Annotated in this window: 111 protein-coding genes and 3 tRNA genes (1 of these 114 cut by a window edge); 62 read left to right on the top strand and 52 right to left on the bottom strand. The window is 63.0% G+C overall.

Annotation, left to right across the window (positions count from 1 at the left end; genetic code table 11):
- Positions 1–425, top strand: partial view of an MBL fold metallo-hydrolase gene (locus tag F1735_RS02000; protein ID WP_167235357.1) — the final stretch only. The gene continues 439 nt to the left of window position 1, outside the view; the window shows 425 of its 864 coding nt (coding positions 440–864); the start codon falls outside the window, past its left edge; its stop codon occupies positions 423–425.
- Here the strand turns inward: F1735_RS02000 and F1735_RS01995 are convergent.
- The 6 genes from F1735_RS01995 to F1735_RS01970 all read right to left on the bottom strand — a co-directional run bounded on the left by F1735_RS01995 (position 400) and on the right by F1735_RS01970 (position 4,508).
- Positions 400–672 (bottom strand): hypothetical protein, encoded by a 273-nt coding sequence (locus F1735_RS01995; protein WP_187364127.1) that lies wholly within the window; start codon positions 670–672, stop codon positions 400–402. The two genes, F1735_RS02000 and F1735_RS01995, sit on opposite strands and share 26 nt — an antisense overlap.
- A gap of 231 nt (positions 673–903) precedes the next feature.
- Positions 904–979: transfer RNA gene (locus F1735_RS01990), tRNA-Lys, on the bottom strand.
- A 75-nt stretch (positions 980–1,054) separates the two neighbouring features.
- Positions 1,055–1,130 (bottom strand) — tRNA-Lys (locus tag F1735_RS01985).
- Between the two features lie 76 nt (positions 1,131–1,206).
- Entirely contained in the window at positions 1,207–3,018 is a 1,812-nt protein-coding gene (locus F1735_RS01980; protein ID WP_167235356.1) for a GspE/PulE family protein, read from the bottom strand.
- 26 nt (positions 3,019–3,044) lie between these two features.
- A complete protein-coding gene (locus F1735_RS01975) occupies positions 3,045–3,827 on the bottom strand; it encodes a spermidine synthase (RefSeq protein ID WP_167235355.1) in 783 nt (260 codons plus the stop codon).
- Between the two features lie 147 nt (positions 3,828–3,974).
- A complete protein-coding gene (locus F1735_RS01970; protein WP_167235354.1) occupies positions 3,975–4,508 on the bottom strand; it encodes a glycine zipper 2TM domain-containing protein in 534 nt (177 codons plus the stop codon).
- 410 nt (positions 4,509–4,918) lie between these two features.
- Between F1735_RS01970 and F1735_RS01965 the strand changes: the two genes are divergently transcribed.
- From F1735_RS01965 to F1735_RS01940, 6 genes are all read left to right on the top strand, one after another.
- Positions 4,919–5,317, top strand: coding sequence for a barstar family protein (locus F1735_RS01965; protein ID WP_167235353.1), 399 nt, complete (start codon positions 4,919–4,921; stop codon positions 5,315–5,317).
- A 112-nt stretch (positions 5,318–5,429) separates the two neighbouring features.
- Positions 5,430–6,047, top strand: coding sequence for a phosphoribosylglycinamide formyltransferase (gene purN / locus F1735_RS01960; RefSeq protein WP_167235352.1), 618 nt, complete (start codon positions 5,430–5,432; stop codon positions 6,045–6,047).
- A gap of 12 nt (positions 6,048–6,059) precedes the next feature.
- Positions 6,060–7,376 carry an RsmB/NOP family class I SAM-dependent RNA methyltransferase gene (locus tag F1735_RS01955; RefSeq protein WP_167235351.1) on the top strand — a complete coding sequence of 439 codons (1,317 nt, stop codon included), beginning with the start codon at positions 6,060–6,062 and terminating at the stop codon, positions 7,374–7,376.
- A 13-nt stretch (positions 7,377–7,389) separates the two neighbouring features.
- Positions 7,390–8,745 (top strand): mechanosensitive ion channel family protein, encoded by a 1,356-nt coding sequence (locus F1735_RS01950; RefSeq protein WP_167235350.1) that lies wholly within the window; start codon positions 7,390–7,392, stop codon positions 8,743–8,745.
- Between the two features lie 209 nt (positions 8,746–8,954).
- A complete protein-coding gene (locus tag F1735_RS01945; RefSeq protein WP_167235349.1) occupies positions 8,955–10,166 on the top strand; it encodes a DesA family fatty acid desaturase in 1,212 nt (403 codons plus the stop codon).
- Positions 10,167–10,313: 147 nt separating this feature from the next.
- The gene (locus tag F1735_RS01940; protein ID WP_167235348.1) at positions 10,314–10,814 is read left to right on the top strand and encodes a low molecular weight protein-tyrosine-phosphatase; all 501 of its coding nucleotides are present in this window, start codon (positions 10,314–10,316) and stop codon (positions 10,812–10,814) included.
- 77 nt (positions 10,815–10,891) lie between these two features.
- On the opposite strand, the gene rpmG is transcribed toward F1735_RS01940, so the two are convergent.
- The 3 genes from rpmG to radC form a co-directional block, all read right to left on the bottom strand.
- The gene (rpmG, locus tag F1735_RS01935; protein ID WP_197422130.1) at positions 10,892–11,062 is read right to left on the bottom strand and encodes a 50S ribosomal protein L33; all 171 of its coding nucleotides are present in this window, start codon (positions 11,060–11,062) and stop codon (positions 10,892–10,894) included.
- Between the two features lie 10 nt (positions 11,063–11,072).
- A complete protein-coding gene (gene rpmB / locus F1735_RS01930) occupies positions 11,073–11,309 on the bottom strand; it encodes a 50S ribosomal protein L28 (protein WP_054264245.1) in 237 nt (78 codons plus the stop codon).
- A 159-nt stretch (positions 11,310–11,468) separates the two neighbouring features.
- Positions 11,469–12,116 carry a RadC family protein gene (radC, locus tag F1735_RS01925; RefSeq protein ID WP_167235347.1) on the bottom strand — a complete coding sequence of 216 codons (648 nt, stop codon included), beginning with the start codon at positions 12,114–12,116 and terminating at the stop codon, positions 11,469–11,471.
- 199 nt (positions 12,117–12,315) lie between these two features.
- Here radC and F1735_RS01920 point away from each other — a divergent pair, with 199 nt between their 5' ends.
- From F1735_RS01920 to F1735_RS01890, 7 genes are all read left to right on the top strand, one after another.
- On the top strand, positions 12,316–13,707 hold the full coding sequence (locus tag F1735_RS01920; protein ID WP_167235346.1) for an SH3 domain-containing protein: 1,392 nt from the start codon (positions 12,316–12,318) through the stop codon (positions 13,705–13,707).
- Positions 13,708–13,811: 104 nt separating this feature from the next.
- Positions 13,812–14,267 carry an FKBP-type peptidyl-prolyl cis-trans isomerase gene (locus tag F1735_RS01915; RefSeq protein WP_166896733.1) on the top strand — a complete coding sequence of 152 codons (456 nt, stop codon included), beginning with the start codon at positions 13,812–13,814 and terminating at the stop codon, positions 14,265–14,267.
- A gap of 76 nt (positions 14,268–14,343) precedes the next feature.
- Positions 14,344–15,291 (top strand): 4-hydroxy-3-methylbut-2-enyl diphosphate reductase, encoded by a 948-nt coding sequence (ispH, locus tag F1735_RS01910; protein WP_187364126.1) that lies wholly within the window; start codon positions 14,344–14,346, stop codon positions 15,289–15,291.
- A gap of 278 nt (positions 15,292–15,569) precedes the next feature.
- On the top strand, positions 15,570–16,499 hold the full coding sequence (locus tag F1735_RS01905; RefSeq protein WP_167235345.1) for a branched-chain amino acid ABC transporter permease: 930 nt from the start codon (positions 15,570–15,572) through the stop codon (positions 16,497–16,499).
- Between the two features lie 22 nt (positions 16,500–16,521).
- Positions 16,522–17,730: an ABC transporter permease subunit gene (locus F1735_RS01900; RefSeq protein WP_167235344.1), complete on the top strand. Its 1,209-nt coding sequence runs from the start codon at positions 16,522–16,524 to the stop codon at positions 17,728–17,730.
- A gap of 21 nt (positions 17,731–17,751) precedes the next feature.
- The gene (locus F1735_RS01895; RefSeq protein ID WP_167235343.1) at positions 17,752–18,525 is read left to right on the top strand and encodes an ABC transporter ATP-binding protein; all 774 of its coding nucleotides are present in this window, start codon (positions 17,752–17,754) and stop codon (positions 18,523–18,525) included.
- Entirely contained in the window at positions 18,522–19,247 is a 726-nt protein-coding gene (locus F1735_RS01890) for an ABC transporter ATP-binding protein (protein ID WP_167235342.1), read from the top strand. Before F1735_RS01895 ends, F1735_RS01890 begins: the two co-directional genes overlap by 4 nt.
- A gap of 108 nt (positions 19,248–19,355) precedes the next feature.
- Here F1735_RS01890 and phaP read toward each other — a convergent pair whose 3' ends face one another.
- The gene (gene phaP / locus F1735_RS01885; RefSeq protein WP_166896724.1) at positions 19,356–19,925 is read right to left on the bottom strand and encodes a TIGR01841 family phasin; all 570 of its coding nucleotides are present in this window, start codon (positions 19,923–19,925) and stop codon (positions 19,356–19,358) included.
- 426 nt (positions 19,926–20,351) lie between these two features.
- On the opposite strand from phaP, the gene F1735_RS01880 reads away from it, so the two are divergent.
- The 3 genes from F1735_RS01880 to pbpG all read left to right on the top strand — a co-directional run bounded on the left by F1735_RS01880 (position 20,352) and on the right by pbpG (position 23,128).
- Positions 20,352–21,197, top strand: a complete 846-nt coding sequence (locus F1735_RS01880) for a DMT family transporter (RefSeq protein ID WP_229505582.1) — start codon at positions 20,352–20,354, stop codon at positions 21,195–21,197.
- An 8-nt stretch (positions 21,198–21,205) separates the two neighbouring features.
- Positions 21,206–21,901 (top strand): nitroreductase, encoded by a 696-nt coding sequence (locus F1735_RS01875; RefSeq protein ID WP_167235340.1) that lies wholly within the window; start codon positions 21,206–21,208, stop codon positions 21,899–21,901.
- A gap of 153 nt (positions 21,902–22,054) precedes the next feature.
- On the top strand, positions 22,055–23,128 hold the full coding sequence (pbpG, locus tag F1735_RS01870) for a D-alanyl-D-alanine endopeptidase (protein ID WP_167235339.1): 1,074 nt from the start codon (positions 22,055–22,057) through the stop codon (positions 23,126–23,128).
- Positions 23,129–23,230: 102 nt separating this feature from the next.
- Here pbpG and F1735_RS01865 read toward each other — a convergent pair whose 3' ends face one another.
- Positions 23,231–24,010, bottom strand: coding sequence for an IclR family transcriptional regulator (locus F1735_RS01865; protein WP_167235338.1), 780 nt, complete (start codon positions 24,008–24,010; stop codon positions 23,231–23,233).
- 148 nt (positions 24,011–24,158) lie between these two features.
- On the opposite strand from F1735_RS01865, the gene F1735_RS01860 reads away from it, so the two are divergent.
- The 4 genes from F1735_RS01860 to F1735_RS01845 all read left to right on the top strand — a co-directional run bounded on the left by F1735_RS01860 (position 24,159) and on the right by F1735_RS01845 (position 26,860).
- Positions 24,159–24,545 carry a diacylglycerol kinase gene (locus F1735_RS01860; RefSeq protein ID WP_167235337.1) on the top strand — a complete coding sequence of 129 codons (387 nt, stop codon included), beginning with the start codon at positions 24,159–24,161 and terminating at the stop codon, positions 24,543–24,545.
- Positions 24,546–24,662: 117 nt separating this feature from the next.
- Positions 24,663–25,223, top strand: coding sequence for an RBBP9/YdeN family alpha/beta hydrolase (locus tag F1735_RS01855; RefSeq protein WP_167235336.1), 561 nt, complete (start codon positions 24,663–24,665; stop codon positions 25,221–25,223).
- A gap of 65 nt (positions 25,224–25,288) precedes the next feature.
- Complete coding sequence (locus F1735_RS01850) at positions 25,289–25,927, top strand: peroxiredoxin (RefSeq protein WP_167235335.1); 639 nt, start codon at positions 25,289–25,291, stop codon at positions 25,925–25,927.
- 159 nt (positions 25,928–26,086) lie between these two features.
- Complete coding sequence (locus tag F1735_RS01845; protein ID WP_167235334.1) at positions 26,087–26,860, top strand: sulfite exporter TauE/SafE family protein; 774 nt, start codon at positions 26,087–26,089, stop codon at positions 26,858–26,860.
- A 21-nt stretch (positions 26,861–26,881) separates the two neighbouring features.
- Here the strand turns inward: F1735_RS01845 and F1735_RS01840 are convergent, their stop codons facing one another.
- On the bottom strand, positions 26,882–27,277 hold the full coding sequence (locus F1735_RS01840; RefSeq protein ID WP_167235333.1) for a hypothetical protein: 396 nt from the start codon (positions 27,275–27,277) through the stop codon (positions 26,882–26,884).
- Positions 27,278–27,493: 216 nt separating this feature from the next.
- Between F1735_RS01840 and cysT the strand changes: the two genes are divergently transcribed.
- The 6 genes from cysT to F1735_RS01810 all read left to right on the top strand — a co-directional run bounded on the left by cysT (position 27,494) and on the right by F1735_RS01810 (position 33,079).
- A complete protein-coding gene (gene cysT / locus F1735_RS01835) occupies positions 27,494–28,396 on the top strand; it encodes a sulfate ABC transporter permease subunit CysT (RefSeq protein ID WP_167235332.1) in 903 nt (300 codons plus the stop codon).
- Complete coding sequence (gene cysW / locus F1735_RS01830; RefSeq protein ID WP_167235331.1) at positions 28,393–29,328, top strand: sulfate ABC transporter permease subunit CysW; 936 nt, start codon at positions 28,393–28,395, stop codon at positions 29,326–29,328. Before cysT ends, cysW begins: the two co-directional genes overlap by 4 nt.
- Positions 29,325–30,398, top strand: a complete 1,074-nt coding sequence (locus tag F1735_RS01825) for a sulfate/molybdate ABC transporter ATP-binding protein (RefSeq protein ID WP_167235330.1) — start codon at positions 29,325–29,327, stop codon at positions 30,396–30,398. Before cysW ends, F1735_RS01825 begins: the two co-directional genes overlap by 4 nt.
- Positions 30,395–31,333, top strand: a complete 939-nt coding sequence (locus F1735_RS01820; protein ID WP_167235329.1) for a CysB family HTH-type transcriptional regulator — start codon at positions 30,395–30,397, stop codon at positions 31,331–31,333. Before F1735_RS01825 ends, F1735_RS01820 begins: the two co-directional genes overlap by 4 nt.
- A gap of 233 nt (positions 31,334–31,566) precedes the next feature.
- A complete protein-coding gene (locus tag F1735_RS01815; RefSeq protein ID WP_187364125.1) occupies positions 31,567–31,842 on the top strand; it encodes a hypothetical protein in 276 nt (91 codons plus the stop codon).
- A gap of 10 nt (positions 31,843–31,852) precedes the next feature.
- Positions 31,853–33,079 carry a DUF2325 domain-containing protein gene (locus tag F1735_RS01810; RefSeq protein WP_167235328.1) on the top strand — a complete coding sequence of 409 codons (1,227 nt, stop codon included), beginning with the start codon at positions 31,853–31,855 and terminating at the stop codon, positions 33,077–33,079.
- 92 nt (positions 33,080–33,171) lie between these two features.
- Here F1735_RS01810 and F1735_RS01805 read toward each other — a convergent pair whose 3' ends face one another.
- From F1735_RS01805 to F1735_RS01785, 5 genes are all read right to left on the bottom strand, one after another.
- The gene (locus F1735_RS01805; protein ID WP_167235327.1) at positions 33,172–34,218 is read right to left on the bottom strand and encodes an aldo/keto reductase; all 1,047 of its coding nucleotides are present in this window, start codon (positions 34,216–34,218) and stop codon (positions 33,172–33,174) included.
- Between the two features lie 10 nt (positions 34,219–34,228).
- A complete protein-coding gene (locus tag F1735_RS01800) occupies positions 34,229–35,266 on the bottom strand; it encodes a quinone-dependent dihydroorotate dehydrogenase (protein ID WP_167235326.1) in 1,038 nt (345 codons plus the stop codon).
- Positions 35,267–35,332: 66 nt separating this feature from the next.
- Entirely contained in the window at positions 35,333–36,061 is a 729-nt protein-coding gene (locus F1735_RS01795) for an arginyltransferase (RefSeq protein ID WP_167235325.1), read from the bottom strand.
- Between the two features lie 74 nt (positions 36,062–36,135).
- Positions 36,136–36,873 (bottom strand): leucyl/phenylalanyl-tRNA--protein transferase, encoded by a 738-nt coding sequence (aat, locus tag F1735_RS01790; protein WP_167235324.1) that lies wholly within the window; start codon positions 36,871–36,873, stop codon positions 36,136–36,138.
- A gap of 3 nt (positions 36,874–36,876) precedes the next feature.
- Entirely contained in the window at positions 36,877–37,461 is a 585-nt protein-coding gene (locus tag F1735_RS01785; protein WP_167235323.1) for an NUDIX hydrolase, read from the bottom strand.
- Between the two features lie 181 nt (positions 37,462–37,642).
- Here F1735_RS01785 and F1735_RS01780 point away from each other — a divergent pair.
- Positions 37,643–37,719: transfer RNA gene (locus F1735_RS01780), tRNA-Met, on the top strand.
- An 80-nt stretch (positions 37,720–37,799) separates the two neighbouring features.
- Here the strand turns inward: F1735_RS01780 and F1735_RS01775 are convergent.
- The 4 genes from F1735_RS01775 to F1735_RS01760 form a co-directional block, all read right to left on the bottom strand.
- Positions 37,800–38,828 (bottom strand): MerR family transcriptional regulator, encoded by a 1,029-nt coding sequence (locus F1735_RS01775; protein WP_167235322.1) that lies wholly within the window; start codon positions 38,826–38,828, stop codon positions 37,800–37,802.
- Between the two features lie 66 nt (positions 38,829–38,894).
- Positions 38,895–39,791 carry a DNA-3-methyladenine glycosylase family protein gene (locus tag F1735_RS01770; RefSeq protein WP_167235321.1) on the bottom strand — a complete coding sequence of 299 codons (897 nt, stop codon included), beginning with the start codon at positions 39,789–39,791 and terminating at the stop codon, positions 38,895–38,897.
- A 9-nt stretch (positions 39,792–39,800) separates the two neighbouring features.
- The gene (locus F1735_RS01765) at positions 39,801–40,700 is read right to left on the bottom strand and encodes a DMT family transporter (RefSeq protein WP_167235320.1); all 900 of its coding nucleotides are present in this window, start codon (positions 40,698–40,700) and stop codon (positions 39,801–39,803) included.
- A 100-nt stretch (positions 40,701–40,800) separates the two neighbouring features.
- Entirely contained in the window at positions 40,801–41,808 is a 1,008-nt protein-coding gene (locus F1735_RS01760) for an XdhC family protein (RefSeq protein WP_167235319.1), read from the bottom strand.
- 50 nt (positions 41,809–41,858) lie between these two features.
- Here F1735_RS01760 and F1735_RS37350 point away from each other — a divergent pair, with 50 nt between their 5' ends.
- Positions 41,859–41,993 carry a hypothetical protein gene (locus tag F1735_RS37350; RefSeq protein ID WP_267876639.1) on the top strand — a complete coding sequence of 45 codons (135 nt, stop codon included), beginning with the start codon at positions 41,859–41,861 and terminating at the stop codon, positions 41,991–41,993.
- A gap of 12 nt (positions 41,994–42,005) precedes the next feature.
- On the opposite strand, the gene F1735_RS01755 is transcribed toward F1735_RS37350, so the two are convergent.
- The 15 genes from F1735_RS01755 to F1735_RS01685 form a co-directional block, all read right to left on the bottom strand.
- Complete coding sequence (locus F1735_RS01755) at positions 42,006–42,398, bottom strand: surface-adhesin E family protein (protein WP_167235318.1); 393 nt, start codon at positions 42,396–42,398, stop codon at positions 42,006–42,008.
- Positions 42,395–43,486, bottom strand: a complete 1,092-nt coding sequence (locus F1735_RS01750; RefSeq protein WP_167235317.1) for a M48 family metallopeptidase — start codon at positions 43,484–43,486, stop codon at positions 42,395–42,397. The genes F1735_RS01755 and F1735_RS01750 overlap by 4 nt, the downstream gene beginning before the upstream one ends.
- A 12-nt stretch (positions 43,487–43,498) precedes the next feature.
- Complete coding sequence (dut, locus tag F1735_RS01745; RefSeq protein ID WP_166896677.1) at positions 43,499–43,948, bottom strand: dUTP diphosphatase; 450 nt, start codon at positions 43,946–43,948, stop codon at positions 43,499–43,501.
- 14 nt (positions 43,949–43,962) lie between these two features.
- Entirely contained in the window at positions 43,963–45,183 is a 1,221-nt protein-coding gene (gene coaBC, locus F1735_RS01740; protein WP_167235391.1) for a bifunctional phosphopantothenoylcysteine decarboxylase/phosphopantothenate--cysteine ligase CoaBC, read from the bottom strand.
- A 17-nt stretch (positions 45,184–45,200) separates the two neighbouring features.
- Positions 45,201–45,719 carry a signal peptidase II gene (lspA, locus tag F1735_RS01735; protein WP_167235316.1) on the bottom strand — a complete coding sequence of 173 codons (519 nt, stop codon included), beginning with the start codon at positions 45,717–45,719 and terminating at the stop codon, positions 45,201–45,203.
- A gap of 31 nt (positions 45,720–45,750) precedes the next feature.
- A complete protein-coding gene (gene ileS, locus F1735_RS01730; protein ID WP_167235315.1) occupies positions 45,751–48,678 on the bottom strand; it encodes an isoleucine--tRNA ligase in 2,928 nt (975 codons plus the stop codon).
- Between the two features lie 72 nt (positions 48,679–48,750).
- A complete protein-coding gene (locus tag F1735_RS01725; RefSeq protein WP_167235314.1) occupies positions 48,751–49,722 on the bottom strand; it encodes a bifunctional riboflavin kinase/FAD synthetase in 972 nt (323 codons plus the stop codon).
- 122 nt (positions 49,723–49,844) lie between these two features.
- Positions 49,845–51,083, bottom strand: a complete 1,239-nt coding sequence (locus tag F1735_RS01720) for a tetratricopeptide repeat protein (protein WP_167235313.1) — start codon at positions 51,081–51,083, stop codon at positions 49,845–49,847.
- 67 nt (positions 51,084–51,150) lie between these two features.
- Positions 51,151–51,579 carry an ExbD/TolR family protein gene (locus tag F1735_RS01715; protein WP_187364124.1) on the bottom strand — a complete coding sequence of 143 codons (429 nt, stop codon included), beginning with the start codon at positions 51,577–51,579 and terminating at the stop codon, positions 51,151–51,153.
- A gap of 78 nt (positions 51,580–51,657) precedes the next feature.
- Complete coding sequence (locus F1735_RS01710) at positions 51,658–52,098, bottom strand: ExbD/TolR family protein (RefSeq protein ID WP_167235312.1); 441 nt, start codon at positions 52,096–52,098, stop codon at positions 51,658–51,660.
- 6 nt (positions 52,099–52,104) lie between these two features.
- A complete protein-coding gene (locus F1735_RS01705) occupies positions 52,105–53,040 on the bottom strand; it encodes a MotA/TolQ/ExbB proton channel family protein (protein WP_222852927.1) in 936 nt (311 codons plus the stop codon).
- An 88-nt stretch (positions 53,041–53,128) separates the two neighbouring features.
- Positions 53,129–53,791, bottom strand: coding sequence for an energy transducer TonB (locus F1735_RS01700; protein WP_167221157.1), 663 nt, complete (start codon positions 53,789–53,791; stop codon positions 53,129–53,131).
- A gap of 649 nt (positions 53,792–54,440) precedes the next feature.
- Positions 54,441–55,967 carry a SpoVR family protein gene (locus F1735_RS01695; RefSeq protein WP_167235311.1) on the bottom strand — a complete coding sequence of 509 codons (1,527 nt, stop codon included), beginning with the start codon at positions 55,965–55,967 and terminating at the stop codon, positions 54,441–54,443.
- Positions 55,968–55,997: 30 nt separating this feature from the next.
- The gene (locus F1735_RS01690) at positions 55,998–57,266 is read right to left on the bottom strand and encodes a YeaH/YhbH family protein (protein ID WP_166896784.1); all 1,269 of its coding nucleotides are present in this window, start codon (positions 57,264–57,266) and stop codon (positions 55,998–56,000) included.
- Positions 57,267–57,369: 103 nt separating this feature from the next.
- Complete coding sequence (locus F1735_RS01685; RefSeq protein WP_167235310.1) at positions 57,370–59,292, bottom strand: PrkA family serine protein kinase; 1,923 nt, start codon at positions 59,290–59,292, stop codon at positions 57,370–57,372.
- Between the two features lie 581 nt (positions 59,293–59,873).
- On the opposite strand from F1735_RS01685, the gene F1735_RS01680 reads away from it, so the two are divergent.
- Together F1735_RS01680 and F1735_RS01675 are read left to right on the top strand one after the other, a co-directional pair.
- A complete protein-coding gene (locus tag F1735_RS01680; RefSeq protein ID WP_167235309.1) occupies positions 59,874–60,905 on the top strand; it encodes an adenosine deaminase in 1,032 nt (343 codons plus the stop codon).
- 18 nt (positions 60,906–60,923) lie between these two features.
- Entirely contained in the window at positions 60,924–63,458 is a 2,535-nt protein-coding gene (locus F1735_RS01675) for an ABC transporter permease (RefSeq protein WP_167235308.1), read from the top strand.
- Positions 63,459–63,469: 11 nt separating this feature from the next.
- Here F1735_RS01675 and F1735_RS01670 read toward each other — a convergent pair whose 3' ends face one another.
- Together F1735_RS01670 and F1735_RS01665 are read right to left on the bottom strand one after the other, a co-directional pair.
- On the bottom strand, positions 63,470–64,462 hold the full coding sequence (locus F1735_RS01670; RefSeq protein WP_167235307.1) for a response regulator: 993 nt from the start codon (positions 64,460–64,462) through the stop codon (positions 63,470–63,472).
- A gap of 20 nt (positions 64,463–64,482) precedes the next feature.
- Positions 64,483–65,781 (bottom strand): sensor histidine kinase, encoded by a 1,299-nt coding sequence (locus F1735_RS01665; RefSeq protein ID WP_167235306.1) that lies wholly within the window; start codon positions 65,779–65,781, stop codon positions 64,483–64,485.
- A gap of 152 nt (positions 65,782–65,933) precedes the next feature.
- On the opposite strand from F1735_RS01665, the gene cqsA reads away from it, so the two are divergent.
- Genes cqsA through F1735_RS01650 form a run of 3 tightly spaced genes read left to right on the top strand, consistent with a single transcriptional unit; the run spans position 65,934 to position 68,953 of the window.
- On the top strand, positions 65,934–67,178 hold the full coding sequence (gene cqsA, locus F1735_RS01660) for an alpha-hydroxyketone-type quorum-sensing autoinducer synthase (RefSeq protein WP_167235305.1): 1,245 nt from the start codon (positions 65,934–65,936) through the stop codon (positions 67,176–67,178).
- Positions 67,179–67,210: 32 nt separating this feature from the next.
- Positions 67,211–67,600 (top strand): group II truncated hemoglobin, encoded by a 390-nt coding sequence (locus tag F1735_RS01655; RefSeq protein WP_167235304.1) that lies wholly within the window; start codon positions 67,211–67,213, stop codon positions 67,598–67,600.
- A gap of 15 nt (positions 67,601–67,615) precedes the next feature.
- Complete coding sequence (locus F1735_RS01650) at positions 67,616–68,953, top strand: DNA recombination protein RmuC (protein WP_167235303.1); 1,338 nt, start codon at positions 67,616–67,618, stop codon at positions 68,951–68,953.
- A 134-nt stretch (positions 68,954–69,087) separates the two neighbouring features.
- Here the strand turns inward: F1735_RS01650 and F1735_RS01645 are convergent, their stop codons facing one another.
- The 6 genes from F1735_RS01645 to F1735_RS01620 all read right to left on the bottom strand — a co-directional run bounded on the left by F1735_RS01645 (position 69,088) and on the right by F1735_RS01620 (position 77,909).
- Complete coding sequence (locus F1735_RS01645) at positions 69,088–69,960, bottom strand: MHFG family PEP-CTERM protein (RefSeq protein ID WP_167235302.1); 873 nt, start codon at positions 69,958–69,960, stop codon at positions 69,088–69,090.
- Between the two features lie 307 nt (positions 69,961–70,267).
- Entirely contained in the window at positions 70,268–71,551 is a 1,284-nt protein-coding gene (gene moeA, locus F1735_RS01640; RefSeq protein ID WP_187364123.1) for a molybdopterin molybdotransferase MoeA, read from the bottom strand.
- Positions 71,552–71,570: 19 nt separating this feature from the next.
- On the bottom strand, positions 71,571–72,182 hold the full coding sequence (mobA, locus tag F1735_RS01635) for a molybdenum cofactor guanylyltransferase MobA (RefSeq protein WP_167235301.1): 612 nt from the start codon (positions 72,180–72,182) through the stop codon (positions 71,571–71,573).
- Positions 72,183–73,295, bottom strand: coding sequence for a GTP 3',8-cyclase MoaA (moaA, locus tag F1735_RS01630; protein ID WP_167235300.1), 1,113 nt, complete (start codon positions 73,293–73,295; stop codon positions 72,183–72,185).
- Complete coding sequence (gene chrA, locus F1735_RS01625; protein WP_167235299.1) at positions 73,288–74,625, bottom strand: chromate efflux transporter; 1,338 nt, start codon at positions 74,623–74,625, stop codon at positions 73,288–73,290. Before chrA ends, moaA begins: the two co-directional genes overlap by 8 nt.
- Positions 74,626–74,699: 74 nt before the next feature.
- Complete coding sequence (locus F1735_RS01620) at positions 74,700–77,909, bottom strand: Rne/Rng family ribonuclease (protein ID WP_167235298.1); 3,210 nt, start codon at positions 77,907–77,909, stop codon at positions 74,700–74,702.
- Between the two features lie 686 nt (positions 77,910–78,595).
- Here F1735_RS01620 and F1735_RS01615 point away from each other — a divergent pair.
- From F1735_RS01615 to F1735_RS01600, 4 genes are read left to right on the top strand one after another with little or no spacing between them, the layout of a single operon-like run.
- Positions 78,596–79,588, top strand: coding sequence for an RluA family pseudouridine synthase (locus tag F1735_RS01615; RefSeq protein ID WP_187364122.1), 993 nt, complete (start codon positions 78,596–78,598; stop codon positions 79,586–79,588).
- A gap of 53 nt (positions 79,589–79,641) precedes the next feature.
- A complete protein-coding gene (locus F1735_RS01610) occupies positions 79,642–80,301 on the top strand; it encodes an HAD-IA family hydrolase (protein ID WP_167235296.1) in 660 nt (219 codons plus the stop codon).
- Entirely contained in the window at positions 80,301–80,678 is a 378-nt protein-coding gene (locus F1735_RS01605; protein ID WP_373888453.1) for a Rieske (2Fe-2S) protein, read from the top strand. Before F1735_RS01610 ends, F1735_RS01605 begins: the two co-directional genes overlap by 1 nt.
- Positions 80,679–80,722: 44 nt before the next feature.
- Complete coding sequence (locus F1735_RS01600; protein WP_167235294.1) at positions 80,723–81,721, top strand: S49 family peptidase; 999 nt, start codon at positions 80,723–80,725, stop codon at positions 81,719–81,721.
- Between the two features lie 470 nt (positions 81,722–82,191).
- Here F1735_RS01600 and F1735_RS01595 read toward each other — a convergent pair whose 3' ends face one another.
- On the bottom strand, positions 82,192–82,590 hold the full coding sequence (locus F1735_RS01595) for a hypothetical protein (RefSeq protein WP_167235293.1): 399 nt from the start codon (positions 82,588–82,590) through the stop codon (positions 82,192–82,194).
- Between the two features lie 238 nt (positions 82,591–82,828).
- On the opposite strand from F1735_RS01595, the gene F1735_RS01590 reads away from it, so the two are divergent.
- Together F1735_RS01590 and F1735_RS01585 are read left to right on the top strand one after the other, a co-directional pair.
- A complete protein-coding gene (locus F1735_RS01590; RefSeq protein ID WP_167235292.1) occupies positions 82,829–83,545 on the top strand; it encodes a pseudouridine synthase in 717 nt (238 codons plus the stop codon).
- 19 nt (positions 83,546–83,564) lie between these two features.
- Positions 83,565–84,563 carry a fumarylacetoacetate hydrolase family protein gene (locus F1735_RS01585; protein WP_167235291.1) on the top strand — a complete coding sequence of 333 codons (999 nt, stop codon included), beginning with the start codon at positions 83,565–83,567 and terminating at the stop codon, positions 84,561–84,563.
- A 16-nt stretch (positions 84,564–84,579) separates the two neighbouring features.
- Here F1735_RS01585 and F1735_RS01580 read toward each other — a convergent pair whose 3' ends face one another.
- The gene (locus F1735_RS01580) at positions 84,580–85,068 is read right to left on the bottom strand and encodes a DUF6328 family protein (protein ID WP_167235290.1); all 489 of its coding nucleotides are present in this window, start codon (positions 85,066–85,068) and stop codon (positions 84,580–84,582) included.
- A 172-nt stretch (positions 85,069–85,240) separates the two neighbouring features.
- Between F1735_RS01580 and flhB the strand changes: the two genes are divergently transcribed.
- Both flhB and flhA read left to right on the top strand, forming a co-directional pair.
- Positions 85,241–86,419 carry a flagellar biosynthesis protein FlhB gene (gene flhB / locus F1735_RS01575; protein ID WP_167235289.1) on the top strand — a complete coding sequence of 393 codons (1,179 nt, stop codon included), beginning with the start codon at positions 85,241–85,243 and terminating at the stop codon, positions 86,417–86,419.
- Positions 86,416–88,500 (top strand): flagellar biosynthesis protein FlhA, encoded by a 2,085-nt coding sequence (flhA, locus tag F1735_RS01570; protein ID WP_167235288.1) that lies wholly within the window; start codon positions 86,416–86,418, stop codon positions 88,498–88,500. The genes flhB and flhA overlap by 4 nt, the downstream gene beginning before the upstream one ends.
- A 161-nt stretch (positions 88,501–88,661) precedes the next feature.
- Here flhA and F1735_RS01565 read toward each other — a convergent pair whose 3' ends face one another.
- Positions 88,662–88,967: a GIY-YIG nuclease family protein gene (locus F1735_RS01565; protein WP_229505581.1), complete on the bottom strand. Its 306-nt coding sequence runs from the start codon at positions 88,965–88,967 to the stop codon at positions 88,662–88,664.
- Between the two features lie 267 nt (positions 88,968–89,234).
- On the opposite strand from F1735_RS01565, the gene flhF reads away from it, so the two are divergent.
- The 6 genes from flhF (at position 89,235) to F1735_RS01535 (ending at position 94,248) form a co-directional block, all read left to right on the top strand.
- The gene (gene flhF / locus F1735_RS01560; RefSeq protein WP_167235287.1) at positions 89,235–90,563 is read left to right on the top strand and encodes a flagellar biosynthesis protein FlhF; all 1,329 of its coding nucleotides are present in this window, start codon (positions 89,235–89,237) and stop codon (positions 90,561–90,563) included.
- Positions 90,564–90,600: 37 nt separating this feature from the next.
- Positions 90,601–91,383: a MinD/ParA family ATP-binding protein gene (locus tag F1735_RS01555; protein ID WP_373888452.1), complete on the top strand. Its 783-nt coding sequence runs from the start codon at positions 90,601–90,603 to the stop codon at positions 91,381–91,383.
- A gap of 15 nt (positions 91,384–91,398) precedes the next feature.
- Entirely contained in the window at positions 91,399–92,130 is a 732-nt protein-coding gene (locus F1735_RS01550) for an RNA polymerase sigma factor FliA (RefSeq protein ID WP_167235285.1), read from the top strand.
- Positions 92,112–92,858 (top strand): flagellar motor protein, encoded by a 747-nt coding sequence (locus F1735_RS01545; RefSeq protein ID WP_167235284.1) that lies wholly within the window; start codon positions 92,112–92,114, stop codon positions 92,856–92,858. The genes F1735_RS01550 and F1735_RS01545 overlap by 19 nt, the downstream gene beginning before the upstream one ends.
- A 2-nt stretch (positions 92,859–92,860) precedes the next feature.
- Positions 92,861–93,619: a flagellar motor protein MotD gene (gene motD, locus F1735_RS01540; RefSeq protein WP_167235283.1), complete on the top strand. Its 759-nt coding sequence runs from the start codon at positions 92,861–92,863 to the stop codon at positions 93,617–93,619.
- Between the two features lie 128 nt (positions 93,620–93,747).
- A complete protein-coding gene (locus tag F1735_RS01535) occupies positions 93,748–94,248 on the top strand; it encodes a hypothetical protein (RefSeq protein WP_167235282.1) in 501 nt (166 codons plus the stop codon).
- Between the two features lie 72 nt (positions 94,249–94,320).
- Here F1735_RS01535 and F1735_RS01530 read toward each other — a convergent pair whose 3' ends face one another.
- Entirely contained in the window at positions 94,321–95,424 is a 1,104-nt protein-coding gene (locus F1735_RS01530) for a M35 family metallo-endopeptidase (protein WP_167235281.1), read from the bottom strand.
- 332 nt (positions 95,425–95,756) lie between these two features.
- On the opposite strand from F1735_RS01530, the gene F1735_RS01525 reads away from it, so the two are divergent.
- The 3 genes from F1735_RS01525 to F1735_RS01515 are packed head-to-tail and all read left to right on the top strand — an operon-like array spanning position 95,757 to position 98,427.
- Positions 95,757–97,733: an amidohydrolase gene (locus tag F1735_RS01525; protein ID WP_167235280.1), complete on the top strand. Its 1,977-nt coding sequence runs from the start codon at positions 95,757–95,759 to the stop codon at positions 97,731–97,733.
- An 11-nt stretch (positions 97,734–97,744) separates the two neighbouring features.
- The gene (locus F1735_RS01520; protein WP_167235279.1) at positions 97,745–98,245 is read left to right on the top strand and encodes a hypothetical protein; all 501 of its coding nucleotides are present in this window, start codon (positions 97,745–97,747) and stop codon (positions 98,243–98,245) included.
- Entirely contained in the window at positions 98,194–98,427 is a 234-nt protein-coding gene (locus F1735_RS01515) for a hypothetical protein (RefSeq protein WP_167235278.1), read from the top strand. Before F1735_RS01520 ends, F1735_RS01515 begins: the two co-directional genes overlap by 52 nt.
- Before the next feature lie 73 nt (positions 98,428–98,500).
- Here F1735_RS01515 and F1735_RS01510 read toward each other — a convergent pair whose 3' ends face one another.
- The 3 genes from F1735_RS01510 to flgA form a co-directional block, all read right to left on the bottom strand.
- On the bottom strand, positions 98,501–98,974 hold the full coding sequence (locus tag F1735_RS01510; protein ID WP_167235277.1) for a flagella synthesis protein FlgN: 474 nt from the start codon (positions 98,972–98,974) through the stop codon (positions 98,501–98,503).
- A gap of 29 nt (positions 98,975–99,003) precedes the next feature.
- On the bottom strand, positions 99,004–99,309 hold the full coding sequence (flgM, locus tag F1735_RS01505) for a flagellar biosynthesis anti-sigma factor FlgM (protein ID WP_167235276.1): 306 nt from the start codon (positions 99,307–99,309) through the stop codon (positions 99,004–99,006).
- Positions 99,310–99,416: 107 nt separating this feature from the next.
- The gene (gene flgA / locus F1735_RS01500) at positions 99,417–100,121 is read right to left on the bottom strand and encodes a flagellar basal body P-ring formation chaperone FlgA (protein WP_167235275.1); all 705 of its coding nucleotides are present in this window, start codon (positions 100,119–100,121) and stop codon (positions 99,417–99,419) included.
- A gap of 183 nt (positions 100,122–100,304) precedes the next feature.
- Here flgA and flgB point away from each other — a divergent pair, with 183 nt between their 5' ends.
- The 11 genes from flgB to flgL all read left to right on the top strand — a co-directional run bounded on the left by flgB (position 100,305) and on the right by flgL (position 111,352).
- Positions 100,305–100,727: a flagellar basal body rod protein FlgB gene (flgB, locus tag F1735_RS01495; RefSeq protein ID WP_167235274.1), complete on the top strand. Its 423-nt coding sequence runs from the start codon at positions 100,305–100,307 to the stop codon at positions 100,725–100,727.
- 2 nt (positions 100,728–100,729) lie between these two features.
- Complete coding sequence (gene flgC / locus F1735_RS01490; RefSeq protein ID WP_167235273.1) at positions 100,730–101,131, top strand: flagellar basal body rod protein FlgC; 402 nt, start codon at positions 100,730–100,732, stop codon at positions 101,129–101,131.
- A gap of 26 nt (positions 101,132–101,157) precedes the next feature.
- Positions 101,158–101,871, top strand: coding sequence for a flagellar hook assembly protein FlgD (locus F1735_RS01485; RefSeq protein ID WP_167235272.1), 714 nt, complete (start codon positions 101,158–101,160; stop codon positions 101,869–101,871).
- A gap of 39 nt (positions 101,872–101,910) precedes the next feature.
- Positions 101,911–103,431: a flagellar hook protein FlgE gene (locus tag F1735_RS01480; protein WP_167235271.1), complete on the top strand. Its 1,521-nt coding sequence runs from the start codon at positions 101,911–101,913 to the stop codon at positions 103,429–103,431.
- Between the two features lie 75 nt (positions 103,432–103,506).
- Positions 103,507–104,253: a flagellar basal body rod protein FlgF gene (locus F1735_RS01475; RefSeq protein ID WP_167235270.1), complete on the top strand. Its 747-nt coding sequence runs from the start codon at positions 103,507–103,509 to the stop codon at positions 104,251–104,253.
- A 74-nt stretch (positions 104,254–104,327) separates the two neighbouring features.
- The gene (flgG, locus tag F1735_RS01470; protein ID WP_167235269.1) at positions 104,328–105,110 is read left to right on the top strand and encodes a flagellar basal-body rod protein FlgG; all 783 of its coding nucleotides are present in this window, start codon (positions 104,328–104,330) and stop codon (positions 105,108–105,110) included.
- Positions 105,111–105,126: 16 nt separating this feature from the next.
- Positions 105,127–105,771 carry a flagellar basal body L-ring protein FlgH gene (locus tag F1735_RS01465; RefSeq protein ID WP_167235268.1) on the top strand — a complete coding sequence of 215 codons (645 nt, stop codon included), beginning with the start codon at positions 105,127–105,129 and terminating at the stop codon, positions 105,769–105,771.
- A gap of 11 nt (positions 105,772–105,782) precedes the next feature.
- On the top strand, positions 105,783–106,889 hold the full coding sequence (locus F1735_RS01460) for a flagellar basal body P-ring protein FlgI (RefSeq protein WP_167235267.1): 1,107 nt from the start codon (positions 105,783–105,785) through the stop codon (positions 106,887–106,889).
- A gap of 10 nt (positions 106,890–106,899) precedes the next feature.
- The gene (flgJ, locus tag F1735_RS01455) at positions 106,900–107,883 is read left to right on the top strand and encodes a flagellar assembly peptidoglycan hydrolase FlgJ (protein ID WP_167235266.1); all 984 of its coding nucleotides are present in this window, start codon (positions 106,900–106,902) and stop codon (positions 107,881–107,883) included.
- Between the two features lie 228 nt (positions 107,884–108,111).
- Positions 108,112–110,076 (top strand): flagellar hook-associated protein FlgK, encoded by a 1,965-nt coding sequence (gene flgK / locus F1735_RS01450; protein WP_167235265.1) that lies wholly within the window; start codon positions 108,112–108,114, stop codon positions 110,074–110,076.
- Between the two features lie 37 nt (positions 110,077–110,113).
- Complete coding sequence (flgL, locus tag F1735_RS01445; RefSeq protein WP_167235264.1) at positions 110,114–111,352, top strand: flagellar hook-associated protein FlgL; 1,239 nt, start codon at positions 110,114–110,116, stop codon at positions 111,350–111,352.
- A gap of 65 nt (positions 111,353–111,417) precedes the next feature.
- Here the strand turns inward: flgL and F1735_RS01440 are convergent, their stop codons facing one another.
- Complete coding sequence (locus F1735_RS01440; protein WP_167235263.1) at positions 111,418–111,639, bottom strand: hypothetical protein; 222 nt, start codon at positions 111,637–111,639, stop codon at positions 111,418–111,420.
- Between the last annotated feature and the right edge of the window lie 238 nt (positions 111,640–111,877).

Below are 111,877 nucleotides of genomic sequence, written 5' to 3'. Positions count from 1 at the left end.
TCATGGTCGATGGCCAGGCGGTCGAAGTGCGCGGCACGCAGGGCGCGCTGGCCCATCGTCCGTACGTATGGATTCCATCGATCAAGACTCTTACCGGCACCATCGGCGTGTTCGGCAAGCTGCACCTGTGGATGGCGGATGCGCCAACGGCGGCGCAACGCAGCGCGTGGAGCGCCCAGCTCGACGACATGGCCGCGCTGAAACCGGCCGTGGTCATTCCGGGGCACATGAAGGCGGGCACGCAACTCGACCAGAGCAGCATCGCCTACACCCAAGGCTACCTCAAGACTTACGAGACAACGCTGGCGGCCACGGCCAACAGCGCCGAGCTGATCGCGCGCATGAAGAGCGCCTATCCCGACGCGCCACCGGGCCTGGCGCTCGATATCGGCGCCAAGGTCAGCAAGGGCGAGATGACATGGTAAACACCTCGTCCGTCGCGTGAAACATGAGAATCATGCAGAAATTGGCCGCCTGGTTCTCCCCGAATCCTGGCGCATCGTGGTGGGCCTTCTTTATTGCTTGGTCTAATGGAGAGTAGCAAAACAGGGCGTCGTCGAAGACCATGCTGCCGTCCGGCTTTTCCAGGAAATCCCGCAGGCGCCGATAGGCCGGATCGGCTTCGTCGAAAGGCACGTCGATATACAGTTGCCCGAGGTAAGGGCCAATCAATTCGGTACTGCCAACATGGCCGCAGCAAGTCCACGCGTAATTGTGTGCGTCGAGGCATCCACTGGGTGCTACCAACATGCACTTTTGGGAAGACGGCCGTTGCGAAGTTTGCAATGCGCGGATCGCGCTGGAGGTTGGGGTGCATGCAGCCTGCCACAAACGGATCAGGCCTCTAAACAAAAAAAGCAGTTACGATTGCTCGTAACTGCTTCATTTGATATGACTAATTCTTGGTAGGCCGTGCGGGATTCGAACCTGCGACCAACGGATTAAAAGTCCGCTGCTCTACCAGCTGAGCTAACGACCCAAGGTAAAACGTACAACGGTCAAAAAAAGCAATGGCGATCGCTCGCAACTGCTTTCAATGCTTACTGCGAATTCGTGGTAGGCCGTGCGGGATTCGAACCTGCGACCAACGGATTAAAAGTCCGCTGCTCTACCAGCTGAGCTAACGACCCCGAAAGAGGCAATATTATAGCTGGCGATTTCGATTTCCGCTAGGAAGTTTTGCAACAGCTGTTGTCGCGCCCCGCTTCAGGTCAGCTTGGCGGTGACTTTGAGTACTTCCTCGGCCGTGGTCATCCCCTCGATGATCTTGTATGCGCCGGCAATGCGCAGCGGTTTCATGCCGTCGTCCACGCTTTGCTTGCGCAAGGCCGCCAGGTCGGTCTGCTTGCCGATCATGTTGGTAAAGCCTTCCGTCACCGTCAGCAACTCGTACAGGCCGGTACGGCCGCGGAAACCCGTCTGGCGGCATTCCGGGCAGCCGATCGGCCGGTACACCACCTCTGGCTTGGGAATGTTCCAGGAGCCGCCGATGCTCTCCCACACATCGTCGTTGAGCTCGCCGCCAGGCGCCTTGCACAGCGGGCACAGGGTGCGCACCAGGCGCTGCGCCATGATGCCGATCAGCGTCGCTTCCAGCAGGTAATGCGGCACGCCCAGTTCCAGCAGCCGCATCACGGCCGAGGGCGCATCGTTGGTGTGCAGGGTCGACAGCACCAGGTGGCCCGTCAAGGCCGCCTGGATCGCCATTTCGGCCGTGGCCAGGTCGCGGATCTCGCCCACCATGATGATGTCGGGATCTTGCCGCATCAGCGCCCGCACCCCCTCGGAAAAGCCGAGGTCGACGCCGGGCTGCACCTGCATCTGGTTGAACGAGGGTTCGACCATCTCGATCGGGTCTTCCACCGTACACACATTGACTTCGGTGGTGGCCAGCGCCTTGAGCGTGGTGTACAGGGTGGTGGTCTTGCCCGAGCCGGTCGGGCCGGTCACCAGGATGATGCCGTGCGGGCGCGTGGTCAGCCCGTCCCAGCGCGCCGCGTCGTCCGCCGGAAAGCCGAGCTCGGGCAGGGTCTTGACCACCACTTCCGGATCGAAAATCCGCATCACCAGCTTTTCGCCGAAGGCGGTCGGCATGGTCGACAGGCGCAGCTCGACTTCCTGGCCGCCGCTGGTGAGGGTCTTGATGCGGCCGTCCTGCGGGCGGCGCTTTTCGATCACATCCATGCGCCCGAGCAGCTTGATGCGCGCCGTCATGGCAATCATCACCACCGCCGGCACCTGGTAGACCTGGTGCAGCACGCCATCGATGCGGAAGCGCACCGAGGCAATCTCGCGCTTCGGTTCGAGGTGAATATCGGAAGCGCGCTGCTCGAAGGCGTACTGCCACAGCCAGTCGACGATGTTGACCACGTGCTGGTCGTTGGCGTCGAGCTTGTTCGACTTGCCCAGTTCGACCAGTTGTTCGAAGTTGTTGCGCAGCGCCAGGTCCTGGCCCTTGGACTTGTTGGCGTCCTTGATCGACTTGGCCAGGCTGAAGAACTGCGAAATATATTGCGAAATTTCCAGCGGGTTGGCGATCACCAGCTCGATCTTGCGCCGCGATACCTTGGTGATCTCGCCTTCCCACTCGACCGAAAATGGTTCGGCGGTGGCCACCACCAGGGTGGTGCCGTTCAGTTCGATCGGCAGGATGTTAAAGCGCGCGGCATAGCTCGCGGTCATCACGTCGGCCACTTTGGTGAAGTCGATCTTGAGCGGGTCGATGCGGATAAACGGCAGCCTGACCTTGCCCGCCGCCCATTCGGTGAGCACGTCGAGCGTGAGCAGGCGCTGCGGGGCGATAGCCGAGACCAGCTTGCACTGAGCCACGGCCGAGAGCGGATGCATGGAGCCCACCGCCGTTTTGAGAATGCCCTGGGCCTGCGCGTAATTGGCCTTGACGTTGACCTTTTCCACGATGCCGTCGGCCAGCAGCCACGAAAAGATCGCCTGCAGGTCGAGCGACTTGGGGGTGGTCCGCTTGGGCGGCGCGCTGGCTACTTGATGTTCTGCGTTCAATCCGTTTTCTCCGATGGCTTTGGCACTTACTTGGGCGCCAGCAGGCCCTTGACCCACGATTTGGCCGGCAGCTTGGTGGCCGTGACGATCTGCGCGGCGCGCGCGGCGAGCGCCTCGGGGTCGATTGCCGGACGTTGCTTGAAGCACAGGGCGACCACGTTGCCGTCATGGACTTCCGGCAGGCAGATCACATGAGCGAAGGCAAATTTCATCGCCTTGATATTGCGTGCGAAGCTGGGATGGTCGCCGAACAGGTTGACGGTCATGATGCCGCCCTCGCGCAGGCAGGCGTTGCACGCCTGGTAGAACTCGGGCGTGTCGAGCACCGGGCCGCGCGCGGTGGCGTCGTACAGGTCGCATTGCAGCACGTCGAAGGCCTCGGCGTTGGCGGGATCGTTGACGAAGTCGAGCGCATCCATGTCGAGCACGCGCAGGCGCTCGTCTTCGGGCGGCATCTTGAACATCGAGGCGCAGATGGCGATGACGGACGGGTTCAGTTCGACCGCCGTCACCGTTGCCTCGGGAAAGGTCTTGTAGCAGTATTTGGTCAGGGTGGCCGTGCCCAGGCCGAGCTGGGCGATGGCGCGCGGGGCCGCGATGAACAGCATCCAGGCCATCATTTGCTGGGCATATTCGAGTTCGGGCCAGTCGGGTTTGCGGATGCGCATGGCGCCCTGCACCCATTCGGTGCCGAAATGCAGATAACGCACGCCGTCCTGTTCGGAGAGGGTGACGGGCGCAAACTTGGGCTTACGGGCTGGACGGCGCGAGGATTCGGCCTGTTCGATGGATTTTCGTTTGATGAGCATAGGACGCCTGATTCGATCGCCCATTATCGGTGGATGGCTTACTGGAGTGCAAGCTAAATGCGGGAGGGCCAAGATGCTATCGTCAAAACGTCGTCCCCGCGCAGGCGGGGACGACGATTGTAAAATTGGCGGGTTTGTTAATGGCAGTTACTGCCCGCGCTCCGGCTCCACCGACACGCGCAGGCGGATGCGCTGGCCCGGGTCGCGGTCCATCAGGCTGGTGTACGTCTGCCCGCGATAGTCGTACGTGACATCGTAGCCCATCGTGCGCGACTCGTACGCATCGACCATGCGGCACTGGCGCACCGCCTGTTCCTGCATGTATTGCTGCTGGGCCTGCACCGGGCGGCCGTTATTGTCGACCCGGTCGCCCACCACCGCGCCAGCGATGGCGCCGGCCGCCGTGGCTGCCGCGCGGCCACTGCCGCCGCCGACCTGGTTGCCCAGCAAGGCGCCGGCGATGCCGCCGATGATGGCGCCGCCCGCACTACGCTGCTGCGGCTGCTGCTGTACCGGCACCTGGACGTACTCGGTCTTGCATTCTTCGCGCGGCTGGCGGATCTGCTCGACCCGCGGCTGGACGCGGATCACGCGCCCGTAGTCGGCGAATTCGCTGGCCTGGGCAAACGGCAGGGCGCAAAAGCCCAGGGCTGTCACGATCAGTTTGGTGTGCATGTTCATGGGATACCTCGTTGTAGGGTAAGACAATGTAAGAGGGCTCTGAGTTCCAAGCCTGAGAACCACGACACCATGGTAGTCCTGTCAGCCCCGATTTTGAAATCCGCATGGCAACAATTTGTAACAGCGGAGAAGACGGACGGTAGCGGCAGCAGAATCGGGCGCCCTTGCATCGCAAGTCCTCCAAATTAGCGTCATTCTAGAGAAATTGCTCTGATTTATTACAAATGTTGTGGTTCAAATCACATTCGGGTTGATTCAGTAACCACAAAACGTTACCCTTATACGATTAGGGGGTATATTGGCGGGTGGCAACGGTAGCAGGAGATCGGCGTTTTCCCCGGTAAGCGCGACGCATCGGCAACAATAGTACTGAAACGCACCCGACCACACCAGGACGACTTGAGGGAAAAATGAGTTTGTTGATTACAGTGCCGCCCAATCTTGTGCAGTCCATCCGTGCCTTCCGTGTCGTGGAACTGCAAGAAGAAGCAGTCCGGCTGGGACAGCATTTCCTGTACGCGCACTGCGCCGATACACTGACCAAGCAGCAGGTGTGCGGACGCATCGCCGAGAATTTCTATTTTCCCAAGCCTTGCGGCAAGAACTTCGACGCCCTGCGCGCATGCCTGACCGATACCATTCATCAAGCCGGCGCCCAGCCGGGTTTTATTGTGGTTCTCGAACAATTGCCCAATACGCAGAAATTCGACAAGGAAGCGCGCGAAACCCTGCTCGACGTGTTCCGCGACGCCGCCGACTACTGGGCCGAGAAAAAAGTGCCGTTCCGCGTGTTTTACTCCTTCGAATAAGCGTTTTGCGGCGTCAGGCGGGGCAGCGGGCCGCCAGCCTATCCGTGCTGCGCTGCAACAATTGCATCCCTGTTTATTGGTCCGGCCAGCCGCTCAGGGTACAATGCGCGCTATGAAAAACATTGTGATCCTCATTTCCGGGCGCGGCAGCAACATGGAAGCCGTCGTCCATGCTGCTCGGGAAGAGCAGTGGCCGGCGCGTATCGCGGCCGTCATCAGCAACAAGGCTGACGCCAAAGGGCTCGAGTTTGCCCAGGAACACGGTATCCCGACCGCCGTGGTCGCCAACAAGGAATTCGCCACGCGCGAAGCGTTCGACGCCGCCCTGCAAGCAAGCATCGACGGCTTTGCGCCCGACCTGGTGGTGCTGGCCGGCTTCATGCGCATCCTCACGCCAGGCTTCGTGGCCCATTATGACGGGCGCATGCTCAATATCCACCCCTCGCTGCTGCCGCTGTTTCCCGGCTTGCATACCCACCAGCAGGCGCTCGACGCCGGCGTGGCCAGGCACGGCGCCACCGTGCATTTCGTCACCGCCGAACTCGATCACGGCCCGGCCGTGCTCAAGGCGGAAGTCGACGTGCTGCCGGGCGATACCCCGGATACACTGGCCGCGCGCGTGCTGGTGCAGGAGCACACGCTGTACCCGCGCGCGATCCGCCTGTTCGTCGAGGACCGGCTCAGCATCGATAACGGCGACGTTCGCATCGCCGATACAACACATAATTAACCAAGGAATACCATGAGATTGCCACCAGCGATTCTCGCCAATACAGAAGAAGTATTGCGCGAGATCTTGCGTTTTTCGGCGCCCGCCGACACCACCCTGTCGCGCTACTTCAAAGACCACCCACGCCTGGGCTCGCGCGAGCGCGGCGCCGTGGCGGAAGGCATTTACGCCATCCTGCGCAACAAATCGTTCTTCACCGACTTCGCCGAAGCGACTTCCAGCCCGACCATGCGCCGCCTGACCATCCTCGGCCTGGCTGAAGCGGTCGGCGTCGATTCGCTGGGCGGCCTGACCGAAGAAGAAACCGAATTCCTCAACCGCATCGCGCAAATCGACCGTAACCTGATGCCGCCGCAAATGCGCTCGAACCTGCCGAAGTGGCTGTTCGACAAGTTCGTGGCCCAGTACGGCGAAGCCGAAACGCTGGCCCTGGCGCACGCCCTGAACCAGCCCGCGCCGCTCGACCTGCGCGTCAATTCGATCAAGGCCACGCGCGACGACGTTGTCGCCGGCCTGGCCGAAGCGCCGATCGAGGCGATGCCGATGCCGTACGCGCCGCTCGGCCTGCGCGTGCTCAAAAAGCCCACCCTGCAAAACCTGCCGCTGTTTAAGAGCGGTGCGATCGAGGTGCAGGACGAGGGCAGCCAGGTATTGAGCCAGATCGTCGGCGCCAAGCGCGGCGAGATGGTGGTCGATTTCTGCGCCGGCGCCGGCGGCAAGACCCTGGCGCTGGGCGCGCTGATGCGCAACACGGGCCGCTTGTACGCCTTCGACATCTCGGAAAAACGCCTCGCCAAGCTCAAGCCGCGCCTGGCGCGCAGCGGCCTGTCGAACGTGCATCCGGTGCAGATCGCGCACGAACGCGACGCCAAGATCAAGCGCCTGGCCGGCAAGATCGACCGCGTGCTGGTCGACGCCCCGTGCTCGGGCCTGGGCACCTTGCGCCGCAATCCGGACGTGAAATGGCGCCAGAAAGTCGAAGCCGTCGCCGAAATGCAGGAAAAGCAAGCCTCGATCCTGGACGGCGCGGCGCGCCTGCTCAAGGGCGGCGGACGCCTGGTGTACGCCACCTGCAGCCTGCTGGACGAAGAGAACGAGTTCATCGTCACGCAATTTTTGGCCGCACACCCGGAGTTCGATCTGGTGCCGATGAGCAAAGTGCTCGCCGAGCAAAAAATCGACCTGGACATGGGCGACTATCTCAAGCTGATGCCGCACAAGCACCAGACCGACGGCTTCTTCGCCGCCGTAATGGAACGCAAGCCAATGGCCCCGAAGCCACCGAAAGACAAGCCGGCTGACGACGCCGACGCCGACGCCGACGAATAACACCGACCAGCCCATGCCCTTATCGAACGTTCTGTCCGACCTGATCGAGGATTTCGACAAACCCATCTTCTTGTACCAGGCTGGGGCCATCGCGGTGTGTATCGTACTTGGATGGGGGCTCGGTTATGCGATCCGGCGCGCCTGGCTGCGCGGCCGCTCCGGAAACGGGGTGGTGCAGATAGGGGTGGAAAGTTTCTCCTATGTGCTCAGTCCGCTGGCGGTGGTCGGGTTTCTTGCCATCGCCAAACTGCTGTTCGTGGCGGAACGCTACAATGTACACTTGCTGCGCCTGGCGCTGCCGCTGTTCGCCTCGCTGGCGGTGATCCGCCTGGCGTTCTACCTGATGCGGCGCGTCTTCGCGCGCCACGGCCCGGTCGGGGCCGCCATTCTCACCTTCGAAAAAATCTTCGCCATGCTGGTCTGGCTGGCTGTGGCCCTGTACATCGCCGGACTGTGGCCGGATGTGTTCGACTTCCTCGACCATACCAAGCTGCCGATCGGTAAACACGGGGGAATCTCGCTGGCCGCGATTTTCCAGGCCGTGGTGTCGGTCGTGATCCTGCTGATGCTGGCCTTGTGGGCCGGCGCTTCGCTGGAAGAGCGCCTGATGGGCGTGCAGGGCATCCACACTTCGTCGCGCGCCGTGATCGGGCGCCTGAGCCGCGCCGTGCTGATCATTATTGCCGTGCTCGGCAGCCTGACCCTGGTGGGCATCGACCTGACCGTGCTGTCGGTGTTCGGCGGCGCGCTCGGCGTCGGCCTGGGCCTCGGCATGCAAAAAATCGCCAGCAATTATGTGTCGGGCTTCGTGATCTTGCTCGAACGCAGCCTGGCCATCGGCGACATGATTTCGGTCGATAAATTCACCGGCAAGGTCACCCATATCAATACCCGCTACACCGTCCTGCAAGGGCTCGACGGGGTGGAAACGGTGTTGCCGAACGAAATGCTCATTTCCGGCCCGGTACAGAATCAATCGCTGTCGAACCGCTCGATCCGGGTGGCGACCACCATCACTGTGGCCTACGACAGCGACCTGGCGCTCATCATGCCCCTGCTCGAACAGCAGCCGCAGGGCGTGGAACGGGTGCTGGACGATCCGGCGCCTGGCGTCTCGCTGAGCAAATTCGGCGCCGACGGCTACGACCTGGAAGTCGGTTTCTGGATCCGCGACCCCGAAAACGGCCGTGGTGGTGTCATTTCCGAGGTCAACAAGAAGATTTACGCCCTGGTCCAGGCCGGCCAGATCAAGCTGGCGTATCCTGCGCGCGACACGCGCTTGCTCGATGCCCAGATGATGACGGTGCTGGCCGGCATGGCGCGTCCCGTACCGGAGAGCGTGGAAACCCCGCCCCCCAGCCCGCAATGAGCCGCAATGAGCCTGGGCTGGCTGGCGCAAGGTCGTCCGGGTGTGCGCTTCGCGGACGCGGGGGCCGCTTGCGCTGCGTATTCGAGGATTCCTACTGAAATGATTGGTGGGAATCGTACCGTGCGGTACGGTATCGTCGTAAAATGGCTCACTCGATCGTTTCCATGCGGCATGGTCGAGATGCCAACGATCACCATTTTGGAGCGGGAATGAATTTGTTTAGCACCACCTTGAACGCTGTGCTTGAGTTTATGTCGACCGGCCTGGTTGGCCTGTCCGGCTGGGAAGTCGTGATTTACACGCTGATCGTGACGCATATCACGATTGCCAGCGTCACCATCTATCTACACCGTCACCAGGCGCACCGCGCCCTGGACCTGCATGCGATTCCGAGTCATTTCTTCCGTTTCTGGCTGTGGCTGACCACGGGCCAGGTCACCAAGGAGTGGGCCGCGATTCACCGCAAGCACCACGCCAAATGCGACACCGCCGAAGATCCGCACAGCCCGGTCACGCGCGGCATCCGCAAAGTCTTGTTCGAAGGCGCCGAGCTGTATCGCGCCGAGTCGAAAAACCTGGAAACGATGGAAAAGTACGGCCACGGCACCCCGACCGACTGGATCGAGCGTCATCTGTATACCCGTTTCAGCTGGCAGGGCGTGGCAGCGCTGCTGGTCATCAATTTTGCCTTGTTCGGCGTGATCGGCGTGACCATCTGGGCGATCCAGATGGCATGGATTCCGATTACCGCGGCCGGCATCATCAACGGTATTGGCCACTATTGGGGTTATCGCAATTACGACTGCTCCGATGCGGCCACCAACATCATCCCGTTCGGCATCCTGATCGGCGGCGAAGAGCTGCATAACAATCACCACACCTTTGCCACCTCGGCCAAGCTGTCGTCGAAATGGTACGAATTCGATATTGGCTGGTTCTATATCCGCGTGCTGGAAACGCTGGGCCTGGCCAAGGTGAAGAAAGTGGCGCCGAAGCCGGCTTTCGAGCCCGGCAAGACGGTGGCCGACCTGGAGACCTTGCAGTCGGTGATCGCCAACCGCTATGACGTGATGGCCAAATACGCCAAATCGGTCAAGCAAGCCTGGCGCGAAGAGTTCGAGCACCTGAAGCACAAGGCCGAGCTGGAAGCACGCTTCCTGAAGTCGTCGCGCAAGCTGTTGCAGCGTGAGCCGGGCAAGCTGGAAGATCCGCAGAAACAGCAGTTGATCGAGTTGTTCCAGCATAGCAAAGCGCTGGAAACGATGCACCAGATGCGCGTGGAACTGGGCGCGATCTGGGAGCGCTCGCACTTCACGCGCGACCAGTTGCTGCAGCAGTTGCAGGACTGGTGTGCCCGCGCTGAAGCGTCGGGCATCAAATCGCTGCAGGAATTCTCGCTGCGCCTGCGCAGTTACGCATAAGGCCCGCTGCTTCCATAGCGGCCAGCATCATGACGGCGGTCTTCATCCCGCTGCCCCCAGAACCGTCATTCCCGCGCAGGAATGACGGTTTTGCAGTTTACAGCCGCAGGCGCAATGGCGGCCGCTTTATCATCCAAGGGTAAGCCCATGACCAAGAAAATCGCCATCCTGTTCGTTTGCATGGCCAATTACTGCCGTTCCCCGACCGCCGAGGGCGTGTTCCGCAGCCGCGCCAGCGCCGCCGGCCTGGACCCGTTCCTGCTGATCGATTCGGCCGCCACCTCGAACTACCGGATCGGCCACGCGCCCGACCCGCGTTCGAGCGATCACGCCGCCCGTCGCGGCATCGACCTGACGAGCCAGCGCGCGCGCCAGATCACCCTGGCCGATTTCGAGCACTTCGATCATATCTATGGCATGGACCTGCAGAACATCGCCATGCTCAAAAGCGCCTGCCCGCCGCAATACCACCACAAGATCGGCCTGCTGATGCAGTTCGCCACCCGTTCGGATGCGGACGTGGTGCCCGATCCATACGGGGGCGACATCGATGGGTTCGAACTGGTCCTCGACTGTATTGAAGACGCCGCCGACGGCCTGGTGGCCAGCCTGCGCACGCGCATCGACGCACAAGGCGCCGCTGCATAAGACAAAAGAGCCGCAGAAAACAAAAGAGCCGCGCACTTGCGTGGCGGCTCTTCTGGTACTGAAATCGGGATCGCGGATTACTTGATCTTGGTTTCTTTGTACATCACGTGCTTGCGTGCTTTAGGATCGAACTTCATGATCTCCATTTTAGCAGGCATCGTGCGTTTGTTTTTATCGGTGGTGTAGAAGTGACCCGTACCTGCGGTCGATTCCAGCTTGATTTTGTCGCGGCCAGTTTTTGCCATGATAGCTCCCTAATTAAACTTTTTCGCCACGGGCACGCATGTCGACCAGCACGGCATCGATGCCGACTTTGTCGATTACGCGCAGACCGGCGTTGGACAGGCGCAGGGAGACCCAGCGGTTTTCCGATTCCACAAAAATACGACGGTTTTGCAGGTTAGGCAAAAAACGACGTTTCGTTTTGTTGTTAGCGTGGGAGACGTTGTTACCAACCATCGGGCCCTTGCCAGTTACTTGGCAAACACGTGCCATAGCGCACTCCTTGAATATATCCAAAATTGGAAAAACAAGAGTATAGCGTGAAAAGCGAAGTTAAATCAACGACTTGTGAAAAACAATTGTGTCTTATGCTAGTAGAAATTTAACAATCAGCGATGCTGGCCAAACGCGCGGGTGCGACCACCACGGTGGCTACATCTGCCCGTGCTCGGCGAACGAATGCACATGGGGACCGGCGACAACAAAGTGATCGAGCACGCGCACATCGACCAGCGCCAGGGCTTGCACCAACGAACGGGTCAGCAACAGGTCGGCTTCGCTGGGCTCGGGCACGCCGGACGGGTGGTTGTGCGCCAGCGCCGCCTTCACCACCTCGCGTGGGTGTACGCTGGTGTGGGTCAAGGTGCCGCGAAACATTTCTTCGCAGGCGATCAGGCGATTTTTGACGTCCAGGAACAACACCAGGAACGATTCGTGTGGCTGGCGCCCCAGTTGCATGCGCAGGTATTGGCGCACCGCTTCCGGCGAGCCCAGGACTTCACCGCTTTCGAGGCGCTCGCCGATGGCGCGCCGGGCCAGTTCCATCACGGCCTGCAATTGCGCGAACTTGGCCGGCCCGAGCCCATGCACCGTCGAAAACTGGATCAGGCTGGCGCCGAACAGGCCGTTGATCGAACCGAAGCGCAGCAGCAGATCGCGACCCAGCTCGACCGCGCTTTTGCCGCGCACGCCCACGCGCAGGAAGACAGCCAGCAATTCCGGATCGGACAAGGCTGCCGCGCCTTCGCTGATGAGCCGCTCGCGCGGACGCTGCTGTTCGGGCCAGTCCTTGATTCCCATCCTGCCTCCAATTCAATGTTAAACTTGCAACTTGGTGAGCGTCAGGCGAACGACGATCGACGCGCTTATCAAATGTTCAGTTCGCTTGTGGGATCGCAGCACGACATACCATTATCGGCGTGCTGAGGCGCGCCTTACTGATCCCGCCATGACAATCGGCGGGAACCTGGAGTGCATTTTGACATCGACGGATGCTTGCATGCGAATCATCGCCCTGGCAGGAATGGCCCTGCTGATCCCCCTGGCCCAGGCCGCGCCCGCCGCACCGGCGCAGCGCTGGATCGACGGCAGCGAGGTCATCCTGCGCGCCGGGCCGCAGTCCGACGCCGCCGCCGTGGCCCGCCTGCCGCACAACAGCGCGGTCACCCTGGTGCGCGAAGAAAGCGCGCTCGGCTACTGCGCAATCCGCACCGCCGACGGCACCGCCGGCTACACCGCCTGCCGCTATCTGATGCGGGCACCGGTCGTTGCCGTCGTTGCGCAGGGAAAGCCGCGCCCGGAAGAGTCTGATCCGGAGCGCGCGTTCTGGCAGCAGCCGGACTGGAGCAACCTTGAGCGTTACGCGCAATCGCTGCGGGAGCGCAACCTTCGGATCAAGCAACAGGGACCGTTCCCGCGCAGCGAGGCGCTGGAAAAAATGAAGGTGCGCCTGGCGCTGGGCATGGACGCCGCCAAACCGGCGCCGTTTGCCGACTGGATCGAGCTCAAACGCGCGGCGCTGCGCTTGCGCGCGCACGACAAAGCCGGAGCGAAACAAGCGTGGCAAATCGCCGCCGACCTGCGCGAGCAGGTTGGACTGTCCTCCAGCGAGCTGTTCAACAGCGACGAGGCCGCCGGCCGGCGCCGTCTGTCCGGCGTGATCGGCGCGCTCGAGTTCAGCGCGGTGACGCCCTCGCTGTTGCGCAGCGAAGCCCAGGTGGCGCCGCCGGCCAGCACGGCCGAACAGGCGGGCGGGCGCTTCGGCATCAAGTTCCGGCAGCAGGTCAAGCCGCGTCCCAAGCCCGCCCAGGTGAATGAAGACGACGAGTCGCCGGGCCTCTACGATATGCTCAGCCGCACCGATGCCCTGGTGCGCCCCGTGCAGCGGGTCCAACTCGATCGCGACGGCGCCCTGCGCGTCCAGCCCAGCCTGATTCGCAAGACCGAAACCTTGTGGCGCCATGCCGATGCCCCCGAATGCCAGGGCTGGGTTCCCGGCTTTGCCTACGGCGCGGCCGACGCCGGCCCGTGGCGTTTCTTCGGCAAGCTGGCCGCCGCCAACAAGAAAGCCAACACCCAGCCGCCCGGCAGCCTGTTCGCTTTTTACACCACACTCGACTTGCCGCCCGGCCCGGCCAAGGTCAGCGAGACGCACATGACGCTCGAACGCGCCGGTACCGGTTTTGTCAAAGGCACCCATCTGTACTACGACCTCGATGCCGACGGCATGGCCGACCTGGCCATCTGGGAAGGGGAGGGCAAGGGGCCCGGCGATATCGAACGGGGCAGCACCGCCACCGACGACCGCTGGTACCGCCTGGTGCTGGTCAACATCAACGGGGCCTGGAAAGTGCTCGGCAGCGACTATTTCAGCGACGGCTGCGGCTGCTGAACAGTCGCCCCGCTTGCGCACTTGCCCGCAATCAAATCCGGGCAAGCGAGACCGTTCGGGCCATGGTGGCTTACAATGTCGCTTTGCACGCCTCGATACCGACCATGTCCACTACCACCCCCGCCGTCGTCACCGAATCGGCCTACCTGACCCTGCACTACCGCCTGGCCACGCAAGACGGCGCCGATCTGATCACGACCTTCGCCGGCAATCCGGCCACCCTGATGATGGGCAGCGGCCAGCTCGCGCCTTTCCTCGAAACTTGCTTGCTGGGCTTGCCGGAAGGCACGCACCAGACCTTCCAGCTGGCCCCGGCGCAAGCTTTCGGCGAGCGCAACCCGGAGCTGGTGCGCGATGTCTCGCGCGCCACCCTGGACGAGAATTCCGCCCCCGGCGCCGACTATCAAGTCGGCGACCTGGTCGACTTCGCCGCCCCGGGCGGCGGCCGTTTCGCCGGCGTGCTGCGCCAGTTCGGCGAGGATGCGGTGACGTTCGACTTCAACCATCCTTTGGCTGGCCAGTCGCTGCAATTCGAAGTACGCCTCATTTCGGTACTTTGATTGTCGTTACACATATAACTGTTGTATAGAACGTTGTTTAAATAAGCGTTGTTTTAATAAGACAAAGAGGTTCATCATGGACAGCGAAATTCTCCTGGCCCAGCCGCGCGGTTTTTGCGCCGGCGTCGACCGCGCCATCGAAATCGTCGAGCGCGCCCTGCAACAATTCGGCGCGCCCATCTACGTGCGTCACGAAATCGTGCACAACGCCTACGTGGTCGAAGACTTGCGCAACAAGGGCGCGATCTTCATCGAGGAGCTTGACGATGTCCCGGCCGGCAACACCCTGGTGTTTTCGGCCCACGGCGTCTCGAAAGCGGTGCGCGCCGAAGCCGAAGCGCGCGGGCTGACCATTTTCGACGCCACCTGTCCGCTGGTGACCAAGGTACACGTCGAGGTCGCCAAGATGCGGCGCCAGGGTTGCGAGATCGTCATGATCGGCCACGACGGCCATCCGGAAGTCGAAGGCACCATGGGCCAGACCGAGGAGGGCATGCACCTGGTCGAAACCGTGGCCGACGTGGCCACCTTGCAAGTGAAGACCCCCGACCAGCTGGCCTACGTGTCGCAAACCACCTTGTCGGTGGACGACACGGCCGACATCATCGCCGCGCTCAAGGAAAAATTCCCGAACATCATCGAGCCGAAAAAGGGCGACATCTGCTACGCCACCACCAACCGCCAGGAAGCGGTCAAGTTCATGGCGCCCCAGGTGGACGTGGTGATCGTTGTTGGCAGCCCCAACAGTTCGAACTCGAACCGCCTGCGCGAAGTGGCGGAAAAGAAGGGCACCCCCGCTTACATGGTCGACAATGCTTCGCAGATCGATCCGACATGGCTGGTCGGCAAGTTGCGCATCGGCGTGACCGCCGGGGCCTCGGCGCCGGAAGTGCTGGTCCAGGCCGTGATCGACCGCCTCAAGGAACTCGGTGCGCGCAGCGTGCGCGCGCTCGACGGCGTGGAAGAGCATGTCACCTTCCCCTTGCCCAAGGGACTAGACGGTATCAAGGACGGGGTTGCATAACCCAAAGCATGGCCGTTTGTCAAAATTAAATTCGGAACACGTGTGATTTTCCGATATTAGTTTTTTCCAAACCTCGCTATGATGTTGACGCTCGGATGTTTTGTCATCGGGACGTCATGTTCGTTCTGATGACGCACGGTTGCAGCAAAGACATGAAGAACCGCCGCTCCCGTGGCCAGGGACGGCGGCGAGTGTACAAGCGGCGTCAGGCCATGAGCGGCACTACGGGGGTTTCCCCGGGTGCCGTTTTTGTTAGATCGAATTGAAACGGGGTCATCATGGATACCTTTATCCAACAAATTATCAACGGCCTTGTGCTCGGCAGCATGTATGCCCTGGTCGCGCTGGGTTACACCATGGTGTATGGGGTGCTCAACCTGATTAACTTTGCCCACGGCGACGTGCTGATGATCGGCGCCATGGTGGGCTTGTCGATCCTCAAGCTGCTCGATGTGATCGCTCCCGGCCTGCCGGGCTATGTGAACCTGGCCATCGCCATCATCGGCGCCATTCCGGTGTGCATGATTGTGAATGTCTTGATCGAGCGGGTCGCCTACCGGCGCCTGCGCAACGCGCCACGCCTGGCGCCATTGATTACCGCCATCGGCGTATCGATCCTGCTGAACACCTTCGCGATGAAATTCTGGGGCCGTAGCCCACTGTCCTTCCCGCAACTGCTCTCGAGCGAACCGATCCATATTGGCGGCGCCGTGATTTCCCAGACCCAGGTGCTGCTGTTGGCCCTGGCGCTGCTGAGCATGGGCGGGCTGGTCATGCTCGTCGAGAAAACCAAGCTGGGCCGCGCCATGCGCGCCACTGCCGAAAATCCCCGCGTGGCCGGCTTGATGGGCGTCGATGCCAATAAGGTCATCGTGGCCACGTTTGCCATCGGCGCGGCGCTGGCCGCCGTGGCCGGAGTGATGTGGGGCGCCAACTATTCCTCGATTCAGTTTGCGATGGGTTTCTTGCCCGGCTTGAAAGCCTTCTCGGCGGCCGTGCTGGGCGGCATCGGCAATATTTACGGCGCCATGATCGGCGGCATCCTGCTCGGCCTGATCGAAGCGCTCGGCGCCGGCTATATCGGCGACCTCACGGGCGGCTTCCTGGGCAGCCATTACCAGGATATTTTCGCCTTCATCGTCCTGATTATCGTGCTCACGGTGCGCCCTTCCGGCATCATGGGCGAGCGCGTTGCCGACCGCGCCTGAGCGCGAACAGAAAAGGAACATCATGGCTCTGCTCTCATTCAACTTTGAAACCCACCCGCGCCAGGCACGCGTCAACGTCATCGCCTTGCTGCTGGTCTTGCTGATCTTCCCCTTCGTCGCCCAGCATTTCGGCAATTCGTGGGTCCGCATCATCGACATGGCCCTGCTGTACATCATGCTGGCGCTGGGCCTGAACATCGTGGTCGGCTTCGCCGGCCTGCTCGACCTCGGCTACATCGCCTTCTTTGCGGTCGGCGCCTACATGACGGGCCTCTTGGCCTCGCCGCAATTTGCCGCGCTGCTCGAATCGGTGGTCAACCAGTATCCGGTGTTCGGCGAATGGCTGGTGGCGATCATGGGGCCGGAAATCAAGGAGAGCGGCATTCACCTGTCGGTCTGGCTGATCGTGCCGCTGGCGGCGGCCACGGCCGGCTTGTTCGGCGCCTTGCTGGGCGCGCCGACGCTCAAGCTGCGCGGCGACTACCTGGCCATCGTGACCCTGGGTTTCGGCGAGATCATCCGCATTTTCATGAACAACCTGAACGACCCGATCAACTTCACCAACGGTCCGCAGGGCATCAACCTGATCGATCCGATCCGTATTTTCGGGGTCTCGCTTGGCGGCGAAGCGGGTTCGAAAGCGACCGTCTTCATCGGCAGCTACGGCATGCCGTCAGTGAATGCTTACTACTTCCTGTTCCTGGCCATTTGCATCGCGATCGTGTTCATCACCTCGCGCCTGCAACACTCGCGCCTGGGGCGCGCCTGGGTGGCGATCCGCGAAGATGAAATCGCGGCCAAGGCCATGGGCATCAACACCCGCAACGTCAAGCTGCTCGCGTTCACCATGGGCGCCTCGTTCGGCGGGGTGGCCGGCGCGCTGTTCGCCTCGTTCCAGGGTTTCGTCTCGCCGGAATCGTTTTCGCTGACCGAATCGATTGCCGTGCTGGCGATGGTGGTGCTGGGCGGGATCGGCCATATTCCGGGCGTCATCCTCGGCGGCGTGCTGCTGGCGGCCTTGCCCGAAATTTTGCGCCATGTGGTCGAGCCGCTCCAGATGGCGCTGTTCGGCACCGTGGTGGTCGAATCGGAAGTGATTCGCCAGGGACTGTACGGCTCGGCGCTGGTGGGCATCATGCTCAGCCAGCCCGCAGGCCTGTGGCCGGCGCCCAAGCACGAAGACCGGCCCGAAGCCGCCGACACCAACAAAACCGGCGAGTTGCCGGCCTGATGGCGGCGTGAGGATATCCAGATGAGCGAACAAGTCATTCTCCACATCGACGGCGTGAACAAGCGCTTCGGCGGTTTGCAAGCGCTGACCAACGTCGGCATCAAGATCACGAAGGGCCAGATTTACGGCCTGATCGGCCCCAACGGCGCCGGCAAGACCACGTTCTTTAATGTGATCACCGGGCTGTACCAGCCCGATACCGGCACCTTCGAGCTGGCCGGCAAACCGTATTCGCCGTCGGCCCCGCACTTGGTGGCCAAGGCCGGCATTGCCCGTACCTTCCAGAACATCCGCCTGTTCGGCGAGATGACGGCGCTCGAAAACGTGATGGTCGGCTGCCACGTGCGCACCCACCAGGGCGTGTTCGGCGCGGTATTCCGGCACAAGGCGGCGCGCCTCGAAGAAGCGGCGATCCGCGCGCGCGCGCAAGAACTGCTCGATTTTGTCGGCATTGGTGCGTTTGCCAAGCGCACCGCCAAATTCCTGTCGTACGGCGACCAGCGCCGCCTGGAAATCGCGCGCGCGCTGGCGACCGACCCGCAACTGCTGGCGCTCGACGAACCGGCCGCCGGCATGAACGCGACCGAAAAACTGGCGCTGCGCGAGTTGCTCATCAAGATCAAGAACGAAGGCAAGACCGTGCTGCTGATCGAACACGACGTCAAGCTGATGATGGGGCTGTGCGACCGCATCACCGTGCTCGAATACGGCAAACCCATCGCGGAAGGCTTGCCGGCCGACATACAGAAAAATCCGGCAGTGATCGAAGCCTACCTGGGAGGTGCTCACGCATGAGCGACAATATTTTGAAGATCCAGGGCTTGAAGGTGGCGTACGGCGGCATCAAGGCCGTCAAGGGCATCGACCTGGAAGTCAACAAGGGCGAGCTGGTGACCCTGATCGGGGCCAACGGCGCCGGCAAGACCACCACCCTGAAAGCCATCACCGGCACTTTGCCCGACTGCAAAGTCGAGGGCACGATCAGCTATATGGGCGCCTCGCTCAAGGGTAGCAAGTCGTTCGAGCTGGTGCAGCAGAAACTGGCCATGGTGCCGGAAGGGCGGGGCGTGTTTACGCGCATGTCGATCCACGAAAACCTGCTGATGGGCGCTTACACGCGCAATGACAAGGCCGGGATCGATGCCGATGTGGAGAAGTGGTTCACGGTGTTTCCGCGCTTGAAAGAGCGCGCGGCGCAGATGGCGGGGACCTTGTCGGGCGGCGAGCAGCAGATGCTGGCGATGGCGCGCGCCTTGATGAGCCATCCCAAGCTGTTGTTGCTGGACGAGCCGTCGATGGGCCTGGCGCCGATCATGGTGGAAAAGATTTTCGAGGTGATCCGCGACGTACACAAGCAGGGCATTACGGTGCTGCTGGTGGAACAGAACGCGAAACTGGCGCTGGAAGCGGCCGATCGCGGTTATGTGATGGATTCGGGCGCGATCATCATGGGCGGCAACGCGCAGGACATGCTGCACGATCCGCGCGTGAAAGCGGCCTACCTGGGCGAGGAGTAAGGGCCGCAGGCGTCCTTTTCAGCTCATGCCAGCTGGCGCACACGATCGCACCAGCCATAAAAAAACCCCGCAGCGCGGGGTTGTTCACTTCACGACGACAGCGCCGGATTAACGCTTGGCGGTGGTACGTGCGGCAACGTTCTGTGCAGCCTGGGTGAACTGCGATACCGCTGCGTTCACATTGGTTTCCATGGCTTCTTTCGCTTGCTTGGCGGTCTTGCTCATCTGCTCGTAACCAGCGTTGGCGTTGCCGATCGATGCCTTGATCGCGGCGACCACGTTTTCCGAACCGGCCGGTGCATTCTTGCTCACTTCGTCAACCAGCGAAATCACCTTGCGGTTGGTTTCGGCGATCTGGAACTCGGCGGCTTTGGAAAATTCAGCCTGGGTGCCGGTGGCGATCGCAGCCAGTTGGCGGCTGTACGACATCGCTTTTTCAGCGTTCGGCTGAGCCTGGGCAGCGGTCAGCGAGAAAAATTCTTGTGGGTCCTTGCACGACAGCAGTTGCTTGGTAGCGATCGAGGACTCTTCCAGCGTTGCCTTGGCAGCGGTGATGTTCAGCTCGACCAGCTTTTCAATGCTTTCGAAGGCCTTCGTCGTCAGCGACGAGTACAGCGCAAACTGCGATTCAAAGTTAGCTTTGGTGGCGTTCGAAAACTGCTCAGGGATTGCAAACATATATATTCTCCAAATATTGATTAATAGTATTGTTGATAAATGCTGCGTTGAACCGGTGAGGCAGAAAAATCTGTCAAGCCAAGGCTGAACAATAGGATTGTGCAGCGCAACAAAGTCTATTTTAATGATTTCCCGACCAGAGTCAAGCGAATCTTGTGCAGCGCACAAATCTCTCGTGATCAATGGAAATAGCCGCTCCGCACAGCGCCGGCGGCACGGTTTTCAGGCAGCCGGCAGCCATGCTGTCATAGACAAAACCGGCCTTGATAACATGGCAATGACGCCCATGCTAGACTCGCGGTTCGCGCTGTCCAAACTGTTGATACGGCGCCTTGACGTGTTGACGTCGAGCGCAACCCTTGATATATGTCAAACGAAACGTCTAAAAATGTTGCGCCGCGCCACAGTGCATCCTGGCTGTCGCCGATGCCCGTGTTTTTCGTGCTGTTGTGGAGTACCGGCTTCATCGTGGCCAAGTTCGGCCTGCCGTACGCGCCACCGCTGACCTTCCTGCTGCTGCGCTGCGCGGCGGTGCTGGTGGTGCTGTTGCCCATCGTCCTGATCTGGAAAGCGCCGTGGCCGAAAGGCAGCATCGGCCATATCGCCGTGGCTGGCTTGCTGTTGCAGGCGGGCTACCTCGGCGGCGTCTGGTGCGCCATCAAGCTCGGCATGCCGGCGGGGGTGACCGCCCTGATTGTCGGCATGCAACCGATCCTCACCGCCGCCTGCGCGCCCCTGATCGGCGAGACGGTACGCCCGCGCCAGTGGCTGGGCCTGCTGTTCGGCCTGAGCGGCGTGGCGCTGGTGGTGTATGCCAAGATCACCCTGGTCGGCCTGGCGCCGCTGGCGATCGGCTTTTGCGTGCTGGCGCTGCTGTCGATTAGCGCTGGCACCATGTACCAGAAACATTTTTGCCCGCGCTTCGATTTGCGCACCGGCACCGTGATCCAGTTCGCCTCGACCGTGGCGGTGTTGCTGCCGGTCGCGATCCGGTTCGAAGGGCTCGACTGGTCGCTCAGCGCCATCGCATGGACGCCGCGCTTTGTCGGCGCGTGGATGTGGTCGGTGTTTGTGCTCTCGATCGGCGCCATCTTCCTGCTGTTCCAGTTAATCCGCCGCAGCGATGCGACCCAGGTGACCAGCCTGCTGTACCTGACGCCGCCGACCACGGCCGTGATGGCTTGGCTGATGTTCGGCGAAGCCTTCAGCTGGCTCGGCGTGGCCGGGATGCTGGTGGCGGTCGTCGGTGTGGTGTGTGTTGTCAAAAAATAGGAGAAACAATGTTGGCTAGCAAAGAACAAACCATCGTGGACGCCGCGATCAGCTCGCGCCGTTCGATCCGTGCCTTCCTGCCGACCCCGGTCGCGCGCGACGATATCGCGCAGATCCTGGCAGTGAGCGCGCGCGCGCCGTCCGGCACCAATCTCCAGCCCTGGAAGGTCACCGTGCTGACCGGCCAGGCCAAGGAGAGCTTGTCGCAAGCCATTTTGGCGGTCCACAACGATCCCGAACTGGCCCGCCAGCATGTGGAGGAGTATCCCTATTACCCGCGCGAATGGACCTCGCCCTACATCGAGCGGCGCCGCAAGGTCGGCCTGGACCTGTATTCGCTGCTGGGCCTGGAGCGCGACAACAAGGCCGGCATGCACGCCCAGTTCGGGCGCAACTACCGCTTTTTCGATGCGCCCGTGGGGCTCATTTTCACCATCGACCGGGTGCTGGAGCAGGGCTCGTGGCTCGATTACGGCATGTTCCTTGAAAACATCATGGTCGCCGCGCGCGGGCGCGGGCTCGATACCTGTCCGCAGGCGGCGTTTACCCCGTATCACCAGGTCGTTGCCGAGCATCTTCAACTGCCGCCCACCGAGATGCTGGTGTGCGGCATGGCGCTCGGCTTTGCCGATCCGGACAAGATCGAGAACACCCTGGTGACCGCGCGCGAACCTGTGGCAAGCTTTGTTCGCTTCATGGAATAAACGCGTACACTGTGACGGACGCAAGGAGCGCCCTGGCTACCGACGTTGTAGCCCGGCACAAGACTTCCTCCGAATGTCAAATTCGTTTGCGATTGCTGAGTACTTTGCTAGACTTCAGCGATATAGAGGTCAGCTCGCTTCAAAGGAATTGAGATGTATAAGTTTGTCTTGGGCGCTATCGCTTCCCTGCTGTTCGCTATCACCCCGCCGGTCGAGGCCAAGGTCAAGGCCAAAGCCAAGGCCGGGGTCAGTGCGGGCAAGGTCAAGAAGCAGGCCGTCGGCAAGTCGCGCTTCAAGCGGCGCGAAGTCGCTCCGCGCGTGGTGGCCGACAGTCGCAACACGATGGTGCGCCGTACCGTCATGGTGCGCGGCAAGCGCAAGCTCGTGTACCAGCGCGTGATCGTGGCCGCCTCGCTGCCCGAACGGGCGCGCCAGAGCGCCGGCGACCGTGCCGGCCTGAACCAGACGTCCGACCCGCTCGACCTCAAATCCAACGTGGCCTTCGTGCTCGACCAGAACAATGCCGAGGTATTGTTCGAAAAGAACGCCAATATCGCCTTGCCGATCGCCTCGATCACCAAGTTGATGACCGGCCTGATCGTGGTTGAAGCGCAGCAGGATATGGGCGAGGTGCTCAACATCACCGAGGACGACGTCGATCACGAAAAATTCACCAGTTCGCGCCTGCGCGTCGGTTCCAGGATGACGCGCGCCAACTTGCTGCATATCGCGCTGATGAGTTCAGAGAACCGGGCGGCCGCTGCGCTGGCGCGCAATTATCCGGGTGGCGTGGCGGGGTTTGTCGAGGCCATGAATGCCAAGGCGCGCCAGCTGGGCATGCACGATACGCGCTATGTCGATTCGAGCGGGCTGTCGAGCCGGAATGTGGCCAGCGCGCGCGATTTGGCCAAGCTGGCCATGTTCGCGTACAACCAGCCGCTGCTGCGCCAGTATTCGACCGATCCGAAATCGACTGTCGATGCGGGCGACCGGCTGATGCATTACAACAATACCAACTATCTGGTCGCGATGCCGGATTGGGATATCGGCTTGCAAAAGACCGGCTTCATTAACGAAGCGGGGCGCTGCCTGGTGATGCAGACCGTGATTCAGGGCCGCGCGGTGATCATGGTGTTTTTGGATTCGAAGGGCAAGCAGTCGCGCACCGCCGACGCGGGACGGATGCGGCGCTGGCTGGAAGGCTTGCGTCCGCCCGGTTTGTCGTGAAGTAGCCAGTGGACCGTCATTGCTGCGGGGGCGCCTGGCCCTGCGCGGGAAGTCTTTTCTGCCAATGGCAGGAAGTCATTTCTGCCAATGGCAGGAGTGACACTATACCGGCCCGGTATAGCCCAGGGTGGCCGAAATCTGGCTCGCCGTGCTCACCAGGTCCTCCAGCCATTCTTCCTGCAAGCGATCGGCCGGCGCTGAAATCGACAGGCCGGCAATCAGCTTGCCCGAATCGTCATGGATGCCCGCCGCCATGCAGCGCACGCCCAGTTCCAGCTCTTCGTTATCGCGCGCGTAACCGCGCGTCCTGACCACGCTCAGCTCGCGTTCCAGCTTGCCCAGGTCGGTAATCGAATTCTTGTTATGCCCGGCCAGCCCGGTGCGCGTGGCATACGCCCGGATCGCCTTCGGTTCGTCCACCGACAAAAACAGCTTGCCGGTCGAGGTCAGGTGCAGCGGGCCGCGTCCGCCGATGGCGCGCACCACCTGCATCCCGGAACGCTCCGAAAACGCGCGGTCGATGTACACAATCTCGTCGCCCTGGCGCACCGACAGGTTGATGGTCTGCTGGGTCTTCTTGTGCAGCGAGCGCATGTAGTCGAGCGCCGCTTCGCGCACCGACAGCCGGCTTTTCACCACATTGCCCAGCTCCAGCAAACGCATGCCGAGACGGTAGGTGCCCGGTTCCACCCGGTCCACGAAGCGCGTGATGACCATGTCGTTCAGGATCCGGTGCGCCGTCGAGGGATGCAATCCGGATACCTTGGACAATTCTTTCAGGCTGACCGGATCGGTATAGTTGGCCAGCGCGTCGAGCAAGGCCACCATGCGCTCGATGACCTGGATCGAGGTTTTGGGCGCTTCAACGGGGTCGATTTTCATGATGTGGTTGGTGCAGTGCAGTATATGTCCGTACTTTATACCACAATGTGAAAAGGATTGGCAATTTCCCTTTGCGGCGCGGCAAAGGTGGCGCAGCGGCGGCGGGGCGGGGCATAATGCGTTTTACCTGTTATTTTGAAGAGACTCCATGACCGAGCCTGTCAGTGAATTCAAGAGCAAAAGCGGCCTCAAACGCATCGTGGCGGCGACCGGCTATTCGATCGATGGCTTCAAATCGGCATGGGCAAGCGAGCATGCCTTCCGCCAGGAACTGTTCCTGGTTGTTATCGGCACCGTCATCGCCCTGCTGTTGCCAATTTCTTCCTTCCAGAAACTGTTCCTGGTCGCCGTGCTGGTGCTGGTGCTCATCGTCGAGCTGATCAACTCGGCCATCGAAGCCGTGGTCGACCGCGTCTCGCTCGAACGCCATCCGCTGTCGAAGAATGCCAAGGATTTCGGCAGCGCCGCCGTGATGCTGGCGGTCATGATTGCCGTGGCCTCGTGGGCGGTGGTGCTGTTCAACCGCTTCTACTAAGTCCACTGATCGATTGGTATTGGCCCGCCTTATGCGCGGGCCGCATATCGAACCGCGAAACGATTCCTTCGCTTTCGCCGCATCGCGCCGTATTCTGGTGTTCCAGGAGGTGGCGCCATGACGGAACTCTTTCCCCATTTTCAAGTAATCGTGGTCAGTGGACTGCATGACAGCGGACCGGGCCATTGGCAGTCGCGCTGGCAGCGCCTGCACCCGGAATTCGTGCGCGTGTACCAGGATGATGTCGACCAGCCCGACCTGGCGGCCTGGGCGGCGCGGCTGGACCAGGTGCGGCGCGCCGATCCGCGTCCCGCGCTGCTGGTGGCGCACAGTTTCGGCTGCCTGGCAGCGGTGCACAGCATCGCCCGCCACAGCGAGGGCGTGGCCGGGGCCCTGCTGGTCGCGCCGGCCGATCCCGACAAATTCGGTGTGGCCGAGCGCCTGCCCGCGCTGTCGCTCGATTGCCCTAGCATATTGGTCAGTAGCGCCAACGATCCGTGGATGAGCGCGCCACACGCGGCCTTGTGGGCGCGCCGCTGGGGCAGCGAACTGATCGAGCAGGGCAGGCTGGGACACATCAATGCCGAATCCGGCCTGGGCAACTGGCCGGCCGGTTACAACTATTTGCAGCGCCTGGGCGAATTGGCGCACAATAGGACGCTGGCCTTTTCGGCATGATTGACATCCGCTTTTAGCTTTCGAGCAACTTTCGAACAACTTTCGATGAACGATTGGAGATCACAATGAGTTTACGTTTGGGCGATACCGCTCCCGATTTCGAGCAGGATTCTTCGCTGGGAACGATCAAGTTTCACGAATGGGCTGGCGACTCGTGGGTGGTGCTGTTTTCGCACCCGGCCGATTTCACGCCCGTCTGCACCACCGAGCTCGGCCTGACCGCCAAGCTCAAGCCTGAATTCGACAAGCGCAACGTGAAAGCCATTGCGCTGTCGGTCGATCCGGCCGACCTGCATAAAACCTGGATCAAGGACATTGAAGAGACGCAAAAAACCGTGGTCGGCTTTCCGATCATCGCCGATGCCGACAAGAAAGTGGCCGCCCTGTACGACATGATCCACCCGGAACAGTCGGCCACGGCCACGGTGCGCGCGCTGTTCGTGATCGATCCAAAGAAAAAGATCCGCCTGTCGATTACCTATCCGATGAGCACCGGGCGCAACTTCGACGAAGTGCTGCGCGTCATCGACGCCCTGCAACTGAGCGATGCCTACACCGTGGCCACGCCCGGCAACTGGCGCGATGGCGACGATGTGATCATCCCGCTGAGCGTGCAAGACCCGGAACTGATCAAGCAAAAGTATCCGAAAGGCTATACCGCCGAACGCGCGTATCTGCGCGTGACGCCGCAGCCGAACAAGTAAGCTGCCCTGCGCGGGGAGTCCTTTCCGCCAGTGGCGCAAAGGACACCCCGGCATTACCATTTTCACCACGCCACCCTGAAACGCATAAGCAAATAAGCTTTCCGTTGTTTGAATCACGGCTCAGTCCCTATACCCTGAAGGTATTCCAGGGGCTCATTCATGCAACTTACGTATATCGTTTCAGGTTTTGCCGTCGGCCTGCTGGTCGGCATGACCGGTGTCGGCGGGGGGTCCCTCATGACGCCGCTGCTCACGCTGTTGTTCGGCGTGCCGCCCTCGGTCGCTGTCGGCACCGACCTCGCGTTCGCCTCCATTACCAAGTCGGCCGGTGCCGTTACCCACCGTCTGCGCGGCACCGTGCGCTGGGATATCGTGCGCCATCTGTGCTTCGGCGCCTTGCCGGCCGCCGTGGCCGCCACCTTCGCGCTCAAGCAATTCGGCGCGCTCGACAAGGAAATTGGCCAGATCATCCGTTACTCCATCGCCGGCTCGGTCATGCTGACCGTGATCGCGCTGCTGTTCCGGGGCAAGATGCTGGCCTGGATCAACGCCAGGCCCGAGCGCCAGTTGCAGGGCAGGGCGCTGGCCGCCGCCACCATTGTCTCGGGCGCGCTGCTGGGCGTGCTGGTCACGGTCTCCTCGATCGGCGCCGGCGCCATCGGCGCGACCTTGCTGGTCATGCTGTACCCGCGCATGACGCCGGCGGAAGTGGCCGGCACCGACATCGCCTACGCCGTGCCGCTGACCGCGATTGCCGCCTTCGGCCACTGGTGGCTCGGCTCGATCGACTGGGCCTTGCTCGCCATGCTGCTGATCGGCTCGCTGCCAGGCATCACCCTCGGTTCCTGGATCGCCAAATCGGTGCCGGAAGGCTTTTTGCGCGGCTTGCTGGCAACCACGCTTACCTTGGTGGCGGTCAAGCTGGTCTATTAATAGCCTTTAAACCAGCTGCGCTCAGGGCTGGCACGGCCACACCTGCGCCACGCGCGCGCGCAGAAACGGGTCGGCGACGACGCTCGGCGCCAGCCAGCGCAGCACCGTCGCCGCTTCGTGGCGCAGTTCGGTCCACAGCGCAAACTCGCAATTGAGCGCCGCATTCACGTACACCCGCACCAGCAGTTCGCGCTCGACCGGCGTGGCCCCGGCCGCCGCGCCAAGGCGCACGTAAGCGGCCACCAGCGCCTGCGTGTCGCCGCCGCGCGGCAGCATCGGCGCCGGGTCGCACTCCTGCGCCCAAACGTGGAAGATGGCGCGCAGCCCCGGCGGCACGCTGACGCTGAGCATTGCCTGCGCTGCCCGGCAACTGTCCGGCGCGCCGACGCTTTCTTGCAAACGTTCATGGTTGTCCATGTTTCCTCCTGATCGCTGCATGTCAGACAGCGTCGGGACGAGCCGGGTTCAGCCATTTATGCCCGCGCTTGCGCCCGCTCAATTCATCTGCAGCCGCCCGCTCGGCGCAATCTTCATAGCCTATCGATCTATACAAATAAGAAATGCTTCGTTTGCGTTATGAGGTTCTGATGCGATTATTGCCCCTTATTAGACGAATTTGTAATAAGAGGTCCCATGTCCCCTTCACTTCCCAGCGACAAGCCGCCCAGGATCTTTCCCGGCTCCCACTGGCTGTTCCGCTGGTTCTATGTCAAGACCCCGCGCCGGGTCTTGCCCGGCTTCGGCTTGACGCTCGGCTTCACCGTGTTTTACCTGTGCCTGATCGTCCTCATTCCACTGTCGTCGGTATTCCTCAAGACCTTCAGCATGAGCTGGCCGGCGTTTTGGGAAGTGGTGGCGTCGGAACAGGCGCTCGCCTCCTACCGCTTGAGCTTCGGCGCTTCCTTCATCGCGGCGCTGATTAACACCTTCTTCGGCGGCATTGTCGCGTGGGTGCTGGTGCGTTATGAATTCCCCGGCAAGCGCATCATGGATGCGCTGGTCGACCTGCCGTTCGCGCTGCCCACCGCGGTGGCCGGCATCACGCTCACCGCGCTGTACTCGACCAACGGCTGGATCGGCAAGTACTTCACCGAGCTTGGCATCAAGGTGTCGTACACGCCGCTCGGCGTGGTGGTCGCGCTGACCTTCATCGGCTTGCCCTTCGTGGTGCGCACGGTGCAGCCAGTGCTGGAAGACCTGGAAAAGGAACTCGAGGAAGCCGCCGCCAGCCTTGGCGCCAACGCCTGGCAAACCTTCACCCGGGTGGTGTTCCCGGCCGTGATGCCGGCCCTGGTGACCGGTTTTGCGCTCTCGTTCGCGCGCGCCACCGGCGAATTCGGCTCGGTCATTTTCATCGCCGGCAACCAGCCGATGATCTCCGAAATCACGCCGCTCCTCATCTACATCAAGCTCGAAGCGTACAACTACGCCGGCGCCACCGCGATTGCCGTGGTGATGCTGGTGGCTTCGTTCGCGCTGCTGTTGGCCATCAATCTGCTACAGGCGTGGACACGCGCCAGGACCGGTAAAAAATGAGCACTGCGACCCACCAGGCGGCCACCCCCGCCACCGGCCGTGCGCGCCGCTCGTTCCGGCACCTGTTCCTGCGCCGCTCGCACTCGCTCGAACCGGTCTGGGTCAGCGCGCTGCTCAAACTCATCGCCCTGATCTTCCTCACCCTGTTCCTGTTCATTCCACTGGCCGCCGTGTTTGCGGAAGCGTTCAAGAAGGGCGCCGAAACCTATGTGGCGGCGATTATCGATCCCGATGCGGTGGCCGCCATCAAGCTGACCCTGATCGCCGCCTTCATCTCGGTGCCGTTCAACCTGGTGTTCGGCGTGTGCGCGGCGTGGTGCATCGCCAAGTTCGAATTCCGGGGCAAATCGATCCTGCTCACCCTGATCGACCTGCCGTTCTCGGTCTCGCCGGTGATCGCCGGTTTGATCTATGTGCTCATGTTCGGCGCCCAGGGCTGGTTCGGCGAGTGGCTGGCCAGGCATGACGTCAAGATCCTGTTCGCGGTGCCGGGCATCGTGCTGGCGACCGTGTTCATCACCTTCCCCTTCGTGGCGCGCGAACTGATTCCGCTGATGCAGTCGCAGGGCAACGAGGAAGAAGAAGCCGCGCTGGTGCTGGGCGCCTCGGGCTGGGCCACGTTCTGGCGCGTGACCCTGCCGAACATCAAATGGGGCCTGCTGTACGGCGTGATTTTGTGTAACGCGCGGGCGATGGGCGAATTTGGCGCGGTGTCGGTGGTGTCGGGCCACATCCGCGGCGAAACCACCACCATGCCGCTGCACGTCGAAATTCTCTATAACGAATACAACTTCGCGGCCGCCTTTGCCGTCGCCTCGCTGCTGGCATTGCTGGCGCTGGTGACCCTGGCGATCAAAACCTTTGTCGAATGGCGGCTGCGCGAAACGCACGCGCTGCACGCCGCAGACCGCAACATGGAGCACGGATCATGACGATCGAAGTCAAGAATATCAACAAGCGCTTTGGCGATTTTGTCGCCCTCGACAACGTTTCGCTGCAGTTCCCCTCGGGCGAACTGACCGCGCTGCTCGGCCCTTCGGGCTGCGGCAAGACCACGCTGCTGCGCATCATCGCGGGGCTGGAGCATCCGGACAGCGGGCATGTGCTGCTCGATGGCCAGGATGCGTCCGACCGCCACGTGCGCGAGCGCCAGGTCGGCTTCGTGTTCCAGCACTATGCGCTGTTCAAGCACATGACCGTGTTCGAGAACGTCGCTTTCGGCTTGCGGGTCAAGCCGCGCAAGGATAGGCCGAACGAACAGCAGATCCGCCACAAGGTGCAGCAACTGCTCGAACTGGTGCAGCTCGACTGGCTGGCCGACCGCCATCCGCCGCAACTGTCGGGCGGGCAGCGCCAGCGCATCGCCCTGGCGCGCGCACTGGCGGTCGAACCGCGCGTGCTGCTGCTCGACGAGCCGTTCGGCGCGCTCGACGCCAAGGTGCGCAAGGAGCTGCGGCGCTGGCTGCGCCGCCTGCACGACGACCTGCACGTGACCAGCATTTTCGTGACCCACGACCAGGAAGAAGCGCTGGAAGTGTCGGACCAGGTGGTGCTGATGAACAAGGGCCGGGTCGAGCAGTTGGGCTCTCCCGAGCAGGTCTACAACAACCCGGCCTCGCCCTTTGTGTACGGCTTCCTGGGCAATGTGAACCTGTTCCACGGGCGCGTGAACGACGGCGTCATGGCCAGCGGCGACGCCAGTTTTTCGGTGCCGGAGCATGCCTCGGCCAGCAACGGGCAGGGCACCGCCTACGTGCGTCCGCACGACCTCGATATCGACCGCTACACGCCGGGCGCGGACGGCATCGTCGTCAAGCTGCGCCGCGCGCACGCGATCGGCCCGCTGGCGCAGCTCGACCTTGAGCGCGCCGACAACGCCGAATTGATCGAAGCGGTCATTCCCAACGAGCGCTATCGCCAGCTGGCCTTGAAGGAAGGCGAAACGCTGGTGGTGCGCCCGCGCCGGATGCAGGTGTTTGTCGATCAGGGAGCGGCGATATGAATTTCCAGCAACTGCGGTCCATCCGCGAAGCGGCCCGGCGCGGCTACAACCTGACCGAGGTGGCCAATGCCTTGTTCACGTCGCAGCCGGGCGTGAGCCGCCAGATCCGCGAGCTCGAAGACGAACTTGGGGTGGTGATCTTCGAGCGTAACGGCAAGCGCCTGACCGGCTTGACCGATCCGGGCAAGGGCATCCTGAAAATCATCGACCGCCTGCTGGTCGAAGCCGAGAACCTGCAGCAGGCCAGCATGGAATACGCCGGCAAGAACAGCGGCACCCTGACCATTGCCGCCACCCACACGCAGGCGCGCTATGCGCTGCCGAAAGTGGTGCAGTCGTTCCGCAAGGACTTCCCCGAGGTGCGCATCGCGCTGCAGCAGAGCGCTCCCGATCATATCGCCGAGTGGGTTTTGTCGGGCAAGGCCGATATCGGCATCGCCACCGAGGGCCTGTCGCAGTTTCCGGACCTGGTGTCGTTCCCGTGCTACCGCTGGAGCCACCTGATCGTGGTGCCGGACGGGCATCGGCTGCTTGGCCGCTCGCCAATCCGGCTGGAAGACCTGGCCGACTATCCGCTCATTACCTACGATGTCGGGTTCACGGGGCGCGGGCATATCGATGCGGCGTTCGCCAAGGCCGGGGTGCGCCCCGACATCGTGCTCACCGCGATGGACTCGGACGTCATCAAGCAGTACGTGAGCCTGGGGATGGGCGTGGGGATCGTGGCCTCGATGGCGTTCGACCATGGGCGCGACAAGGGGCTGCGCGCGGTCGAAGCGTCGCACCTGTTCGCGGCCAACGTGACGCGCCTGGCGGTGCGGCGCGGCGCCTATCTGCGCGCATATGCGTATCACTTCATCGAGCAGTTTGCGCCGGATGTCTCGCGCGCCGATATCGAACGCGCGCTCGACGCCGACGCGCCGCGCGAAGTGTAAAACGTCGTTCCCGCGAAGGCGGGAACCCAGGTTCATAGCGCAGCCAAGCGCTTCGGCACGAACCTGGGTGCCCGCCTTCGCGGGACGTGGGTTGCGGCAGTACCGGAGACGACAGCCTGCTTTCATCGCTTGCAAATGCGAATGATTCTCGTTTATACTTGATTTCAGCAAGCCATCCACCCACGCATAGCCCGCCGCCGTCGCCAGCCACTGCATACCGTCAAGGAAGCATCGTGTCGAGCAAACATCCACAGAACCCAAGCGAGCCTTGCCAGCATGTGACGATCGCCGACAGCACCATCGGCCACGTCAGCATCTGCCCCGAATGCAGTGTGCTGCACCTGTCGCTGAACCACGTCTCGGTGCGCTTCACGCCGGAAGCGTTCCGCGCGCTGTCTGGCATGGTCGGTGACGCCCAGGCGCGGCTCGATCACGTAGCCCAGTCCAACGCGGCCGCCGCCGCTGCCGCCGTCATTGACGAAGCGCGCCACGGCCCCAAGCTGCATTAAGGAGAAGCGTATGTGCGACCACGATGCCAAAAAGCCGCTTGCGCGGTTCTTCCCTCCTGACGGCGAAGCCGCTTCGCGCAGCGCGTCGTCGCGCCGCCAGCGCTTGTGGGAGCTGCCGGCCAATACCCACTGCCCGGTGATCGGCGTGTGCCTGCCGCTCGGGGTGCTGCGCAAGCTGGTGAACAAGGGCGTGCGTGGCCAGGCCCTGGCCGACGACTACGAAATCCACGTCGGCGCGGTAGCCGAATGCGCCCACCGCAACCGCATCTCGAACCTGCTGCAGGATGCGCTCGACCAGCGTTACGCGCTGGTGCTGCTGCGCTTCAAGGATGCGCGCAGCGGCGACGCCGTCATGCAGCTGTGGCGCCAGGCGATCGCGCAGGGCGACGTGGCCGGGGCCTTCTGGGCCGCGCTGACGCACCCGCGCAGCGACTTTTTGGTGCAGGACACGGTGCTGCGCGAGATGCACATGATCCAGCACCAGGCCGGCGCCAATACGCGCATCGACCACGCGCACTACCTCGAACTGCAGGAAGAGAATGCCGCGCTGGCGGCCGAACTGGCGCAATCGCAGCAGCGCCACGTGCGCACCTTGGCCGACAAGGCGCGCGAGCTGGAACAGGTGCAGGCGCAGTTGATGAGCGCGCGCGCCGAGCTGGTGGCGCGCGAGAGCAAGGTCGCATTTTTGCAGGCCGACATGGCGGAACTGGCGGCCTCGGTGCCGGACCTGGAAGCGCGCACGCGGCTCAAGCAAAAGCTCGATGATGCGGCGCAGCGCTTGAATGCGCGCGATGCGCAGCTGGCGCAGCTGCGCCAGCAACTGGCGGCGTCCACGCGCCAGCTCGACGCCTTGCAGGCGGCGCGGCCGGTCGACGCGCCGGTGTGCGAGGAAGACGCGGCAGAAGCGATTGCGGCGGCGCAGCTGGTCGACAAGACCTTGCTGTGCGTGGGCGGCAGGAGCGCCAGCGTGGCCAGTTACCGCTGCATGACGGAGGAGGCGGGCGCCAGGTTCGCGCACCATGACGGGGGCCAGGAGCACGGCGCCGATCTGCTGGACGCCAACCTGGCGGCGGCCGACCTGGTGATTTGCCAGACCGGCTGCATCAGCCACAACGCCTACTGGCGCGTGAAGGAACACTGCAAGCGCACCGGCAAGCAGTGCGTGTTCGTGGAAAATCCGAGCAGTACGAGTTTTTCACGCGGGCTGCGGCAGATCGCGATTCTGGCGGAGCGGTAGCCACTACCACACTCCGTCATTCCCGCGCAGGCGGGAATCCAATTCAGTGGTGTAGCGGCGAACTTGGGTTCCCGCCTGCGCGGGAACGACGCTCAGGCGCCCGGGTTGGTAATGCGCGCGTGAATCGCGTCGATCTCGGCCACCACCTCCGGCGCCAGGGTCACCGTCATGGCGTCGATATTTTCCTTCAGCTGCGCCAGGCTGGTCGCGCCGATGATGGTCGAGGCCACGAACCAGCGCGAGTAGCACCACGCCAGCGCCATCTGGGTCGGCGTCATACCGTTGGCGCGCGCCAGCGCCGCGTATTCCTTGACCGCCGCCAGCACCGGCGCGCGCAGGTAACGCGGGCTCCACGACGCCGGGAAAATCGTCAGCCGGCCACTAACCTTGGGATCGTCCAGGTACTTCGCGCTCAACTGGCCGAACGCCAGCGGGCTGTAGGCCAGCAAACCCACATCTTCGCGAAAGCAGGTTTCGTCCATCAGGCTGGTCTCGAACTTACGCGCGGTCAGGTTGTACAGGTTCTGCACGCTGGCAATACGCGGCAGGCCTTTCATCTCGGCCTGCTTGACGAATTCGCTCACGCCCCACGCGCTCTCGTTCGACAAGCCGATATGGCCTATCTTGCCGGCGTCGATCAGGTCCTTCAGGCCGGCCAGGGTCTCTTCGACGGGAATGGCCGCGCGCTCCTGGGCCGGGTCGAACGCGGTGGCGCCGAAGATCGGCACATTCCGGCTCGGCCAGTGCAGCTGGTACAGATCGATATGGTCGGTCTGCAGGCGCCGCAGGCTATCTTCCACCGCCGCGCGCAGGCTGGTGGCATCGAGGTCCTGCTTTCCTTCGCGCACCCAGTGCAGGTTCGGATTCGGCCCGGCCGCCTTGGTGGCCAGGACGATCTCGCCGCGCCGGCCGCTCTTTTTGAGCCAGCTGCCGATAAAGCGCTCGGTGTCGCCCTGCGTCTGCGGACGCGGCATGACCGGATACATTTCGGCGGTGTCGACAAAATTGATGCCACGCTCGAGCGCGTAATCGAGCTGGCTGTGCGCGTCGGTTTCGCTGTTTTGCTCGCCGAAGGTCATGCTGCCGAGGCAGATTTTCGATACCTCGAGCGGGGTGCGTCCGAGCCTGGTCTTGATCATGGTGCGTTCCTTATGGTCGAAGGGCCTGCGCGCATTCGCGGATCAGGCCTGGCCCCTGGTAAATCAGGCCGGTATATAACTGTACCAGCGAGGCGCCCAGATGGATTTTTTCTTTGGCGTCGGCCCCGCGCATGATGCCGCCCACGCCGATAATCGGCAGCGCGTCGCCCAGTTCCTGGCGCAGCGCGCGGATCACGATGTTCGACAGGTCGAACACCGGGTCGCCCGACACGCCGCCGGTTTCCTGGCCGTGCCGCATGCGCTCGACTTCGCGGTGGCTAAGCGTGGTGTTGGTGGCGATGACGCCGTCGATCTTGTGGCGCAGCAGGGCCCCGGCGATATCCTTGATCTGGTCGCCGTCGACGTCGGGCGCGATCTTGAGGGCCAGCGGCACGTAGCGCTTGTGCTGGTCGGCCAGGCGCAGTTGCGCGTCTTTCAGCCGCGCGAGCAGGGCGTCCAGTTCCGACGCGCCCTGCAGCTGGCGCAGGTTGGCGGTGTTCGGCGAGGAGATATTGACCGTCACGTAGCTGGCGTACGGGTACACTTTGTCGAGGCAGTGCAGATAGTCGTCGACCGCGTTGTCGATCGGCGTGCTGGCGTTCTTGCCGATGTTCAGGCCAAGCACGCCCTGCTTGTCCTGGTAAAATTTCGATGCCTGCACGTTGGCGACAAAGGCATCGACCCCGCCATTGTTAAAGCCCATGCGGTTGATCACCGCGCGCTTGGCCGGAATGCGGAAAATGCGCGGCTTGGGATTGCCCGGCTGCGGCTTGGGCGTGACGGTGCCCACTTCGATGAAGCCGAAACCGAGGCTTGAGAGGCCGTCGATGTAGGCGCCATCCTTGTCCAGCCCCGCGGCCAGGCCGACCGGGTTGGGGAAGGTGATGCCCATGACGATGCGCGGATCGGGCGCGGGTTTGCTTAACAGGCCGGTCAGGCCCAGCGCGGCCGCGCTACGCAGCAAGGGCAGGGTGACGTTGTGCGCCGTCTCGGGCTTGAGGGTAAACAGCAGGGGACGACCTAAGGCATACAGCAGTTTCTGGGACATGGAGTGCTCGGGTTGGTGCGGGTGCCGGCATTTTACCGTGCGCCGGGGCTGGCCGCTCACTGCCGGTTAGCGATCGAGCAGGCTCCAGATGCCGTCGATGCGCGCTTCGAGCGGCCGGAAGTTGATCTTGTAGGCCATCTTGGGACTTTGCTCGATCCAGTATCCGAGATACACGAAGGGCAGTTTCAGTTCGCTGGCCTGGGCGATCTGCCACAGCACGTTGTAGGTGCCGAAGGAGGCGCCTGGCGCGTCGGGGTCGAAAAACGTGTACACCGACGACAGGCCGTCCGACAGCACGTCGATGATCGAGACCATGCGCAGCACGCCCTCGCCATCGCGGAACTCCACCAGGCGCGTGTTGACGCGGCTTTGCAGCAGGAACTGGGCGTACTGGTCGCGGCTGTCCTGGTCCATGCCGCCGCCGACGTGGCGCGTGGTCTGGTAGCGCAGGTAGAGCGCGTAGTGTTCGTCCGAAAAACTCAGGTTGGCGACGGTGGCCACCAGCGCCGCGTGGCGCGTCCAGGCGCGCCGCTGGCCGCGGCTGGGGGCAAATTCGGCGGCGCGCACGCGTACCGGAATGCAGGCGTTGCAGCCGTCGCAGTAAGGGCGATAGGTGAAAATGCCGCTGCGCCGGAAGCCATTCTTGACCAGTTCGGAGTAGACGTCGGCGTTGATCAGGTGCGAAGGGGTGGCCACTTGCGAGCGCGCCTGCCGGGCGTCGAGATAGCTGCACGGGTAGGGCGCTGTGGTGTAGAACTGCAGCGTCGAGAAAGGCAGGTCGTTTAAGTGCGTCATGCAGTCGCTTTCGATACGGCGTGGTTGCGAACGGTGGCCCTGGTTGCTTCCTTCGGTTCTATTGTAGCGAAACTTTACGCTGCATGCGGCATCTGTGTAAATGGCGAGCCCGGTTTCCATTGTGCGATGCCGGGCTTGGCGATCGCGTCGCGCAAATGCGCCAAAAAGGCGCTGCGCGCAATCGGCGCCGCGCCCAGCGACGCCAGGTGGCCGGTCTCTTGCTGGCAGTCGATCATGGCAACGCCGTGGCGGCGCAAGAAGGCGACCAGGAAAGCAAGCGCGATCTTGGAGCCGTCGGTCACGCGCGCGAACATCGACTCGCCGTAGAACATGCGGCCGATGCACACGCCATAGGCGCCGCCAACCAGTTCGCCATCGAGCCACAGTTCCGACGAGTGGGCGTAAGCCATCGCGTGCAGGCCGCTGTAGCCTGCGACGATGTCGTCCGAGATCCAGGTGCCCGGTCCATCCTTGCGCGGGGCGGCGCAGGCGCGCATCACGTCGCCAAAAGCGCTGTCGAAGCGCACCTGCCAGCGTCCGCCTTCTTCCATGCTGCGCTCGACCCGGCGCAGGGCCTTGCGCAGACTGTTGCTGATGCGAAAATCTTCAGTCATCAGCACCATGCGCGGGTCGGTGCTCCACCAGAGGATGGGCTGGCCTTCGGAAAACCAGGGAAAGATGCCGTGGCGGTAGGCGCTCAGCAGGCGCTCGGGGGACAGGTCGGCGCCGGCCGCCAGCAGGCCCGGCGCGTCGGAGGTGAGCGCTGCGGCGACGTCGGGAAACGGCGAATCGGTCTCAAGCCAGGGAATCATGGCTTATTCGGGATCGCTGGCAATGCGCATCGCCCGCACCACGTCGTGCGTGTGGAAGCCGAAGCCGCCGCCGTCGCGCAGGCGGGCGCAGTCGGCGAAAAACAGTTCCAGGGTGGTGCGGATGGTGGGGAAGGCCAGGTCGTCCCACGGAATCTCGTGCTCGGCGAACATGCGCGCATCCAGGCTTTCGATGCCGGGCGCAAAGTCCAGGCTGCGCAGGCGGGCCAGGTAGAACAGATGGACCTGATGCACCTGAGCTACATTAAGCAGGCTGAACAAGCTGCCGATCTCGATGTCGGCGCCGGCTTCCTCTTCGGTTTCGCGAACGGCGGCCTCGGCGGTGGTTTCATCGTTTTCCATGAAGCCGGCCGGCAAGGTCCAGAAGCCGTGGCGCGGTTCGATCGCGCGCTTGCACAGCAGCACGCGCACTTCTTCGCCCTCCGGTTGCCAGACAGGAATGGAGCCGACGACGAGCTTGGGGTTCTGGTAGTGGATCGCCGCGCATTGCTTGCACACATAGCGCGGACGGTTATCGCCCTCCGGGATGAGCAGGTCGACGGGATGGGCGCATTCGGAACAAAATTTCATAGTCAAATGGGAAGAATGATTTTCGCTTACTGTACACCGATTGCAGGCCGGATGCGGTGCGCGCGGGGCGTAAAAGCGCGCTGACGCCCCTGCGCCCGCGTTTGGTTTACAGCTATCGCACATCTTGATTGGATTAATATTGCCTAATTCTGAAAAGGCCCCTATAATAGCTACATACAGACGCGGGGTGGAGCAGTCTGGCAGCTCGTCGGGCTCATAACCCGAAGGTCACAGGTTCAAATCCTGTCCCCGCAACCAAATACAGCAAGCCGCTGATTCTCTTACAGGAATCAGCGGCTTTCGCTTTTGCGGACAGCACTTTTAGTGCTGCGCTCGGCTCAGGAATGCTGGCGCAAGGCCGCCATGGCTTGTCCGATGAACGCCTTCATCTCATCGGTGATCCAGCTGCCGATCATCAGCAGTGCTTCCTTTTCGTAAGCGGTGCGGATTTTCGCGTGGGTGGCGGGATCGTCGCCGGCGAACGACTGCGATAAATCGATCCATTCGCGCATCAACTGCCGCACCGGCGGATCGTCCGGGGCGGCGCCGTCCGCGATGGCCTTGCGCACCCGCGCGATCAGCGCCGGCCACTCGTCCATGCGCAGGCGATAGTGCGCATCCATGTACGCGAACTGCGCGGGCGAGACGTATTTCTTGAATATCGCCAGGCGCGACTGGGTGAATGCTTCCTTCAAAAACGCCTCCACCTCCGGTGTGATGCCGTTCTGCTCGCGCAGCGCCGGTTCGCGCGCCTGCATGGCAAGGATGCGCACCATGATGTCCGGGTCGCCATTGGTGTCGCGCTCCAACTTCAACATCCATTCCTGCGACAGCAATTGCGCGGCAGGGCTTGATGCCGGCGTGCCGGCGGCGATCATTTGCTTGAAGCGCGCCACCATCGCATCCCACTCGGCGATGCAGGCGGCGTCGCCGGCGAAAAACGGCAGCTGTTTCAGTTCTTCTTTTGAAAAATAGGTATCGTACATGGTCATTAACTCCAAAGTGGTCAGCCACGCGGCCAGGTCCGGCTCCAGCCCGGCATCGAGTTCGCGGTGCAGCGTGGTCAGCTGCGCGCGCAAGATGCCGGCCTGGTCGATCTGGCGGGTCAGCGCGGCGATCTGCTGCTCCACGATGCCCGACAGGTTCGAGCCCGGATTGGCCAGGAAGGTTCCGATGTCGGCCAGCGACACGCCAAAGCGGCGCAACGCCTGCACCTGGTGCAGGCGGGCGATGTCGTCGCGGTTGTACAGGCGGTAGCCGGCCTCGGAACGCGCCGAAGGACACAGAAGGCCGATGCTGTCGTAATGATGGAGCGCGCGCACCGTCAATCCTGACCGTTTCGCCAGCTCGCCTATTTTCAACTTCATCGAATCGCTCCTTGTCTTCATGCGTGAACACAGTCTGGAGCCTGACGTGGCGTCAGGGTCAAGCGCCTATTCGCCAGTGCCGGTTTGCGGGCGTGGATGCAGGCTGGCCCACAGGTGCGCCGCCGCCATGGTCCGGTGCGGCGCGTAGCGCGCCAGCAGGGCTTCGGTGCGCGCCATGTCCGGCTTGGCCTCTTCGCCCAGCAGGTGCTGGAAGGCCGCACGGATGGCGACGTCGCCATGCAGCGAGCAGTCGGGGTAACCGTAGCCGCGCAGCAGTGCGTAGTTGACGGTCCACGGGCCGATGCCTTTGACGGCCAGCAGCGCCGCCGCGACGCTTCCCGCTTCGTGCTGGCGATCGAGCATCAAGGTTCCGCTGTCGACCAGCTGCGCCAGGCGCAGCAAGGTGTCGGCCTTCGAGCGCGAGAACTTGCGGGTGGTCAGGGCGTCCGCATCGAGGCGCGCCGCATCGCGCGCTTCGGGGTAGCACCACAAGCCGCTGCTGTGCTGGCGGCCGGCCTGCAGGATGAACGTGCGGCGCAGCGCGATGGCAAAGGTCAGGTTGATTTGCTGGCCGATGATGGCCCAGGTCAGCGCCTCGAAAATCGTGGCCGACTGTACGATGCGTAAACCCGGCTGGCGCTGCGCCACGGGTCCCAGCAGCGGGTCGGCCGCCACCGCCGCCAAGAACGGCGCAGGGTCGATCCGCAGCGCCAGGATGTTGAGCAGGGCGTCGTCGAGCTGGCGCACATCGCCGGGTGTGAGCGTGCCGTCGGCATGGACCGAGCACAGTGCGGCGTCGGGGCCGAGGGCGATGTCGAGCAGTACCGGCACGCCGCCGATCATCACGCCCTTGCGGATGCGCGCCGGCGCCACCTGTTCGGCCACGCCTTCGGGGTCGCGGCTGTGGAAGGCGAGGATGTCGGCGCTGTTATATCCGGCCGGAAGAGGGATCGACGTCTGCAAGCTAGCGACCTATTTGCTGGTGGGCGAGGGTGCCACGATAGCACGCGGTCCGAATGGCGTGAATCCGGTCACCAGCGCCGTGCCGGCGATGACGACGGCGGCGCCGGCAACCGTGTACCAGCCCACGTGCTCCGACAAAAACAGCACGCCCCACAAAATGCCGAACAGGGGACTGAGGAAGGTGACGGTCAGCGCGGACGTCGGGCCGACTTGTTGTATCAGCTTGAAGTACATGATGTAGGCGACGCCGCTGCACAAGATGCCCAGTGCAAGCGCGGCGCCCATGATGCCGGGCGTGGCTGCGGCCGGCGCGGGAAAGAACGGCAGCGCCGGCAGCACCAGCAAGGTCGCTGCCCACATGCTGCCGTGCGCGTTGGCGAACGGCTCGACCGCCTTGGCTGTTTTGGCGTAGGTGCTGGCCACGCTGTAGCAGAATGCGGCCAGCAGGGCGGCGGCGATGGCGAGCGGCGCTCCCGGTCGCGCGGTGACGTCGTCGAAGCCGACCAGCAGGGCTACGCCGCAGGTGCCGAGCGCGAGGCCGAGTATCTGTTTGCCGGCGATGGCCTGGCGCGACCACAGCGCGCCGATCAGCGCGCCCCACATCGGCGCGGTGGCGTTGAGCACCGACAGCACCGAGGCCGACAAGGTGCGCGCGGCAAAGGCGAACAGCAAGAAGGGCAGGGCGGAGTTGATGAAGCCGAGGATCAGGTAGTGCTTCCAGTTGGCGGCCAGGTCGAGGCGCTTTTTGAGGATCACGCCGACGATGGCCAGGAACAGGGCCGCAAAGCCAACCCGGTATTCGATCAGCACGGCCGGCCCGAGCACGGGCGCGGCGATGCGCATGAAGAGAAAGGAACTGCCCCAAATGGCGGCGAGGATGATCAGGCGAAGCAGGTTGGCGGTGTTCATGGGTCGATTTTCGATGCGCCCGGCGCGTTTGTGTACCGAAGCGGCATTGTGCGGCGCCGGCGGCATGCGCAAAAGCCGCTTGTTGCTATTGAATCAGCTACTAGACCGCGCACACCCCGGTGCTGGCCGGCTCCAGCGCCGCCGCATGGCGCACCTGCAGTTCGGCCGGCACACCGTTCTTGATGGCGGTGAGTTCCGCGAGAATCGAAATCGCAATCTCGGACGGCGTCTTGCTGCCGATGTAGAGGCCAATCGGTCCGTGCAGGCGCGCCAGCTGCGCGTCCGACAGGTCGAATTGCTTGAGCCGCTCGCGCCGTTTGGCGTTGTTCAGGCGCGAGCCGATCGCGCCCACGTAAAACGCGTCGGACTTGAGCGCCTCCATCAGCGCCAGGTCGTCCAGCTTGGGGTCGTGCGTGAGCGCCACCACGGCGCTGCGGTGATCGAGGTGCGATTCGAGCACCAGGTCGTCGGGCATCATGTGCATCAGCTGCACGCCCGGCAGGTTCCAGCCGGCGCGGTATTCTTCGCGCGGGTCGCACACGGTGACGTGGTAATCCATGGCCGTGGCGATCTGCGCCAAAAAGCGCGAGAGCTGGCCGGCGCCGATGATGAACAGGCGCCAGCGCGGGCCGTGAATTGTGGTCAGCACGCCGTCCGCCAGCAATTGCACGGCGCCCGGCTGCGCCGTCGCCAGGGTGACCGCGCCGCTGGCCAGGTCGAGCCGGCGCGCCAGCAGTTCGTGCGCTTCCAGGCGCGCCAGCAGCTCGTCGATGGCGCTGTCGTGCGACAGCGGCTCGATCGCCAGTTCGATGGTGCCGCCGCAGGGCAGGCCGAAGCGGTGCGCTTCGTCGGCGCTGATGCCGTAGCTGACCACCTCGGGTATCGCGCGCGTGATGCCGTGCCGGCGCACGCGCTCGATCAGGTCATCTTCGATGCAGCCTCCCGAGACCGAGCCGACCACGCGGCCGTCGTCGCAAATGGCGAGCGTGGCGCCGATCGGGCGCGGGCTCGAGCCCCAGGTCTTGATCACGGTGATCAATTCGCAGCGCTGACCGGCGGCGATCCATGCCGAGGCGGTCTTTAATACTTCCAGGTCTATGCTGTCCATTGAATCGAATATACTGGCGCTCCTGAATCGAGCACATGGTGGGTGGGAAGATGAGCAATGATACAAAAAATGACGATGGTTCGCCGAAGTTCGGCCGTTTGCTGATCGTCCTCGTCGGGGTGGTGGTGTTTTGCGGCGTGCTGACCTGGATCATGGGGACGTACTTCCCGGATTTTCCAGGCTGAGAATGCGCGGTTTTACTTCCTGCGCTTGCAGATAAGCTGCAGCGCGCCGTCCGACACGCTGTCGGGCACAATGTCTTCCGGTGCGAATTTTTCGTACTTGAAGCTTTGCGAGACCGGTCCCTTGCCCATCGCCTCGGCGTAGTACACCTGGCTGAGCAAGGTAGTGGTGCGGTTTGCGCATGAATACAGGTGCAGCGCCTTCATCGACAGGTAGGGCGTGCCTTCGGGCGTGGCCTGCTCCTTCGCGTACGACACCAGCGACCACACCTTGTAGCTCTTGTCGCTCCTGATGATGCTGCTCTTGTCGATGAACGAGACGCTGCCCGCGGCCGAACCCACTTTGATCCACTGCGCCGCCTGCGCGAGCAATGGCAGCATCAGGCAGGCGAGCAGCAGTTTTTTCATGGCGCGATGGTTTTCTTGGCGGCGTGCTTGGACTTGATGTCGGCCGTGGCCTTGTCGATCGCGGCCAGGCGCGCGGCAGTGCCGGGGTGGTTGGCGACGTAGCCGTTCAACACCGTGGCCGGATAGGTCGAGGCCAGGCGCTTCCAGAACGCCGGTGCGCCATCGATGCTCACGCCGGCGCGCGCCAGCAGGTACATGCTCAGATGGTCGGCGGCGGCGTCGAGTTCCGGCGGCATGGCCTTCATGCCGCCGGTGCCGATCAACATCGAGGTATCGGGCCGCACGTTGGTCAGGTTGTCGATGATGCTGCCGATGGTGCTGACGCTGCGCTGCGCCGTGGCGTGTCCGAGAATGTTGTGCGCCATGCCCTTGGCCAGCAGGTAGGCGACCTCCTCGTCGTTTTTCGCGAAGTGCAGCATGCCGCGCGTAACCATGACGCGCGAACCGTCGGCATACGAGTTGACGTTATCGGCATTTCCCAGTTCGATCGCAAAACCGCAGGCGCGCGTGACCGGCACGGTGAGCTCGCGGGTCTTGTCGTCACGCTCGATCTGCAGCGCCAGGCTGGCCTGCTTGGCGACCAGGGGACCGAACACGGAACCGACCGTGCTCGACGCGTTGGGGCCGACCGGCAGCGCCTTGCCGCTGGCCGAAATGAGGTTGTCCCCGCGTCGCAGTCCGGCGCGCGCGGCGCCGCTGCCGGCCAGTACGCCGGTCACCTGCAGGCGCTCGCCCATGTCGAAGGCGATCTGCGCGGCTTCGTTGTACTCGCCCGGATACCAGTAGCGGTTGCGTGCGGTGAAGCCGAGCAGGTTGCGCGTGGACGACTTGCACAGGTCCGTATTGTTAATCAGGAGCGGAGCCGCGATGCGGTACAGGCGTTCCTGCAGGCCCGCCATCTTGGTCAGCGCTTCGGCGGCGGCGGCCATGCGCGGCGTGACCGCGCGCACCGGCGGCTCGGCCGGCTGCTGCGGCATGGGGACCGTGGGAGTGGCATCAGGGGCTGGCCCGGTCGTCTCGCAAGCCGACAACATGAATGCCAGGCAGATTACCGGCACAGCCGGAAGCAGACCAGTGAAACGGGCCATAGGAGTCTCCAATTAGTGTTTGCCGGTGCTGCCGAAACCGCCGGCACCGCGTTCGCTTGTGTCGAAATCGTCGACGATGTTGAATCCGACCTGCACCACCGGCACCACGATCAGTTGCGCCAGGCGCTCCATGGGGTTGAGCGTGAAGGCGTTCTGGCCACGGTTCCAGGTCGATACCATCAGTTGTCCCTGATAGTCGGAGTCGATCAAGCCTACCAGATTCCCCAGCACGATGCCGTTCTTGTGGCCCATGCCGCTGCGCGGCAGGATCATGGCGGCGTAACCGGGGTCGCTCACGTGAATGGCCAGCCCGGTGGGAATGAGCACGGTGGCGCCGGCTTCGATGGTAATCGGTTGGTCGATGCAGGCGCGCAGATCGAGGCCGGCGCTGCCCGGCGTGGCGTAGGCCGGCAGCTGGTCCTTCATGCGCGGGTCGAGGATTTTGACGTCAATGGTTTTCATGGTGCGCTTACTTTTTACTTGAGCAGGGAGCGCTGTTCGATGCGCCTTGCGATTTCTGAAATCAGCTGGCGCGCCAGGGTGAGCTTGTCGGCGCGCGGCAGTACGGTGTGGCCAGTGTCGTCGAACAGCATGATGCTGTTCTCGTCCTGGCCGAAGGTGTGGTGGCCGATATTGCCGACCAAAAGAGGAATGCCCTTTTTTTCGCGCTTGACGGCGCCGTATTCTTCCAGGCGCTCCGATTCGGCGGCAAAACCCACGCAGTACGGCCAGCCCGATACCGAGGTGGTGGCGGCGACCGACGCGAGGATGTCGGGATTCTGTTCGAACTCCAGGGTCGGCGTGGCGCCGTCGTCCTGCTTTTTCATCTTTTGCGTGCTGGCGTTGGAAACGCGCCAGTCGGCCACCGCGGCCACGCTGATGAACACGTGCTGGCCGCCGACGGCGTTCATCACGGCGTCATGCATCTGGCGCGCGCTTTGCACGTCGGTGCGGCGCACCCCGTGCGGGGTGGCCAGCGCGGTCGGGCCGGAGATCAAGGTGACCTCGGCGCCAGCCTCGCGCGCGGCGCGGGCAATGGCGTAACCCATTTTGCCGGACGACAGATTGGTGATGCCGCGCACCGGATCGATCGCTTCAAAGGTCGGCCCGGCGGTGATCAGGACGCGCTTGCCGGCCAATACCTTGAGCTGGAACGAGGCGATGACTTCGTCGAGCAGTTCGGCCGGCTCGAGCATGCGGCCCAGGCCCGTTTCGCCACAGGCTTGTTCGCCGGCGGCCGGGCCGAAAATCTTGATGCCATCGGCGCGCAGCTGGGCGGCGTTGCGGCGGGTGGCGGGGTTTTCCCACATCTCGACATTCATGGCCGGGGCGACGAGCAGCGGCACGCGTTGCGGGCGCGCCAGGCATAAGGTCGAGAGCAGGTCGTCGCATACCCCGTGCGCCAGCTTGCGCATGAAGTCGGCCGAGCAGGGCGCGATCAGGATCGCATCGGCCGCGCGCGTCAAGTCGATGTGGGCCATGTTGTTGGCCACGCGCGGATCCCACTGGTCGGTGTGGACCGGATGGCCTGACAAGGCTTGCATGGTCACGGCGGTGATGAAGTGGGTGGCGGCGTCGGTCATGACCACCTGCACCGAGGCGCCCTGCCTGATCAGCGCGCGGCACAGGTCCGCCGCCTTGTAGCAGGCCACCCCGCCGGACAGGCCGAGGACGATCTTCTTACCTTGCAGGTCCATCGTCATGGGCCGTCTCCTTATTGCCGGTTCACGCGGCGCAGCTCGTCGAAGACGAACAGCGCGGCGCCGACGCAGATGGCGCTGTCGGCGATGTTAAAGGCCGGGAAGTGGCCGAAGGCGGCGATGTGGAAGTCGAGGAAGTCGACCACATGACCATACGCCAGGCGATCGATGGCGTTGCCGATGGCGCCACCCATGATCAGCGCGAGCGCCCAGCAGAACAGGCGCTGGCCGGCATGGCGCTTCAACATGTACAGGATGAAGCCGACCGCGATCACCGCCACGCCGGTGAAGAAGTAGCGCTGCCACCCGGGCTGGCTGTTCAGGAAGCCGAAGGCGGCTCCCTTGTTATAGGCCAGCACCAGGTTGAAGAAGGAGGTGATGACCTTCTCTTCGCCGAACACGAAGGTTTTCTGGATCGCGATCTTGGTCAACTGGTCGATCAGGATCACGATGGCGGCGATGCCCAGCCAGGGCATCAGGCCGGAACCGCCTTGCGGCGTGGACGAGAACAGCTGTTTCTTTTTGGTGGTCATGGGTCGGTTTTTTCTTTTTGTTTATGCGAATTTACGCAAACGCGCGCTTCTCGCCGCTGCCGAACACATTGCTGAAGCAGCGGCCGCACAGGCCCGCGTGCTCGGCGTGGCTGCCGACGTCGGCGCGATAATGCCAGCAACGCTCGCATTTCGGCGCACCGGAGGCGGCTACCTCGATTGCTTCGGCGGCTTCGTCGGCCACTTCGCTTACCTTGGCCTGCGAGGTGATGAAGACGAATTTGAGGTCCTCGTCCAGGCTCGCCAGCTGGCGGTATTTGTCGCCGCTGGCCTTGATGGTCAGCTCGGCCTGCAGCGACGAACCGATGGCGCCGGAGACGCGCAATTCTTCGAGCTGCTTGGTGACGTCGGTGCGCACCGCGCGCAGAAGCGTGTACTTGTCCAGCAGGGCGGCGCCGTCGGCCACTTGCGGCAGGGTCCAGAAGGTTTGCGTGAAGATGGTCTCGTCGCTGGCGGCGAAGGCGTCGGCGTCGGCAAACACGGCCCACGCTTCCTCGGCAGTAAAGCTGAGCATCGGCGCCATCACGCGCAGCAGGCTTTGCGTGATGTGCCACAGCGCGGTCTGGGCCGAACGGCGCGCCGGCGAATCGACGGCGGACGTGTACAGGCGGTCCTTGAGGATGTCCAGGTAAAAGCCGCCCAGGTCTTCCGAGCAGTAGTTCTGCAGCCTGGAGACGACCGGGTGGAATTCGTAGCGCTCGTAGTGGCTGGCGATGTCGTTTTGCAGCGCGCCCATGGCGGCGATCGCATAGCGGTCGATCTCCAGCAGGTCGGCCGTGGGCAGCGCGTGCCGCGCGTGGTCGAAGTCGGAGGTGTTCGCCAGCAGGAAGCGCAGGGTGTTGCGGATGCGGCGATACGATTCGGTCACGCGCTTCAAGATCTCTTCGGAGATCGACAGCTCGCCCGTGTAGTCGGTCGAGGCGACCCACAGGCGCAGGATATCGGCGCCGAGGGTGTCAGAGATTTTTTGCGGCGCCATCGTGTTACCGAGCGACTTGGACATCTTCTTGCCCTCGGCGTCGACCGTGAAGCCGTGCGTGAGCAGGGCTTTGTACGGCGGGCAGCCATTGAGCATCGAGGACGTCAGCAGCGACGAATGGAACCAGCCGCGGTGCTGGTCCGAGCCTTCCAGGTACAGGTCGGCCGGGAAGTGCGACTGGGCCGCGTGCGAGCCGCGCAACACCGTCTGGTGGGTGCAGCCGGAATCGAACCAGACGTCGAGCGTGTCCTTGTTCTTGACGTACATGTCGGCATCCTCGCCGAGCAGGTCTTTCGGCTCGATGGCGAGCCAGGCGTCGATCCCGCGCTCTTCGAACATTTTGGCGATCTGTTCCAGCAGTTCTTGTGTGCGCGGATGCAGCTGGCCGGTTTCTTTGTGCAGGAAGAAGGCCATCGGCACACCCCACTGGCGCTGGCGCGACAGGGTCCAGTCGGGACGGTTTTCGATCATGCCGTGCAGGCGCGCCTGGCCCCAGTCGGGGAAGAAGCGCGTTTCGGTGATGCCCTTCAAGGCGGTTTCGCGCAGGGTCGGGCCGCCGTCTTTTGGCGTCACGTCCATGCCGGCGAACCACTGCGAGGTGGCGCGGTAGACGATCGGGGTTTTATGACGCCAGCAGTGCATGTAGCTGTGATCGAACATCTTCACTTCGAACAGGGCGCCGGCGGCGGTGAGCGCCGCGCAGATCGGCTTCGAGGCTTCCCAGATCGTCATGCCGCCGAACAGCGGCAGGGTCGACGCGAAGCGGCCGTCGCCCATGACCGGGGTCAGGATTTCGTCATCCTTCATGCCGTGCGCCTTGCACGAGATGAAGTCGTCCAGCCCGTAGGCTGGCGCCGAGTGGACCACGCCGGTGCCGCTTTCGGTGGTGACGTAATCGGCCATGTAGACCGGCGAGAGGCGGTCAAAAAAGGCGTCGGATGCGTGCAGCGGGTGCTTGAAGGCGATGCCGTCGAACGCGGCGCCCAGGCAGGTGGCGATGACTTTGCCTTCGAGCTTGTAGCGCGCCAGGCACGATTCGGCCAGGTCGGCGGCCAGGATCAGCAGCAGCGGCTTGCCGTCCTTCGTGGTTTCGACCAGCGCGTACGTGACTTCGGGATTGACGTTGAGCGCCTGGTTGGACGGGATGGTCCACGGCGTGGTGGTCCAGATGACGATGAAGCCGTCACCGGCCGGCAGCGCCGCCAGGCCAAAGGCGGCGGCCAGCTTCTCGTGTTGGGTAAAGGCGAAGCCGACGTCGATGGCCGGGTCGCGCTTGTCCTGGTATTCGACTTCCGCTTCGGCTAGGGCCGAGCCGCAATCGAAGCACCAGTTCACCGGTTTCAGGCCGCGGTACACATACCCTTTGTCGAGCAGGGCGCCGAGCGAGCGCAGTTCGTCCGCCTCGTTACGGAAGGCCATGGTCAGGTACGGATTGTCCCATTCACCGAGCACGCCCAGGCGAATGAAGCCGGCGCGCTGGCGGTCGACCTGTTCGAGCGCGTAGGCGCGGGCTTTGGTCAGCACGTCGGCGGTCGGCAGGTTTTTGCCGTGCAGTTTTTCGATCTGGATTTCGATCGGCATGCCGTGGCAATCCCAGCCCGGCACATACGGCGCGTCGAAACCGGCGATGCCGCGCGACTTGACGACCATGTCTTTCAAGATCTTGTTGACGGCGTGGCCGAGGTGGATATCGCCGTTGGCGTACGGCGGACCGTCGTGCAGCACGAACATCGGACGGCCCTTGGCCGCCTTGCGTACGCGCTCGTAGATTTTCTTGTCCTGCCATTGCTTGACCCAGCCCGGCTCGCGCTTGGCCAGGTCGCCGCGCATCGGGAACGGGGTGTCGGTCATGTTGACCGGGTATTTGCTCACCGGCCTGGCGTCCTTTTTTCCTTCTTTTTTAGGACCCTGCGGGGCTTGCTGGTTCTGCTCTGGCTTGCTGGTTTGGCTATTGTCGGACATGGTTTTCTTCAAGGAGGTGTATCTGGTTGTCTTGGATCGTGACGCGTGCTGCAGCGCTTCATGCGTGCGGCGTCAAATTCGGTCAGTGGCGGTGAGGGCGGCGGCGCGCCGGGCGAACCAGGCGCGCGCCTGCTCGCTGTCGCGCGTGATCGCGGCGGTCAAGGTGGCCAGGTCGCTGTACTTTTCTTCGTCGCGGATCGTTTCGAGGAATTCGATACGCACCATCTTGCCGTAGCAGGACTGGGCGAAGTCGAACACGTGTACCTCGAGCAGCACGCGGCCGCTGTCGTCGACGGTGGGGCGCACGCCCAGGCTGGCCACGGCCGGCAGCGGCGCGGGCCCGAGACCATGCACCTGGACGATGAAAATGCCGGACAGGGCAGGGCGGTGCGCCACGCGCAGATTCAAGGTCGGAAAGCCGAGCGTGCGGCCCAGCTTGGCGCCGTGGATCACATGGCCCGACATGGCGTACGGGTGGCCGAGCAACTGGCCGGCCTGCTCGAAGTCGCCCGCGGCCAGCGCGGTGCGCACGGCCGACGAGGAGATGCGCTGGGCGCCGTGCATCACCGTGGGCAGCGTCTCGACATGAAAGCCGTGGCGCTTGCCCGCTTCGACCAGCATGGCGACCGTGCCGGCGCGCCGCGCGCCGTAGCAGAAGTCGTCGCCGACCATCAGCCACTTGACGTGCAGGCCCTCGACCAGCACGCGCCCGACGAAATCGTCGGGCGAGATGGCGGCGAAATGTTCGTTGAAGTGTTCGACGATGACGCGGTCGATGCCCGCGTTCGAGAGCGATTGCAGCTTGTCGCGCAGGTTGGCGATGCGGTTCGGCGCGCGCGACAAGTCGCCGGCGCGGCGCGCGAAAAATTCGCGCGGATGCGGCTCGAACGTCATCACGGCCGCTTCCAGTCCCAGGTCGGAGGCGGCAGCGCACACGCGCGCCAACAATGCCTGGTGACCGCGATGGACACCGTCAAAGTTACCGATCGTCAGTGCGCAGGGCGCGCGCGCCCTGTCGTTGGGAAGTCCGCGAAAAACCTTCATAGGGTGCTCTTGGGATGAAGTGCTTGAATAATCGAAGTAGCGATTATACGGTCAAAGCTAAAAAGCGCTGCCTGCAAGATGCAGACAGCGCTTTTCAGGATGCTACCTGGTCGTGGTGACGATCAAGCCGGATGGTTGATGGCCATGATCCAGTAGCGTGCCAGTTCGGCAGTGCCTTCCTTGCCGCCAACCGATTTCAGGGTGGTGATGGCTTTGGCCTTCTGGCCGGCCACGGCGTAAGCCTGGCCCAGGCGCAGCTTGGCGTCGTCGGGACGCGTCAGGCCGCCGGCGGCGATGGTTTTTTCCATCAGTGCCAGGCCTTTTTCGGTCTGGCCGGCTTGCACCATGCCGTAGCCCAGGCTCACCAGGCCATCCTTATCGCCGGCTTTGACCAGCGTCGCTTCGGTGGTGGCGACATTCTTGTTGAAATCGGCCAGGTTTTTGTCGGCCAGGTCTTTCAGGCGCTGGTGACGTGCTGCATCGGTGCCCACACCGAGGATACCGGCCTTGTAGCCCTTCTCGACGATCTTGACCGCTTCCGCAGGCGCGCCGTCGCGCAGGACCAGCTGGGCCAGTTCCATGTATTCGCTTGGCTTTTTCAGCAGGTTGTTGGCCAGTTGCAGGCGCGAGACGTCGACGCGCAGGCGGTCGGCAAACCCTTGCTTGCCGACGATACGGTTCAGCAGGTCGGCCCAGTAGCTCGGTTTCGGATGGTAGGCTGCCAGTTTTTCGATGGTATCGACATAGCCGGCCTTGTCGCCGCTCTTGTTCTGCAGATTGGCCATCATTTGCAGCGGTTCTTCCGGCGGCGTGCGGCCGGATTTGTCGTACGCGGCCAGGTCTGCCTTGAGCAGGCGGGTGGCTTCGGCGGTGTTACCCATCGACATGTAATTCTGGATCAGGTAAGCGCGCAGCTTCGGATCGTCGCGGTCTTTCAGCGATTTCTGGATGGCCGCATTGGCCTTGCCGAATTCCTTGGCGCGCATGTAAATGCCGATCAAGCCTTCGGAAAAATTGGCGCGTTCGCTGGCGGACAGTTTGCCCGAGTCGATCAGTTTTTCGAAGGAGCGGGCGGCGGTATCGTAGTCGCCGGCGGTCGAGGCGGCGGCGGCGCGCACCCTTTCGATCAGGTATTGCTCATTCGCGGTCGGGTTTTTGCTGTCGAGCTTGCGCAGTTCGTTCAGCGCATCCTTCGCGCGTCCGGCTTGCATCATTTTCTGGGCAGCCTGCAAAGGACCACCGATTTCCGCGCGCACGGCTTCTGCTGCGTAGGCAGTGGACAGTCCGACGACGGGCGTTGCTGCGGTAAAGCCAAGAGCGGCCATGGCGAGGCCGAGATGTGCGAGACGAAACTTGATCATTGGGACTCTTTCAATCAAAAGCGAAACGGCAGGATTACCCTGCCGTATCGTCAATTAGCAATAGCGCTTATTGGAACTGTTCGTTACCAACCATACCAATCTTTTTCACACCGAGGCGCTGGGCAGTTGCCATCACGCCGGCAACGTACTTGTACTCAACCAGCTTGTTGGGGCGCAGATGCACTTCCGGCTGGTCAGCCATGGCGGCGACGTTATTCATCTTCGCTTCCAGGTCCGAGCGGTTGGCCACGACTGCGTTGTCCCACAAAATCGTGCCGTCGAAGTCGACGTCGATCGTGATCACCACAGGTTCGGTCAGCTGTTTCGCGGTCGGACCGACAGGCATGTTCAGATTGACCGCATGGTTTTGTTTCGGAATCGTGATGATCAACATGATAATCAAGACCAACATTACGTCGATCAAGGGAGTCATGTTCATTTCCATCATTGGTTCCGGATCCGCGCCTGCGGCGGGAGAACCGACACTCATACTCATGATGTTTCCTTTTCTAATGTTGGAACCCGCAGGGCGCGGGACCGCTGTTGCTGGTCCCGCGCCCTGCTCAAGGAGGACTTAGCGGGTGCCGCCAGTTTTATCTGGTGGTTCCGTAATGAAGCCGACCTTTTGAATCCCAGCACGCTGTGCCGTGAACATCACCTTGCCGATGAACTCGTAACGCGTTTGCTGATCGCCGCGGACGTGTACTTCAGGCTGAGGCAACTTGACCGCCTCTTTCTTCAAGAACTCGAACAGTTCGTCCGTGTTGTTGAGGACAGTCTGGTTCCAGTACATCTTGCCTTCTTTATTGACAACGATGTTCACCGTGGTTGGCTTAGGTTTCAATGCCTGGTTGGTTTCCGAAGGTAGGGCGATCTTTTGCAGCTTCAGAACAACCGGGCTCGTAATCAAGAAGATAATCAGCAGAACCAACATGATGTCGACAAGCGGCGTCGTGTTGATTTCTGACATGACTACATCTTCTTCTCCGCTATCGGAGCCGACGCTCATGGACATGGTGAATTATCCGATCTTTTTAGCGCCGGCGGCACGGCCAGCTTCGCTCGTCGACATGGCGCCCGAAATCAGGACCGAGTGAACGTCAGCGCTGAACGAGCGGACATCTTCCATTGCCGACTTGTTACGACGAACCAACCAGTTGTAACCCAGAACCGCAGGAACCGCAACGAACAGACCGAACGCGGTCATGATCAGCGCTTCACCCACCGGACCTGCCACTTTATCGATCGATGCGTTACCCGACATACCGATGGCGGTCAGCGCATTGTAGATACCCCACACCGTACCGAACAGACCGATAAACGGTGCGGTCGAACCAACGGTGGCCAGGAACGACAGGCCGTCTTGCAGACGCGATTGAACTTTGTCAACAGCGCGCTGGATCGACATCGTCACCCAGGTCGACAGGTCGATCTGCTCAAGCAGGGCGCCATCGTGGTGATTGGTTGCCTTGGTGCCGGTTTCAGCGATGAAGCGGAATGGGCTGCCTTCTTTCAGGGTAGCCGAACCAGCTGCGATCGACGATGCTTTCCAGAACTTGGCCTGGGCTTCTTTCGATTGCTTGAAGATTTTAGCCTGGTCGATCAGTTTGGTGATCAGGATGTACCACGAACCCATGGACATCAGCGACAGGATGATCAGCGTGCCTTTGGAAACGAAGTCGCCTTCGGCCCACAGGGCTTCGATACCGTACGGATTCTTGACGGCTTCTTTTTCGCCTTCTTTGACTGCTGGAGCTGCTGCTGCTTCAGGCGCCGGCGCTGCTGGAGCAGCTGCTTCTGGTGCTGGTGCCGCAGCTGGAGCCGCTGCGTCTGCCGCAGGGGCTGCCGCTGGAGCAGGAGCGTCAGCGAAAGCTGGTGCGGAGACCAGCGCCGAAGCTGCTGTAACCGAGAACAGGACAGCCGCCAGTGCAGCGGACAAACGGGTATTCTTAAACATGCTTCCTCCAAATTTATAAAATAATCAGTTCGCTGAACATAATGACAACGAAAATCACAGTAGTGAGACTAAACTGCCGCCTCGGTTCTTAATCCAGCGTCCAGACGTATTGCATTTGCATCCACGCTTGTTCCGGCTTGCCATCGACCATGGTTGGCTTGAACTTGCACTTGCCGATACCTTCTTTCGCCGCCTTGTCCAGGGCGCTGAAGCCGCTCGACTTGACGATTTTCGAATCGGCGACGCGACCGTCGGTACCGATCAGGAAAGACAGGGTAACCGTGCCGGTTTCTTCGTTACGCAAGGAAGCTTTTGGGAACTCCGGTTTTGCGCACGTGTTGAAATCGGCGACCGCAGCGACGCGGACCGGATTCGGGTTGGCCGGCGCCGGTGGTGCTGGCGGCGCAGGAGGCGCTGGAGGGCGCAGTTCCGTCGTGGCCGGCTTGACATTGGTCGCCGCAGCGATCGTGTTTTGCACCGGTGGCGGCTGCTGTACGTTGACTTCGACCGGCGGAATGAACGGAGGCGGAGGCGCCTTCATTTCAGGCGGCGGCGGTGGTGGCGGAACGTCCGGCGGTGGAGGAGGTTTGACCTCTTCGACAATCTTGGTTTCCACTGCTTCAGTCATTTTCGCAACCATGCGGGTGCCAAGACCGCTTACGATCCCCCAAGCCACCAATGCGTGAATAGCGATAACGACAGCAATGCCAGTGAAATTCTTCCCGGGGTTCTTATCATGCGAAAAATTCATGCCTGCTTTCTCCAATACCAACTCTTTTTGTTGCTACTAAACCCACAAAACACGACAAGACCTTGAGCCGCATCCGGGACGTCGGCGAATTATACCTACGAATCCTTTTTTTACCATACATTTTTGCCGCTCCAAATCGCTGTGATCCAGAGTGTGAAAACGATTGTCAAAAGCCTCGCTAGAGCCCTGACCTGCATCTTCTGATAAAAAAAGCAATACTAAAATACTACGTAAATATGAGGAACATGCTTAAGCGTATAAAATGCAGGGAATACTGCATTTGACCCGTTTTTTCTTACGCCTTACTGACACTGCCGCCGAATAACATTCGACCACTTCGTGGTGATAATGCTAACTATAACGAGTTTCAGTGATGGGGGGCGTACTGTTGAAAGCCACGGTTGCGCATCCGGGAACTTGCTGTCGAAAGGCTCGCTGCGCAGCGCCTGAATAGTCGTCATCGGGGGGATGCCGGGCTGGTCGGGCGCGCCAAGCTATGCGCCTGGCTAATGACTGTCATCACGTCAGCAATATAGCATATAGATGCGCGCGTACCAGTCTTTTTTGCGCGGACATGGACGATTCTGTTGCGCTCATCTGGTAGGGCCGGGTGGGGGACCCGGCAGCCGGCGTTGCGCCGGCTGCCAGCTCAATGCCGGTTGCGCTTCTCGCGCTTGCATTCGAGGCTGCTGAGGATGTTCCCGGAAGGATCGACCGTGTCCAGATGGACATCAAAGCCCCACAGGCGCGCCACGTGCTTGAGCACTTCCTGGGCGTGCTGGTTGAGCGGGCGGCGCTGGAACTGGGTGTGGCGCAGGGTCAAGGCGCGGTCGTCGCGCGTGTTCACTTGCCAGACCTGGATGTTCGGCTCGCGGTTGCCCAGGTTGTACTGTTCGGCCAGTTGCTGGCGCACGTAGCGGTAGCCGCGCTCGTCGTGGATGGCCGAGATGGTCAGCTTCTCGTTCTTGTCGTCGTCGAGCACGGCGAAGAAGTGGAAGTCGCGGATCAGTTTCGGCGAGAGGTACTGGGCAATGAAACTTTCGTCCTTGAAGTTTCGCATCGCAAAGTCGAGCGCCACCCGCCAGTCGCTGCCGGCGATCGCGGGAAACCAGTCGCGGTCTTCCTGGGTCGGGTTCTCGCAGATGCGGCGGATGTCGCTCATCATGGCGAAGCCCAGCGCGTACGGATTGATGCCGCTGTAATACTGGCTGGTGGCGGGCGGTTGGTAGACGACGTTGGTATGGCTTTGCAAAAACTCCATCATGAAGCCATCGCCGACGATGCCCTCTTTATATAGTTCCTGCAAAATCGTGTAGTGCCAGAAGGTGGCCCAGCCTTCGTTCATCACCTGGGTCTGGCGCTGCGGATAAAAGTACTGGGAAATCTTGCGCGTGATGCGCACCATTTCGCGCTGCCACGGTTCGAGCAGGGGCGCATACTTTTCGATGAAGTACAGCAGGTTTTCTTCGGGCTCGGGCGGAAAACGCGGAATCGCCACGTCGGCCGCTTCCTCGTCGCGCCGCGGCACCGTGCGCCACAGGGCGTTGACCTGGGACTGGGCATATTCTTCGCGTTCTTTCTGGCGCGCATTCTCTTGCGCCAACGACAGCTTGGCCGGGCGCTTGTAGCGGTCCACGCCATAGTTCTGCAGCGCATGGCAGGAATCGAGCAGCAGCTCGACCGCGTCGATGCCGTGCCGCAGTTCGCACTCGGCAATGTAGTTCTTGGCGAACACCATATAGTCGACGATGGCGTCGGCGTCGGTCCAGGTGCGGAACAGGTAATTGCCCTTGAAAAATGAATTGTGCCCGTAAGCAGCGTGGGCGATCACCAGCGCCTGCATGGTCAGGCTGTTCTCTTCCATCAGGTAGGCGATGCAGGGGTTCGAGTTGATGACGATCTCGTACGCCAGGCCCATCTGGCCGCGCTTGTAGCTCTTTTCGGTGGACAGGAAATGCTTGCCGAAGGACCAGTGGTTATACGATACCGGCATGCCGACCGAGGTGTAGGCATCCATCATTTGCTCGGCGGTGATGATTTCGAGCTGGTTGGGGTAAGTGTCGAGGCCGAAGCTTTTGGCGACACGGCGGATTTCTTCATGCGCGTGCTCGATCAGGTCGAAAGTCCATTCCGACTGTTCGGGCAGGGCGCGCGGGTGTTTGGGGTCTCTTGGCATGGCTGGGTTCTCCTGGTGCCGACGAGTTGGCTATTTCGCTTGCTTCTTGAAGAGTTCACGGAAGACCGGATAGATATCGGCCGGTGTGACAATTTTTTGCATCGCAAAGTTCGGATGGTGGTCCGACACTTCGGCGTACTGCTCCCACAGGTTCTGCGGCGGGCCGTCGGTGATTTCCACATACGTGTAGTACTGGACCGCCGGCATGATGGTGTTGATCAGCAACTGCTTGCACAGCACCGAGTCGTTGTCCCAGTTGTCGCCGTCCGAGGCTTGCGCGACGTAGCTGTTCCACTCGCCGCTGCCGTAGCGCTCGCCGATGACCTTGGTCAGCAGGTGCAGCGCCGACGACACCACGGTGCCGCCCGACTCGCGCGAATGGAAGAATTCTTCCTCGTCCACTTCGGACGCGGCCGTGTGGTGGCGGATGAACACCACCTCGATCTTGTCGTAGGCGCGCTTGAGGAACAGGTACAGCAGGATGAAAAAGCGCTTGGCGGTATCTTTGCGGCTCTCGTCCATCGAGCCCGACACGTCCATGATGCAGAACATCACGGCCTGGGTCATGGGCTTGGGCACCTTGATGCGGTTGCTGTAGCGCAGGTCGAACGGATCGATAAAGGGAATTGCCAGCAGCTTGGTGTGCAGGTGATGGATCAGGCGCTTGAGCTCGACCACGCGCGGATGGTCCAGCGGCGCGCCTTCTTCCAGCAGCGCGACCAGCTCGTTCTCGGCTTCCAGCACCGCCTTGCGCGAGCTGCCGCCGACCGCGATACGGCGTCCGAGCGCCCCGCGCAGCGAGCGCAGCACGTGAATGTTGGACGGCGTGCCCGACATATTGTAGCCGGCGCGCTGGTTCTTGAATTCGGTGGTGGCGGTCAGCTGGGTCTTGACCATGTTCGGCAATTCCAGGTCTTCGAAGAAGTAATTCATGAATTCTTCGCGCGAGAGCTCGAAGATGAAATCGTCTTCCGATTGCTGGTCGCTGTTGCCGGCCTTGCCGCGCCCGGCGCCGCCGCCGCCCTTGGGCCGGCTGAACTGATCGCCTTTCTGGTATTCCTTGTTGCCGGGATTGATGGTTTCCCACACGCCGCCGTGGGCGTGGCCGAAATTCGGCTCGTTCACATCCTTGACGGGAATCGATACCTTCTCGCCATTCTCGATATCGGTGATCGAGCGGCCCTTGATGGCCCGCCCGACAGCGTCCTTGATCTGGCTTTTGTATCGCCGTAGGAAGCGCTCTCGGTTGATCGCGGACTTGTTCTTGCCTTGCAAGCGTCGGTCGATGAGGTAAGTCAAAACGGGCCTCCTGCTTCAAATCCTGTTTGCGCCCTGGCAAGCGCCGTAGCGGACGCCGTGGCGCGCGCCGGGCGGGCCACGACGGCCCGCTATCCCGGCCGCCTTACGACGACTTGCGCACACGCAGATACCATTCGCACAGCAGGCGCACCTGCTTGGCGGTGTAACCTTTTTCCACCATGCGCGCCACGAAATCGGCGTGCTTGTTCGCGTCCTCGGCACTGGCCTTGGCATTGAACGAAATGACCGGTAACAGTTCCTCGGTATTCGAGAACATTTTCTTCTCGATCACGGTGCGGAACTTTTCATAGCTGGTCCAGGCCGGATTCTTGCCGCCGTTGGTGGCGCGGGCGCGCAAGCCGAAGTTGACGATCTCGTTGCGGAAATCCTTGGGATTGCTGATCCCGGCCGGCTTCTCGATCTTTTCCAGTTCGTTGTTGAGCGAGTCGCGGTCGAAACTCTCGCCCGTGTCGGGATCGCGGAATTCCTGGTCCTGGATCCAGAAGTCGGCGAACGTCACGTAGCGGTCGAAAATGTTCTGGCCGTATTCGGAATAGCTTTCCAGGTAGGCGGTCTGGATTTCCTTGCCGATGAATTCGACATAGCGCTGCGCCAGGTGCTCTTTAATGTACGAGAAGTAGCGCTGCTCGGTTTCGGGCGGGAACTGCTCGCGCTCGATCTGCTGCTCCAGCACATACAGCAGGTGTACCGGATTGGCCGCCACTTCGGTATTATCGAAGTTAAAGACCTTCGACAAAATCTTGAATGCGAAGCGGGTCGAGAGCCCGTTCATGCCTTCGTCCACGCCGGCGTAATCGACATACTCGTGCATCGACTTGGCCTTGGGATCGGTGTCTTTCAGGTTTTCGCCATCGTAGACCAGCATTTTGGAGAACACACTCGAATTTTCCGGGTCCTTCAGGCGCGACAGGATCGCAAACTGCGCCATCATCTTCATGGTGCCCGGCGCGCACGGGGCCTGTTCCAGCGAGGAGTTGCGGATCAGCTTATCGTAAATCTTGATCTCGTCGGACACGCGCAGGCAATACGGCACCTTGACGATATAGATCCGGTCCAGGAACGCTTCGTTGTTGCGGTTATTGCGGAAGGTCTTCCACTCCGACTCGTTCGAGTGCGCCAGGATGATGCCGTCGAAGGGAATCGCGCCGAAGCCCTCGGTCCCCTTGTAATTGCCTTCCTGGGTGGCCGTCAGCAGCGGATGGAGCACCTTGATCGGCGCCTTGAACATCTCGACGAATTCCATCAGCCCCTGGTTGGCCAGGCACAGGCCGCCCGAGTAGCTGTAGGCGTCCGGATCGTCCTGGGCATAATCTTCGAGCTTGCGGATATCGACCTTGCCGACCAGCGAAGAAATATCCTGGTTGTTCTCGTCGCCAGGTTCGGTCTTGGAAATGGCGATCTGCTTGAGCACCGAGGGATAGCGCCTGACCACGCGGAACTGGTTGATATCGCCATTGAATTCGTGCAGGCGCTTGACCGCCCACGGGCTCGGAATGGTGCGCAGGTAGCGCCGCGGAATGCCGTAATCTTCTTCCAGGATGACGCCGTCTTCTTCCTCGTTGAACAGGCCGAGCGGCGATTCGTTCACCGGCGAGCCTTTCAGCGCATAAAAAGGCACCTGTTCCATCAAGACCTTGAGTTTTTCGGCGATCGACGACTTGCCGCCGCCGACCGGCCCCAGCAGATACAGGATCTGCTTGCGTTCTTCCAGTCCCTGCGCGGCATGGCGGAAGTACGACACCACCTGCTCGATGACTTCTTCGGTGCCGTAGAAATCGCGGAAGGCCGGATAGATCTTGATGACCTTGTTGGCGAAGATGCGCGACAGGCGCGTGTCGTTGCGCGTGTCCACCAGGGTCGGCTCGCCGATCGCGGCCAGCATGCGTTCGGGCGCGCTGGCGTAGGTCAGCTTGTCCTTTTTGCACAGTGCCAGATACTCAGAGAGGGAGTACTCCTCTTCGCGGGTACGCTCATAGCGGGCTGCGTAGTTGTCAAAAATGGTCATTTGAATGTCCTTTAATGTGCTGTCACTACTTCACTGTCACTGGCAGTCTTACCGCAGGCGTGCTGTCAGCCCTGGATGTTAGGTACTCCTTGTGAGCCGCAGCCGGCTTTCCTGTTCCAGCAATTCCGAAACAAAAAACGGCTAACGAGTTTTATTGTTTTTACCGTGTTGCCCGGTGATTTTGCGCGTAATGACAAGCTCTTCTTACGCCTATGAAATTTATTATGGGCCTAATGGTTGCGGAAGTCAAAGTAATGTAGAGCAAGCTGATGTAACGGTTCTAAGTAATTGATTTAAAAAGAAAAAACAGAATGTTTGCGGTTCATTTTGTTGTCTCATTTTTGCCTTGGATGTTTGTCATGCATGCCGTCTTGATCATGGTTTCCTGCACTAATGAAAGAACGACATCGCGATCATCTTGATTGATTCGATAGTGCCCGAACTCTGCGACCGATGGCGCACGAAAATCACCCTGCGTGTCACACATTTTCCATCCTGAACTTTGTCCGCCGCGCGCTTGTGCCGCGCGCTTGCGCTACACTGCTGCCTGACGACACACCCATTACCGACGGAGAAATATTATGCTGAACGACCAGATGAGAAATATTGTGCAACAGATGCCGAAGGCCGAATTGCACATCCACATCGAAGGGTCGCTCGAACCGGAGCTGATCTTTGCGCTCGCGCAAAGAAATGGTGTTTCCCTGGCCTATGCCTCGGTGGAAGAACTGCGCGCGGCCTATGCCTTCAGCGACCTGCAATCGTTCCTCGACATCTATTACGCCGGTGCCAGTGTCTTGCTCAAGGAGCAGGACTTCTATGATATGACCATGGCTTACCTGGTGCGTTCCCACGCCGACAACGTGCGCCATGCCGAAATCTTTTTCGATCCGCAAACCCACACCGCGCGCGGCGTGCCCTTCGACACCATGATCAACGGCATCTGGCGCGCCTGCCAGGACGGTCCCCTCAGCGCGACCCTGATCATGTGCTTCCTGCGCCACCTGAGCGAAGACGACGCCATTGCCACCCTGGAAGAAGCGCTGCCGTTCCGCGACAAGATCATCGGCGTCGGACTCGACTCGTCCGAGCGCGGCCATCCGCCCGAAAAATTCGCGCGCGTGTTCGAGCGCTGCCGCCAGCTCGGCCTGCGCCTGGTGGCCCACGCCGGTGAAGAAGGCCCGCCGGCCTACATCGAAACCGCGCTCGACGTGCTCAATGTCGAGCGCATCGACCACGGCGTGCGCTGCCTGGAAGACCCGGAACTGACCGCGCGCCTGGCACGCGAACAGATCGCGCTGACCGTCTGCCCGCTGTCGAACGTCAAGCTGCGCGTGTTCGGCGAGATGGAAGAACACAATCTCGTGACCTTGCTCGAGGCCGGCCTGGTCGCCACCGTCAACTCGGACGACCCGGCTTACTTCGGCGGCTACATGAACGACAACTTCGTGGCCGTGTTCGACGCCTTGCCCCTGACCGTCGCCCACGCGCGCCAGCTGGCCCGCAACAGCTTCACGGCGGCCTTCCTGGAGCCGGAAGCCAAGCGCGCCTTCCTCGCCGAAGTCGACCAGTTCTTTGCCGGCGCGAGCGCCAGCCCCGGCGCCGCCATTTAATACACCACCGGCCCCGCCATGCTGATTCAATCGCTTCGAATGACCGCGCGCGACTGGCGCGCCGGTGAACTGCGCTTCTTGCTGATCTCCCTGATCATCGCCGTCTCGGCGCTGTCGGCGGTGGGTTTTTTCATCGACCGCATGCGCAACGGCCTCAATCGCGATGCGCACCAGTTGCTTGGCGCCGACCTGCTGGTCAATGCCGACCAGCCGCTCGACCCGGCCTGGCGCGCCGAAGCCGTCAAGCGCGGCCTGGTGCTGGCCGACACGGTGACGTTTCCGAGCATGGCGCAGGCGGGCGAGGGCGAGCAATCGGTGTCGCAACTGGCCGCCATCAAGGCCGTCTCGCCCGGCTACCCGCTGCGCGGCCAGCTGCGCATCACGACCAGCCTTGAGCAGGCCAGCGCCGCGCTGGGCGAGAAGACCGACACGACGCCGGCAGCGGGCACGGTGTGGGTCGACCCCAACATCCTGACCGCCCTGAAAGTGAATGTCGGCAGCCGCATTCGCGTGGGCGACAAGCAATTCACGATCGCCCAGCTGATCGCCTCGGAGCCGGACCGCGGCCCCTCGTTCGCCAATTTTTCGCCGCGCGTGATGCTGCCGCTGGCCGACCTGGCCGCGACAAACCTGGTCGACAACGGCTCGCGCGTGACGTACCGCCTGCAGGTGAGCGCCGCGTCCAGCAACGACAGCAAGGCCGTCAAGGCTTTCGAAGAATGGATCAGCGCCCGCATCGACGCCGGCAAGGTACGCGGCGTGCGCGTCGAATCGCTCGAGAACGGCCGTCCCGAAATGCGCTCCACGCTCGACCGCGCCGACCGCTTCCTGTCGCTGGTCGGGCTGCTCTCGGCCATGCTGGCGGCGGTCGCGGTGGCCATGGCCGCGCGCCGCTTCATGCTGCGCCACCTGGACGCCTGCGCCATGCTGCGCTGCCTCGGCCTGACCCAGAACCAGGTCACCATGCTGTACCTGATCGAGTTTGCGCTCATTGGCCTGGCCGGCAGTGCGCTCGGGGTGCTGGTCGGCTTCGGCGGCCACTATGTATTGATGCAGCTGATCGGCTCCATGCTCAGCACCGACCTGCCGCCGGTCTCGTTCCTGCCGGCCGTGCAGGGCGTCGCCACCGGCATGCTGCTGCTGGTCGGCTTTGCGCTGCCGCCGGTCTTGCAATTGCGCAACGTGCCGCACAACCGCGTGATCCGGCGCGAACAGGCCGCACCCAAGCCGATGGCGCTGGCCACTTACGGCCTGGGCCTGGTGGTGTTCGTCGGCCTGCTGTTGTGGCAGGCGGGCGACGTCAAGCTGGCGCTGTCGACCGCGGCCGGCTTCCTGGGCGGCTTTGCCTTCTTCGCGCTGGTGGCGTGGGGCGGCCTGGCGTTTCTGAAGACCTTGCGCGGCGCCATCGACAACCAGAGCTGGCGCTTTGCCGTCACCTCGCTGCAGCGCCGCCCTGGCGCCACCATCGTGCAGGTGGTCTCGCTGGCGCTCGGCCTCATGGCCCTGCTGTTGCTTACCGTGGTGCGCGGCGACCTGATGACCGCCTGGCGCAGCGCCACCCCGCCGGACGCGCCGAACCGCTTTATCATCAACATCCTGCCCGAGCAGAAGGAGGATGTGGCCAGGCGCATCGCCGCCGCCAGGGTCAGCGATGCGCAGCTGTTCCCGATGATCCGCGGGCGCCTGGCCGCCGTCAATGGCCAGCCGGTCAGCGCCGCCACCTACGCCGACGACGACAACGCGCAGCGCCTGGCCGACCGCGAATTCAACCTCTCGACCACCCTCGACATGCCGGCCTCGAACGAGATCGTGGCGGGCCGCTGGTACCAGGATGGGCCGGACGTGGCTGAAGCCTCGGTCGAGCAGGGCATCGCCAAGACCTTGCGCCTGAAACTGGGCGACACCTTGCGCTTCGATGTCGGCGGCACGCTGGTCGACGCCAAAGTGACCAGCCTGCGCAAGCTGGAATGGGGCTCGATGCGCGCGAACTTTTTCGTGATCATCAACCCGGCCGCGATGGAAAAGACGTCGCAAACCTTCATGACGGCCTTCCACCTGCCGCCGGCGCAGAGCACCTTCACCAACAGCCTGACGCGCGACTTTCCGAACCTGACCGTGATCGATGTCAGCGGCATCATCCGCCAGTTGCAGGAAGTGCTGGACCAGGTGGTGACGGCGGTCGAATTCCTGTTCATGTTCACCCTGGCCTCGGGCGTGCTGGTGCTGTACGCGGCGCTGATGGGTTCCCAGGACGAGCGCACCCGCGAATCGGGCCTGCTGCGGGCCCTTGGCGCGACGCGCAAGCAGCTCGCGCGCGCGCAGTGGATCGAATTTTCGCTGGTGGGCGGCCTGGCGGGCCTGCTGGCGGCGTCGGGCGCGGCGGCGCTGGGCTGGGCGCTGGCCACCTACCAGTTCAAGTTCCCGTGGACCTTCAGCCCGATGGTATGGCTGGCCGGCCTGGTGGTGGGCGCGCTGTGCGCCATCATCGGGGGCTGGCTCGGACTGCGCAACGTGCTGCGCCAGCCGCCGTTGCAGACCTTGCGCGGCACGTAACAGCGCCAACGTCACAGCGTGCTCTCGCGCTCGCTCAGGAAGCTGGAAAACGGGTGGGCCGGTTGCTCCAGCTCACCGGGCGCCAGCGGGAACAGCGCCCAGTAGTAGTTCTGGGCGCCGCGGCAGCGCTGGGCCGGCGCGGTCCAGCGATGCCAGTTCTTGGCAAAATCGCGCGCATACATGCCGTCGCCCTCGCGAAAATACGGCACGATGCAGCGCTCGCGCACCGCCTGCAAAAACGACTGCGGGGCATCGTTGTCGCAGCCGACTTCATAGTGCGCATTCATCCCCGCCTCGGTCTCGACCACCATCAGCTGCGCGCGTCCGCGCGCGTCGTACAGCAAAATGCCGGCCGGATTCGGATACAGGTAGTGCTCCACGATCCCGTGCTGCTCGACCACCATGCGCACCACCGCGCTGAACGCCGGGTCGCTCAAAAAACTGTGGTTGTGCAGCTTGAGCAGGTCGCGCAAGGGGTCGGAGCGGGCCGCGAAATACTCGGCCTGCAGCGCCACGATTTCGGCTTCAAGCTTGTCGAGCGCACCGTCGTCGCTCTTTTTGATGTAACGGTCGATCAGGCCGCGGTTAAAGGCGTCGACCGCCACCTTCTCGTCGGCCACGCCGGTAAACAGGATTTTCTTGCAGGGCAGGTGGCGCAGCGCCTCGCATAATTCGAGGCCGTCCATCTGCGGCATCGAGTAATCGACCACCACCACCGACGGCGTCATGAAGCGCTGCGGCTCGAAACTGATGCGGTGGATCTGGTCGATATCGAAGGCCACGTTGCAGCGCTCTTTCGAATCGGGATAGGTATCGTGGCTGGCCGCCAGCCGGCCCGGCTCGCGCTCGCCGTGGGCCCCGATCCAGGCCAGCGCGCTGCTGGTATCGGCAAAGCACTTGCTGGCCAGCGCGGGGTCGAGCTGGAAGGCGACGCTTTTCAGGAAGCTGTCGCTATCGTCGATCAGGACGGTCAGGCTGGGATGGCTGTAGATCGGCAGGGGCATGCTGGGCCTTTCATAAGAGGTCAATGCGGCTCCGGCGTCACGGCCACGCGCGGGAACTCGAGCACGAACATGGTGTAGCCAAGTTCGCGCGAGACGCAGCGGATGCTGGCCTGCCAGGCATCGATGATGTCCTTGCACAAGGCCAGGCCGATGCCGGCGCCGGAACTGGGAGGGTAGGAATAGAAGCGCTGGAAGATCATCGGCAGCTGGCGCTCGGCGATGCCGCAGCCGGTGTCGATCACCAGCAGGCGCGGTTGTTCGGGACGGCCGTCGACGACGATGCGGATGCGGCCCTTGCCGGCCCGGTGCAGCGCCTTGAGCGCGTTGCGCAGCAGGTTGAGCAAAACGACCACCGACAGCTCGTACTTGCCGGCGAAGCGGAAGTCGGTGCGGATATCGACGCTGACCGCGTCGCGCTGCGACTGCGCCGCGAACGGATAGCGCCGGATCACCGAGTCGACCACCTCGCGCATCGACACCACCTCGGTCGCTTCGAGGCGTTGCTCGACCGCGCTGGCCGACAGCAGGAACAGGTCGATCATGTGGTTCATGTGGCGCACCTCGTACTGGATGCGCGCCATCGCCTCGCTCATCGCCTGCCAGTCGGCCTCGCTGGCCCTGGCCGGCGGCGTGATGCGGCGGCAGATGCCGCGCACATTGGCCTCCACGCTGACCAGCGGCGTGCGCAGTTCGTGCGACACGCTGGCCAGGGCGTGCGCCATGCCGGCCAGCTTTTCGCCCGCCAGCGCCCCGCGCCCGGCCTTGGCCACCGACACGGCGATCATCGTAAACGCATAGATCGCCAGCTGTTCCAGCACCGTGGGACTGAGCATGAAGGCGGCCTCGCCGACCAGCGCAAACAGGGCGCAGGCCAGGGCGCTGCCGATGGCGCAGGCGGCCAGCGCCCAGCGCGTGCGAAAGTGGAACAGCACCGTCAGCGCAATGAGCATCGACTGGCTCCACACGGCCGAGCCGTGGTTCATCAGGTACATGAAGGTGAACTGGAACGGCAGCACGTAGGTGAGCGCGACGAACAGGTAGGCGTTGACGAAGCGCCCGCGCAGCAGGCGGCCGGGCGCCAGCGCGGGCAGGCACAGGGCGGCGCCGGCCACGCGCAAGGTGAGGCTTTCGAACTCCTGCGGGAACCAGTAGGTCCAGATCGTGTAGTAGGCCGGCATGCCCAGGAAACCGATCCACGCCAGCAGGATGAAGCGGCTGGTCGCATGCGCGTGGTGGCGCTCGTGCTGGACGAACCACTGCAGCAAGGAGCGGCGCAGGCGGTCGGCGGAATACGGAGCGGTGGCGCTGGCAACGGTCATGGAAAGCTTTCCTGGCTCGCTAGGGTAGGCGGGAAAGGAGAATCTTGACCCATGTTGATATTTTGCAATTTGATATATGTCAAGGTCTATCGATGTTGCAGGATTGTCAAGGAAGGGCGGCACAGAATGGATGCTTTTTCCAAGGAGAATTCATGTCTTTTGCTGTCGATCAAGTTTCGCCTGCCTTGCGCGTACACCCGGACATGCCAGCGTTTGTGACCGGCCGCATGGACGAGCACTACGTCACGCGGGTGGCGCAGTTGCTGGGCGGCGAACACCTGCATGTGTGGACAGCACCCCAGCCCGGTGCGATCATGTTGGCCAGCAACGATTACCTGTGCATTTCCGGCGAAGCGGCCTTGCGCGACGCGCAGGCGCGCTGCCTGGTGCGCAAGCAGGGCGGCATGCTGATGTCGTCGGTGTTCCTGCAGCAGGGCAGCGCCCAGCACTGCCTGGAAGCGAAGCTGGCCGCCTTCATGGGGGCGCAGGACGGGGTGCTGACCCAGTCCGGCTGGGCCGCCAACGTCGGCCTGCTGCAAACCATCGCCGGGCCTGGTGTGCCGGTGTATCTCGACATGATGGCGCACGCCTCGCTGTGGGAAGGGGTGCAGTCGGCGCAGGCCACGGCGCTGCCGTTCCTGCACAACGATGCGGCCCATCTGGAGCGCCAGGTGCGCAAGCACGGTCCCGGCGTGATCGTGGTCGACGCGCTGTACAGCACCAACGGCAGCGTCGCGCCCTTGCTCGACATTGCGCGCATCGCCACCGGCAGCGGCAGCATTTTGGTGGTCGACGAGTCGCATTCGCTCGGCACCCACGGCCCGCGCGGGGCCGGGCTGGTGGCGCAACTGGGCCTGGCCGGCCAGGTGCATTTTCGCACCGCTTCGCTGGCCAAGAGCTTTGCCGGGCGGGCCGGCTTCATTACCTGTTCCAGCCACTTCAAGGGTTACTTCCTGTCGGCCTCGCGGCCGGCGATTTTCAGCTCTTGCCTGCTCGAACACGAGCTGGCGTGGTTCGACGCCGCGCTCGACTTCATCGCCGGGGCCGATGGGCGGCGCGCCGCGCTGGCGCGCGTCACGCGTACCGTGCGCGACGGCCTGCGCGAGCTGGGCTACAACGTCGGCGACGGCAGCGAACAAATCATCGCGCTCGAAGCCGGACCGGAACCGCGCACGCTGGCGCTGCGCAAGGCGCTGGAAAAGCGCGGGATTTACGGCGCCGTGTTCTGCGCCCCGGCCACCGCCAAGAACCGCTCGCTGGTGCGCCTCACGCTCAATAGCGGCTTGACGGACGCGCAGTGCGCGCGCCTGCTCGCGGCCTGCGCCGAGATGCGCCTGGAGGTCGGGATGGACAGCTGGCCGTCGACACGGCGCCTGCGCCGCCTCACACTGGTCTGACAGCGGCGCGCATGCTGCGCTATCATGGCGGCATGAGTGAACCACAAACCCTGTATGACGTCATCGGTGGCGAAGCGCGCGTGCGCGAGATGGTCGAGCGCTTCTACGACCTGATGGAACTCGAACCCGAGTTTGCCGGCATCCGCGCGCTGCATCCGGCGTCCATGGAAGGCTCGCGCGAGAAGCTGTTCATGTTCCTGAGCGGGTCGATGGGCGGGCCCGACCTGTTTGTCGAACAGTATGGCCACCCGCGCCTGCGTGCGCGCCACCTGCCGTTTGCCATCGGCAGCGGCGAACGCGATCAATGGCTGCGCGCGATGGCGTGGGCGATGGAAGATATCGGCATCGACGAAGCATTGCGCCTGCGCCTGATGGAGTCGTTCTACCAGACCGCCGACTGGATGCGCAACCAGCCCGGTTGATGTCCGATTGATCCCATGACCCAGACCGAATTCCTGATCCTGGCCGCGCTGGCGGTCGTCATCATCATTTTGCAGGCGCTCATGCTGCTGCGCGCGCGCGCCAGTGGCGACGCCGGCGCGCAATCGGACAAGCTGCAGTTAGAGCGGCTGGAACGCGAGCTGCGCCTGGAACTGCAGGCCGGGGCGCAAGGCACGCGCCAGGACATCGGCGCCAGTCTCGCGCAATATCACGGCGCCACCGTGCAGCAGCTCGACAGCATGCGCCAGCAGATTCACCTGGCCAGCGTCAGCGGGCGCGAAGAGCAGTCGGCCACGCTCAAGCGCTTTGCCGACACCATGCACCAGACCTTGTCGGCGCTGACCGAGTCGAACGCGCAGCGCATGCTGGAAGTGCGCTCGACCCTGGAAGCGAAGATCCGCGACCTGCAGAACGATAACGGCGCGCGCCTGGAAGAAATGCGCAAGACGGTCGACGAGAAGCTGCATGCGACGCTCGAGACGCGCCTGTCCGAATCGTTCCGCCAGGTGTCCGAGCGCCTGGAGCGGGTGCATCAGGGGCTGGGCGAGATGCAGCAGCTGGCCATCGGGGTGGGCGACCTGAAACGCGTGCTCACCAACGTCAAGACGCGCGGTACCTGGGGCGAAGTGCAGCTCGAAATGCTGCTCGAACAGGTGCTGACGGTGGACCAGTATGCGAAGAACGTCGAGACCATTCCCGGCACCGGGGCGCGGGTCGAGTTTGCGATCAAGCTGCCCGGCCATGTCGATGGCGGCGTGCCGGTGTGGATGCCGATCGACGCCAAGTTCCCCAAGGAGCAGTACGAGCGGCTGCTCGATGCTGCCGACCGGGCCGACGCCGACGGCGTGGCGCTGGCCGGGCGCGAGCTCGAACGGGCGGTGCGGCTGGAAGCGAAGACCATCTGCGACAAATACGTGTCGCCGCCGTTGACGACCGATTTTGCGATCTTGTTCCTGCCGACCGAGGGGCTGTATGCGGAGGTGATGCGCAGGCCGGGCTTGGCCGACGATTTGCAGCGCACCTTGCGCGTGTCGATCGCGGGGCCGTCGACCCTGTCGGCGATCCTGAACAGTTTGCAGATGGGATTCCGTACGCTGGCGCTGGAAAAGCGCTCGTCGGAAGTGTGGCAGGTGCTGGGGGCGGTGAAGACCGAATTTACCAAGTTCGGCGATGTGCTCACGCAGACCAAGCTGACCTTGGAAAAAGCGGCCAAGAATATCGAGAGCGCGCAAGTGCGCAGTCGCCAGATGGCGCGCAAGCTGAAATCGGTGGAGGCGCTGCCGAGCGAGGCGGCGCAGTTGATGCTGGGGCCGGATCTGGATAGCGAGGCGTAGAACGTAGCGCGTATCCCTAAGCGCTAACCTCCAAACCGTCTTTCCCGCGCAGGCGGGAACCCAAGTTTGGTAAGCCGCCAGTAGCTTCGGTACAAAATTGGATTCCCGCCTTCGCGGGAAAGACGGTTTGGAGATTAGCCGGCACGCAAACGGCGCCTGGCGGCACTCATCACCGCCACCAGCCCCAGTCCCATCATCATCGACTGTCCCGGCTCCGGCACCGGCACCGCCGGCACGTTGGTCTCGGGAACCGGCGTGAGGTCGATGCCGGTCGTCGGCCCGTCCCTGAACGGCGGTCCGAACCCACCGGTGCCGATCGGCGTCACGGGAATCGAGCCTTGATAGGCGATCGAGCCCGGCGGCGTGGCTGGCGCCCGCTCCGGCAGCACCGGCCTGGTCGTGGCGCTGCCGCCGCGCAGCGCGATGTCCAGTTCGCTTTCGGGCGGCGCCGGCTCGTCGGCCAGGGAGGTCGACGCGCCCGGCCCACCGGTGCCAGGGCGGCCGCGCGACGGCCCGCTGCTGCCCAGGCGGTCAATGCGGCTCACGTTGCGGCACACGGTCGGCACCAGGATGCAGTGATCGCCTTCGCAGTACACCAATCCGGCCTGCCTGGCGCGCGCGCTCCAGCCGGCGCGCGAGACCTTGCCGCACACCGTGCCGGCGCCGAAATGCATGTCGCGGATCTTGGGGTCGTAGTAGTTCTGGCCCTTGATCGAATCGCGTCCGATGGTGACGAATTCGTCGAAATTGCGCTCGGCCATGCGCTCCTTGAGGCGCGCGCGCACCAAGGGCGGAATGTCGCGGTAACGGTCCACCGCCGCGACCACGTCGCCCATGAACGGGTGTACGCCGGGACGGTCCCAGTCGCACTTGGCGACGCGGCTCGCGGCGGCCGCCTGGACCGGATTGGCCGCCAGCATCAGCAGCGCTCCCAGCATCAACACGCAGGCCGATACCGGCCCCGCGACCTTGTAACTTGCGACGGTGATGCTGCTTGCGCGCTTCATGATCTCTGACCGGATAGGTTTTCCTGGAGATCATACTAACAAGCGGTTTTCAAAAAAACGTGGCAATTTCAATAACAATAAAACGCCATTAATGATATCGGTAAGTCATTTCCCTATGAAAACGACGTAGATGACACGGCAATATAAATGCAAGCTATGACAAAACAGGGTGACTTGAAAACAACATAATGATCATAAATACCACTAAAGTACCTGTGAAATCATGGTTTGTAGCAATAAATTTCCCAAAAGATAAATTTAAGTTGCAAATATTGCATCGAGATAGTCATCGGCTATGTGGCCTTCCTTAAATCAAGCCTTCGAACAGCATGACATCGACCAGATCGCCTGATTCGACGCTTCCTTGTTCATCATGCAAGATCACCATGCAGTTGGCCTCGCTCATGGAACGCAGGATGCCAGAGCCTTGCGAGCCGGTGATGCGCACCGTTTGCGCGCCATCGTCGGCGCGCGCGAGGATGCCGCGCTGGTACTCGGTGCGCCCCGGCTTTTTGCGGATGGCGCAGGCCGAACGCACCGTCAACAGCGGCAGCGGCGCGTCGGCGCCCATCATGCGCAGCAGTGCGTCGCGCGCGAAAAAGTAGAACGACACCATCACCGCCACCGGATTGCCCGGCAGGCCGAACAGGAAGGCGGTATGGCCGTTCGAGGCGATGCGTCCGAACGCGAGCGGGCGGCCCGGGCGCATGCCGATCTTCCAGAAGCTCACGTCGCCCAGTTTGGCCATGATCTCGCGCGTGTAGTCGGCCGCGCCGACCGACACGCCGCCCGAAGTGAGAATGGCGTCCACGTTCTCGCAGGCGTGGCGCAAGGCGTCTTCGAGCGCTTGCGGATCGTCGCGCACGATGCCCATGTCGACGATCTCGCAGCCCAGGCGCGTGAGCATGCCGTGCAGGGTGTAGCGGTTGCTGTCGTAGACGCAGCCGGGGTCGAGCGGCTGGCCGATCGAACGCAGTTCGTCGCCGGTGGAAAAGAAGGCCACGCGCAGGCGCCGCGTCACCGGCACCGTGGCGATGCCGAGGGAGGCCAGCAGCCCCAGGTCGGCCGGGCGGATGACTTTACCCTTGCGCAGGGCGGCGCTGCCGGCCATCAGGTCTTCGCCGGCGAAACGGCGGTTGTCGCCGCTGCGGATCGCGCCCGGCGCGATGGTGATGCTGGCGGCCCCGATGGTGGCGACGAGCTCCTGCGGAATCACGCTGTCGCAGCCGGCCGGCATGACGCCGCCGGTCATGATGCGCACGCACTCGCCGCTGGCCGGCACCACGGCCGACGGCCGGCCCGCGAACACGGTGCCCACCACCGCTAGCGTAACCGCGCCGCTCGCGGCCAGGTCGGCCCCGCGCAGCGCGTAGCCGTCCATGGCCGAATTGTCGTGCGCCGGCACGCTGATCGGCGCGATGATGTCCGCCGCCAGCACCCGGTCCAGCGCCGCCAGCAGCGGCACTTGCTCGATTGCGCCGACCGGCTCAATGAAGTCGCGGATGATGCGCTGGGCGTCGCGCACGGGCAGGGCGTCGGGATCGTAGGCGGACAGGCAGCTGGTGACGTCGTTCAGGGTCGGCAGGGTCATGGTGTGCTTCGGTAGGGGATTATTCTGGTTCGCACTGGCGCAGTTCGTCCAGCGTGTTGATGTTGCGGAAGGCGGAGGCGTCCTCAAAGCGCACGCGCGCCACCGCGATGCTGCCGTACCAGCCATCCATGCGCCGTCCGCCGCCGGCAAGGTAGGCTGCGAGATGGGGCAGGGCGGCTGTGCGCACCAGCGCGAATACGGGTTGCGGCTGGATGCGCGGCGCGCCGTCGGGGCCGGGTTCGTCGGTTTCGGCCAGCGCCAGGTCGGCGCCAGCGGCCGTCAACGCCTGATGCAGGCGCGCCACCAGGTCGGGCGGCAAAAACGGCGAGTCGCACGGCGCGCTGACCAGCAGCGAGGTGGCGCAGCGCGCCATGCCGGTGGCCAGCCCGGCCAGCGGGCCTTCGAAACCGGTCAATTGATCGGGCCAGACCGGCACGCCGAAAGCGGCGTACACGTCCAGGTTCTGATTGGCGTTGATCGCCAGCGCACCCACCTGCGGCGCCAGGCGGCGCATCACGTGCTGCGCCATGCTGGCGCCACGGAAGGCTTGCAGGCCTTTGTCGACGTGGCCCATGCGGGTGCCGCGTCCGCCGGCCAGGACCAGGCCGGTGATGTCGTCAAGTGGCGTCATTTAGCCGCCGATGTACGACATTTCAACGCGTTTTTCTCGATGTTCATCAATGCCGCTCGTGTTGATGGTACGGGTTTCGGAATAGCGGTCGGCGCGCACCTTCCACAGGGCGCCGACGGCGGCCGAGATTTCGGCGTCGCTGCGGCCGTCGCGCAGCAGGGCGCGCAGGTCGTGGCCTCGGCTGGCGAACAGGCAGGTGTACAGCTTGCCCTCGGTCGACAGGCGCGCGCGCGAGCAATCCTTGCAGAACGCTTGCGTCACGCTCGAAATGAGGCCGATTTCGCCGCCGCCGTCGGCATAGCGCCAGCGCGAGGCGGTTTCGCCGTTGTAGTTCGCTTGCAGCGGCACCAAAGGCATCTCGGCCGAGATGCGGCGCGCCACGTCGGCCGACGGGATCACTTCGGCCAGGTTCCAGCCGTTCGACGCGCCCACGTCCATGTATTCGATGAAGCGCAAAATGGTGGGGCTGCCCTTGAAGTGGCGCGCCATGGGTACGATTTCCTGGTCGTTCATGCCGGCCTTGACCACCATGTTGACCTTGATCGGCCCCAGGCCCACGGCATGGGCGGCGTCGATCCCGGCCAGCACATCGGCCACCGCGAAGTCGACATCGTTCATGCGCTTGAAGGTGGCGTCGTCGAGCGCGTCGAGCGACACGGTGACCCGGTTCAGGCCCGCATCCTTGAGCGACTGGGCTTTTTTGGCCAGCAGCGAGCCGTTGGTGGTGAGGGTGATGTCGAGCGCGCGCCCGCCCGGCGTGCGCAGGCTGCTTAACATGCCGACCAGGCGTTCCAGGTTCTTGCGCAGCAGCGGTTCGCCCCCGGTCAGGCGCAGCTTTTCGACGCCGTGGGCGACGAACACGGTGGCGAGGCGGGTGATTTCCTCGAACGAGAGCAGCGAGGAATGCGGCAGGTAGGCGTAGTCCTTGTCGAACACTTCTTTCGGCATGCAGTAGACGCAGCGGAAATTGCAGCGGTCGGTAACCGAAATACGCAGGTCGTGCAGGGGCCGCCCGAGCGCGTCGGCCAACAGGCCGGTGGGCGCAGCGAGCCGCGCGGGGATTGCCGGCGGCGGCGCGCGGCCGTCGCTGAGCATGATAATTTTTTCAGCCATGCCGATACGATAGCACGAGGCCCGCGACGGCACAGGCGGCGAGCAGTTTGATGGTCCCGGCCTTGAAGCGGAACAGGGCCACGCAGGCGCCCGCGCTGATGACGATCGCGGCGCCGTCGATGCGCCCGTTTTGCCAGAACACGTGCTGGCCGAAGAACAGCGCCAGGCTGACGATCACGCCCACCACCGCCGCCGAAATGGCGGTCAGCGGCGCCGTCATGCGCACATTGTCGCGCGTCGCTTCGATCAGCGGGGCGCCGGCCAGGATGAACATGAACGAGGGCAGGAAGGTGAAAAAGGTGGCCACGCAGGCGCCGGCCACGCCGGCCAGCAGCATGCTGCCGCCGGCGCCGAAAATGGCGTGGCTCCAGGCGCCCACGAAGCCGACAAAGGCGACGATCATGATCAAGGGGCCGGGCGTGGTTTCGCCCAGCGCCAGGCCGTCGATCATCTGCGCCGCGCCGAGCCACTGGTAATGCTCGACGCCGCCCTGGTACACGTAGGGCAGCACGGCGTAGGCGCCGCCGAACGTCATCAAGGCGGCCTTGGTGAAGAACCAGCCCATCTGCGCCAGCGCGCCGGCCGCGCCGTAGCGCCACGCCAGCAGCAGCCACACGCCGCCGCCGAGCGCCAGGCCGCCCAGGGCCACCCTGGCCAGGCGCGGCCAGGTAAAGCGCGCGTGGGCCGGGGTGGGGGTGTCGTCGTCGATCAGGGCCACGCCGTACGAGGCGCGGCTGTCCGGGTGCTTGCCGCCGACCTGGAACTGGGCCGGCAGCAGCCGCCCACCGAGCATGCCGATGGCGGCCGCCGCCAGCACGATCAGCGGGAACGGCACTTGCGCCACGGCGATGGCGAGGAAAGCGGCGACCGCGATCGCCAGCAGGGTGCGGTTTTTCAGGGTGCGCGAGCCGATGCGCCAGGCCGCCGCCAGCACCACGGCCACCACCGCCGGCTTGATGCCGTACAGGATGCCGGCCACCAGCGGCAGGGCGCCGTAGGCCATATAGATCCACGACAGCACGATCAGGATCAGCAGCGAGGGCAGGAAGAACAGCAACCCGGCCAGGATGCCGCCGCGCGTTTTGTGCATCAGCCAGCCGATGTAGATGGCGAGCTGGGTCGCTTCGGGGCCGGGCAGCAGCATGCAGTAGTTGAGCGCGTGCAGGAAGCGCTGTTCGGAGATCCAGCGGCGTCGCTCGACCAGTTCGGTATGCATCAGCGCGATCTGGCCGGCCGGGCCGCCAAAGCTGATGAAGCCGAGCTTGAGCCAGTACCAGAAGGCGACGCGCAAGGTGACGGAATCGGGACGGGTGTCGGCGGGCAGGGTCATTGTGCGTCTCGCTACGTGACGTTGCGGCGTAAAAAAGGGAAGCCGAAGCTTCCCTTTTTTATGTGACCGCGTGATTACTGGCGGCTGGTGTCGACCTGGACCAGCGGCTCATCGACTTGCGGCGGCAGCGGCTTGCGCTCGCGTGGCACGCGCACCGGTGGCGCTGCGCTGGCGGCCGCTTCCCGGGCTGCGCGCAGCTTTTCAGGATCGGTCGCTGCCAGGGTGAGGCCGGCCGAACCGAGGATCTCGGTCAGGTCGGCAACCGGTGTTGCGGCCACTGGCGCTGGCGCTACTGGCGCCGGTGCAGGTTCTGCCACTGCCACAGGCTCGGGTGCCACCACTGGTGCCGGAGCGGCCACAGGCGCAGGCGCTGCCTCGGCGACCGGCTCGGCCGGGGTGAACATCGTTGCAGGCACGATTTCTTCACGTACCGGGGCCACGTCGGCGACGTCGGCAACCGGATCGGCTGGCGTGAACATGGTTGCAGGGACGATTTCTTCACGTACCGGGGCAACTTCCGGCGCAGCGACGGCTGGCGCGGATTCGGCGACAAGCTCGGCTACTGGAGCCGGCTCGGCAGCCGCTGGCGCAGCGTCGATTGCCACGGCCGGGGCCCGTGCGGCGTCGACTGGTGCTGGTGCCGGGGCTGGTGCTTCCACCGGCGCTGGCGCCACCACATACTCCGACACCGGCTCAGGTGCGGCTTCGGCTTCGGCTTCCGGGGCTGCTACTGGCGCGGCAGCTTCGGCAACAACCGGTTGCGCTACTTCAGGACGGGCTGCGGCGAGCTGCACGACAGGCTCAGCCGCTTCGAACAGCGGCGCTGCAACCTTGTCGAAAGACACTTCCGCGTCCGCGTCCGCGTCCGCTGGCGCTGGTTCGACGGTGAAACTGGCTTCGTTGACAACGTCGCCATCTTCGCCGTCCATGCCTTCGGCCTGGTCGCGGTCGCGGCGATTGCGGTTGCGCCCGCCTCGACGACGACGACGGCGCGGCTCATCGCCACCGGCTTCGACTTCGATTTCTTCACCGTTCGGGCCGATCGTGGTGATCATTTTCGGCGCGGCGGCTTCTTCGTCGCCTTGCGCTACGGTCACATTGACAGCGGCTGCGGCGGCCACGACTGGCGCGACGGCCAGTTCATCGGTTTTCGCTTCGGCCACCGGGGTGCGGTAGTCGGCGCGCTCGCGCGGTGGACGCGGGGCGCGCTCGGCGCGCTCGCCACGTTCCGGCCGTTCGCCACGCTCAGGGCGCTCGGCACGTTCGCCGCGCGGTGCCACTGGAACGCCGGCGGCGTCGACTTGCGCTTCACGCGGCTCGCGCGGCGGCCGTGGAGGACGCGGCGGACGGGCGGCCTTGTCGGCCTCGCCCGGCTTGCCGGCTTCTTCCAGTGCGGCAGGTTTGCCCGGCTCGCGCTCGGGACGGCCGTCCGGCTTGCCGCCACGGCCAGGGCGGGCGCGCGTCCCACGGCCATTGCGGTCTTCGCGGGCGGCAGGGGCCGCGGCCGGCTTGAGCGGGGCCACAGGCGCCGGGGCGACAATGGCGGGTGCTTCCTTCTTGAAGAAGAAGTTCATGATCTTGGCCATGAAACCTTCTTCCTCGGGCGCGGTCAGCAGCGGCGCCTGGACTGGCGGGGCGACCGGCTTGAGCACTTCGGAGCGGTCCACCACAGGGGCCGGCTGGTCCGGGGTGATGGTCTTGACGACGGCTTCCTGGCGCGGCTTGACTTCTTCCTTCTGGCGCTTGCTGTAAGCCATGTCGGTTTCAGCTTCTTCGGCCAGGTTGTAGCTGGCCTGGCTGTCTTCGAGGCGCGGATCGTCGTGCTTGATGCGTTCGAGCTTGTAGTGCGGCGTGTCGAGGTGCTTGTTCGGGATCAGGATCACGCTGATGCGGTGGCGGTTCTCGATCTTGAGCACTTCGCCACGCTTTTCATTGAGCAAAAAAGCGGCAACGTCGACCGGCACCTGCACGTGGATGGTGGCCGAGTTTTCCTTCATCGCCTCTTCCTGGATGATGCGCAGCACCTGCAGGGCGGACGATTCGGTATCGCGGATGTGGCCGGTGCCGGAGCAGCGCGGGCACGTCACGTGCGAACCTTCGGACAGCGAAGGGCGCAGGCGCTGGCGCGACAGTTCCATCAGGCCGAAACGGGAAATCTTGCCCATCTGAACGCGTGCGCGGTCGTGGTGCAGGGCATCCTTGAGGCGGGTTTCGACTTCGCGCTGGTTCTTCGCCACTTCCATGTCGATGAAGTCGATGACGATCAGGCCGCCAAGGTCGCGCAGGCGCAGCTGGCGTGCTACTTCTTCGGCCGCTTCGCAGTTGGTATTGAATGCCGTCGTTTCGATGTCGGCGCCGCGGGTGGCGCGGGCCGAGTTGACGTCGACGGAAACGAGCGCTTCGGTGTGGTCGATGACGATCGCGCCGCCGGAAGGCAGGGGCACGGTGCGCGAATACGCGGTTTCGATCTGGTGTTCGATCTGGAAGCGCGAAAACAGCGGTACATCGTCGCTGTAACGCTTGACCCGGTGGATCATGTCGGGCATAACGTGGCGCATGAACTGGTGCGCTTGTTCGTAGATATCGTCGGTATCGATCAGGATCTCGCCGATATCGGGCTGGAAGTAGTCGCGGATCGCGCGGATCACGAGCGACGATTCCTGGTAGATCAGGAAGGCGCCGCTGGCCGACTTGCCGGCGCCTTCGATCGCGCGCCACAGTTGCATCAGGTAATTCAAGTCCCACTGCAGTTCTTCGACATTGCGGCCGATGCCGGCGGTACGGGCAATCACCGACATGCCCTGCGGCAGGTCCAGCTTATCCATCGTTTCGCGCAGTTCCTGGCGTTCTTCGCCTTCGACCCGGCGCGAGACGCCGCCGCCACGCGGGTTGTTCGGCATCAGGACCAGGTAACGGCCGGCCAGGGAAACGAAGGAGGTCAGGGCCGCGCCCTTGTTGCCGCGTTCTTCTTTCTCGACCTGGACCATGATTTCCTGGCCTTCGCGCAGCGCTTCCTTGACCGAGGCGGTACGGACATCGACGCCTTCGCGGAAATAGGTGCGGGCGACTTCCTTGAATGGCAGGAAACCGTGGCGGTCTTCGCCGTAGCTGACGAAGCAGGCTTCGAGCGACGGTTCGATCCGGGTAATCACGCCCTTGTAGATATTCGACTTGCGCTGTTCGCGACCGGCGGTCTCGATATCGATGTCGATCAGTTTCTGACCGTCGACAATCGCTACGCGCAGTTCTTCCTGCTGCGTAGCGTTAAACAACATGCGTTTCATTTTTATTGACTCCGCGACCCGGGGGCCGTTCCAGTGCCACGCTGCGCTGGGCGCAGGGCGGCGAAAAGTACAGGGGATGTACGCGGGAAGGGAAGTGGAGGGTGGGTATGCCTTTTCGCACGGCGCAGCGACGCAAAGCGTCACGGCCGCAACAGGGCGCGGTGGGGTCGATCGACATGCCGAGTGACGCATCGCCTGCAACTTCAGCTGCAGCAGCCCCGGATTATGCGGGGTACAGACAAAGCCAGGCCGAGCGAAATCAGTGAGCCAGACCGTCGCCAGCGAACATACTAAGACTTCGATACCGGGCTTAAACACCAGCCCTTATACTCAAGCCTTCAGGATGAGGCTTACTTCGGGTCGGGCGAAAACGACAAGCGTTATCGACGCCATCATCCGGCAAGCTGGCCCCGAGGGACAGCTTGCCAGTACTTATCCTTACAATTCCAAACAATCCATTCCGCAGCCTTGCGCGTTATCCGATTACAACAACGGTGCAACCTTGATTCGCGCCGGGATGTGCGTACACATTTTTTCCATCGAATTTGCAATTTGGCGGGGCCGATGGAGACGCCCCTGTGTAAAATATCGTTTTAATTCTTACACCAGCAGAGGTTTGACCGCCGCCTGTCGATTATATATTCAAAATGAAGGACTTAGAGAGAATTTCTGGGAAGACAGAGCAAATGAAGATGCAAAACGATGTTGTTCCCCCTTCATCACAGGCCCCCGTTCAAGCCCAATTTGTCACAATCACTGAAGAAGAAGCCGGACAGCGGATCGACAACTACTTGTTGCGGGTCTGCAAGGGCGTACCAAAAAGCCATATTTACCGCATCCTGCGCTCGGGCGAGGTGCGCGTCAACAAGGGCCGCATCGACCAGTTGTACCGGCTCGAAAGCGGCGACGTGGTGCGCATTCCGCCGGTGCGCGTGGCCGAGAAATCGAGCGCCGTGGTGCCGGGCGCCGAGTTCCCGATCCTGTTCGAAGATGCGCACCTGCTCATCATCGACAAGCCTTGCGGGGTGGCGGTGCATGGCGGTTCGGGCGTGTCGTATGGCGTGATCGAACAGTTGCGCGCGGCCCGGCCGGATGCCAAGTTCCTGGAACTGGTGCACCGGCTCGACCGCGAAACCTCGGGTTTGTTGTTGCTGGCCAAAAAGCGTTCGGCCCTCACCAACCTGCACGAGCAGATGCGCGACGGCCTGACCGACAAGCGTTACCTGACCATGGCCTGCGGCGACTGGAAAAACGCGCGCCAGCACATCAAGCTGCCCTTGCACAAGTTCACCACCGCCGATGGCGAACGGCGCGTGTGCGTACAGGCCGGCGGCATGGAATCGCATACCGTGTTCAGCCTGCTGCGCAAGTTCGACAAGTTCGCCCTGCTCGAAGCCGAACTGAAAACCGGGCGCACCCACCAGATTCGCGTTCATCTGGCTTCGTCGGGCTTTCCCATTCTTGGCGACGACAAATACGGCGATTTCGCCTTGAACCGTGTGTTGCTCAAGGCTGACGCCAGCCGTGGCGCGCTCAAGCGGATGTTCCTGCACGCGCATCAAATCACGTTTACCCATCCGGAAACCGGCAAGGATGTGACGATAAATGCGCCCTTGCCCGCAGAATGCGAACGTTTCTTGGTAAGCTTGGGGAAACCGCTGAACACAGCACCGCGTTAACTGCGCGTTGATCAATCCTGGAAGGAGCCGGCCGCCACAAGCGGCCGCAATACATGGCACGCAAGCAATTTGATCTGATCGTTTTCGACTGGGACGGAACCTTGATGGACAGCACGTCCACCATCGTCAAGTGCATCCAGGCCGCCGCCAAGGACCTCGGCTTGCCGATCCCGCGCGACGATGCCGCCTCGCACGTCATCGGCCTGGGCTTGCACGAAGCGATGCAGGCCGTGATGCCGAATATCGATCCCGCATTTTACCCGCGCATGGTCGAGCGTTACCGTTTTCATTTTCTATCGAAAGACCACGAACTGGTGCTGTTCGACGGCGTTCGCGAGATGTTGACCGAACTTTCGCAGGAAGCCTATTTTTTGGCGGTGGCCACCGGCAAAAGCCGCGTGGGCTTGAATCGTTCGCTGAACGCGGTCGGGCTGCTATCGCTGTTCGATGCCACCCGTTGCGCCGATGAGACATTCTCCAAGCCGCACCCGGCCATGCTGCAGGAATTGACGCGTGAACTGGGGCAGGACCTCAAGCGCACGGTGATGATTGGCGACACCACGCATGACTTGCTCATGGCAAATAACGCCGGCGCGGCCGCGATCGCCGTACAGTACGGCGCCCATCCGCACGAGCAGCTCAGCGCCTGCAATCCCATCTACTCGGCGCAAACGGTGGCCCAGCTGCGCACCTGGCTGGGCGAGAACGCATGATGGGCGAGCCAGGCGAGGTACTGGTCTGCACGTCCGGCCAGGTGCTCGAAGGCGGGCGCGGGGTGCGCTTTGGCGTCCTCGCCTTTGGCGACAAGGCCACCGGCTTCGTGGTGCGGCACAAGGGGACGGTGTACGCCTACCTGAACCGCTGCGCCCATGTGCCGATCGAGCTGGACTGGGCCGAAGGCGAGTTCTTCGAGTCCAGCGGCGTGTACCTGATGTGCTCGACCCACGGCGCCATCTACGTTCCCGAGAGCGGCTTTTGCGCCGGCGGACCGTGCAAGGGTGGACGCCTGCGCCCGATCGGCGTGCGCGAGCAAGACGGACAGATTTACTGGCAGCCCGACGAGTTCATCAAGCCGCCCCCCGCGCCCTGAGCGGGCGGCAACACACACCGGAAACCACTTACGTAAAGCGATTTATGACCGACAACACTTTCGGCGATGCCAAGGACAACATGCTGGCAGCGGCGCCGACCACCGGCAATTGGGAGCGCGAGACCCTGGAAAAGCTGGTTTTTGCCACGGTGCGCGAACAGCGCGCCACGCGCCGCTGGGGGATTTTCTTCAAGCTGACCTTCCTGGGGCTGGCGTTTTTCGCGCTGTGGGCGTTTTTCGATTTCGATTTCAGCGGTTCCGACATGGAAGCGCTGGGACGTCATACCGCCCTGATCGAAATCGACGGCAGCATCGAATCGGAAGGCAGCGGATCGGCCGATGTGGTGATCCCCTCCTTGAACAAGGCATTTGCCGACGCCGGCTCGGTGGCGGTGGTCCTGCGTATTAACAGCCCGGGCGGCAGCCCGGTCCAGGCGGGCAATATCGTCGATGAGATCCTGCGCCTGAAACAGGCGTATCCGGCCAAGCCGGTGTATGTGGTGGTCGATGAAATCTGCGCCTCGGGCGGTTATTACATCGCGGTGGCGGCCGATAAGATCTTTGTTAACAAGGCCAGTATTGTCGGTTCGGTCGGCGTGCTGATGGACGGTTTCGGCTTTACCGGCACCATGGACAAACTCGGGGTCGAGCGGCGATTGCTCACCGCCGGCGAAAACAAGGGTTTCCTCGATCCTTTCAGCCCGCAATCGGACAAGCACAAGGCGCATGCCCAGGCCATGCTCAACGAAATCCACCAGCAGTTCATTTCCGTGGTGCGCACCGGTCGCGGCAAGCGCCTGAAAGAGACGCCGGAGACTTTCTCGGGCCTGTTCTGGAGCGGCGCCAAGGCGGTCGAGATGGGCCTGGCCGATGGTTTCGGCACGGTCGAGACGACCGCGCGCGACGTGGTCAAGGCGGAAGACATTGTCGACTACACGGCGCACGAAGGTTTGCCGGAGCGGGTGCTGAAAAAATTCGGCGCCTCGGTGGGGGCGGGCATGGTCAACACCCTGGGGCCATCGGCCCGGCCGGTGTTGCGTTGAGAGTGATCTTGAATATTTTCCTTGAAAGTTCGGGCAGGTGTTCTATATTAGACCTGTAGTTCTTTCCATGGGAGGCCGATATAAAAAGTAAAGCGTGTGTTGGCAGAATATTGTTTGAAATGAACTACTAACCGCATCATGATGCGGTACAGAGAGAATTACAATTCCTCGCATGACGTCCTCGCATGGGGACATGGGAACGGCGGCCTACAAGCCGTCGTTTTCCATCCAGCCGATGTATTCCCGCTGATGTATTCCCGCTAATGTATTCCCGCTAATGGTTTATTTGGCCAGGTTTCCAGCCAGGTTCCGATGCGCGTTTCGCTGGCGCGAACGGCCGAAGGTCCATGACGTTTCAATGATGGGGACACTAAAGTGGCCGGCGCGCCAGGGCGCCGGGACGACTTGATCAGTCTTCGGTATCAAGCCGCCCGCGTCACCGTCCGCCAGTGCAGGACGATGACATTGCATTAATCCAGGCAAAAATCGCTTTTTTCGGCATCCACCGTGCGCAGCCGGTCCGACGCCGGAACATTGAGCGCAAGGTGGCCGGCGCAATCGGCGCGCAGGCCCGCATCGGCCACCCCGGCGCCGGCCGCATCGCCCTCGACGCCCTGAAAACCACCCTGGCTGAGCCAGTCCTGAAAGTCCTGATTGGCCTGGGCGTACCAGCGCGCCTGCGGCGACACGCGCACCATGCCCGGCACCAGCATGCGCGGCAGGTGGATGCCGCCGGTCCAGCGCGCGATCGCGTCACGCGTCGTTTCCAGCGCCGACTGCGCCAGCGGATTGTCGGGGAGATTGTCGGCAGCCGATTCCAGGAAGTCGGCGTTGTCCAATTGCGTCGCGGCGTTAGTAATGGTGCGCATCCTGGTCCTCATCATGTTTGTACTGTTCAGTTATCCTAATGGTGCCGTCAGCATTAGCAGGTAGCGTTAGGCCGATTCCTACTGAAGTTTCAGTGTAACAATCGGACTCTCGTCACTCTTGATCTGTGTCAAAGATGCGTAATGGATCTTCCGTCATTCGCGCCGTTCGGCATTTTCTCCTACAACCGAGTAGGCCGATTCCTATCCCCCGGGGAGCGCATCTGGTAAAGTCTCGCCCATGAGTAAATTATCTTTGGACCGCATCCTGCAATCGCAGGGATTCGGCACACGCAAATATTGCCGCACCCTGATCGACGATGGCGAAATCGTCATCAACGGCGCCCCGCACACCGACTACAAGACCGCGATCGAGACCGATGGCCTGGTCATGACGATCTTCGACGACGAGTGGGTCTACCGCGAACATGTGTATATCGCGCTGCATAAACCCGTCAACGTCGAGTGTTCGCGCAAGCCGAGCCACCATCCGGGCGTACTGACCTTGCTGCCGGAACAATTTACCTGGCGCGACGTGCAACCGGTCGGACGGCTCGACCACGACACCACCGGCATGTTGCTGATGTCCGACGATGGCCCGTTCATCCACACCCAGTCCTCGCCCAAACGGCACGTCCCCAAGATATATCAGGCCACCACGCAGGACAGCGTCACGCCTGAACTGATTGCGCAACTTTTGTCCGGCGTCAAACTGCATGACGAACCGGCGCCACTGGCGGCGCTCAGTTGTGTGCAGCGCGGCGAGCACCAGCTCGAAATCGTGCTGGAACAAGGCAAGTATCACCAGGTCAAACGCATGCTGGCCGCGGCCGGCAACCATTGCAGCGCGCTGCACCGGTCCGCCATCGGCCAGCTGACCCTGGAATCGCTCGGCCTGGCCGAGGGGGAATGGTGCTACCTGGACCAGGCCCAGCGCGACTTGCTGGTGCCGGCTTGATGTCGCCTGATGTGAGCTTATGAAATTAGCCACGCTCAAGGACGGTAGCCGCGATGGCCAGCTGGTGGTGGTGGCGCGCGACCTGAAAACGGCGCACGTGGCCGATGGCATCGCGCCCACCTTGCAGGCGGCGCTGGACGACTGGGCCTTCATCGCGCCCCAGTTGAGCGAGCTGTCCCTTCTGCTCAATGGCGGGCGCACCGCGCGCGGCTTCGAGTTCGATCCCGCCAGGTGCATGGCGCCGCTGCCGCGCGCGTTCCAGTGGGTCGATGGCTCGGCGTATGTCAATCACGTCGAGCTGGTGAGAAAGGCGCGCAATGCCGAGATGCCTGCCTCGTTCTGGGAAGATCCCCTGATGTACCAGGGCGGCAGCGACGATTTTCTGGGCCCGGCCGATCCGATCGTGCTGGCGCATGAAGAGTGGGGCATCGATTTCGAGGCCGAGGTGGCCGTGATCACGGGCGATATACCGATGGGCAGCACGCCGCACCAGGCGTTCGACCAGATTCGCCTGCTGCTGCTGGTCAATGATGTTTCGCTGCGTAACTTGATCCCGGCCGAGCTGGGCAAGGGTTTCGGGTTTTTGCAGTCCAAGCCGGCCTCGGCGTTTTCGCCGGTGGCGGTCACGCCCGATGAACTGGGCGACGCCTGGCAGGACGCCAAGGTGCATTTGCCGCTGCGCTCGACCTGGAACGGCAAGCTGGTCGGCCAGCCGCACGCCGGTGTCGATATGGTGTTTAACTTCGCCCAACTGCTCGCACATCTGTGTAAAACACGCAATGCACGCGCCGGTACCATTCTTGGCTCGGGCACGGTGTCGAACAAGGATGCGAAACGCGGCTACTCCTGCATTGCCGAGAAGCGCGCGCTGGAGATGATCGCCGATGGTGTCTCAAGCACGCCGTTCATGCTGTTTGGCGACACGATCAAGATCGAGATGCTGGACGCGGCAGGCAAGTCGATCTTCGGCGCGATCGATCAGGAGCTGAAGCAGGCCGAAGCCCGGAAGACACGCTAATCCGCGCTAATCCCTCCTAATAGCCGTGCATCCGCTTCAAATAGGCCGGCAACAGCCACCATAAGCACAGGACAAACGTGGCGATCCCGCCCGCCATGACCAGCCCGACCACGTGCCCGAACACTTCCGACATCACCAGGTTGGTGGCCAGGATCAGCGCGATCGCCAGCGAGAACGCGCCGGCCACGATCTGCCGTGTCGCCACCCGCTTGAAGCGGGCCCGGTCATTGAGCGGGCGCATCAGCCGATGCTGGATCGCCGGCGCACTCAACAACACTAAACTGGTCAGCGCCAGCACGAAGGTCGCCAGGAACACGATTTTCTCGGCCTGCACGATCTGCTTGAAGCCGCCGTTGAACGGCAGGATGATCAGGAACGCGGTCAGCATCTGCGCCCCCGGCAGCAGGATGCGCTGCTCGCTGAGCATGTCGGAAAAGTCGCCATCTTCCTTGAGGTCGGCCGCGACCAGCGGCTCTTGTGGGTCGGGCGGAACCAAGGAATTCATGGCAATCGTATAGAAGTTGATAATTTTCGATTATACGAGAGCGCGCGTCAGAGCCGCGTTCGCCTGCCAGAGGGCGAATCGAACAGGGAATTGACCCCTGTTTGCGGCCTTAATCGACGGATAGCTTCAGAGCAATATCGCGAATAATGGCATCTGTTAACGGGAGCCTGGCATGTCAGACGAAAGCGACGCAGAAAAGACAGAAGCGGCGTCAGCCAAGCGATTGGAGCAGGCGCGCGAAGACGGCGACGTGCCGCGCTCGCGTGAAGTGGCCACGTTTACGGTCTTGATGACGGCCGGCTGCACCCTGTGGTTCTTCGGCGCCGGCATCGTGCGCCAGCTCAATGCGAGCATGGTCTCCGGCATGTCCATGGACCGCGAGCAAATCCTCAACCCGAACGTGATGATCATGCGCGTGGCCAGCGATATCGCCCAGGTCTTGCTGGCCTGCCTGCCGCTGGCGTTCGCCGTGATGGTGGTGGCGCTCGCCTCGCCCCTGCTGATCGGCGGCTGGCTGTTCAGCAGCAAGTCGTTCATGCCCAATTTCAACAAGCTGAACCCGGTCCGGGGCTTGAGCAATATGATTTCCACCAACGCCCTGGTCGAACTGCTCAAGGCCATTGCCAAGACCATCGTGGTGGGCACCGTGGCCTGGATGGTCGTGATGAGCCAGAAAGACGCCGTCATCGGCCTGGCCGTCGAGCCCCTGAAAAGCGGCAGCGCGCACATGGTCGACCTGATCGGCTCGGCGTTCCTGTTCATCGTCGGCGGCCTCGGCATCGTGGCCGCGATCGACGGTCCGTACCAGATCTGGCATTACGCGAACAAGCTCAAGATGACGCGCCAGGAAATGATCCAGGAAGCGAAAGAGTCGGACGGCAATCCCCAGATGAAAGGCAAGATCCGCCAGATGCAGCGCGAAATGTCGCAGCGCCGCATGATGGCCGAGGTGCCGACCGCCGATGTGATCGTGACCAACCCGACCCACTACGCGGTGGCGCTCAAGTACGCCGACGGCCAGCGCGGCGCGCCGCGCGTGGTGGCCAAGGGGGCCGATGAGGTGGCGGCCAAGATTCGCGAACTGGCCAAGGAACACAACGTGGCCATGCTGGAAGCGCCGGCGCTGGCGCGTGCGCTGCACAAGCATACCGAGATCGGCGACGAGATTCCGGAAGCGCTGTACTCGGCGGTGGCCGAAGTGCTGGCGTATGTATTCCAGTTGCGCGCCTACAAGAAAGATGGCGGCACCTACCCCGACCGGCCGACCAGGCTGCGCGTACCACCCGAGCTCGACCCGCACGACCCGGCATCGCACACCACAGCTGAACCGAAGAACGGAGCCACACCATGAACCGCCTGAATATGCCCTCCTGGTTGCGTGGAATGAAAGGCGGCGGCAACGCCCTGGCCGCTCCGGCCATCATCATCATGCTCTTGATGATGATGATCCTGCCCTTGCCGGCCTTCGTGCTGGACGTGTTCTTCAGCTTCAACATCGCCCTGTCGGTGATCGTGCTGCTGACCAGCCTGTACACGGTCAAGCCGCTCGACTTCATGGCCTTCCCGACCATCCTGCTGGTGTCGACCATGCTGCGCCTGTCGCTCAACGTGGCGTCGACCCGGATCGTGCTGACCGAAGGCCACACCGGCGGCGCCGCGGCCGGTAAAGTGATTGAAGCCTTCGGTCACTTCCTCATCGGCGGCAACTACACGGTGGGTATCGTCGTGTTTATCATTCTGACCATCATTAACTTTACCGTGGTCACCAAGGGTGCGGGCCGGATCGCCGAAGTGGGCGCGCGTTTCGCCCTGGACGCCATGCCTGGTAAACAGATGGCGATCGACGCCGACCTCAACGCCGGCCTGATCGCCGAAGACGAAGCGCGCCGCCGCCGTACCGAAGTCGCCCAGGAAGCCGAGTTCTACGGCGCCATGGACGGCGCCTCGAAATACGTGCGCGGCGACGCGGTGGCCGGCATCATGGTGACCGTGATCAACGTGATCGGCGGCTTGCTGGTCGGTATCCTGCAGCACGACCTCGGCTTTGCCGAAGCGGCCAAGACCTACACCCTGCTGGCCATCGGTGACGGCCTGGTGGCGCAGATTCCCTCGCTGATCATCTCGACCGCGGCCGGTATCGTGGTGTCGCGCGTGGCCAGCGAGCACGACATCGGCACCCAGCTGATGAACCAATTGTTCGCCAAGCCGGAAGTGCTGTATATCACCGCGGCGATTATCGGCGGCATGGGTTTGATTCCCGGCATGCCGAACCTGGTATTCCTGCTGCTGGCCGGCTCGCTCGCGGGCAGCGCCTACATGATCAACCGCAAGGCCAAGGCGCCGCCGCCGGAAGTCATCGAGACCCCGGCGCCGGCCGCGCCGACCGAGCAGGAAGAGGCCAGCTGGCAAGACATCATGCCGGTCGATACCTTGGGGCTGGAAGTGGGGTATCGTTTGATTCCGCTGGTCGACAAGACCCAGGGTGGCGAGCTGCTCAAGCGCATCAAGGGGATACGCAAGAAGTTCGCCCAGGAAGTCGGTTTCCTGGCGCCGCCGGTGCATATCCGCGACAACCTGGAACTGAAGCCGTCGGCTTACCGCATCACCCTCAAGGGCGTGGAAGTGGGCAGCGGCGAGTCGATGAACGGGCAGTTCCTGGCGATCAATCCGGGCATGGCCAGCGGCAGCCTGGCGGGCCTGGTGACCACCGATCCAGCCTTCGGCCTGCCTGCGGTGTGGATCGATGCCGGGCTGCGCGACGAAGCGCAGAGCATGGGCTACACGGTGGTCGATGCCGGTACCGTGGTGGCGACGCACCTGAACCATCTGATCACGACGCACGCGTCCGAGTTGCTCGGCCGTGCGGAAGTGCAGGCCCTGCTCGACCATCTGGCCAAGGAAGCACCGAAGCTGGTGGAAGACCTGGTGCCGAAGCTGGTGTCGCTGTCGACCCTGCAGAAAGTGTTGCAGAATCTCTTGGTCGAAGGCGTACACATCCGTGATATGCGGACCGTGATCGAGACCCTGGCCGAGTATGCGACCCAAACCCAGGACCCGGCCGAGCTGACCGCCGTGGTGCGCATTGCGCTGGGCCGGGCGATTGTGCAGCAGTTGTTCCCGGGCACGAATGAGTTGTCGGTGATGACCCTGGATAACCGGCTTGAGCGCTTGTTGATGCAGGCGCTGGGCGCCGGTGGCGATGGCGCCGGGATCGAGCCGGGTTTGGCCGATACGATTGCGCAGCAGGCCGGTGCGGCGGCGGCGCAGCAGGAGCAGATGGGCTTGACGCCGGTGTTGCTGGTGCCGGGTCCGTTACGGGCCTTGTTGTCGAAGTTCCTGCGCCGGGCGCTGCCGCAATTGAAGGTGCTGTCGCACAATGAGATTCCAGAGACCAAGACGATTCATGTGACCAGTTTGGTGGGGGCGCAGTAAGAATCGCGTTTCTGACCAACATCCTCGTTGTTCCTGCTCCGCCTATACCCCGTCGTTCCCGCGCAGGCGGGAACCCAAGTTCGCGCCGGAGCCGACGGCTGAGCAAGAAACTTGGGTTCCCGCCTGCGCGGGAACGACGGGGGGAAGAACATCGATGTCTCTTAGTCCGCAGTGAAGTCCAGGTACAAATCCCGCCATGTCGGATTTTCGGCTTGCACCAGATTGATTTTCCAGTTGCGCCGCCACTTCTTGATCTGCTTCTCGCGCTTGATCGCTTCCATGATATCAAAGTGCATTTCATACCAGACCAGCTTGTCCACCCGATAGCGCTTTGTGAAACCCTCGGCAAGGGCGCTACGATGTTGCCAGATACGCGTCACCAGGTCCGATGTCACGCCCGTGTACAAGGTGCCATACGGATCGCTGGCAAGGATATAGACATAGCTGTGCTTTTCCATGGCATTCATGGTGGGCTGTTACAAGTGCTGGTTTCTGGCCTGGCTCAATGGTGTGGGAGATTACGCGTACTTGGGTTCCCGCCTGCGCGGGAAGTCGGTTCCGGCAATGCCGGGAACGACGGCAGGGAGCGGCGGTTTGTTCAGCGCGGGAACGACGCGATCGAAATGACGCCCTTTTCCCATCCTCCTCCCCAGATCGTTTCCATCCTGCATCGTCAATAATGGACCCTGTCAGTGCTCATGTGAGCACCCGGCAGGAAAACCCAGGAGTTGGCGATGAATGTCAAAAAATTTACGGCTGCAACATCACGCGACGCACTGCGTAAAGTACGCGAAGCGCTCGGGCCCGACGCCGTCATCCTGTCCAACCGTCCCGTCGATGGCGTCGTCGAAATCCTCGCCCTGGCCAGCGACGACGTCGCCTCGATCTCCTCGCCGGCCCCCGAGTCCGACATGGCCCAGCCGCGCCCATCCCTGTCGATCCCGCCTGAAACTTACGCCAACCGCCGCGTCGCGCCGGCCCCGGCCCCGGCCTACGCCGTCCAGCCCGAATCGTTCGACATGTCGATGATGGCCTCGCACATGTCGTCCATGATGATGCAAGCCATGAATCAGGCCAAGGATAGCGCCGCCGCCGACATGTCGGGCATGATGAATGAAATCCGCGCCATGCGTGGCTTGATGGAAAGCCAACTGGCCGAGATCGCCTGGGGCACCACCCAGCAGCGCGAACCGCAAAAAGCCGGCGTGCTGCGCGAGATGCTGGCCGCCGGTTTCTCGCCCAGCCTGTCGCGCTATCTGATCGAAAAACTGCCGGACGGGAAAGATGCCGCCGAGAGCCTGCGCTGGATCAAAACGGTCCTCTCGCGCAACCTGACCACCATCTCGAACGAAGATGAAATCCTGGAAAAGGGCGGCGTGTTCGCCCTGGTCGGCCCGACCGGCGTCGGCAAGACCACCAGCACCGCCAAGCTGGCCGCGCGCTGCGTGATGCGCCACGGCCCGGAAAAACTGGCCCTGATCACCACCGACGCCTATCGTATCGGCGGGCACGAACAATTGCGCATCTACGGCAAGATCCTCGGCGTGATGGTGCATTCGGTCAAGGATGAATCGGACCTGCGCATCGCCCTCAAGGAATTGCGCAACAAGCACACCGTGCTGATCGACACCGTCGGCGTCTCCCAGCGCGACCAGAACGTGGCCGAACAGGTGGCGATGCTGTCCGAGACCGGCGCCGACGTCAAGCGCCTGCTGTGCCTGAACTCGACCTCGACCAACGAAACCCTCAATGAAGTGGTGCGCGCCTACCAGGGCAGCGGCCTGGCTGGCTGCATCATGACCAAACTCGACGAAGCGGCCTCGATCGGCAATGTGCTCGATGTCGTGATCCGCCAGAAACTGAAGCTGTTCTATGTCTCGAACGGCCAGCGCGTGCCGGAAGACCTGCACCTGGCCGACCGCAACATGCTGGTCGACCGCGCCTTCCGCCTCAAGCGCGACGCCGCCGCCAGCCAGTTTTCGGACGCCGAACTGCCGCTGCTGATGGCGAACACCAGCAACGCCCGCAACGACCGCAGCCTGCGCGAGGTGTCCCTTGGCTAATCATTTCGATTTCGACCAGGCCGAAGGCCTGCGCCGGATGCTGGCCGGCCCCAAGCCACGCATCGTCACCTTTCTTTCCGCCACGCCGCAAGACGACAAGGGCGCCATGCTGGTCAACCTGGGCGCCTCCCTGGCGCGCGCCGGCAACGACGTGCTCATCGTCGACGCCTGCGACCGCGAATACGGCGTGGCCCAGCGCCTCGGCGTGGCCGACCGCGCCAGCCTGTTGCAGGTGGCGCGCCAGCAGTGCGCGCTGAACCAGATCATCCACCAGGTGCCGCAAGGCTTCGGCGTGGTCAGCATGGCGCGTGCGCGCGGCGGCCCGGACGAAGCGCGCCGCCTGGCCAAGACCTTCGACGTGCTGGTCAAGCAGACCGGCATCGTCATCGTCGACGGCGAATTCGGCGACGACGACACCTTTCCGGTACCCGTCATGGAGAGCGCCGAAATCGTGGTCCAGGTCTCCACCAGCGCCGCCTCGATCACCGCCGCCTACACCCTCATCAAGCGACTTTCGCAACAATTGGGACGCCGTCCGTTCGGAATTCTGGTCACGGGCGCATCCGAAGCGGAAGCGAAGGTGGTATACGATAATATGTCATCTGCGGCAAGTCGTTACCTTGCCGTACAGCTCACGTCAATGGGCTCGGTCCCGGCGGACGAATACCTGCACCGGGCCGCGCGCTTGGGCCGGGCCGTGGTCGACGCGTTCCCGCTGGCGGGAGCCTCGGTTGCATTTCGCCAGCTGGCGGGGCGCTTTGCCCTGTCGGCCATGCCGCAGCTCGGGCACACAGGGGGGACTTCCCATTTTGGTTCTTAAAACATACTGAGATCTATGTATACCGTCAAAGGGAAAGCGGACAAGAACCATTTACTGACCGAGCATATGCCCTTGGTGAAGCGGCTCGCCCACCACATGAAGGCCAAGCTGCCGCCCAGCGTGGAAGTCGACGACCTGGTCCAGGCCGGCATGATCGGCCTGCTCGACGCCATCAGCCGCTATGAGGAAACCCACGGCGCCCAATTCGAAACCTACGCCGTGCTGCGCATCCGCGGCGCCATGCTCGATGAACTGCGCAGCAGCGACTGGCTGCCGCGCTCGATGCGCCAGAACATGCGCAAGATCGAAACGGCAATGAGCACCCTGCAGCAAAAGCTAGGCCACCCGCCCACCGAATCGGAAGTCGCGAAAAGCCTGAAACTGTCCCTGGCCGACTACCAGGACATGCTCACCGACGGCGGCGGCCACCAGCTGGTGTACTACGAAGATTTTCACGATAACGAGGGCGGCAACGACAGCTTCCTCGACCGCTATGCGGTGGACGACGCCGATCCGCTGCGCAGCCTGCTCGACGGCGATTTCCGCCAGGCCGTCATCGACGCCATCGACGGCTTGCCGCCGCGCGAAAAAATCCTCATGGGCCTGTACTACGAAGAAGAACTGAACCTCAAAGAGATCGGGGCCGTCATGGGTGTATCGGAATCGCGCGTGTCGCAGCTGCACACCCAGGCGGTCGCGCGCCTGCGCGCGTGCTTGAAGGAGCAGGCGTGGACCGGGCCAGCGTAGCGGGAATTTTCCTGGCCCTGGCCGGCCTGCTGGTCGGCCAGGCGCTGGAAGGCGGCAAGCTGTCGTCCCTGGTGCAGCCGGCGGCGTTTGCCATCGTCGTCATCGGCACCATCGGCGCCGTGCTGCTGCAAAGCGAAGCGCCGACCTTCATGCGCGGCGTGCGCATGCTGCGCTGGGTGTTCTCGCCGCCGCCGAGCCAGCGCGCCGCCCTGGCGCGCGAGATCGCCGTGTGGGGCTTGCATGCGCGCCGCGACGGCTTGCTGTCGCTGGAAAAATACATGGCGGTCAACAAGGATAAATTCGTGCAGAAGGGCTTGCGCCTGGTGGTCGACGGCATCGCCCCCGACAAGCTGCGCAGCCTGATGGAGATGGAAGTGACGGCCTACGAATTCGGCGAACGCCAGGCCGTCAAGATCTGGGAGGCGGCGGCCGGCTACTCGCCCACCATCGGCATCCTGGGCGCGGTGCTGGGGCTGATCCACGTGATGGAAAACCTGAGCGACCCGGGTAAGCTCGGCAGCGGGATCGCGGTCGCTTTCGTCTCGACCGTGTACGGGGTCGGGCTGGCCAATATGTTTTTCTACCCGATCGCCAACAAGCTCAAGACCATCGTCGCCGAACGGGTGACCCAGTACGAAATCCTCACCGATGTCTTTCACGACATCGCCAGCGGCGACCATTCGCGCGTGATCGAAGAACGGGTCGCCTGCCTGCTCTCGCGGCCCTGACCATGGCCCGCAAAAAGTACGAAGCCGAGCACGAAAATCACGAACGCTGGCTCATTTCGTACGCCGATTTCATCACCTTGCTGTTCGCGTTTTTCGTGGTCATGTATGCCATTTCGGTCGTCAACGAGGGAAAATACAAGGTGTTTTCGGTCTCGCTGGGCGACGCCTTCGGCGGCAAGGAGCAAAAGACGGCCAGTGTCGCCAGCAGCGACGTGCCGCAGCTGATCGTGCTGCCCGACCCTTTGACCAAGCGGCGCGCCGAAGCCATGCGGCGCGAAAAGGAAAGCCTGACCAAGCTCGCGCAAAAGCTGACCTCGACCCTGGCGCCGCTGGTGCGCGAAGGCAAGGTGCGGGTGACGCAGAACAGCCGCGGGGTGAGCGTGGAAATCAATGCCAGTGTGCTGTTCGATCCGGGCGACGCCACCCTCACCCCCGAATCGGACCAGGCCCTGCGCGCGCTGGCGGTGCTGCTCAAGGACGATGCGCACGCGGTGCAGGTGGAAGGCCACACCGACCCGACCCCGATCAGGAATGCGCTGTTCCCCTCGAACTGGGAATTGTCGGCGGTGCGCGCGAGCAGCGTGGTGCGCCTGTTCATCGACAGCGGTGTGGCGCCCGAACGCCTCACTGCCGTGGGGCATGGCGCCAATATCGCGGTCGCGTCCAACGACATGCCCGAAGGGCGCGCGCGCAACCGGCGGGTGGCGGTGACGATCCTGTCGGCGCTGCCCGATACCACGACCGACATCCCCACCCGTTGATTCAACCGGGCTGGCGTGGGGCCTGAAACGGTGCACAATGGTCGAGAACGGCGCAGGCGGGCGACCCGGCCCCGCCTGAGGCAAGCGCCGCCGGCCGGGACCGACAAGACGAGACAAGGAGCAAGCCGATGAAACGATCCGTGGCGGGCATGTTGATGCTCATGGCGCTGGGACTGGCCTATGCGAAGGATAAGCCGATGAGTGGGGTGAGCGAGAAGGTGTCGGTCGCTTCGCGCGGCGGCAAGGTGCTGGTGACCTTGACGGTGAGTAACAAGACCAGGCAGCCGATCTATCTGTGGAAGGTGACGTACCAGAGCCGGCAACTGTTCGGGCCGGATGTCGACATCAGCGTGGTGGGCAGTGCGGCGCCGGTCAATTACATCGGCCCGGTGGTCAAGCGGGCGCCGCCGCAGCCCGACGATTACTTGAAGGTGGAGCCGAACGGCATGCACCGCAATACCATCGACATCACGCGCGCGTATGATTTCCAGCCGGGCAAGCAGCGCTACCGGCTCAGTCATACGGGAAGTTACGTGCTTGATCTGCAGCAGCTGGATCATCCCGAGACGATGAAACCGGCCTCGACGGTGTTCACGCATACGCAGGTGGCCCAGCCGGCGGAGCAATAAGCAGCACAGGCTGGCGATAAAAATACAGCCTGGCCGCGCGCGCGGCCAGGCTGCTTTTCATTACCGGCCGGCTTACGGCAGCGAAGGCGTGTTCTCGCCGAAATACTCGTGCGAGTCGGCATTGTCGATCGCCTTGGTCGGATTGCTGCTCGCCAGGCTGGCCGCGGCCGACTGGCCATACGCCCAGTCATCGGTCGCCGCCACCACGTTGAAGTGGCTCAGTTCGTGCACCAGGGTGCCGCCCTTCGAATCGGTGCCCGAGGTCGGCGCCGACCAGAACGCGTTGCAGACGTAGATCTTGTACGGCTGGGTCGGGTACACATACGCGTAGTAGGATTCCTTGCAGCTGCAATCGACCACGATCGGCTTGCTATCGAGCGCGTTCTTGATATTGGTAAAGTGCGTCTTGACCGTCGCGTAGCGCGTCGACGTGTAGGCGCCGAACCATTTTTTGTAGCGCGTGCCTTGCAGGTTGCTGTTCAAGTAAGTCAGGCCGCTGTTGGCCATCGTTTTCGCTGCCGCCACCCCCGAGTTGATCGAGCTCTGCTGCGACGAGCTGCAACTGGCGAACGAGATGCCGGCCGTTCCCGCGGCCTGCTGGCGCGCCGCCAGTTCGAGCGGATCGGCCACGATGGTGCCGCGCTCGAGACGCCCGTCGATCCAGAGCGAGACCGGCGCCGATTCGATCTCGCCGATCTCGCGCTGGCCCTGCTGCGCGGTCAGGCTGTTCTCGTCGTCGCCCGTCGAGTTGAACAGATTGAGCGAGGCCGCGTGGTAGCGGATCGCGTAGTCGCCGGTCACGCTCATGTCGTACATGGACGAGAGCTCCACCTTGGCGGTGTGCGAGGCGCCCGGCTTGAGCAGGTAGTAATCCTTGGCGGTCGGGGCAGGGCGCTTGTAATGGCGGCCCTGGTACGGTACATCCACGCCGTCGCGGGTGACGTCGAACAGATGGTCTTCCACACCGGCAAACGGCGTATGCCATTTCAGCACGTATTGCGGCTTGGACGAGGTGTTGGTGATGGTCACGCGCACGAGCACGTCATCCTGCTTGCCGAGCGAGGATTTTTCGGGACTCAGGCTGACAGTCACCCCGTTCGATCCCGCCTGGGCTGCCAGGCAGGCTGCTGCTGCAACGATACCGACGCTTGCTTTTACCAAGTGATTCCAGTTCATACCGTTCTCCGTGAGTGATGTGCTTGTTCTGAGTGCCGGGCCGAAAGCGGCCTCAACAACCCATCCTTACATGCCGAATCGACACAGGACAGTCATAATCATCGGTAATTGTGTCATTCTGGCGAATTCTGAACGTATCACTGCTGTGCTTAAAAGAATGTGCTTTCGCACAATTTCTTCAATGAAATCAGGCTTGTCGGGAGAAAAAATTTCTATCGATAATTAACAAAAATGTTAAATTTTGACCTTGGCGTGCCGCATCCGAAGCAAGCGTGTATTCTGGCGCCGGGGGCTCGACGGGGCCGTTGCGCTAATTGACCGAAGGGGAATCGATGACCAACAAGAATGTCCGCCCGCACGGCGGCGACAACATCACACCGCGCATCGCGCTTGCCTTGGGTAAGCATGCTGTCGCTGCCTTGGCGCTGGCATGCGCGTTGCCGGCGGCCCAGGCCGGGGCGCCGCGCGGCGCCAGCGACGCGGCCCAGGCCAAGGCCCAGGCCGGGGCGCCGCGCGGCGCCAGCGACGCGGCCCAGGCCAAGGCCCAGGCCAAGGCCCAGGCCGAGGCCGAAGCCGAGGCCACGGCCGAGACCATCTACCGCAACGGCTACATCTACACGGTCGACGCCGCCGACAGCGTGCAGCAGGCGCTGGCCGTGCGCGGCGGGCGCATCGTCTACGTGGGCGACAACGCCGGCGCGGTCGCGCTCAAGGGCAAGCAGACCCGCGTCATCGACCTGCAAGGGCGCATGCTGATGCCCGGTCTGATCGACGCCCACATGCACCCGCTGTCGGGCGGCAAGCGCCTCCTGCATTGCAACCTGAACTACGAAGCGCTGACCGTGCCGCAGTTCCAGGCGCGCATCCAGGCCTGCGCCGACAAGGACCGCGCCGCCAAGGGCGGCAAGAGCGACAAGAAATGGCTGCAAGTGGTCAACTGGTTCCAGCAAAGCATGCTGCCGGCCGGCGTGGAAACCACCCGCGCCACGCTCGACGCCATCAAGACCGACCGTCCGATCGCGGTGCGCTCCTCGTTCGGCCACTCTTACCTGGTCAGTACGCGCGGGCTGCAAGCGGCCGGCATTGTGCGCGCCACGCCAGACCCGGACACCGGCAAGATCGTGCGCGACGCCGCCGGCGAGCCGAGCGGCTTGCTGGAAGACGCCGCCATGGAGCTGGTCAGCAAAGTGCTGCCCAAAACCACCCCGGCCGAGACCGTCACCGCCGCCAGCTTCGCCATGCAGGCGCTGGGCCGCCAGGGCGTGACCAGTTTTCTCGACGCCAGCAGCGATGAAGAAATTTTCACGGCGTTTGCCGCCATCGCGCGCCAGGGCAAGCTGAGCGCGCGCGCCCATTTCGCCGCCGAGGTGTCGACCGAGGACGGCCTTGACCCGGCGCGCGCGGTCGCGTCCGTGCTGAAGATGGTCAAGCGCTTCCATCAGGACGGCGACGGCGTCACCCCGCTCATGCGCGTGCGCCACGCCAAGATCTATATGGATGGCGTGATCGCCGCGCCGGCCTTGACCGGCACCATGGTGGCGCCGTACTTTGTCGACCGCGGCACGCCGGGGCATCCGCACTGGGTGCCGGGCGACAGCAAGGGGCCGCCGACCTACTTCAAGCCGGAGGCGCTCAAAGCGATCCTGATCGGGCTGGCCAAGGCCGGCATCGATGCCCACGTGCATGTCGATGGCGACGGCGCGGTGCGCGAAACGCTCGACGCGGTCGAGGCCCTGCGCGCCGCACCCGGCGGCAAGGAGGCGCGTCCGGCGCTGGCGCATGCCGAAATCGTCGATCCGGCCGACTTTGGCCGCTTTGCCGCGCTCGATGCCAGCGCGGTGCTCTCTTTCCAGTGGGGCAAGCCGGCGCCGGACACGGTGGCGGGCCTGAAGGATTACCTGGGACCGCAGCGCTACGCGATCCTGGAACCGCAGTCGCTGCTGCTCGACGCCGGCGCGCGCGTGGTGTTCGGCAGCGACTGGCCGGTCGATGCGCTGGACGAATGGTTTGCGCTCAAGGTCGGCGTGACCCGCACCAACGCGCCGTCGGCCGGCCCGGAGTTCGCGGGCCGGCTGGGAGCGGCGCCGGGCATGCCGCGCGCCGCCGTGTTGCGGGCGGTGACGATGAATGCCGCGTATACCTTGCGCCAGGAAGGGCAGGTCGGTTCGCTGGAGGTGGGCAAGCTGGCCGATCTGATCGTGCTGGACCGCAATTTCTTCCAGATACCGGATGAGGAAATCGCCGACGTCAAGGTGCTGCAGACGGTCGTGGGCGGCAAGCTTGTCCATCAGGCTCCCGGTTTTTTGTAGGCCGGCTGTCGATGGCGACGCAATCGACCGCGATCCGTGTCAACAGCGCTTATCTGCAGACCGTGTTGGCCCCGATTTACCGCGAGGCGATGCTGGGCGAGCATGACGCAGAATGCGCTTTATTGGACCTTCGCAACCGGGTTCATCGTGAACTGTGCGTCGAAGAGATCGTCGCGCCGCTGTTCGCGGAGCTGGCGCTGCCGACCTTGGAAAAGACCGGGCAGGCATTGACGTATCTGTTGCATGTGTCGCCTGGCCCCAGGCTCGCGCCGGCTTGCCAGCTATTCGGGGTGGCGTTAAACGAATGCGTGCTGCTGCTGAACCAGATATGGTCGGTGGTCTTTCCCGATGAGGACAGGGATGTCCCGGCCGGATGGCGCTATGTCGACAAAGCCAAATCGTTAAACTATCATCAAACGAGGGATTTCTACGCGTCATCGCCGCAATTGTTGGACGGCGCGTGGGAACGGCTGGAGCAGCGCCTTCGCGCCGGTCTGAATTCACGCGGCTGATCGTTGCGCTGATGGCGTGTGAGGCATTCTTTGGGGCGAGCGTTCGAACGCGCGACCAGATATCGCTGCTGAAGATGCTCGCGCTCGGCCAGAAGGCGATTGACGACGGCAATGTGACTGACCACGACAACTTCTTTGCTGAGTTGGAAGCAGAAGATGAAGAAGTCGGCAGCGAAGATTAGGTGGCAGCCGGGCGACTATGCAAAACGGCCGCGCCAGGCGACCGTCCCGTCAACAACAGAAAAGAGAGCTGGCTTAGCCGACCACGTAACGCTTCGATGGCCCGCCCGGCGCGGCCTGGCCGCTCTTGCCGTACACCCCCGCTTCGCCACCGCTGGTCGGGGTGCGCATGGCGTTGATCAGCCCCTTGGTGTGCGAGAGCTGCTTGGTGATCAGCATGCCGTTGATACGGTTCAATTCCTTCGCCTCGCGCGTCTTGTCCAGCAATGCTTGCCAGCTGGACAATGCATCGGCCGCGCCGTGCCTGTTCATCCATGCCTGCATGCCGCCCTCGTCCGCCGCGAAGCCGGCCGCCGCCAGGTGCGCATGGCGTTGCTGCGCCAGCGTCGTCATCTCGAGCACCGCCTGCGCCTTGCGTGGCGTGAGCTGGTCGAGGCCGGCCGTGTCCGCACTGACCAGCAGTTGCTGTTCCTGCGTCATCAATTCCAGCACGGAAGTGATCAAGGCAAGTTCCTGCGGCAGGGTGGTGCTCGGGGTCGCGGTTGACATGGTCTGGTATCGCCGGAAAGCCGGCGCGGTTAGCGTTTTCGGGAATGCAGCAAGTCGCGCACGGTGTCGAGCAAGCCATCCGCGACCTTCTCGGAATTGACCTGGAACTGGCCGTCGGCGATCGCCAGCTTGATGCGCTCGACTTTTTTGGTGTCGAACACGCCATTGCTGCTGCTAACCGCACTGGCCATGGCCTGGCCCTGCGAGGACAGCTTGACGCTGTCGGTGCTGGCCGGGGCCGCGCTGGAAGCTTTTTCGGTGCTTTTGGCGTTCGCCGCGGGCGTACTCGCCGCCGGCAGGCCGGGGTTACTTTTGAGGTTGTCGTTAATTTTCACAGCATCATCCTTCATTGGGCGGAGCGGTAAAAACTCCAGGGTCTGCGTAAGTAACGGCGCATGCGGCGTAAACTTTAGCGCATTCCCGCGCGAGTTTGAACACTTGCCTAAAAGACCACCTCCACCAATCCGCCCATCCGGGCCACCCCGCTGAGGATGGCGCCGGCCGGCGTTCTCACCTGGACCACCTGGCCATCGCTGGCGTTGCCGATCGCGCGCGCTTCGGCCGATACCCGGAACCCGTTGCCGCTCGAGACCACCCTGACCAGCTGTCCCTGCTGCACCACCGGTTTGCCGCGCAGCGCATCGAGGCGCAGCGGCGTGCCGGACGCGAGCGATACCGTGCTGGTGCGACCGACCGCTTGCGCCATGTCGGTCACGATCCCGTTCGGCATCGTCCCAATGTCACCCTTAAGCAACACTAATTGCGATTGTTCAATTGTTTGACCCTGGACCAGGGGCACGGCGGTGGCCACGTAATCGCTCACCACGCTCACCTGCGCCTGAATATACACCGTCCACGCGACCGGCGCGGTGCAGCGCACGCCGACCGTGGTTTTTCCCGAGGTGCGCGCGCCGGGCTGCTGGAAAGCTTGCGGGGCCGGGCAGGAGGCCAGGCTCATGCGCTGGTTGACGGGGCCGGCGGTGACCGTCACGTCGCCCGCCAGGGCCGCGTTCTGGGCGCGCAGATAGTCTTCCGCCACGCGCTTGAGCACGGCCGGGTCTTGCAAAGTGGGCGCCGGCGCGGCGGCCGACTGCGCGAAGCAATATTGCGAGGCAAGCAAGAGGGCGGTGAAGAAGGCGATTTTCATATGGATTGCTTTCAGGAATGAGAGCATCATAGACTTCACGCGACCTTGCCGAACTTCCGAATAGCCGTGTTTTGGCGCCCCTTATCGTTCGATTGGGCAAGCAACAGGGTCCGTATGATTCATCCTGTCATCACCAGTACATTGCCGCCAACCCGGAGGCAGTCGACAGATGCGGAGCACGACATGATTGGCAAACTCGACGATTACATGCGCTTTAACGAGACGGCCCTGAGCCTGCGCTCGCAACGCCAGGAATTGCTGGCGTCGAACATCGCGAATGCGGATACGCCTAACTACAAGGCGCGCGATATTGATTTCGCCAGCGCCCTGCAAGGCGTGCTGGCCAAGGGGGCGCCGCCGGCCGGCGTGCTCAAGCAAACCGCCCCGGCCCACATGGCGACCGGCGCCGCCAAGGGCGAGGTGCTGGCCAACGGCACCCCGGTGCAGTACCGCACCCCGGCCCAGGGCGCGGTCGACGGCAACACGGTCGACATGGATGTCGAGCGCAACCAGTTTGCCGACAACGCCCTGCGCTACGAAGCGGCGGTCACCTTCATCAATATGCAGATCCGCGGGATGACCTCGGCGATCCAGGGAGGCCAGTAATCATGTCGCTCTTTAATATCTTTAACGTGTCCGGCTCGGCCATGAGCGCCCAGGCCCAGCGCCTCAACGCCACCGCCAGCAACCTGGCCAATGCCGACAGCGCCACCAGCGCCAGCGGCGAGGCCTACCGCGCCAAGCAAGTGGTGTTCGAGGCGGTCCCGACCGACGGCGCCGGCACCGCCGTCAGGGTGCGCGAAGTGATCGAAGATCCTTCCCCGCTCAAGCAGGTGTACGACCCGAAACATCCGATGGCCGACGAGAAGGGCTATGTGGCCATGCCGAACGTCAACGTGGTCGACGAGATGGTCAACATGCTGTCGGCCTCGCGTTCCTACCAGACCAATGTCGAAACCATGAACGCGGCCAAGTCGCTGTTGATGAAAACCTTGACCATCGGTCAATAAGCTGATCGATCAACTGAGAAACCGCCATGGCAACCGTCAATTCCAATGCACCCGTGATGTCGCAAGACTTGCTCAACGCCGTCAACCCGAAGAAGCCGAAAGCGGTCGAAGGCAGCGTCGAGGCGGACACCGACAAGTTCATGACCCTGCTGGTCACCCAGCTCAAGAACCAGGACCCGATGAATCCGCTCGACAATGCGCAGATCACCAGCCAGCTGGCGCAGCTGTCGACGGTGACCGGCGTCAACAAGCTGAACACGACGATGGAAACGCTCAAGTCGAGCTACCAGGGTTCGGAAGGCTTGCAGGCCGCCAACCTGATCGGGCACGGCGTGCTGGTTGACGGCAACGGCGTGACCCTGGCCGGCGGCAAGGGCATCATGGGCGTCCACATGGCGACCCCGGCCGACAAGGTGCAGCTGATCATTACCGATCCGAAGACCGGCAAGGATGTCCAGACCATCGACCTCGGCAAGCAGGTGGCCGGCACCGTGCCGGTGGCCTGGGACGGGGTGGTCGACCCGACCAAACTCGACGCGGCCGGCAAGCCCATCGCGCTCAAGGATGGCAATTACCTGATTCGTATCGTCGCCGAGCGCGGCGGCGAAGTCTTAAAAGATGCCAGGGCCCTGTCGTTCGACACGGTCGCCAGCGTGACCACCAGCGCCAAGGATGGCGTCAAGCTCAATCTGCCCTCGCGGGGCGTCGTGGCGATGAGCGACGTCAAGCAAATTCTGTAAACAAGCCGCTACCACTTATACTTTTTCAGGAGAAACACCATGTCGTTTCAACAAGGACTTAGCGGCTTGAATGGCGCAGCCAAATCGCTCGACGTTATCGGCAACAACATCGCCAACGCCAGCACCGTCGGTTTCAAGGGTTCGCAGGCGCAGTTTGCGGACATGTACGCCAATTCGCTCAACGGCGCCGGCGGCAACCAGGCCGGGATCGGGGTGAAAGTCTCGCAGATCGCCCAGCAGTTCACCCAAGGCAATATCGAAAGCTCGAACAACCCGCTCGACATCGCCATCAACGGCGCCGGCTTCTTCCGCACCGATGTCAACGGCGACGTGCAATATTCACGCAATGGCCAGTTCTCGCTCGACAAGAACGGTTTCGTGATCAACGCCCAGGGCGCCAAGCTGACCGGCTACGGCGTCAGCGAGACCGGCAACATCCTCACTGGCTCGGCGATACCGCTGAAGATCGACAACAAGGACATGGATCCGCTCGAAACGAGCCGGGTCGATCTCAAGCTCAACCTCGATTCGCGCAGCCCGCTGCCGACCAAGGTGCCGTTCAGCGCGACCGATCCGGAAACCTACAACAAGCAGACCTCGATCGACGTGTTCGACAGCCTCGGCAATTCGCACGTGATGTCGACCTACTACGTCAAGACCGGTCCCGGCGCGTGGGACGTGTACGTCGGTTCGGACGGGGTGGAAATGACCAACCAGGCGGTGGCCGCCGCGGCCCAGACCGACACCGCCGCCGGCACCGCGCGCACCGCCTTCCAGACCGCCGCCGCCGCCGTGCCGCCGGGTGACCTGGTCGCCGCCGCCGCCGCCTACGCCACCGCCGCCGGCGCCGCCGTGGCCGCCGCCGCCGGCACCGCCGGCGCCACCGCCGCCCAGCAGACCGCCATTACCACCGCCGCCGCCAGCGCCGGCGGCACGCCCGGCATCACGCCGGGCGAGATCGACAAGCTGATCGCCGCCGCCGTCAAGGTGCCGGCGGTGCGCGCCGGCCACCTCAATTTCGACACCAACGGCATACTGAACGCCGCCGCGATGGCGCCGCAGACCTTGCCGCTGCAAATCGAATTGCCGGTGTTTCCGCTGACCGGCGCCAAGCCGACCATCGAATTCGACCTGCATTTTGCCGGTACGACCCAGTATGGCGACGCCACGGAAGAAAAGAAATCGAGCCAGGACGGCTATACGGCGGGCAATTTGCAGCGTTTTTCGGCCGGTCCCGACGGCACCATCCTGGGACAGTACAGCAATGGTGAATCGCGTCCGCTGGGGCAGGTGGTGCTGGCCAATTTTGCCAATCCGAACGGGCTGCAACCGCTGGGGAACAATGCGTGGGCACAGACGCCGACCTCGGGCAACCCGCTGATCGGCACGCCCAATTCTGGCAGTTTCGGCAATTTGCAGGCCTCGGCGGTGGAAAGTTCGAACGTGGACCTGACGGCGGAACTGGTCAATATGATCACGGCGCAGCGGGTGTACCAGGCCAATGCGCAGACCATCAAGACGCAGGATTCGGTGTTGCAGACCCTGGTCAACCTGCGTTAATCCGCGTCGTTGCAAAAAAGCCGTTTCTGCCCGATGCAGAAACGGCGGCGGGGGTGGACGCACTAAAGGAAAATCATGGATAGACTCATCTACACAGCCGGCAGCGGCGCCAAGCACATCCTGGAGCAGCAGGCGACCACCTCGCACAACCTGGCCAATGTCACCACCACCGGTTTCCGGGCCCAGATCGACGCTTTCCGCGCGGTGCCGATCGTCGGCGAGAACCTGCCGCTGGCCACCCGCGCTTTCGTGGTCAATACCACGGCCAGCACCGATTTTTCGTCCGGCCCCCTGCAACTGACCGGGCGCGACCTCGACGTGGCCCTCAAGGGCAAGGGTTTCCTGGCCGTGCAGATGCCCGACGGCAGCGAAGCCTACACCCGCAACGGCGCCCTGCAAATGAATGAAAACGGTTTGCTCACCAATACCGCCGGCTTCGCCATCCAGGGCGACGGCGGTTCCATCACCGTGCCGCCCGAAGTGTCGGTGTCGATCGGCGGCGACGGCACCATCTCGACCATCGCCACCACCACCAAACCGGGCGCGCCGACCATTCTCGGGCGCCTGAAACTGGTCAACCCGCCCGAGCAGGACCTGGTGCGCGGCGACGATGGCTTGTTCCGCCTGAAAAGCGGCGTGGCGGCCGAGCCCGACCCGCAAGTGGTGGTCGCCGGCGGGGCGCTGGAAGGCTCCAACGTCAGTCCGGTGGACGCCATGGTGACCATGATTTCGCTGGCCCGTTCCTTCGAGCTGCAAATGAACCTGCTGAAGAATGCCGAGAACAACGCGGCGAAAGCCACCCAGATCCTCGCTTTGGGTTAACACCGCGGGGCGCATAATCTCTTCATTGATCGGTGCGTGGCGATGTTCGCCGGCCGCCGTTACTGGAGAAGACCATGATTCGTTCCCTTTTTATCGCCAAGACCGGCCTCGAAGCGCAGCAGACCAACCTGGACGTCATCACCAATAACCTGGCCAACGTCAGCACCAACGGCTTCAAACGCAGCCGCGCCGTGTTTGAAGACTTGCTGTACCAGAATGTCCGCCAGCCAGGCGGCCAATCCTCGCAACAAACCCAACTGCCTTCGGGCCAGCAGATCGGCACCGGCGTGCGCGTGGTCTCGACCGAACGCATCCATACCCAGGGCAATCCCCAGCAAACCGGCAACTCGAAAGACGTGATGGTCAACGGCGCCGGCTTTTTCTCGGTGCTCATGCCCGACGGTACCGCCGCCTACACCCGCGACGGCTCGTTCCAGTCCGATTCGAACGGCCAGCTGGTCACCTCGTCCGGCTTCGTGGTCCAGCCGGCCATCACCGTGCCGGCCAATGCCTTGTCGCTGACCGTGGGGCGCGACGGCACCGTCTCGGTGACCCTGCCGGGCACCGGGGCGCCCTCCCAGATCGGCAGCCTGCAACTGACCACCTTCGTGAACCCGGCCGGGCTGGAGTCGAAAGGCGAAAACCTGTACGTGGAAACCGGCGCCTCGGGCGCGGCCAACACCAACACGCCGGGCACCAACGGTTCGGGCGTGCTGCTGCAAGGCTATGTGGAAACCTCGAACGTGAACGTGGTCGAGGAAATGGTGAACATGATCCAGACCCAGCGCGCCTACGAAATCAACAGCAAGGCGATCACCACGTCCGACCAGATGCTGCAAAAGCTGTCGCAGCTGTAAGCCCGGGAGCTCGCTCATGAAAACTTTCCTCATCGTTTCCCTGCTGGCGCTCTCCGGCTGCGCCGCCACCCCGAGCTCGATCGTGCAGCGGCCGACCAGCGCCCGTCCGCTCATGGCCGAGCAGAGCGCGCCCGCCAACGGCGCCATCTACCAGAGTTCGCAGTACCGTCCGCTGTTCGAAGACCGGCGCGCGCGCCACATCGGCGACATGCTGACCATTAACATCACCGAGCGCACCGCGGCCGTGAAAGCCGGCGCCAGTTCGGGCAACAAGTCCGGCTCGGCCAGCTTCGCCGCACCGGGCGTGATCAAGGGCGTGTTCGGGGCCGCCGTCGGGGTCGAGGGCGCCAACAAGTTTTCCGATTCGGATAACCAGAGCGCGAGCAATACCTTTACCGGCACCATCGGCGTGACGGTGACCGAAGTGCTGGCCAACGGTAACCTGATCGTGGCCGGCGAGAAGCAGGTGGCGATGAACAAGGGCGTCGAGTTCATCCGCTTCTCGGGCATGGTCAGCCCGGACAATATCGGCGCAGGCAATACGGTCTCGTCGACCCAGGTGGCCGATGCGCGGGTCGAGTACCGCACCAACAGCCAGATCGACCGCGCCGAAATGACGGCGATGGTGTCCCGTTTCTTCCAGTCCCTGCTGCCATTCTGATCGGAATTTCCATGCGTGCATTCCTGAACACCGCCGCCCTTGCCTTGTCGCTGACCCTGCTGCCGCAGGCGGTCCAGGCCGAGCGCCTGAAGGACCTGACCACGATTGCCGGCGTGCGCCAGAATCAGCTGAGCGGCTACGGCATCGTGGTCGGCCTCGATGGCAGCGGCGACCAGACCACCCAGACCCCGTTCACGGTGCAGTCGATCGTCTCGATGCTGCAGGCAAAAGGCGTGAACATGCCGCCCGGTACCAGCTTGCAGCTCAAGAACGTGGCCGCGGTGATGGTCACGGCCTCGCTGCCGGCCTTTGCCCAGCCGGGCCAGACCATCGATATCACGGTCTCGTCCATCGGTAATGCCAAGAGCTTGCGCGGCGGCACCCTGATCATGACGCCGCTGCAGGGCGCCGATAACCAGGTGTACGCCATGGCCCAGGGCAATGTGCTGGTCGGCGGCGTCGGCGCGCAGGCGGGCGGCGCGCAGGTGCAGGTCAATCACCTGGCAGTGGGCAAGATTTCGGCCGGCGCCACGGTGGAGCGCGCCGTCGCCTCGAACCTGGGCGAGAACAACCAGATCCGCCTGGAACTCAATACCACCGACTTTTCCACCGTGGCGCGGGTGGTCGAAGCGATCAACAACCATTTTGGCCCGGACATCGCCACCGCGCTGGACGGGCGCGTGATCCGCGTGCGTTCGCCCTCCTCGAGCGACCAGCGGGTGGCCTTCATCGGCGTGCTGGAAGGCCTGGAAGTCAATCCGTCCAGGCTGGCCGCCAAGGTCATCATGAATGCGCGCACCGGCTCGGTGGTGATGAACCAGACCGTCACCCTGGACACCTGCGCCATTTCGCACGGCAACCTGTCGGTGACGATCAGTTCCGACCCGCAGGTCAGCCAGCCGGGGCCGTTCTCGGGCGGCCAGACCGTGGTCACCCAGAACACCCAGGTCGAAGTGAAGAAAGACCCGGGCAAGGTGGTCCTGGTCAAGGGCGGCGCGTCGCTGGCCGAAGTGGTCAAGGCGATGAATGCGATTGGCGCCTCGCCGCAAGACTTGCTCTCGATCCTGCAGGCGCTGAAAGCGGCCGGATCGCTGCGCGCCGAACTCGAAATCATTTGAGGATGCCATCATGATCGGCCCATCGAACGACCTGAGCAGCAAATTCGCCCTCGACACCAATGCCTTGGGCGGGCTCAAGCAGTCGGCCAAGGCCGGCTCGCCGGAAGCGCTGAAAACCGCGTCGACCCAGTTCGAGGCCATGTTCATCAACATGATGATGAAAAGCATGCGCGACGCCACGCCGCAGGGCGAAGGCATGCTCGACAGCCAGCAAACCAAGACCTTCACCACCATGCTCGACCAGCAGATGAGCCAGAACCTGGCCAAGCGCGGGGTCGGCCTGGCCGACGTGCTGATCCGCCAGTTGAGCACCACGGCCGCGAATGCGCAGGCGCTGGCCATCAATGGCGACCCGATCGCCCAGCCGGCCCAGCCGTTTACCATTGCCAACGACCAGCCCGCCAAGCGGATCGCCATGCCGCCCGGGCGCGATGCCGGCGAAATGATCACCTCGCCACGGGCGCTGCTCACGCTCACCAGCGGCAGCGGCGCCGCCCCGGCCACCTCCGGCGTGAGCGCGAGCGGGCGGGTGCAGTCGCCGCATGTGCGCGCGTTCCAGGAAAAGCTGGGCGTACACGCCGACGAAGCGGCGCGCGCGACCGGGATTCCGGCCAAGTTCATGCTCGGCCAGGCCGCGCTCGAGTCGGGCTGGGGCCGGCGCGAGATCCGCAATGCCGACGGCGGCACCAGCCACAACCTGTTCGGCATCAAGGCCGGCCCTGGCTGGACTGGCAAGGTTGCCACGGCGGTCACAACCGAGTATGTCGACGGCAAGCCGCAGACCAAGGTCGAAAAATTCCGCGCCTATGATTCGTATGCCGACAGCTTCAAGGATTACGCGAAACTGATCACCAACAACCCGCGCTATGAAAAAGTGCTGGCCAACGCCCAGGATGCGGCCGGTTTCGCCCAGGGCTTGCAGAAAGCCGGCTACGCCACCGATCCGCTGTACGCGGCCAAGCTGACCAAGATTATCCAGCGCAACCTGGCCTAAGTAAGTGCGCATAAATTCTTGTGATTTCCAGCTTCCATAAGCGGCGCCTTGCTGTGTTGCCCACCGCTAGCAGTGCTCGCACTGCGTCGCGGCGTGCGCCTTGCAAGGCATCCGCTTCTGTTCGCTATAAATCACAATAATTTCTGCACACTTACTTGGGCGGGCGCGTGGCTCAAGTTTTCTGACAACTTGCCGTAGATATAGATATTCAAGGAAAGAAACCACATCATGTCTGGAAATCTCCTCAACATCGGCAAGACCGGCCTGTTCGCCGCCCAAGTGGGCCTGTCCACGACCGGCCACAACATCGCCAACGCCAACGTGGCCGGTTACAGCCGCCAGACGATCATCCAGTCGAGCGGTATTGCGCAGAATTACGGCTACGGTTTTGTGGGCAGCGGCACCGAAGTGGAGCAGATCAAGCGCTATTCGGACAGTTTCCTGAACGGCCAGGTGCGTTCCGCCCAGACCCAGGTCAGCTCGCTCGACGCCTTTTACTCCCAGATCAGCCAGGTCGACAACTTGCTGTCGGACAGCACGTCCGGGCTATCGCCCGCCTTGCAGGATTTTTTCAAGGGCGTGCAGGACATGGCCTCGAACCCGTCCTCGGCCGCCTCGCGCCAGGCGGTGCTGTCGAATGGCGAGTCGCTGGTGGCGCGTTTCCAGGGCATCGATGACCGCCTGAGCGAGATCCGCCAGGGCGTGAACAGCGAAATCACGGCCAAGGTGGGGGTGATTAATTCCTACGCCCAGCAAATCGGCCAGCTCAATGACAAGATTGCCCAGTTGACCACCGGCTCCGGCGCCGAACCGAACGACCTGATGGATGCGCGCGACCAACTCATTGCCGACCTGAACAAGGAAGTCAAAACCACGGTTACGCGCGGCAACAATAACAGCCTGACGGTGGCGATCGGCAGCGGCCAGCCGCTGGTGGTGGGCAACAAGGCCTTCGAACTGGCGGCCACCACCTCGCCGACCGACCTGAGCCGGGTGCAGGTTGGCCTGGTGACTGCAGGCAAGGTGACCGTGCTGCCCGACAGCACCTTCAGCGGCGGCGAACTGGGCGGCCTGATGGAATTTCGTTCCGGCACCCTGGACCGTACCCAGAATTCGCTCGGGCGCGTGGCGATCAGCCTGGCAGAGACCTTCAACGCCCAGCACCGCCTCGGCATCGATGCGGCCGGCAATCCGGGCGGCGATTTCTTCACGGTCGGCGCGCCCGTGGTCGGACGCAACATCAATAATGCGGTCGGCAGCACCACCGACGTCAAGGCGGCCATTGTCGACCCGGCCGCGCTGACCCAGAGCGACTACAGCGTCAGCTACGACGGCAGCAATTACACGGTGACGCGCCTGTCGGACAAGAAACCGTTCCCGATCACCCCGTTTCCGCAGACCGGCCCGCAGACCATCGATGGCGTAGCGTTCACCGTCACCGGCAGCGCGAGCGCCGGCGACAGCTTTTTGGTGCGCCCGACCATCAACGGCGCCTCCGATTTTTCGATGAAGGTCAACGAGCGCAACTCGATCGCGGCGGCGGCGCCGATCAGCACCAGTATGCCGCTCAGTAACAAGGGCACGGTGACCATCAGCGAAGGCAATGTCGACGCCTCGTACCTGACGCCGGGCAATGCCTTGACGGCGCCGGTCAACCTGACCGTGGGCGGTACGCCGGCCGGCCTGTCCGGTTTCCCGGCGGGCCAGGCGGTGACCGTCACCACCAACGGCGTGCCGACCACGTATCCGGCCGGCACCCCCTCGATTCCCTTCACCGCCGGCGCCAACTACAACTTCGGCGGCGTGAACCTGAAATTTGCCGGTACGCCAGTCGCGGGCGACACCTTCACGGTCGCGCCGAACAACAACGGCACGGCCGACAACCGCAATGCTCGTCTCCTGGGCAACCTGCAGACCAAGCCGATTCTCGATGGCGGGAAGGCGACCTACCAGTCGGCCTACGCCGAGCTGGTCAGCTTTGTCGGCAACAAGACGCGCGAAACGCAGGTCAACAGCCAGGCCGGCGACACCCTGCTCAAGCAGGTGACGGCGGCGCAGCAGGATGTCTCTGGCGTGAACCTGGATGAAGAAGCGACCAACCTGCTCAAGTACCAGCAAGCCTACCAGGCGGCCGGTAAAGTGATGCAGATGGCCAGCACGCTGTTCGACACGATCCTGTCGATCGGTCGTTAATTTACATTAGTCGGTTCGATAAGTCGGGGAAACCAGCATGCGCATCAGCACCAACACCATCTACGCCAACGGCACCGGCCAGCTCGGCAGCTTGCAGAGCCAGTTGGCCAAGACCCAGATGCAGCTGTCGACCAACCGCCGCCTCGTGACGGCCGCCGACGACCCGGTGGCGGCCGCGCGCGCGCTGGAACTGGCGCAATCGCAATCGGTCAACGAGCAGTTCAAGGTCAACCGCATGAACGCCAACAGCTCGCTGGGGCAGGTCGAAGGCGCGCTGACCAGTGCCACCACCCTGATGCAGGAAATCCAGCGCTTGTCGGTGTATGCCGGCAATGGCTCGCTGACCCCGCCCGACCGCGAAGCGATCGCGATCGACCTCGAATCGCGCATGCAGGACTTGCTGGCGGTGGCCAATACCGAGGACGGCGTGGGCGGCTATCTGTTCGCCGGGCATCGCGCCGATACCCAGCCGTTCACCCAGACCGCCGGCGGCGCCCAGTACAACGGTGACCAGGGCCAGCGCATGTTGCAGGTGGGCTCCTCGCGCACGATGCCGGTCAGCGAGACCGGGAACGCCATTTTTGAACGGAACATGACCGGTAACGGCGACTTCCAGACCCGCGCCGCGCCTGGCAACACCGGTTCGGGCCTGATTTCGCCGGGCACGGTGACCGACAAGTCGGCGCTGACCGGCCACAATTACAGCGTGACGTTCGCGGTGAGCGCGACCACGCCGCCGGTGACGACCTACATGGTGACGGACACCACCACCAGCGAATCGATTCCGCGCCCACCGGCGGTGGCCACGCCGCAGCCGTACAAGACCGGGCAGCAGATCGCCTTCGACGGCATGGCGATGGACGTCAAGGGCGAGCCGGGCAACGGCGACAGCTTCACCACCGAACCGAGCGTGAACCAGTCGGTGTTCAAGACGGTGACCGACCTGGTGGCGGCGTTGCGCCAGCCGGTCATCGGGGCCGGCGGCAAGGCCCAGCTGGCCAACAGCCTGAGCGTGGCCAATTCTAACCTCACGTCCTCGCTCGACAACATCCTGTCGGTGCGCGCCTCGTTCGGCTCGCGCATGCAGGAACTCGATTATCTGGACAGCGCCGGGTCGGATCGCGACATCCAGTACCAGACCGCGATATCGAACCTGGTGGACCTGGACATGGTCAAGGCGCTGTCGCAGTTCGCGCAGCAGCAGACCACGCTGGAGGCGGCGCAGAAGTCGTTCAAGGCCTTGTCGGGATTGTCGCTGTTTAATTACATCGGGTAAGGGCAGGGGAGACGGGCCGGTGCGCCCGGCGCCCGTCAGGCATGACTGTTTTCCTCGCCAGCGCTTTACTCAATAGCCACGTCGATTGTTTTCTCCAGCAGGGCTCTTAATTCTTCCACATATTCCGATCCCCACTGCTGCGACATCCCGGCATCAAAATTGGCGATGGTGTAAGAATCCGACTTGTCAAAATGAGAAAAGACAGATCGGAAAATGCAAGAAATTATCCAAACCAGTAGCTTATAGTTTTCCTTCGGTGCTGCTCGCTTTTCGAGTACAAGATCCATGTCCTCGCATAGCGATAGAGCCAATTGCAAAACGATTTTTCCGAACTGGCCGACATCAGGAGAGCACGATTTTTCATCGCTTTTTCGTGATATCGGAGGAAATCTGATCGGTTACGGCGGCGGAATCATGGCTAATCTCATTTTTAAGGCGTGGGGATGCCGTACCTGAAACATTCGGAGCGGAATCGAGAGAAAGTTGAGCGGTATGGTCATCGTCGAAGTCGCATCAACTGGTCGG

Origin of the sequence: Massilia genomosp. 1 (genome assembly GCF_011682185.1) — a bacterium.
GTDB classification, from domain to species: Bacteria; Pseudomonadota; Gammaproteobacteria; order Burkholderiales; family Burkholderiaceae_D; genus Telluria_A; species Telluria_A rubra.
The sequence above is the reverse complement of the archived record's forward strand: the minus strand, read 5'-3'. Positions and strand labels throughout refer to the sequence as shown.

Excerpts from the sequence above, each read along its gene's own strand:
- F1735_RS01550 (WP_167235285.1), top strand. The coding sequence starts at position 91,399 with ATGTATACCGTCAAAGGGAAAGCGGACAAGAACCATTTACTGACCGAG.
- F1735_RS01950 (WP_167235350.1), top strand. The coding sequence starts at position 7,390 with ATGCCCTTATCGAACGTTCTGTCCGACCTGATCGAGGATTTCGACAAA.
- coaBC (WP_167235391.1), bottom strand. The coding sequence starts at position 45,183 with ATGGACCTGCAAGGTAAGAAGATCGTCCTCGGCCTGTCCGGCGGGGTG.
- F1735_RS01530 (WP_167235281.1), bottom strand. The coding sequence starts at position 95,424 with ATGAACTGGAATCACTTGGTAAAAGCAAGCGTCGGTATCGTTGCAGCA.
- moaA (WP_167235300.1), bottom strand. The coding sequence starts at position 73,295 with ATGGCTGAAAAAATTATCATGCTCAGCGACGGCCGCGCGCCGCCGCCG.
- F1735_RS01915 (WP_166896733.1), top strand. The coding sequence starts at position 13,812 with ATGTCCACTACCACCCCCGCCGTCGTCACCGAATCGGCCTACCTGACC.
- F1735_RS01795 (WP_167235325.1), bottom strand. The coding sequence starts at position 36,061 with ATGACGCACTTAAACGACCTGCCTTTCTCGACGCTGCAGTTCTACACC.
- F1735_RS01650 (WP_167235303.1), top strand. The coding sequence starts at position 67,616 with ATGACCCAGACCGAATTCCTGATCCTGGCCGCGCTGGCGGTCGTCATC.
- F1735_RS01485 (WP_167235272.1), top strand. The coding sequence starts at position 101,158 with ATGGCAACCGTCAATTCCAATGCACCCGTGATGTCGCAAGACTTGCTC.
- flgC (WP_167235273.1), top strand. The coding sequence starts at position 100,730 with ATGTCGCTCTTTAATATCTTTAACGTGTCCGGCTCGGCCATGAGCGCC.
- F1735_RS01675 (WP_167235308.1), top strand. The coding sequence starts at position 60,924 with ATGCTGATTCAATCGCTTCGAATGACCGCGCGCGACTGGCGCGCCGGT.
- F1735_RS01825 (WP_167235330.1), top strand. The coding sequence starts at position 29,325 with ATGACGATCGAAGTCAAGAATATCAACAAGCGCTTTGGCGATTTTGTC.
- flgK (WP_167235265.1), top strand. The coding sequence starts at position 108,112 with ATGTCTGGAAATCTCCTCAACATCGGCAAGACCGGCCTGTTCGCCGCC.
- F1735_RS01975 (WP_167235355.1), bottom strand. The coding sequence starts at position 3,827 with ATGCTCATCAAACGAAAATCCATCGAACAGGCCGAATCCTCGCGCCGT.
- F1735_RS01900 (WP_167235344.1), top strand. The coding sequence starts at position 16,522 with ATGGCTCTGCTCTCATTCAACTTTGAAACCCACCCGCGCCAGGCACGC.
- aat (WP_167235324.1), bottom strand. The coding sequence starts at position 36,873 with ATGATTCCCTGGCTTGAGACCGATTCGCCGTTTCCCGACGTCGCCGCA.
- flhB (WP_167235289.1), top strand. The coding sequence starts at position 85,241 with ATGTCAGACGAAAGCGACGCAGAAAAGACAGAAGCGGCGTCAGCCAAG.
- rpmB (WP_054264245.1), bottom strand. The coding sequence starts at position 11,309 with ATGGCACGTGTTTGCCAAGTAACTGGCAAGGGCCCGATGGTTGGTAAC.
- flgG (WP_167235269.1), top strand. The coding sequence starts at position 104,328 with ATGATTCGTTCCCTTTTTATCGCCAAGACCGGCCTCGAAGCGCAGCAG.
- F1735_RS01585 (WP_167235291.1), top strand. The coding sequence starts at position 83,565 with ATGAAATTAGCCACGCTCAAGGACGGTAGCCGCGATGGCCAGCTGGTG.
- F1735_RS01750 (WP_167235317.1), bottom strand. The coding sequence starts at position 43,486 with ATGGCCCGTTTCACTGGTCTGCTTCCGGCTGTGCCGGTAATCTGCCTG.
- purN (WP_167235352.1), top strand. The coding sequence starts at position 5,430 with ATGAAAAACATTGTGATCCTCATTTCCGGGCGCGGCAGCAACATGGAA.
- F1735_RS01565 (WP_229505581.1), bottom strand. The coding sequence starts at position 88,967 with ATGAATGCCATGGAAAAGCACAGCTATGTCTATATCCTTGCCAGCGAT.
- F1735_RS01670 (WP_167235307.1), bottom strand. The coding sequence starts at position 64,462 with ATGCCCCTGCCGATCTACAGCCATCCCAGCCTGACCGTCCTGATCGAC.
- F1735_RS01775 (WP_167235322.1), bottom strand. The coding sequence starts at position 38,828 with ATGAAGTTGAAAATAGGCGAGCTGGCGAAACGGTCAGGATTGACGGTG.
- flgL (WP_167235264.1), top strand. The coding sequence starts at position 110,114 with ATGCGCATCAGCACCAACACCATCTACGCCAACGGCACCGGCCAGCTC.
- F1735_RS01535 (WP_167235282.1), top strand. The coding sequence starts at position 93,748 with ATGAAACGATCCGTGGCGGGCATGTTGATGCTCATGGCGCTGGGACTG.
- F1735_RS01720 (WP_167235313.1), bottom strand. The coding sequence starts at position 51,083 with ATGATCAAGTTTCGTCTCGCACATCTCGGCCTCGCCATGGCCGCTCTT.
- flgA (WP_167235275.1), bottom strand. The coding sequence starts at position 100,121 with ATGAAAATCGCCTTCTTCACCGCCCTCTTGCTTGCCTCGCAATATTGC.
- F1735_RS01955 (WP_167235351.1), top strand. The coding sequence starts at position 6,060 with ATGAGATTGCCACCAGCGATTCTCGCCAATACAGAAGAAGTATTGCGC.
- F1735_RS01765 (WP_167235320.1), bottom strand. The coding sequence starts at position 40,700 with ATGAACACCGCCAACCTGCTTCGCCTGATCATCCTCGCCGCCATTTGG.
- flhF (WP_167235287.1), top strand. The coding sequence starts at position 89,235 with ATGAATGTCAAAAAATTTACGGCTGCAACATCACGCGACGCACTGCGT.
- F1735_RS01590 (WP_167235292.1), top strand. The coding sequence starts at position 82,829 with ATGAGTAAATTATCTTTGGACCGCATCCTGCAATCGCAGGGATTCGGC.
- pbpG (WP_167235339.1), top strand. The coding sequence starts at position 22,055 with ATGTATAAGTTTGTCTTGGGCGCTATCGCTTCCCTGCTGTTCGCTATC.
- F1735_RS01610 (WP_167235296.1), top strand. The coding sequence starts at position 79,642 with ATGGCACGCAAGCAATTTGATCTGATCGTTTTCGACTGGGACGGAACC.
- F1735_RS01865 (WP_167235338.1), bottom strand. The coding sequence starts at position 24,010 with ATGAAAATCGACCCCGTTGAAGCGCCCAAAACCTCGATCCAGGTCATC.
- flgB (WP_167235274.1), top strand. The coding sequence starts at position 100,305 with ATGATTGGCAAACTCGACGATTACATGCGCTTTAACGAGACGGCCCTG.
- cqsA (WP_167235305.1), top strand. The coding sequence starts at position 65,934 with ATGTCTTTTGCTGTCGATCAAGTTTCGCCTGCCTTGCGCGTACACCCG.
- F1735_RS01525 (WP_167235280.1), top strand. The coding sequence starts at position 95,757 with ATGACCAACAAGAATGTCCGCCCGCACGGCGGCGACAACATCACACCG.
- F1735_RS01800 (WP_167235326.1), bottom strand. The coding sequence starts at position 35,266 with ATGTCCCAGAAACTGCTGTATGCCTTAGGTCGTCCCCTGCTGTTTACC.
- mobA (WP_167235301.1), bottom strand. The coding sequence starts at position 72,182 with ATGACGCCACTTGACGACATCACCGGCCTGGTCCTGGCCGGCGGACGC.
- F1735_RS01595 (WP_167235293.1), bottom strand. The coding sequence starts at position 82,590 with ATGCGCACCATTACTAACGCCGCGACGCAATTGGACAACGCCGACTTC.
- dut (WP_166896677.1), bottom strand. The coding sequence starts at position 43,948 with ATGAAAACCATTGACGTCAAAATCCTCGACCCGCGCATGAAGGACCAG.
- F1735_RS01700 (WP_167221157.1), bottom strand. The coding sequence starts at position 53,791 with ATGAATTTTTCGCATGATAAGAACCCCGGGAAGAATTTCACTGGCATT.
- F1735_RS01920 (WP_167235346.1), top strand. The coding sequence starts at position 12,316 with ATGCGAATCATCGCCCTGGCAGGAATGGCCCTGCTGATCCCCCTGGCC.
- F1735_RS01810 (WP_167235328.1), top strand. The coding sequence starts at position 31,853 with ATGTGCGACCACGATGCCAAAAAGCCGCTTGCGCGGTTCTTCCCTCCT.
- F1735_RS01850 (WP_167235335.1), top strand. The coding sequence starts at position 25,289 with ATGAGTTTACGTTTGGGCGATACCGCTCCCGATTTCGAGCAGGATTCT.
- F1735_RS01680 (WP_167235309.1), top strand. The coding sequence starts at position 59,874 with ATGCTGAACGACCAGATGAGAAATATTGTGCAACAGATGCCGAAGGCC.
- F1735_RS01880 (WP_229505582.1), top strand. The coding sequence starts at position 20,352 with ATGCCCGTGTTTTTCGTGCTGTTGTGGAGTACCGGCTTCATCGTGGCC.
- F1735_RS01620 (WP_167235298.1), bottom strand. The coding sequence starts at position 77,909 with ATGAAACGCATGTTGTTTAACGCTACGCAGCAGGAAGAACTGCGCGTA.
- flgJ (WP_167235266.1), top strand. The coding sequence starts at position 106,900 with ATGATCGGCCCATCGAACGACCTGAGCAGCAAATTCGCCCTCGACACC.
- F1735_RS01905 (WP_167235345.1), top strand. The coding sequence starts at position 15,570 with ATGGATACCTTTATCCAACAAATTATCAACGGCCTTGTGCTCGGCAGC.
- F1735_RS01820 (WP_167235329.1), top strand. The coding sequence starts at position 30,395 with ATGAATTTCCAGCAACTGCGGTCCATCCGCGAAGCGGCCCGGCGCGGC.
- F1735_RS01965 (WP_167235353.1), top strand. The coding sequence starts at position 4,919 with ATGAGTTTGTTGATTACAGTGCCGCCCAATCTTGTGCAGTCCATCCGT.
- F1735_RS01755 (WP_167235318.1), bottom strand. The coding sequence starts at position 42,398 with ATGAAAAAACTGCTGCTCGCCTGCCTGATGCTGCCATTGCTCGCGCAG.
- F1735_RS01785 (WP_167235323.1), bottom strand. The coding sequence starts at position 37,461 with ATGAAATTTTGTTCCGAATGCGCCCATCCCGTCGACCTGCTCATCCCG.
- F1735_RS01860 (WP_167235337.1), top strand. The coding sequence starts at position 24,159 with ATGACCGAGCCTGTCAGTGAATTCAAGAGCAAAAGCGGCCTCAAACGC.
- cysW (WP_167235331.1), top strand. The coding sequence starts at position 28,393 with ATGAGCACTGCGACCCACCAGGCGGCCACCCCCGCCACCGGCCGTGCG.
- F1735_RS01555 (WP_373888452.1), top strand. The coding sequence starts at position 90,601 with ATGCTGGCCGGCCCCAAGCCACGCATCGTCACCTTTCTTTCCGCCACG.
- F1735_RS01510 (WP_167235277.1), bottom strand. The coding sequence starts at position 98,974 with ATGTCAACCGCGACCCCGAGCACCACCCTGCCGCAGGAACTTGCCTTG.
- F1735_RS01760 (WP_167235319.1), bottom strand. The coding sequence starts at position 41,808 with ATGGACAGCATAGACCTGGAAGTATTAAAGACCGCCTCGGCATGGATC.
- F1735_RS01970 (WP_167235354.1), bottom strand. The coding sequence starts at position 4,508 with ATGAACATGCACACCAAACTGATCGTGACAGCCCTGGGCTTTTGCGCC.
- ileS (WP_167235315.1), bottom strand. The coding sequence starts at position 48,678 with ATGTCCGACAATAGCCAAACCAGCAAGCCAGAGCAGAACCAGCAAGCC.
- F1735_RS01685 (WP_167235310.1), bottom strand. The coding sequence starts at position 59,292 with ATGACCATTTTTGACAACTACGCAGCCCGCTATGAGCGTACCCGCGAA.
- flhA (WP_167235288.1), top strand. The coding sequence starts at position 86,416 with ATGAACCGCCTGAATATGCCCTCCTGGTTGCGTGGAATGAAAGGCGGC.
- radC (WP_167235347.1), bottom strand. The coding sequence starts at position 12,116 with ATGGGAATCAAGGACTGGCCCGAACAGCAGCGTCCGCGCGAGCGGCTC.
- ispH (WP_187364126.1), top strand. The coding sequence starts at position 14,344 with ATGGACAGCGAAATTCTCCTGGCCCAGCCGCGCGGTTTTTGCGCCGGC.
- F1735_RS01855 (WP_167235336.1), top strand. The coding sequence starts at position 24,663 with ATGACGGAACTCTTTCCCCATTTTCAAGTAATCGTGGTCAGTGGACTG.
- F1735_RS01705 (WP_222852927.1), bottom strand. The coding sequence starts at position 53,040 with ATGTTTAAGAATACCCGTTTGTCCGCTGCACTGGCGGCTGTCCTGTTC.
- motD (WP_167235283.1), top strand. The coding sequence starts at position 92,861 with ATGGCCCGCAAAAAGTACGAAGCCGAGCACGAAAATCACGAACGCTGG.
- chrA (WP_167235299.1), bottom strand. The coding sequence starts at position 74,625 with ATGACCCTGCCCGCCGACACCCGTCCCGATTCCGTCACCTTGCGCGTC.
- F1735_RS01710 (WP_167235312.1), bottom strand. The coding sequence starts at position 52,098 with ATGTCCATGAGCGTCGGCTCCGATAGCGGAGAAGAAGATGTAGTCATG.
- F1735_RS01665 (WP_167235306.1), bottom strand. The coding sequence starts at position 65,781 with ATGACCGTTGCCAGCGCCACCGCTCCGTATTCCGCCGACCGCCTGCGC.
- F1735_RS01600 (WP_167235294.1), top strand. The coding sequence starts at position 80,723 with ATGACCGACAACACTTTCGGCGATGCCAAGGACAACATGCTGGCAGCG.
- F1735_RS01805 (WP_167235327.1), bottom strand. The coding sequence starts at position 34,218 with ATGATCAAGACCAGGCTCGGACGCACCCCGCTCGAGGTATCGAAAATC.
- F1735_RS01580 (WP_167235290.1), bottom strand. The coding sequence starts at position 85,068 with ATGAATTCCTTGGTTCCGCCCGACCCACAAGAGCCGCTGGTCGCGGCC.
- F1735_RS01655 (WP_167235304.1), top strand. The coding sequence starts at position 67,211 with ATGAGTGAACCACAAACCCTGTATGACGTCATCGGTGGCGAAGCGCGC.
- cysT (WP_167235332.1), top strand. The coding sequence starts at position 27,494 with ATGTCCCCTTCACTTCCCAGCGACAAGCCGCCCAGGATCTTTCCCGGC.
- F1735_RS01725 (WP_167235314.1), bottom strand. The coding sequence starts at position 49,722 with ATGAAGGTTTTTCGCGGACTTCCCAACGACAGGGCGCGCGCGCCCTGC.
- F1735_RS01895 (WP_167235343.1), top strand. The coding sequence starts at position 17,752 with ATGAGCGAACAAGTCATTCTCCACATCGACGGCGTGAACAAGCGCTTC.
- F1735_RS01715 (WP_187364124.1), bottom strand. The coding sequence starts at position 51,579 with ATGAGTATGAGTGTCGGTTCTCCCGCCGCAGGCGCGGATCCGGAACCA.
- F1735_RS01845 (WP_167235334.1), top strand. The coding sequence starts at position 26,087 with ATGCAACTTACGTATATCGTTTCAGGTTTTGCCGTCGGCCTGCTGGTC.
- F1735_RS01645 (WP_167235302.1), bottom strand. The coding sequence starts at position 69,960 with ATGAAGCGCGCAAGCAGCATCACCGTCGCAAGTTACAAGGTCGCGGGG.
- F1735_RS01875 (WP_167235340.1), top strand. The coding sequence starts at position 21,206 with ATGTTGGCTAGCAAAGAACAAACCATCGTGGACGCCGCGATCAGCTCG.
- F1735_RS01890 (WP_167235342.1), top strand. The coding sequence starts at position 18,522 with ATGAGCGACAATATTTTGAAGATCCAGGGCTTGAAGGTGGCGTACGGC.
- F1735_RS01480 (WP_167235271.1), top strand. The coding sequence starts at position 101,911 with ATGTCGTTTCAACAAGGACTTAGCGGCTTGAATGGCGCAGCCAAATCG.
- lspA (WP_167235316.1), bottom strand. The coding sequence starts at position 45,719 with ATGACCACCAAAAAGAAACAGCTGTTCTCGTCCACGCCGCAAGGCGGT.
- moeA (WP_187364123.1), bottom strand. The coding sequence starts at position 71,551 with ATGACCCTGCCGACCCTGAACGACGTCACCAGCTGCCTGTCCGCCTAC.
- F1735_RS01520 (WP_167235279.1), top strand. The coding sequence starts at position 97,745 with ATGGCGACGCAATCGACCGCGATCCGTGTCAACAGCGCTTATCTGCAG.
- F1735_RS01465 (WP_167235268.1), top strand. The coding sequence starts at position 105,127 with ATGAAAACTTTCCTCATCGTTTCCCTGCTGGCGCTCTCCGGCTGCGCC.
- F1735_RS01940 (WP_167235348.1), top strand. The coding sequence starts at position 10,314 with ATGACCAAGAAAATCGCCATCCTGTTCGTTTGCATGGCCAATTACTGC.
- F1735_RS01695 (WP_167235311.1), bottom strand. The coding sequence starts at position 55,967 with ATGCCAAGAGACCCCAAACACCCGCGCGCCCTGCCCGAACAGTCGGAA.
- phaP (WP_166896724.1), bottom strand. The coding sequence starts at position 19,925 with ATGTTTGCAATCCCTGAGCAGTTTTCGAACGCCACCAAAGCTAACTTT.
- F1735_RS01615 (WP_187364122.1), top strand. The coding sequence starts at position 78,596 with ATGAAGATGCAAAACGATGTTGTTCCCCCTTCATCACAGGCCCCCGTT.
- F1735_RS01440 (WP_167235263.1), bottom strand. The coding sequence starts at position 111,639 with ATGGATCTTGTACTCGAAAAGCGAGCAGCACCGAAGGAAAACTATAAG.
- F1735_RS01460 (WP_167235267.1), top strand. The coding sequence starts at position 105,783 with ATGCGTGCATTCCTGAACACCGCCGCCCTTGCCTTGTCGCTGACCCTG.
- F1735_RS01605 (WP_373888453.1), top strand. The coding sequence starts at position 80,301 with ATGGGCGAGCCAGGCGAGGTACTGGTCTGCACGTCCGGCCAGGTGCTC.
- F1735_RS01945 (WP_167235349.1), top strand. The coding sequence starts at position 8,955 with ATGAATTTGTTTAGCACCACCTTGAACGCTGTGCTTGAGTTTATGTCG.
- F1735_RS37350 (WP_267876639.1), top strand. The coding sequence starts at position 41,859 with ATGAGCAATGATACAAAAAATGACGATGGTTCGCCGAAGTTCGGCCGT.
- F1735_RS01475 (WP_167235270.1), top strand. The coding sequence starts at position 103,507 with ATGGATAGACTCATCTACACAGCCGGCAGCGGCGCCAAGCACATCCTG.
- F1735_RS01840 (WP_167235333.1), bottom strand. The coding sequence starts at position 27,277 with ATGGACAACCATGAACGTTTGCAAGAAAGCGTCGGCGCGCCGGACAGT.